Source organism: Pseudomonas sp. S2_C11 (assembly GCF_054668395.1).
The window spans coordinates 3,317,158-3,432,500 of sequence record NZ_CP162765.1; the positions used below are offsets into that span (position 1 = coordinate 3,317,158).

88 protein-coding genes, 1 other RNA gene and 2 pseudogenes (1 of these 91 running past the window's edge) are annotated in these 115,343 nt (G+C 57.8%); 46 read left to right on the forward strand and 45 right to left on the reverse strand.

Annotated elements, in window-relative coordinates:
* Positions 1-1,807: the 5' portion of a DNA polymerase III subunit gamma/tau gene (dnaX, locus tag AB4N48_RS15000; RefSeq protein WP_315435802.1), read on the reverse strand. 278 nt of this gene lie to the left of the window's left edge; the window shows 1,807 of its 2,085 coding nt (coding positions 1-1,807); it begins with the start codon at positions 1,805-1,807; its stop codon lies off the left edge, out of view.
* Positions 1,808-1,952: 145 nt separating this feature from the next.
* On the opposite strand from dnaX, the gene AB4N48_RS15005 reads away from it, so the two are divergent.
* Positions 1,953-2,702, forward strand: a complete 750-nt coding sequence (locus tag AB4N48_RS15005) for a substrate-binding periplasmic protein (protein WP_460093835.1) — start codon at positions 1,953-1,955, stop codon at positions 2,700-2,702.
* A 20-nt stretch (positions 2,703-2,722) separates the two neighbouring features.
* Here AB4N48_RS15005 and AB4N48_RS15010 read toward each other — a convergent pair whose 3' ends face one another.
* The 8 genes from AB4N48_RS15010 to AB4N48_RS15045 form a co-directional block, all read right to left on the reverse strand.
* Complete coding sequence (locus tag AB4N48_RS15010) at positions 2,723-4,690, reverse strand: hypothetical protein (RefSeq protein WP_460093837.1); 1,968 nt, start codon at positions 4,688-4,690, stop codon at positions 2,723-2,725.
* Positions 4,691-4,778: 88 nt separating this feature from the next.
* Complete coding sequence (locus AB4N48_RS15015; protein ID WP_460093839.1) at positions 4,779-5,228, reverse strand: hypothetical protein; 450 nt, start codon at positions 5,226-5,228, stop codon at positions 4,779-4,781.
* A gap of 205 nt (positions 5,229-5,433) precedes the next feature.
* Positions 5,434-5,530, reverse strand: an RNA gene (gene ffs, locus AB4N48_RS15020) — signal recognition particle sRNA small type.
* A gap of 146 nt (positions 5,531-5,676) precedes the next feature.
* Positions 5,677-6,840 (reverse strand): zinc-binding metallopeptidase family protein, encoded by a 1,164-nt coding sequence (locus AB4N48_RS15025; RefSeq protein WP_375123351.1) that lies wholly within the window; start codon positions 6,838-6,840, stop codon positions 5,677-5,679.
* 275 nt (positions 6,841-7,115) lie between these two features.
* Entirely contained in the window at positions 7,116-9,473 is a 2,358-nt protein-coding gene (gene ligA, locus AB4N48_RS15030; protein ID WP_457263804.1) for an NAD-dependent DNA ligase LigA, read from the reverse strand.
* A gap of 162 nt (positions 9,474-9,635) precedes the next feature.
* Complete coding sequence (gene zipA / locus AB4N48_RS15035) at positions 9,636-10,499, reverse strand: cell division protein ZipA (protein WP_016773851.1); 864 nt, start codon at positions 10,497-10,499, stop codon at positions 9,636-9,638.
* Positions 10,500-10,758: 259 nt separating this feature from the next.
* Positions 10,759-14,247, reverse strand: coding sequence for a chromosome segregation protein SMC (gene smc / locus AB4N48_RS15040; RefSeq protein ID WP_375123349.1), 3,489 nt, complete (start codon positions 14,245-14,247; stop codon positions 10,759-10,761).
* Between the two features lie 2 nt (positions 14,248-14,249).
* Positions 14,250-14,909: a GntR family transcriptional regulator gene (locus tag AB4N48_RS15045; RefSeq protein WP_039763015.1), complete on the reverse strand. Its 660-nt coding sequence runs from the start codon at positions 14,907-14,909 to the stop codon at positions 14,250-14,252.
* 268 nt (positions 14,910-15,177) lie between these two features.
* On the opposite strand from AB4N48_RS15045, the gene xdhA reads away from it, so the two are divergent.
* From xdhA to guaD, 4 genes are all read left to right on the forward strand, one after another.
* Positions 15,178-16,632 (forward strand): xanthine dehydrogenase small subunit, encoded by a 1,455-nt coding sequence (xdhA, locus tag AB4N48_RS15050; RefSeq protein WP_076566931.1) that lies wholly within the window; start codon positions 15,178-15,180, stop codon positions 16,630-16,632.
* Positions 16,625-19,024, forward strand: coding sequence for a xanthine dehydrogenase molybdopterin binding subunit (gene xdhB / locus AB4N48_RS15055; protein ID WP_217850993.1), 2,400 nt, complete (start codon positions 16,625-16,627; stop codon positions 19,022-19,024). The genes xdhA and xdhB overlap by 8 nt, the downstream gene beginning before the upstream one ends.
* Before the next feature lie 118 nt (positions 19,025-19,142).
* Entirely contained in the window at positions 19,143-20,000 is an 858-nt protein-coding gene (gene xdhC, locus AB4N48_RS15060) for a xanthine dehydrogenase accessory protein XdhC (protein WP_460093842.1), read from the forward strand.
* A gap of 13 nt (positions 20,001-20,013) precedes the next feature.
* Entirely contained in the window at positions 20,014-21,318 is a 1,305-nt protein-coding gene (gene guaD / locus AB4N48_RS15065) for a guanine deaminase (RefSeq protein ID WP_305382547.1), read from the forward strand.
* A 249-nt stretch (positions 21,319-21,567) separates the two neighbouring features.
* Here the strand turns inward: guaD and AB4N48_RS15070 are convergent, their stop codons facing one another.
* Positions 21,568-22,332, reverse strand: a complete 765-nt coding sequence (locus tag AB4N48_RS15070) for a GntR family transcriptional regulator (protein ID WP_007918375.1) — start codon at positions 22,330-22,332, stop codon at positions 21,568-21,570.
* Between the two features lie 358 nt (positions 22,333-22,690).
* Here AB4N48_RS15070 and AB4N48_RS15075 point away from each other — a divergent pair, with 358 nt between their 5' ends.
* Positions 22,691-23,881, forward strand: a complete 1,191-nt coding sequence (locus tag AB4N48_RS15075; RefSeq protein WP_460093844.1) for a benzoate/H(+) symporter BenE family transporter — start codon at positions 22,691-22,693, stop codon at positions 23,879-23,881.
* Between the two features lie 243 nt (positions 23,882-24,124).
* Here AB4N48_RS15075 and AB4N48_RS15080 read toward each other — a convergent pair whose 3' ends face one another.
* Entirely contained in the window at positions 24,125-24,469 is a 345-nt protein-coding gene (locus AB4N48_RS15080; protein WP_071171591.1) for a YggL family protein, read from the reverse strand.
* Between the two features lie 234 nt (positions 24,470-24,703).
* Here AB4N48_RS15080 and dacB point away from each other — a divergent pair, with 234 nt between their 5' ends.
* Positions 24,704-26,164, forward strand: coding sequence for a D-alanyl-D-alanine carboxypeptidase/D-alanyl-D-alanine endopeptidase (gene dacB / locus AB4N48_RS15085; protein WP_041479117.1), 1,461 nt, complete (start codon positions 24,704-24,706; stop codon positions 26,162-26,164).
* Positions 26,165-26,323: 159 nt separating this feature from the next.
* Here dacB and AB4N48_RS15090 read toward each other — a convergent pair whose 3' ends face one another.
* Complete coding sequence (locus AB4N48_RS15090) at positions 26,324-28,708, reverse strand: sensor domain-containing diguanylate cyclase (RefSeq protein WP_460093848.1); 2,385 nt, start codon at positions 28,706-28,708, stop codon at positions 26,324-26,326.
* 144 nt (positions 28,709-28,852) lie between these two features.
* On the reverse strand, positions 28,853-31,123 hold the full coding sequence (gene rlmKL / locus AB4N48_RS15095) for a bifunctional 23S rRNA (guanine(2069)-N(7))-methyltransferase RlmK/23S rRNA (guanine(2445)-N(2))-methyltransferase RlmL (protein ID WP_460093849.1): 2,271 nt from the start codon (positions 31,121-31,123) through the stop codon (positions 28,853-28,855).
* Between the two features lie 530 nt (positions 31,124-31,653).
* Between rlmKL and rmf the strand changes: the two genes are divergently transcribed.
* A complete protein-coding gene (gene rmf / locus AB4N48_RS15100) occupies positions 31,654-31,869 on the forward strand; it encodes a ribosome modulation factor (RefSeq protein ID WP_003223300.1) in 216 nt (71 codons plus the stop codon).
* Between the two features lie 147 nt (positions 31,870-32,016).
* Here the strand turns inward: rmf and AB4N48_RS15105 are convergent, their stop codons facing one another.
* Positions 32,017-33,039, reverse strand: coding sequence for a quinone-dependent dihydroorotate dehydrogenase (locus tag AB4N48_RS15105; RefSeq protein WP_460093851.1), 1,023 nt, complete (start codon positions 33,037-33,039; stop codon positions 32,017-32,019).
* 218 nt (positions 33,040-33,257) lie between these two features.
* Between AB4N48_RS15105 and AB4N48_RS15110 the strand changes: the two genes are divergently transcribed.
* From AB4N48_RS15110 to AB4N48_RS15125, 4 genes are all read left to right on the forward strand, one after another.
* Positions 33,258-34,469 (forward strand): CmpA/NrtA family ABC transporter substrate-binding protein, encoded by a 1,212-nt coding sequence (locus AB4N48_RS15110; RefSeq protein WP_460093852.1) that lies wholly within the window; start codon positions 33,258-33,260, stop codon positions 34,467-34,469.
* Positions 34,470-34,484: 15 nt separating this feature from the next.
* On the forward strand, positions 34,485-35,060 hold the full coding sequence (locus AB4N48_RS15115; protein ID WP_007916390.1) for an ANTAR domain-containing response regulator: 576 nt from the start codon (positions 34,485-34,487) through the stop codon (positions 35,058-35,060).
* Between the two features lie 431 nt (positions 35,061-35,491).
* Positions 35,492-36,703, forward strand: coding sequence for a nitrate/nitrite transporter (locus AB4N48_RS15120; RefSeq protein WP_016773839.1), 1,212 nt, complete (start codon positions 35,492-35,494; stop codon positions 36,701-36,703).
* Between the two features lie 7 nt (positions 36,704-36,710).
* Positions 36,711-38,384 (forward strand): protein kinase domain-containing protein, encoded by a 1,674-nt coding sequence (locus tag AB4N48_RS15125; RefSeq protein WP_460093854.1) that lies wholly within the window; start codon positions 36,711-36,713, stop codon positions 38,382-38,384.
* 65 nt (positions 38,385-38,449) lie between these two features.
* Here the strand turns inward: AB4N48_RS15125 and AB4N48_RS15130 are convergent, their stop codons facing one another.
* Positions 38,450-39,421, reverse strand: coding sequence for an IS110 family RNA-guided transposase (locus AB4N48_RS15130; protein ID WP_056786210.1), 972 nt, complete (start codon positions 39,419-39,421; stop codon positions 38,450-38,452).
* A gap of 225 nt (positions 39,422-39,646) precedes the next feature.
* Positions 39,647-39,802, reverse strand: a complete 156-nt coding sequence (locus tag AB4N48_RS15135) for a hypothetical protein (RefSeq protein WP_460093855.1) — start codon at positions 39,800-39,802, stop codon at positions 39,647-39,649.
* A gap of 185 nt (positions 39,803-39,987) precedes the next feature.
* Between AB4N48_RS15135 and nirB the strand changes: the two genes are divergently transcribed.
* The 4 genes from nirB to cobA are packed head-to-tail and all read left to right on the forward strand — an operon-like array spanning position 39,988 to position 46,241.
* Entirely contained in the window at positions 39,988-42,441 is a 2,454-nt protein-coding gene (gene nirB, locus AB4N48_RS15140; protein WP_056784156.1) for a nitrite reductase large subunit NirB, read from the forward strand.
* The gene (gene nirD, locus AB4N48_RS15145) at positions 42,438-42,755 is read left to right on the forward strand and encodes a nitrite reductase small subunit NirD (RefSeq protein ID WP_016773836.1); all 318 of its coding nucleotides are present in this window, start codon (positions 42,438-42,440) and stop codon (positions 42,753-42,755) included. The genes nirB and nirD overlap by 4 nt, the downstream gene beginning before the upstream one ends.
* Positions 42,755-45,466, forward strand: a complete 2,712-nt coding sequence (locus AB4N48_RS15150; protein ID WP_460093856.1) for a nitrate reductase — start codon at positions 42,755-42,757, stop codon at positions 45,464-45,466. The genes nirD and AB4N48_RS15150 overlap by 1 nt, the downstream gene beginning before the upstream one ends.
* Positions 45,467-45,479: 13 nt before the next feature.
* Positions 45,480-46,241: a uroporphyrinogen-III C-methyltransferase gene (gene cobA / locus AB4N48_RS15155; RefSeq protein ID WP_460093858.1), complete on the forward strand. Its 762-nt coding sequence runs from the start codon at positions 45,480-45,482 to the stop codon at positions 46,239-46,241.
* A 102-nt stretch (positions 46,242-46,343) separates the two neighbouring features.
* On the opposite strand, the gene AB4N48_RS15160 is transcribed toward cobA, so the two are convergent.
* The 8 genes from AB4N48_RS15160 to ppsA form a co-directional block, all read right to left on the reverse strand.
* Positions 46,344-47,378, reverse strand: coding sequence for an OmpA family protein (locus AB4N48_RS15160; protein ID WP_039762998.1), 1,035 nt, complete (start codon positions 47,376-47,378; stop codon positions 46,344-46,346).
* 107 nt (positions 47,379-47,485) lie between these two features.
* Complete coding sequence (sigX, locus tag AB4N48_RS15165; RefSeq protein WP_016773832.1) at positions 47,486-48,076, reverse strand: RNA polymerase sigma factor SigX; 591 nt, start codon at positions 48,074-48,076, stop codon at positions 47,486-47,488.
* 90 nt (positions 48,077-48,166) lie between these two features.
* Positions 48,167-48,991 (reverse strand): mechanosensitive ion channel family protein, encoded by an 825-nt coding sequence (locus AB4N48_RS15170; RefSeq protein ID WP_016773831.1) that lies wholly within the window; start codon positions 48,989-48,991, stop codon positions 48,167-48,169.
* A 2-nt stretch (positions 48,992-48,993) separates the two neighbouring features.
* Positions 48,994-49,242 (reverse strand): hypothetical protein, encoded by a 249-nt coding sequence (locus tag AB4N48_RS15175; protein ID WP_003223293.1) that lies wholly within the window; start codon positions 49,240-49,242, stop codon positions 48,994-48,996.
* A 63-nt stretch (positions 49,243-49,305) separates the two neighbouring features.
* Positions 49,306-50,301: a zinc transporter ZntB gene (locus AB4N48_RS15180; RefSeq protein WP_460093859.1), complete on the reverse strand. Its 996-nt coding sequence runs from the start codon at positions 50,299-50,301 to the stop codon at positions 49,306-49,308.
* Positions 50,302-50,322: 21 nt separating this feature from the next.
* A complete protein-coding gene (gene rraA, locus AB4N48_RS15185) occupies positions 50,323-50,814 on the reverse strand; it encodes a ribonuclease E activity regulator RraA (RefSeq protein ID WP_039762996.1) in 492 nt (163 codons plus the stop codon).
* Between the two features lie 211 nt (positions 50,815-51,025).
* Positions 51,026-52,015, reverse strand: a complete 990-nt coding sequence (locus tag AB4N48_RS15190; protein ID WP_252877761.1) for an alpha/beta fold hydrolase — start codon at positions 52,013-52,015, stop codon at positions 51,026-51,028.
* Between the two features lie 185 nt (positions 52,016-52,200).
* Positions 52,201-54,576, reverse strand: coding sequence for a phosphoenolpyruvate synthase (ppsA, locus tag AB4N48_RS15195; RefSeq protein ID WP_041479139.1), 2,376 nt, complete (start codon positions 54,574-54,576; stop codon positions 52,201-52,203).
* 174 nt (positions 54,577-54,750) lie between these two features.
* Between ppsA and ppsR the strand changes: the two genes are divergently transcribed.
* On the forward strand, positions 54,751-55,569 hold the full coding sequence (ppsR, locus tag AB4N48_RS15200; protein WP_016773826.1) for a posphoenolpyruvate synthetase regulatory kinase/phosphorylase PpsR: 819 nt from the start codon (positions 54,751-54,753) through the stop codon (positions 55,567-55,569).
* A gap of 133 nt (positions 55,570-55,702) precedes the next feature.
* Here ppsR and prpD read toward each other — a convergent pair whose 3' ends face one another.
* The 6 genes from prpD to AB4N48_RS15230 all read right to left on the reverse strand — a co-directional run bounded on the left by prpD (position 55,703) and on the right by AB4N48_RS15230 (position 64,287).
* Positions 55,703-57,187: a 2-methylcitrate dehydratase gene (prpD, locus tag AB4N48_RS15205; RefSeq protein WP_460093861.1), complete on the reverse strand. Its 1,485-nt coding sequence runs from the start codon at positions 57,185-57,187 to the stop codon at positions 55,703-55,705.
* Between the two features lie 186 nt (positions 57,188-57,373).
* Entirely contained in the window at positions 57,374-58,564 is a 1,191-nt protein-coding gene (gene prpF, locus AB4N48_RS15210) for a 2-methylaconitate cis-trans isomerase PrpF (protein WP_460093863.1), read from the reverse strand.
* A 53-nt stretch (positions 58,565-58,617) separates the two neighbouring features.
* A complete protein-coding gene (gene acnD, locus AB4N48_RS15215) occupies positions 58,618-61,212 on the reverse strand; it encodes a Fe/S-dependent 2-methylisocitrate dehydratase AcnD (protein ID WP_460093864.1) in 2,595 nt (864 codons plus the stop codon).
* Positions 61,213-61,410: 198 nt separating this feature from the next.
* A complete protein-coding gene (gene prpC / locus AB4N48_RS15220) occupies positions 61,411-62,538 on the reverse strand; it encodes a bifunctional 2-methylcitrate synthase/citrate synthase (RefSeq protein ID WP_460093866.1) in 1,128 nt (375 codons plus the stop codon).
* Between the two features lie 136 nt (positions 62,539-62,674).
* On the reverse strand, positions 62,675-63,568 hold the full coding sequence (gene prpB, locus AB4N48_RS15225; protein WP_150635869.1) for a methylisocitrate lyase: 894 nt from the start codon (positions 63,566-63,568) through the stop codon (positions 62,675-62,677).
* Positions 63,565-64,287, reverse strand: a complete 723-nt coding sequence (locus tag AB4N48_RS15230; RefSeq protein WP_177180867.1) for a GntR family transcriptional regulator — start codon at positions 64,285-64,287, stop codon at positions 63,565-63,567. Before AB4N48_RS15230 ends, prpB begins: the two co-directional genes overlap by 4 nt.
* Positions 64,288-64,691: 404 nt before the next feature.
* On the opposite strand from AB4N48_RS15230, the gene rloA reads away from it, so the two are divergent.
* The 4 genes from rloA (at position 64,692) to pabB (ending at position 69,402) form a co-directional block, all read left to right on the forward strand.
* A complete protein-coding gene (gene rloA / locus AB4N48_RS15235) occupies positions 64,692-65,228 on the forward strand; it encodes a retropepsin-like aspartic peptidase RloA (protein ID WP_016773819.1) in 537 nt (178 codons plus the stop codon).
* 5 nt (positions 65,229-65,233) lie between these two features.
* Entirely contained in the window at positions 65,234-66,769 is a 1,536-nt protein-coding gene (rloB, locus tag AB4N48_RS15240; protein ID WP_024012295.1) for an osmotic stress tolerance membrane protein RloB, read from the forward strand.
* Entirely contained in the window at positions 66,769-67,755 is a 987-nt protein-coding gene (locus AB4N48_RS15245; RefSeq protein WP_056784132.1) for an alpha-L-glutamate ligase-like protein, read from the forward strand. Before rloB ends, AB4N48_RS15245 begins: the two co-directional genes overlap by 1 nt.
* A 303-nt stretch (positions 67,756-68,058) precedes the next feature.
* Positions 68,059-69,402: an aminodeoxychorismate synthase component I gene (pabB, locus tag AB4N48_RS15250; RefSeq protein WP_460093868.1), complete on the forward strand. Its 1,344-nt coding sequence runs from the start codon at positions 68,059-68,061 to the stop codon at positions 69,400-69,402.
* A 172-nt stretch (positions 69,403-69,574) separates the two neighbouring features.
* On the opposite strand, the gene thrH is transcribed toward pabB, so the two are convergent.
* Positions 69,575-70,192: a bifunctional phosphoserine phosphatase/homoserine phosphotransferase ThrH gene (gene thrH / locus AB4N48_RS15255; protein ID WP_460093870.1), complete on the reverse strand. Its 618-nt coding sequence runs from the start codon at positions 70,190-70,192 to the stop codon at positions 69,575-69,577.
* Between the two features lie 165 nt (positions 70,193-70,357).
* Between thrH and AB4N48_RS15260 the strand changes: the two genes are divergently transcribed.
* The 3 genes from AB4N48_RS15260 to AB4N48_RS15270 all read left to right on the forward strand — a co-directional run bounded on the left by AB4N48_RS15260 (position 70,358) and on the right by AB4N48_RS15270 (position 73,994).
* Positions 70,358-71,098 carry a phosphoadenylyl-sulfate reductase gene (locus AB4N48_RS15260; RefSeq protein WP_041479156.1) on the forward strand — a complete coding sequence of 247 codons (741 nt, stop codon included), beginning with the start codon at positions 70,358-70,360 and terminating at the stop codon, positions 71,096-71,098.
* Positions 71,099-71,672: 574 nt separating this feature from the next.
* Complete coding sequence (locus tag AB4N48_RS15265) at positions 71,673-73,211, forward strand: NCS1 family nucleobase:cation symporter-1 (protein WP_150635875.1); 1,539 nt, start codon at positions 71,673-71,675, stop codon at positions 73,209-73,211.
* 54 nt (positions 73,212-73,265) lie between these two features.
* Positions 73,266-73,994: an aspartate/glutamate racemase family protein gene (locus tag AB4N48_RS15270; protein ID WP_095180831.1), complete on the forward strand. Its 729-nt coding sequence runs from the start codon at positions 73,266-73,268 to the stop codon at positions 73,992-73,994.
* A 131-nt stretch (positions 73,995-74,125) separates the two neighbouring features.
* Here AB4N48_RS15270 and AB4N48_RS15275 read toward each other — a convergent pair whose 3' ends face one another.
* On the reverse strand, positions 74,126-75,049 hold the full coding sequence (locus AB4N48_RS15275) for a LysR family transcriptional regulator (RefSeq protein WP_460093872.1): 924 nt from the start codon (positions 75,047-75,049) through the stop codon (positions 74,126-74,128).
* 434 nt (positions 75,050-75,483) lie between these two features.
* On the opposite strand from AB4N48_RS15275, the gene AB4N48_RS15280 reads away from it, so the two are divergent.
* Positions 75,484-76,491, forward strand: coding sequence for a LysR family transcriptional regulator (locus AB4N48_RS15280; RefSeq protein ID WP_122611937.1), 1,008 nt, complete (start codon positions 75,484-75,486; stop codon positions 76,489-76,491).
* On the opposite strand, the gene AB4N48_RS15285 is transcribed toward AB4N48_RS15280, so the two are convergent.
* The gene (locus AB4N48_RS15285; protein ID WP_122611936.1) at positions 76,488-76,949 is read right to left on the reverse strand and encodes a Rid family hydrolase; all 462 of its coding nucleotides are present in this window, start codon (positions 76,947-76,949) and stop codon (positions 76,488-76,490) included. The genes AB4N48_RS15280 and AB4N48_RS15285 overlap by 4 nt on opposite strands.
* Positions 76,950-77,163: 214 nt before the next feature.
* Here AB4N48_RS15285 and AB4N48_RS15290 point away from each other — a divergent pair, with 214 nt between their 5' ends.
* Positions 77,164-77,556, forward strand: coding sequence for a helix-turn-helix domain-containing protein (locus AB4N48_RS15290; protein ID WP_122611935.1), 393 nt, complete (start codon positions 77,164-77,166; stop codon positions 77,554-77,556).
* 245 nt (positions 77,557-77,801) lie between these two features.
* On the opposite strand, the gene AB4N48_RS15295 is transcribed toward AB4N48_RS15290, so the two are convergent.
* Positions 77,802-78,092 carry a hypothetical protein gene (locus AB4N48_RS15295; protein WP_122611934.1) on the reverse strand — a complete coding sequence of 97 codons (291 nt, stop codon included), beginning with the start codon at positions 78,090-78,092 and terminating at the stop codon, positions 77,802-77,804.
* Entirely contained in the window at positions 78,089-78,907 is an 819-nt protein-coding gene (locus tag AB4N48_RS15300; RefSeq protein ID WP_122611947.1) for an NAD(P)H-dependent oxidoreductase, read from the reverse strand. The genes AB4N48_RS15295 and AB4N48_RS15300 overlap by 4 nt, the downstream gene beginning before the upstream one ends.
* An 89-nt stretch (positions 78,908-78,996) precedes the next feature.
* Between AB4N48_RS15300 and AB4N48_RS15305 the strand changes: the two genes are divergently transcribed.
* A complete protein-coding gene (locus AB4N48_RS15305) occupies positions 78,997-79,917 on the forward strand; it encodes a LysR family transcriptional regulator (RefSeq protein ID WP_122611946.1) in 921 nt (306 codons plus the stop codon).
* A gap of 1,777 nt (positions 79,918-81,694) precedes the next feature.
* Here the strand turns inward: AB4N48_RS15305 and AB4N48_RS15310 are convergent.
* Positions 81,695-82,279 carry a TetR/AcrR family transcriptional regulator gene (locus tag AB4N48_RS15310; RefSeq protein WP_122611932.1) on the reverse strand — a complete coding sequence of 195 codons (585 nt, stop codon included), beginning with the start codon at positions 82,277-82,279 and terminating at the stop codon, positions 81,695-81,697.
* Between the two features lie 112 nt (positions 82,280-82,391).
* Between AB4N48_RS15310 and AB4N48_RS15315 the strand changes: the two genes are divergently transcribed.
* Both AB4N48_RS15315 and AB4N48_RS15320 read left to right on the forward strand, forming a co-directional pair.
* On the forward strand, positions 82,392-83,153 hold the full coding sequence (locus tag AB4N48_RS15315; RefSeq protein ID WP_122611945.1) for an SDR family oxidoreductase: 762 nt from the start codon (positions 82,392-82,394) through the stop codon (positions 83,151-83,153).
* Positions 83,154-83,236: 83 nt separating this feature from the next.
* Complete coding sequence (locus AB4N48_RS15320; protein WP_122611944.1) at positions 83,237-83,896, forward strand: NAD(P)-binding domain-containing protein; 660 nt, start codon at positions 83,237-83,239, stop codon at positions 83,894-83,896.
* 383 nt (positions 83,897-84,279) lie between these two features.
* Here AB4N48_RS15320 and AB4N48_RS15325 read toward each other — a convergent pair whose 3' ends face one another.
* Positions 84,280-85,293 carry an NAD(P)-dependent oxidoreductase gene (locus tag AB4N48_RS15325; protein WP_122611931.1) on the reverse strand — a complete coding sequence of 338 codons (1,014 nt, stop codon included), beginning with the start codon at positions 85,291-85,293 and terminating at the stop codon, positions 84,280-84,282.
* Positions 85,294-85,906: 613 nt separating this feature from the next.
* On the opposite strand from AB4N48_RS15325, the gene AB4N48_RS15330 reads away from it, so the two are divergent.
* The gene (locus AB4N48_RS15330) at positions 85,907-87,085 is read left to right on the forward strand and encodes a GGDEF domain-containing protein (protein ID WP_122611930.1); all 1,179 of its coding nucleotides are present in this window, start codon (positions 85,907-85,909) and stop codon (positions 87,083-87,085) included.
* 1,148 nt (positions 87,086-88,233) lie between these two features.
* On the opposite strand, the gene AB4N48_RS15335 is transcribed toward AB4N48_RS15330, so the two are convergent.
* The 3 genes from AB4N48_RS15335 to AB4N48_RS15345 form a co-directional block, all read right to left on the reverse strand.
* The gene (locus tag AB4N48_RS15335; protein ID WP_122880140.1) at positions 88,234-89,667 is read right to left on the reverse strand and encodes a mechanosensitive ion channel family protein; all 1,434 of its coding nucleotides are present in this window, start codon (positions 89,665-89,667) and stop codon (positions 88,234-88,236) included.
* 1,076 nt (positions 89,668-90,743) lie between these two features.
* Complete coding sequence (locus AB4N48_RS15340) at positions 90,744-91,226, reverse strand: HIT family protein (RefSeq protein ID WP_122611928.1); 483 nt, start codon at positions 91,224-91,226, stop codon at positions 90,744-90,746.
* Positions 91,227-91,679: 453 nt separating this feature from the next.
* Positions 91,680-92,135 carry a MarR family transcriptional regulator gene (locus AB4N48_RS15345; protein WP_122611927.1) on the reverse strand — a complete coding sequence of 152 codons (456 nt, stop codon included), beginning with the start codon at positions 92,133-92,135 and terminating at the stop codon, positions 91,680-91,682.
* A gap of 158 nt (positions 92,136-92,293) precedes the next feature.
* On the opposite strand from AB4N48_RS15345, the gene AB4N48_RS15350 reads away from it, so the two are divergent.
* Positions 92,294-93,064 (forward strand): alpha/beta fold hydrolase, encoded by a 771-nt coding sequence (locus tag AB4N48_RS15350; RefSeq protein WP_122611926.1) that lies wholly within the window; start codon positions 92,294-92,296, stop codon positions 93,062-93,064.
* Positions 93,065-93,607: 543 nt separating this feature from the next.
* Here AB4N48_RS15350 and AB4N48_RS15355 read toward each other — a convergent pair.
* Together AB4N48_RS15355 and AB4N48_RS15360 are read right to left on the reverse strand one after the other, a co-directional pair.
* Positions 93,608-94,537, reverse strand: coding sequence for a LysR family transcriptional regulator (locus AB4N48_RS15355; protein WP_122611925.1), 930 nt, complete (start codon positions 94,535-94,537; stop codon positions 93,608-93,610).
* Between the two features lie 774 nt (positions 94,538-95,311).
* Complete coding sequence (locus tag AB4N48_RS15360) at positions 95,312-96,217, reverse strand: AraC family transcriptional regulator (protein WP_122611924.1); 906 nt, start codon at positions 96,215-96,217, stop codon at positions 95,312-95,314.
* Positions 96,218-96,317: 100 nt separating this feature from the next.
* Between AB4N48_RS15360 and AB4N48_RS15365 the strand changes: the two genes are divergently transcribed.
* The 15 genes and pseudogenes from AB4N48_RS15365 to AB4N48_RS15435 all read left to right on the forward strand — a co-directional run bounded on the left by AB4N48_RS15365 (position 96,318) and on the right by AB4N48_RS15435 (position 110,204).
* Positions 96,318-97,058 carry an SDR family oxidoreductase gene (locus AB4N48_RS15365; RefSeq protein ID WP_122611923.1) on the forward strand — a complete coding sequence of 247 codons (741 nt, stop codon included), beginning with the start codon at positions 96,318-96,320 and terminating at the stop codon, positions 97,056-97,058.
* Between the two features lie 387 nt (positions 97,059-97,445).
* A complete protein-coding gene (locus AB4N48_RS15370; protein WP_122611922.1) occupies positions 97,446-98,183 on the forward strand; it encodes an SDR family oxidoreductase in 738 nt (245 codons plus the stop codon).
* Between the two features lie 30 nt (positions 98,184-98,213).
* Positions 98,214-98,756, forward strand: a complete 543-nt coding sequence (locus AB4N48_RS15375) for a hypothetical protein (protein WP_122611921.1) — start codon at positions 98,214-98,216, stop codon at positions 98,754-98,756.
* A gap of 234 nt (positions 98,757-98,990) precedes the next feature.
* Positions 98,991-100,703 (forward strand): sigma-54-dependent Fis family transcriptional regulator, encoded by a 1,713-nt coding sequence (locus tag AB4N48_RS15380; RefSeq protein WP_122880139.1) that lies wholly within the window; start codon positions 98,991-98,993, stop codon positions 100,701-100,703.
* 324 nt (positions 100,704-101,027) lie between these two features.
* Complete coding sequence (locus AB4N48_RS15385; RefSeq protein WP_240995490.1) at positions 101,028-101,606, forward strand: nuclear transport factor 2 family protein; 579 nt, start codon at positions 101,028-101,030, stop codon at positions 101,604-101,606.
* A 230-nt stretch (positions 101,607-101,836) separates the two neighbouring features.
* The gene (locus tag AB4N48_RS15390) at positions 101,837-103,312 is read left to right on the forward strand and encodes an aldehyde dehydrogenase family protein (protein WP_122611919.1); all 1,476 of its coding nucleotides are present in this window, start codon (positions 101,837-101,839) and stop codon (positions 103,310-103,312) included.
* 328 nt (positions 103,313-103,640) lie between these two features.
* Positions 103,641-104,600, forward strand: coding sequence for a LysR family transcriptional regulator (locus tag AB4N48_RS15395; protein WP_162999824.1), 960 nt, complete (start codon positions 103,641-103,643; stop codon positions 104,598-104,600).
* 642 nt (positions 104,601-105,242) lie between these two features.
* Positions 105,243-105,857, forward strand: coding sequence for a helix-turn-helix domain-containing protein (locus AB4N48_RS15400; RefSeq protein ID WP_122611917.1), 615 nt, complete (start codon positions 105,243-105,245; stop codon positions 105,855-105,857).
* Positions 105,858-105,984: 127 nt separating this feature from the next.
* The gene (gene wrbA, locus AB4N48_RS15405) at positions 105,985-106,581 is read left to right on the forward strand and encodes an NAD(P)H:quinone oxidoreductase (RefSeq protein ID WP_122750980.1); all 597 of its coding nucleotides are present in this window, start codon (positions 105,985-105,987) and stop codon (positions 106,579-106,581) included.
* Positions 106,582-106,897: 316 nt separating this feature from the next.
* Positions 106,898-107,200 carry an ArsR/SmtB family transcription factor gene (locus AB4N48_RS15410; RefSeq protein WP_122750979.1) on the forward strand — a complete coding sequence of 101 codons (303 nt, stop codon included), beginning with the start codon at positions 106,898-106,900 and terminating at the stop codon, positions 107,198-107,200.
* 62 nt (positions 107,201-107,262) lie between these two features.
* On the forward strand, positions 107,263-107,607 hold the full coding sequence (locus tag AB4N48_RS15415; RefSeq protein WP_122750978.1) for a hypothetical protein: 345 nt from the start codon (positions 107,263-107,265) through the stop codon (positions 107,605-107,607).
* Between the two features lie 173 nt (positions 107,608-107,780).
* Positions 107,781-108,209, forward strand: a complete 429-nt coding sequence (locus AB4N48_RS15420; RefSeq protein WP_122612482.1) for a hypothetical protein — start codon at positions 107,781-107,783, stop codon at positions 108,207-108,209.
* A 173-nt stretch (positions 108,210-108,382) separates the two neighbouring features.
* Positions 108,383-108,689 (forward strand): annotated as a pseudogene (locus AB4N48_RS15425) (hypothetical protein); the annotation flags it as partial.
* 496 nt (positions 108,690-109,185) lie between these two features.
* Positions 109,186-109,626: pseudogene (locus AB4N48_RS15430) on the forward strand (DMT family transporter).
* A complete protein-coding gene (locus AB4N48_RS15435; protein WP_460093879.1) occupies positions 109,602-110,204 on the forward strand; it encodes a hypothetical protein in 603 nt (200 codons plus the stop codon). Before AB4N48_RS15430 ends, AB4N48_RS15435 begins: the two are co-directional and overlap by 25 nt.
* 495 nt (positions 110,205-110,699) lie before the next feature.
* On the opposite strand, the gene AB4N48_RS15440 is transcribed toward AB4N48_RS15435, so the two are convergent.
* From AB4N48_RS15440 to AB4N48_RS15450, 3 genes are all read right to left on the reverse strand, one after another.
* A complete protein-coding gene (locus AB4N48_RS15440) occupies positions 110,700-111,242 on the reverse strand; it encodes a hypothetical protein (protein WP_162999847.1) in 543 nt (180 codons plus the stop codon).
* Between the two features lie 704 nt (positions 111,243-111,946).
* Positions 111,947-113,389 carry an NADP-dependent succinate-semialdehyde dehydrogenase gene (gabD, locus tag AB4N48_RS15445; protein ID WP_122612484.1) on the reverse strand — a complete coding sequence of 481 codons (1,443 nt, stop codon included), beginning with the start codon at positions 113,387-113,389 and terminating at the stop codon, positions 111,947-111,949.
* 74 nt (positions 113,390-113,463) lie between these two features.
* The gene (locus tag AB4N48_RS15450; RefSeq protein WP_122612485.1) at positions 113,464-115,107 is read right to left on the reverse strand and encodes an acetolactate synthase large subunit; all 1,644 of its coding nucleotides are present in this window, start codon (positions 115,105-115,107) and stop codon (positions 113,464-113,466) included.
* Between the last annotated feature and the right edge of the window lie 236 nt (positions 115,108-115,343).

The window sequence follows — 115,343 nt, forward strand, 5'->3', positions numbered from 1 at the left end:
GATCGAGGTGCATCAGCCAGTGATCGCCATCGACCGCAATCAATGTGCAGTTGGCGGCGATGCTGCCGGTCATGCCGGAAATCGGCAGCTTCGGGAACAGCTCCAGCCATTGCAGGGCCAGGCCGGTGGCCGGCGCGGCGGCAGGTTCCGGCTCGGGCTCAGGCTCCGGATCGGCGGCGTGTTCGCTGGCCAGTTCGTCGAGGTAGCTGTAGGCCGAATCCATGTCCGGCTCGATGTAGTCTTCATCCAGCGGCGGTTCGTCGTCCATGTCCATGCCCGGCGTAGCGGCATCGACGTCGGCGACGGACGGCTCGGGAATTGGCGCAGCGGCCCACTCCGGCGCATCCGGGACCACGCTGTCCGGGGTCGGCAGCGGCATCGGCGGCAGTTCAGGCTGCTCGCCGGCGGTTTCCAGCACCGGTTCGACGGCGGGTTGCTGAACTGGCGCCGGCTCGGCCTCGGCTTCCACCGGGTCGTTCCATGGCAGATCGACCACGGTTTCGACGGCGACTGGCTCAGGCTCCGGGTGCGCTTCGACAACCGGCACATCCGGTTCTGGCTCGGCAGCCGGCGCTGCTACTGGTGCGGGCGCGGGTGCTGGCGCAGCAGCCGCAGCGACCACCGGCGCAGGCTTCGGCGCGGCAGCCACTGAGTTTGCGGAATCAACTGTGGCCTGGCTGATCCCCACTGGCTTTAGCGGTTGCCTCGGCGCGTCCGCCGTATCCGCCGGTCGGAACGCGAGCATCCGCAGCAAGACCATCTCGAAACCGCCACGCGGGTCCGGCGCCAGCGGCAAATCGCGACGACCGATCAGGCCCATCTGGTAATAGAACTGCACGTCTTCGGCCGGCAACGCCTGGGCCAGGGCCAATACGCGATCACGGTCGCCGTGGCCATTGTCGACGCCTTCCGGCAACGCCTGAGCGATGGCCACGCGGTGCAGCACGTTGAGAATTTCCGAGAGCACGCCGTTCCAGTCCGGACCTTGCTCGGCCAGATGCCGCACGGCTTCGAGCAGCGCCTTGGCATCGCCCTCGATCAGCGAATGCAGCACGTCATAGACCTGACCGTGATCCAGCGTGCCGAGCATGGCCCGCACGTCGGTCGCGAGGACCTTGCCTTCACCGAACGCGATGGCCTGATCGGTCAGGCTCATGGCGTCGCGCATCGAGCCGTCAGCAGCGCGACCGAGCAGCCACAGTGCATCGTCTTCGAACGGTACGTTCTCCGCCGTGAGCACGTGGGTCAAATGCTCGACCACACGCTCGGGCGTCATGTTCTTCAGGGAGAACTGCAGGCAGCGCGAAAGAATCGTTGCCGGAAGTTTCTGCGGATCGGTGGTCGCCAGGATGAACTTGACGTAGGGCGGCGGCTCTTCGAGGGTTTTCAACAGCGCATTGAAGGAATGGCTGGAAAGCATGTGCACTTCGTCGATCAGGTAGACCTTGAAGCGCCCACGGCTTGGCGCGTACTGCACGTTATCGAGCAGTTCGCGGGTATCTTCGACCTTGGTGCGGCTGGCGGCGTCGATCTCGATGAGGTCGACAAAACGGCCTTCATCGATCTCGCGGCATACCGAACACTCGCCGCAGGGGCTGGAGGTGATACCTGTCTCGCAGTTCAGGCACTTGGCAATAATCCGCGCGATGGTGGTCTTGCCGACCCCGCGCGTCCCGGTGAACAGGTAGGCGTGGTGCAGCCGTTGGCTGTCCAAGGCATTGATCAGAGCCTTGAGCACATGGGTCTGGCCGACCATTTCGCGGAACGAGCGCGGACGCCATTTACGTGCAAGAACCTGATAACTCATCGAAAACCGTCGCAGCGAAGGAAGCAGAAGCGGCTAATGCTAGCGGAGCAAGGGCAAAATTGCATCCGGTGTCCTCGTCTAATATGGCTAAGCTGCTTCAGCAGAGGCTTTTATCGGCTCGGGACGAGGAATTACCGGAGCGTCTATGCGGTGGGCCGTGGCGGCATTGCTGGGTATCAGCCTCAACGCGATGGCAGCGCAAGCGCCGTTGCGCTTCGCCGTGCCGGACAGTTGGGCGATGCCGATGGTGCAACTGCAAGGCGGCAGACCGACCCAGGGCATCCTGCACGACGCCCTGCTCAGCCTGGCGACCCAGGTTGGCGCGCCAGCGCAATTCGTCGTCCTGCCGCGCGCGCGGGTACAGAGCGCCATGGAGCACGGCGACATCGACGTGCGCTGCTATGCCGCACAGTCGTGGCTGCCGAATCAGTCCGGCGATTACATCTGGAGCGTGCCGTTGTGGTTTCAGCGCGACCTGCTGATCAGCCGCAAGGAACAACCGGCGCAGATCGATCCCGCCCGGCTGCCGCGCCAGGCCATCGGCACCGTCCTCGGTTACAGCTACCCTACCCTGCAACCGCTGTTCGACGCTGATCAGTTGCAACGCGAAGACGCGCGCAATCAGGAACAGGTACTGGAAAAGCTGCTGGCCGGGCGATACCGCTATGCGGTGAGCAATCAGTGGACCCTGGACTGGATCAATCAACGCCTGCTGCCGGAGCAGCAGTTGCAAGGGGTCGCGGTGCTGCAGGAACAGAATATCGGCTGCTATGTGAGGAACGACCCGAAGGTGCCGGTGCAGCGGATTTTACGAACGTTGCTGCGCATGAAAATGTCCGGCGAGATCGACGACATAATCAGGTTGTACACCGGCGCCTCTTCAACCACACCCTAGCTCCCACAGGGTTGGCCGGGTCAATAACCGTGCGATTCGCGGAATTTCGGCTCGCGGCTGTGGTGATAATCGATCCACTCGACCACGTCGTAAGGCAGATAAAGCTGCTGCCGGGCACGGGACACGGCGATGTACACGGCACAGATGCGCTGATCGAACTCGTAGGCATCCTTGAATTTCTCGTTACTGAGCAACGTCCGGGTCAACAGCACGCGCTTGAACTCCATGCCGCCAGCCCGCTCGGCCATCATCAACAGGCAGGCTTTGCCTGGCTCGATGATCTTTTGGCTCAGGCGAGTCAGGTCGGCAATCATGAAGCCGTTTTGCAACTGCGCCTCGATCCACAAGAAAGCTTCATCGAACTGGTTGGCGGCGCGCACCTGCTGCCAATCAGCCATGTCGCTGAAATACGGGTGCGGTCCTTTCTCGCTGGACCCGGCGTTGTAGAAATCGCGGCGGAACAGCTCGATGGCGGTGGTCATGAAATGCTTGATGTCGTCCTGCGCTTCCCTGTCGGGAAAACTGAAGGCGCAACTGGAGTCGTGCAGATGGATGGCCCACATCATCGTGTCCCAGGGTGACGCGGTCAGCACCACGCAACCTTCGGGCGGCACGAAGGCTTGCGGGTAGTACTCGATATCGACGTCGGCGTGACGAGCGCCTTCGAACGGCACTTTGCTCTTGTGCGTGTGGCGCGAGATCAGCGGATTGACCAGGCGCTCGACATTGCGCCCCGAACGCACCGAATAGCAGATATCGCTCTGACGAACTTCACGCTTGCGCTTGGGCGCCTCGCCCGTGGCCTGCTGATACTCATCGCCGAGGGTGATCAGTACCTGCTGCCCGCGCTCGATGATTTGCAGCAGCGACGCCGGCACGTCCTGGCTTTCGTCGATGATCACATGGGTGTAGCGCGGCGGGACGCGGCAACCGGCCAGACTGGCGCGCTTGATCATGAGCAACGTCGGAAAACCGCTCTGGCTGGCCCAGGCCGGATTGGCCTCGAGATATACCCACAGGCGACTGGAATATTCCAGCAGCGCCTGTGAGTCTGCGCCGCTCAAGGGCTGCTGAAAATGCGGCAGGTGCCTGGCGGATAGCGTGTGATCTCTTGAGGCGCAATACAGCTCCAGCACGCGCAGACAAACCTCCAGAGTGCCCTGCCCATCGTGGTGGCGAAAGCCGAACATATTCAGTTCCTGCGCCAGCGCCTGCCTGCTCGGGATCCGCGCTGGCGTCCTGGCCATGTGCGATCGGGGGCCGAGCAACTGGGCCTGGGCAAAATCGTAGAAGGTCTGGCCAATTTCCGTGTCGTGCACTTGCACGATGTGCTTGCGCAACGTCGCCAGTTTCGCCGGGGTGCGCGCCAGTACCAGGGTGCGTTTCGAGCGCAGGCATTCGATCAGCGCGCTGAGCATGTAACTCTTGCCGATGCCCGCATAACCCTGCACGTGCAGGTCTTCGTCGAGGTTGGCACGGAAGGTTCGCAGCAGCTTGTCCTGCGCCGCGCTTAACCAGTGCTCGCGCTCGCGTGGCGTGACCATTTGCTGGCTGAACGGATTGTTCTGTTGCTGATGGCGAATTTTGTAGTCCACATCCCACTGCCCGCCGGGCAACAGGTATTCCTGCGCTGTGACTTCATCGGCCATGAGAAACCGCAGGTTCAGGCCTTTGAGCGCATTGAGGCCGAAATACAATTTGCGCGAATCGAAAAGACGCCGCGCCTCTGCAAGCAGTCCCGCCGATCCGGAGCGCCGGGAGGTGACAGACCAGTCAATGAGTCTGGCGAGAATTTTCTCCGCTGCGCTGGCACTCAGGTCCTTTTCCGTGGCCTGGGCAAGGTTCTGGATGACCAGCACCGCCGCCAGTTCCGGGTCGCTCAGGTTGGCCAGTGCCGCGTCACCCTCGGGCTGCAACAGCGCCGTACACACATCATGGGTGATGGGCAGAAATACCGGGGTGGCCAAATCAAAATGTTCCGGGTGCATACAACCTCGCCGCCTGGGCTTTAATACAACACCAGATCAGTCCTGGTCATTCTCGTCGGGCATTTCATGGGACTGCGGCAAGTTTCCTTCACTGCCGGCCTCGGGGGCTGATGCGCAGCTCGAAGGAGTAACCGCCGAGCGTGCCGGACATGCCGCGTCGTTCAGTGCCGCTGGCCACCGCCGCCGCATCGATCTGCGCCTGCACTTCGTAGAGCGCCATTTCGAGCAGTCTGCGCAGGTGTTCAGGGTTTTGCGCGGTGGCTTGCAGCTGCAGGTCGTACTTTGCGGTCAGCGAGTCTGATGCGTGCTCGACGATCGCCGATTGTGCCTCCACCGGGACCGACTGTTCAGGCTCTTCTGCCGCGTTGAAAACAGCAGATGCCGCCAGAATCGCAGCGTGTTCTTCATCCATCAGGTCGAGCACTCGCGACAGTTCCAGCGTGCGCGCGGGCTGATCCTGCATCTGTGCTTTGACTTCCAGACGACGCAACTGCCATTCGCGCAGCTTTTCCCGGGTCAGATCGTCAATTTCACCCACTTGCCTTACCTCTCGTTGCCAGGCGGGGGAGTATGCCACTGTTCGCTGTCGACAGCCGCACGGGCACCGGGACGCTGCGCTGCTGATCCGCGCGTTTCTGATGGCGGAGCAACGCCACTAGCCAAATCGCAGGCATAAAAAAACCGCAGTGGGCGAAACCCATGCAGTTCTCTCTGAAGCCTTGGCTGGTTCGTTAAGGTGGTGCCCCCACCAGCCACACCCCGGCACACAATGTTCCCGCTGTGGCTGCTTCCTTCCGGATCTGACCAGGTTCACGGGTAATCGTTGCGGGGGGACCGATGGGGTCACCATAACGACGCTTGCCTGTCGGCGAGCCGCGCCATTGTACCTGTCTGAGATGAAGTTACAACCGTTGGTTGCAGATAAAAAATACCAACAGGTTCAAGGACATGCGGTGACGCCAAAAGATCGCAGCCTGCGCCAGCTTCTACAGGGCCAGGACTTCGTCTGCGCGACCGCCCGCATCCTGGATCACCAGATGAATGAAGTGCAGCTTGGCGATCGCCGCTGCCGGCAGTACGAACGGATAGAAATCCGGCTGGCCCATGCTGCGCGACAGTTCGTTGAGCATGCCCGCCAGCTCGATCCACGCATTGACGAATGACAGGAAAGCGCCACCGCCGGGGTGCTCCGGGTCGTACAGGGTGCTGGTCGGAAACGGCTGATAGTCAAAGTCCATTTCCCGCGCGCTCATGCCGAAGCCCAGCGCAGTATCCACGGCGTCCATCATGTGCAGGTAGTGCGCCCAGGTTTCCGCCCAGTCTTCCCACGGGTGCATGGTCGCGTAGGCACTGACGTAGTGCTGCGGCCAGTCCAGCGGTGCGCCTTGCTGGTAATGCCGGTCCAGCGCCTCGGCGTAACTGGCGCGCTCGTCGCCGAACAGGTTACGGAACGCCTCCAGCCAAGGGCCGTTGGCGATGAGGCGATCCCAGTAGTAGTGGCCGACCTCATGGCGAAAATGCCCGAGCAGCGTGCGGTAAGGTTCGTGCATCGCCGCCCTGACCTGTTCACGGTGCGCGTCGTCGGCCTCTTTGATATCGAGGGTGATCAGGCCATTGGCGTGGCCGGTCATCGGCGCGTTGCCTTCCAGGTCGACGCCGATGAAGTCGAACGCCAGCCCGGTTTCTTCATCCGTGGTTTTCGGGATGACCGGCAAGCCGAGGGTGATCAGTTGCGCGACCAGTCGACGCTTGGCGATTTCGACCTTGCGCCAGCGTTCGGGATTTTCCGCGACGGACAGGTCGGGAATGGTGCGGTTGAGGCTGCAAGCGATGCACAAGGTGTCGTGATCGTTGGCCGGCAGCAGCCAGTTGCACGCGGCGGGCATGTCGAGGTTGGCGCAACGGCGGAACAGTCCGGCGTCGGGATCGGCGTCGAGCGCCCAGGTGCCCTCTTCCGGCCCCGGCTGCAGCGAGGTCAGGCGACTTTGTTCAGGTTGATAGCCAAGCAAGGCGTTACAGGCCAGGCACTGACTGTTGCGAAAGAACAGCGACTGGCCGCAACGGCACGGCCAGACTTTGCTGTTGCGCGAGGATCCGGCCACGAACGGCGCGATGATGCGGGAACTGAGCTGCTCGAAAAAACGGTGCATGGCGATCTCTCCCTGGGACTGGCCAAGACTAGATCATTCTGAAGACAACATCGTTCCCACCCATAACCGCGCAGCCGGGTGATAGCACCATTGTGGTGAGGGGATTTATCCCCGCTCGACTGCGCAGCAGTCGCAAAAAACCGTACACGCGATACAGATAAAATGATCGGCCGCAGGGTTCTGGGGTCGCTGCGCAACCCAGCGGGAATAAATCCCCTCGCCACAGGTGTCCATCCGGACAGGGATAAATCCCCTCACCACAGGGGTTCATCCGGTCAGACAGCGACGCCGTGGGTTTTGAGGAAGGCGATAAACGCTTCCTCGTCCATGACCTTCACACCCAGCTCGTTGGCCTTGGTCAGTTTCGAGCCGGCACCCGGGCCTGCGACCACGCAATGGGTTTTCGCCGACACCGAACCGGCGACCTTGGCACCCAGGCTTTCGAGATGATCCTTGGCCACATCCCGGCTCATCAGTTCGACCTTGCCGGTCAGCACCCAGGTTTCCCCGGACAGCGGCAGACCTTCGACGACTTTCTTCTCGCTCTGCCAATGCATGCCGAAATCGCGCAATTGCTGCTCGGCCTGCTCGGCCAGTTGCCGATGCTCAGGCGAGGCGAAGAACTCGCGTACCGAGTTGGCCTGCTTCTCCGGCAATGCCTGGCGCATGTCCAGCCAGTCAGCGTTCATCGCCGCTTCCAGCGAACCGAAGCGATCGGCGAGTTTCTGCGCACCACCGGGGCCGACGAAAGGAATGTGCAGTTTGTCGAGCAAGCCGCCCAACGTGGTACTGGCGGCGAATTCGGCGCCCAACTCGCCCTGATCCTGAATCTGCAAACCATGGCCGAGCAATTCGCTGATGACCTGCTGGTTGTGCGCATCCTCAAAGAAACTGTGGATCTCGTGCGCCACTTCCAGGCCGACATCCGGCAGATAGGTCAGCACATGCGGCAAAGCCTGTTGCACGCGCTCCAGTGAACCCAGCGAACGCGCCAGCACCTTCGCCGTCTCTTCGCCGACATCGGGAATGCCGAGGGCGTAGATGAAACGTGCCAGGCTCGGTTGCTTGCTGTCTTCGATGGCTTTGAGAAGCTTGTTGCTTGATACCTCGGCGAAGCCTTCCAGATCGACGATGTCGTCGAACTTCAGCGCATACAGATCGGCCGGCGAACTGACCAGACCTTCGTCGACCAGTTGCTCGACGCTCTTGTCGCCCAAGCCTTCGATGTCCATGGCCCGACGCGAGACGAAGTGGATGATCGCCTGTTTCAGTTGCGCACCGCAGGCCAGTCGGCCGACGCAGCGATAGACCGCGCCTTCGCTGAAGGTTTCCTTGCCCTTGCTGCGCTTGACCAGTTGCGTGCGTTCAACGTGCGAGCCGCACACCGGGCAGCGTTGAGGAATGGCAACCGGGCGCGCGTCATCGGGGCGACGCTCGGTGATTACCTGCACCACTTGCGGAATCACATCGCCGGCGCGGCGGATGATCACCGTATCGCCGATCATCAGGCCCAGCCGCGCGACTTCGTCCATGTTGTGCAACGTGGCGTTGGCCACGGTGACGCCGGCGACTTTCACCGGTTTCAGGCGCGCCACGGGAGTTACCGCACCGGTGCGGCCGACCTGGAATTCCACGTCGAGCAGCTCGGTGAGTTCTTCCATCGCCGGGAATTTGTGTGCGATCGCCCAGCGCGGCTCGCGGGCGCGGAAGCCCAGTTCACGCTGGTCGGCAATGCTGTTGACCTTGAACACCACGCCGTCGATTTCATAGGCCAGCGAGTCACGGCGCGCGCCGATGTCGCGGTAATACTCAAGACACTCGTCGATGCCCTTGGCCAGCTTCAGTTCGTGACTGATCGGCATGCCCCACTTCTGCAACTGCTTGAGGTTTCCGATGTGGGTGTCGGCAATATCGTGGGACACCTGGCCAATGCCGTAGCAACAGAATTCCAGCGGACGATTGGCGGTGATCTTCGAATCGAGCTGGCGCAGGCTGCCTGCTGCCGCGTTGCGCGGGTTGGCAAAGGTCTTGCCGCCGATTTCCAGCTGCGAAGCATTGAGGCGCTCGAAACCGGCCTTGGACATGAACACTTCACCGCGCACTTCCAGCGTCGCCGGCCAGCCTTCGCCATGCAGCTTCAGCGGAATATTGCGCACAGTGCGCACGTTGACGCTGATGTCTTCGCCGGTGGTGCCATCGCCACGGGTGGCGCCGCGCACCAGCAGACCATCCTGATACAGCAGGCTGACCGCCAGGCCATCAAGCTTCGGCTCGCAGCTGTATTCCACCGCCGCGCCGCCACCAAACAGATCGCCGGCCGGCACGTCGAGGCCTTCGTTGACGCGGCGATCGAACTCGCGCATGTCGGATTCTTCGAAGGCGTTGCCGAGGCTGAGCATCGGGATTTCGTGACGCACCTGAGTGAACGCAGTCAACGCCATGCTACCGACGCGCTGGGTCGGCGAATCGCTGGTGATCAGTTCCGGGTTGGCCGCTTCCAGTGCCTTGAGCTCGTGAAACAAGCGGTCGTATTCGGCATCGGGAATGCTCGGCTCGTCGAGAACGTGATAGCGATAGTTGTGCTGATCCAGCTCAGCGCGCAGCTCTAGAATGCGGGTTTTGGCGGCGGTCATGGGTGTTCTCTCATAAAGCAAAAGAGCAGCCGAGGCTGCTCCAGTTTTATTCCATTATCGGCGGCGGGGCCAGAAGATCGCAGCCTCGTTGCACTCGTCAGCTCCTACAGTATCGCGATCCTCTGTAGGAGCTGCCGAAGGCTGCGATCTTTTGATCTGGCCTTAGCGCTTCTGGGTCAATGCGCGGCGTTCGAATTCGACGATGCGCTGACGGTAATGCTCAATCGTCTGCGCGGTCAGTACGCTGCGCTGATCGTCTTTCAATTCGCCGTTCAATTCCTGGGACAGCTTGCGGGCTGCCGCGACCATCACGTCGAAGGCCTGCTTCGGATGACGCGGGCCTGGCAGACCGAGGAAGAAGCTCACCGCCGGGGTGCTGAAGTGGTCAATGTCGTCCAGATCGAAGATACCCGGCTTGACCGCGTTGGCCATGGAGAACAGCACTTCGCCGTTGCCGGCCATGCTTTCGTGGCGGTGAAAAATGTCCATCTCGCCGAAACGCAGGCCGCTTTCGAGAATGTTCTGCAACAGCGCCGGGCCTTTGAAGCCGGCCGGGTCGCGGCAGATCACGCTGATCACCAGGACTTCTTCGGCTTGCGGCTGATCTTTTTCCGCCACGGCCGCTGCAGGCTTACTGTCTTCGGCGAAATCGTCGTCACGGCTGCTGAAGCTCGGGCCGCCGTCCAGATCGAGGTCGAGGTTGAGGTCGCCCTGCGCCGGGCCGTTGCTGCCGCGCTTGCCACGTTTCGAACCGGATTCACGCGGCTCGCGGGCTTCGCGGTTGGGCATGCTCACCGACGGCAGATCGTGCTCGTCCAGTTGCGGCTCTTTGTGCGTATCCAGGACGCGGGCCGGGCCCAACAGCTCGGCGCTGGTGTCCTCGTCCGGCAGATTGGACAGGCTCCGGTCGAGACGGAATTTCAGCTTTCCCTTGCCGCCGCGCATACGGCGCCAGCCATCGAAAAGAATACCGGCTATCACAATGATGCCGATGACGATCAGCCACTCGCGCAGACCGATTTCCATGTAATCCCGTGCCTCTATAAAAAATGCTGAAAAATAAGGGGTTTACACTGCGTAAACCGCTTTAAAACGTGGCGCCAACTCTATGTTCTGACAGGCGTTTTGCCCACGTATACGAAAAATTGACATTAAACTAGCACGACCAAAGACAACTTTACACCGTCTGTCTCATTTGGCTTGCGCGAATATGTCGATTGGCCATCCAGCCGATGTCAGTAAAAAGTCCTACAGACCTCCAAAACTATTCCGACATCACACCGACTCAGGCATCCACCATCGCCATCGCCTCCTCGACATCCACCGCCACCAGTCGCGAGCAGCCCGGCTCATGCATCGTCACGCCCATCAACTGTTCGGCCATTTCCATGGCGATCTTGTTGTGGGTGATGTAGATGAACTGCACGGTCTGCGACATCTCTTTGACCAGGCGTGCGTAGCGTCCAACGTTAGCGTCATCCAGTGGCGCGTCAACCTCATCGAGCATGCAGAACGGCGCCGGGTTCAACTTGAAGATGGCAAAAACCAGGGCCAGTGCAGTCAGGGCCTTTTCGCCGCCGGAGAGCAAATGGATGGTGCTGTTCTTCTTCCCGGGCGGCTGCGCCATGATCGTCACCCCTGTATCGAGTAGATCTTCGCCCGTCAGTTCCAAATACGCGCGCCCGCCACCGAAAACTTTCGGGAAAAGTGCCTGCAAACCGCCGTTGATCTGATCAAAGGTATCTTTGAAACGGTTGCGGGTTTCCTTGTCGATCTTGCGGATGACGTTTTCCAGGGTCTCCAGCGCCTCGACCAGATCGGCGTCCTGCGCATCCAGATAACGTTTACGCTCCGATTGTTGCGTGTATTCATCGATGGCCGCGAGGTTGATCGCACCCAGGCGCTGAATCCGCGCGTTGATGCGTTCGAGTTCTTCTTCGGCCTCGCGTTCACTGGCTTGCGCCGTCAATGTGGCGAGCACACCGTTGAGATCGTAGCCATCTTCGAGCAGTTGATCCTGCAAAGCCTTGCGCCGTACGGTCAGCGCCTGCCATTCCATGCGCTGTTGTTCGAGCTGGCCGCGAATCAACTGCGATTGCTGCTCGGCCTGGGTGCGGCGTTTTTCCGCGTCGCGCAATTCACGATCGGCGTCTTCCAGGGCGATCTGCGCAGTCTTGAGTTCTTCATCGACGGTCATGCGCTTGTCGAGCAACTCTTCGAGCTTGAGGCGCAACTCTTCCAGCGGTGCCTCGCCCTCCTCCAGATTCAGACTCAACTGTTCGCGCTTTTCAGTCAGGCGTTCGGCCTGCATTTCCAGACGCTCCAGCGCCTGCCGGGTGGAATCGTGCTGGGCACGCAGCGAGCCGAGACGCACGGCCAATTGATGGGCGTGATCCTTGTGCTGCCGGGCTTCCTGACGCACGCGATCAAGGCGCTCGCGCAGGCTGTCGCGCTGGGCCAGCAGCAACTCGCGCTGCTCGGTGTCGAGCGCCATGGCGTCCAGCGCTTCCTGCAATTGCATGCGCGCTTCGCCGACCTGTTCGTGCTCAAGCTCGCGCTGTTCGGCGAGTTCGACCAGTTCTTCATCGAGACGGGTGCGGCGCAATGTCAGCTGTTCGGCTTTGGCCTTACCGGCGGACAACTGCGCTTTCAGTTCGCCTTGCTGGCGCGCTTCGTCCTGCAGCAAGCGGCGCAGATGTTCGCGGCCGTTTTCCTGCTGGCGCTGTTGCGCGCGCAAGGTTTGCAGGCGGGTTTCCATGGCCTCGACGGTGGCTTCGCGCTCTTCGCGTTCAAGCTGCAAGTCTTCGATTTCCTGGCCACGGGCGAGCATGCCGCTTTCCGCTTCGCTGGCGCGACGTACGCGTAAAAAGTGTCGACCCACCCAATAGCCATCGCGGCTGATCAGGCTCTGCCCGGCGCTCAACTGACCGCGCAAGGCCAGTGCCTGTTCAAGGCTGTCGACTGGTTTGACCTGACCAAGCCACGGCGACAGATCGATCTGCGCCTCGACTTTATCCAACAGGCTGCCCGCCACTCGCACGCCATCGCTGGCCGGGCTGAGCAGACGCAAGTCGCCTTGGGTGAAACCGGACAAATCAAAACCGCTGAAGTCGTCGACCAACACCGCTTGCAGATCGGCGCCAAGCACGGTTTCCACCGCCAGCTCCCAACCCGCCTCGACCTTCAGGCCCTCGGCCAGACGCGGACGCTCGGCGAGGTTGTGTTCCTTCAACCATTCAGCAGTGCCAGTGCCGGGATCGAGCGCGGCCTGCTGCAAGGCTTCCAGCGATGCCAAACGCCCGTTGAGCCGCTGCAGATCGCCCTGCGCCTGCTGCTGGGCGGTCAACGCCTGCTGCAATTCCTGACGCAGTTGTTCGAGCTTTTCGACCTGCGCTTCTTCGCTGGTCTGCAAATCTTCGAGAGTCGCTTCGGACTCGGCGAGCTGCTCATTGAGCGCCATGATCGCCGCGTCTTCCGGGTCGGCGGACAGCAACCCGCGCTCTTCAGCGAGGCGCTTCTGTCGGTCAGCCAGACGCTCCATGCTGCTTTCCAGCTGCTGGATCCGCGATTGCTGGACTTCAGCCTGACGGCGCGGTTCGGCAGCGGTCAGGTTGAAAGCGTCCCACTGCTCCTGCCAGCCGTGCATAGTGGTTTCGGCTTCTTCGAGGGCCGCAGCGGCTTCCTCGGCGGCGGCGCTGGTGACTTCCTGCTCGGGGGTGAGCATGTCCAGTTCTTCGCCGAGGGTCAGCAGCAACGTGCGGTCGTGGCCCAGGTGCGATTCGGTTTCCAGACGCGCGCGCTCGGCTTCTTTCAGATCGTCCTGCAACTGACGCAAACGCTGCTGGCCGTGCTGGATGCTCTGCTCGACCCGGGCGATGTCGCCGCCGACCGAATAGAAGCGGCCCTGCACCAGATTGAAGCGTTCGGACAGGTCGTGGTGACCGTCACGCAGGCGTTCGATGGCGGCGTCAGCGTTACGCTGTTCAGCGACCAGCGCTTCGAAGCTGACTTCCTGGTTGCCGATGATCGACTCGCGCTGGCCGACCTGCTCGTTGAGGTCCTGCCAGCGCAGCGCCGACAGTTGCGCCTTGAGCTGACGCTCTTCGGCCTTGAGTTCCTGATACTTTTTCGCCGCCTCGGCCTGACGGTGCAGACGTTCGAGCTGGCGCTCCAGCTCGTCGCGCAGGTCGGTCAGACGGGCGAGGTTCTCGTGGGTACGGCGGATGCGGTTTTCAGTCTCACGGCGACGCTCCTTGTACTTGGAGATGCCCGCCGCTTCTTCGATGAAATTGCGCAGGTCTTCCGGCTTGGATTCGATCAGCTTGGAGATCATCCCCTGTTCGATGATCGAGTAGCTGCGCGGACCGAGGCCGGTGCCGAGGAAAATATCGGTGATGTCGCGCCGACGGCATTTGGTGCCGTTGAGGTAATAGGTGGTCTGGCTGTCGCGGGTGACTTTGCGGCGGATGGAAATTTCCGCGTAGGCGGCGTATTCGCCGAGCAGCGTGCCGTCGGAGTTGTCGAACACCAGCTCGATGCTGGCCTGGCTCACCGGTTTGCGGCTGGTCGAGCCGTTGAAGATGACATCGGTCATCGACTCGCCACGGAGGTTCTTCGCCGAACTTTCGCCCATCACCCAGCGCACGGCGTCGATGATGTTCGACTTGCCGCAACCGTTCGGCCCGACGACCGCCGCCATGTTACTGGGGAAGTTCACCGTGGTCGGGTCGACGAAGGATTTGAACCCCGCCAGTTTGATGCACTTCAGCCGCACGCTCAGGCAACCGTCAGCGCAGACACCACTAGATCGCAGCTGCGCTGGGCATACGCCGTGAGCACGATGCGGATCTGCGGCAAATCACGGGCGAGTACGGCAGCGAGCAAGCGTTCGAACAGTTCGAGGAATTCGCTCATTTCCGCCTTGCGCTGTTCGAGGGCGAGGAAATACGCGCGGCTCATCGCCGGCTGGAGGTTCTCGACGGTTTCTTGCAGGTACGGATTGTTGGCAAACGGATAGGCGGCGCGCATCACCGCGAAGCTGTCATCGACGAAGCTGCGGATATCGCCGCGTTCGTAATTGGCGGTCAGGCGCTGCTGGATCTGCACGAACGGCGCCATGTCCGACTGCACTTGCCAGCCATTGGCCACCGAATTGCCAAGCAGGATGTACAGCTCGCTCATCAGCGTGCACAGGCTCTGCACCTTGTGCGGCGTCAGCTCGGTAACGTGGGCGCCACGACGCGGCAGGATCGCGATCAGGTGACGGCGCTCGAGGATCAGCAAGGCTTCGCGGACCGAACCGCGGCTGACGTTGAGCGCCAGCGTGACCTTCTGTTCCTGGATGCGCTCTCCCGGCTTCATTTCGCCACGAATGATGCGTTCGGCGAGGTGGTGAGCGATTTGCTCGGCGAGGCTGTCCGGCGCCTTGAACGTCATGGTTGTCCTTCAAACTCTATCGATCTGCACAAGCGGCGCAGTGTAGCGCAAATGCACGGTCATGGCGGAGTGCCCACTCAGCGGTTTTTGGCACGAATCCCGCAAAAAAGCGCGGTGACCGATGAAGGTCAATACTGAATAGACACGCTGTTGATCGACGAAACGGATTTTCCTGACCTTTAAGTCAGAAAACCATTGACCGAAAAGTCAGACCTGCTAAATTCGGTTCACGTCGGTTAACAACAATAATGAGTCTGCGAGGCCTTCCGTGATCCAGTTTTTACTTAACCAGGAACTCCGTAGCGAGCACGCCCTGGACCCGAATCTGACTGTGCTCAATTACCTGCGTGAACATGTGGGCAAGCCCGGCACCAAAGAAGGTTGCGCCAGTGGCGACTGCGGCGCCTGCACCGTGGTGGTTGGCGAGTTGCAGACCGATGACACCGGGCGTGAACATATTCGCTATCGCAGCCTCAACTCGTGCCTGACCTTCGTTTCGTCGTTGCACGGCAAACAACTGATCAGCGTTGAAGACCTCAAGCACAAGGGCGAACTGCACAGCGTGCAGAAAGCCATGGTCGAGTGCCACGGTTCGCAGTGCGGCTTCTGCACCCCCGGTTTCGTCATGTCGTTGTTCGCCCTGCAAAAGAACAGCGATGCGCCGGATCAGGCCAAGGCCCACGAAGCGCTGGCCGGCAACCTCTGCCGCTGCACCGGCTACCGGCCGATTCTCGCCGCTGCCGAACAATCCTGCTGCGGCAAACCAGCGGATCAGTTCGACGCCCGCGAAGCCGAAACCATTGCCCGCCTCAAGGCCATCGCGCCGACCGATATCGGTGAACTCAACAGCGGTGATAAACGCTGCCTGGTGCCGCTGACCGTCGCTGACCTGGCCGACCTCTACGACGCTTATCCACAAGCGCGGCTGCTCGCCGGCGGCACCGATCTGGCGCTGGAAGTCACCCAGTTCCACCGCACTCTGCCGGTGATGATCTACGTCGGCAACGTCGCCGAGATGAAGCGCATCGAAACCTTCGATGACCGCATCGAAATCGGCGCCGCCACTGCCCTCTCCGACTGCTACGAGGCGTTGAATGCCGAGTACCCGGACTTCGGCGAATTACTGCATCGCTTCGCCTCGTTGCAGATCCGCAATCAAGGCACCCTCGGCGGCAACATCGGCAACGCCTCGCCGATCGGTGACTCGCCACCGCTGCTGATCGCCCTCGGCGCGCAGATCGTGCTGTGCAAAGGCGAAACCCGCCGCACCTTGAACCTGGAAGATTACTTCATCGACTACCGCGTCACCGCGCGCCAGGAAAGCGAGTTCATCGAAAAAATCATCGTCCCGCGCGCCAGCGCCGAGCAGTTGTTCCGCGCCTATAAAGTGTCGAAGCGCCTGGACGACGACATCTCCGCCGTCTGCGCTGCGTTCAATCTGCGCGTGGAGAACGGCGTGATCGCCGACGCTCGGGTGGCCTTCGGCGGTATGGCGGCAATCCCCAAACGCGCTGCGCATTGCGAAGCCGTGCTGCTCGGTCAGCCGTTCAACAACGCCGTGATCGAACGCGCCTGCGCCGCGCTGGCCGAGGATTTCACGCCGCTCTCGGACTTCCGCGCCAGCAAGGAATATCGCCTGCTCAGCGCGCAGAACCTGCTGCGCAAATACTTCATCGAACTGCAAACACCGCACATCGAGACTCGGGTGACCGCTTATGTCTAACCATCACGCCGTAGAGAAGACCCAGGCTGAACTGGCCGAACTGTTTGCCCAGGACCTGACCACCGGTGTCGGCCGCAGCGTCAAGCACGACAGCGCCGCCAAGCATGTGTCCGGTGAAGCGCAGTACATCGATGATCGCCTGGAATTCCCCAACCAGTTGCACCTGTATGCGCGCCTGTCGGACCGCGCCCACGCGAAAATCCTCAGCATCGACACGTCGCCGTGCTACGCCTTCGAAGGCGTGCGCATTGTCATTACCCACGAAGACGTGCCGGGCCTGAAAGACATCGGCCCGCTGATGCCGGGCGACCCGCTGCTGGCCATCGATGACGTGCAGTTTGTCGGCCAACCGGTGCTGGCGGTCGCGGCGAAAGACCTGGAAACCGCGCGCAAAGCAGCGATGGCCGCAATCATCGAATACGAAGACCTCGAACCGGTGCTCGACGTCGTCGAAGCCCTGCGCAAACGCCACTTCGTGCTCGACAGCCACACCCATCAGCGCGGCGACTCGGCCTCTGCACTGGCCACGGCTGAACACCGCATTCAGGGCACGCTGCACATCGGCGGCCAGGAGCACTTCTATCTGGAGACACAAATCTCCTCGGTGATGCCTACTGAAGACGGCGGCATGATCGTCTACTGCTCGACGCAGAACCCGACCGAAGTGCAAAAACTGGTCGCCGAAGTGCTCGACGTGTCGATGAACAAGATCGTTGTCGACATGCGCCGCATGGGCGGTGGTTTCGGTGGCAAGGAAACCCAGGCCGCGAGCCCGGCGTGCCTGTGCGCAGTGGTCGCGCACCTCACCGGCCAACCGACCAAGATGCGCCTGCCGCGTGTCGAAGACATGCTGATGACGGGCAAGCGCCACCCGTTCTACGTTGAATACGACGTCGGCTTCGACAGCAGCGGCCGTCTGCACGGGATCAACATGGAGCTGGCCGGCAACTGCGGCTGCTCGCCGGACTTGTCCGCCTCGATCGTTGACCGTGCGATGTTCCACTCGGACAACTCCTACTATCTCGGCGATGCCACCATCAACGGTCACCGTTGCAAGACCAACACCGCCTCGAACACTGCTTATCGCGGCTTCGGCGGCCCGCAAGGCATGGTCGCCATCGAAGAAGTGATGGACGCAATTGCCCGGCACTTGAAGCTCGACCCGCTGGCGGTGCGCAAGGCCAACTACTATGGCAAGACCGAGCGCAACGTCACCCACTACTACCAGACCGTCGAGCACAACATGCTCGAGGAAATGACCGCCGAACTGGAAGAAAGCAGCCAGTACGCCGAGCGCCGCGAAGCGATCCGTCGCTACAACGCCAACAGCCCGATTCTGAAAAAAGGCCTGGCGCTGACCCCGGTGAAATTCGGTATTTCCTTCACCGCCAGTTTCCTCAATCAGGCCGGTGCGCTGATCCACATCTACACCGACGGCAGCATCCACCTGAACCACGGCGGTACGGAAATGGGCCAGGGCCTGAACACCAAAGTCGCTCAGGTCGTCGCGGAAGTGTTCCAGGTCGAAATCGATCGTGTGCAGATCACTGCGACCAACACCGACAAAGTGCCGAACACCTCTCCGACCGCTGCTTCCAGCGGTGCTGACCTGAACGGCAAAGCCGCGCAGAACGCAGCACAGACCATCAAGCAACGCCTGGTCGAGTTCGCCGCGCGGCACTACAAGGTCAGCGAAGAAGACGTCGAATTCCGCAACGGCCACGTGCGGGTGCGCGAGCAGATCCTGACCTTCGAAGCGCTGATCCAGCAGGCGTATTTCAATCAGGTCTCGCTGTCGAGCACCGGCTTCTACAAGACCCCGAAAATCTACTACGACCGCAGTCAGGCGCGGGGCCGTCCGTTCTATTACTTCGCCTTTGGCGCAGCCTGCTGCGAAGTGATCGTCGACACCCTGACCGGCGAGTACAAGATGCTGCGCACCGACATCCTGCATGACGTCGGCGCCTCGCTGAACCCGTCGATCGACATCGGTCAGGTCGAGGGTGGTTTCGTGCAAGGCATGGGCTGGCTGACCATGGAAGAGCTGGTATGGAACAACAAGGGCAAGCTGATGACCAACGGCCCGGCCAGCTACAAGATCCCGGCGGTGGCGGACATGCCGCTGGATCTGCGAGTGAAGCTGGTGGAAAACCGCAAGAACCCGGAAGACACGGTGTTCCATTCCAAAGCTGTCGGTGAACCGCCGTTCATGCTCGGGATCGCCGCGTGGTGCGCAATCAAGGACGCGGTGGCGAGCCTCGGTGATTATCAGCATCAGCCGAAAATCGACGCCCCGGCCACGCCGGAGCGGGTGTTGTGGGGCTGCGAGCAGATGCGTCAGCTCAAAGCGGTGAAGGCTGTCGAAGCTGAAACCGAGCTGGCTCCGCTCTAGGACCGAGGCGCGGCCATTCGCGAGCAGGCTCGCTCCCACATTTGGAATGCATTGCCAATGTGGGAGCGAGCCTGCTCGCGAAGAGGCCGGCACAGACAACGAAGATGTCGAGGTGAACATGTACAACTGGATCGACGCCCTCGCCGACCTGCAGAATCAGGGCGAGCCCTGTGTGCTGGTGACGATCATCGAAGAACTCGGTTCGACGCCACGCAACGCCGGCTCGAAAATGGTCGTCAGTGCCGACCGCCTGTTCGACACCATCGGTGGCGGGCATCTGGAATTCAAAGCCATGCAGATCGCCCGCGAGATGCTCGCCAGCGGTAAGCAGGACACCCATCTGGAGCGCTTCAGCCTCGGCGCCAGTCTCGGCCAGTGCTGCGGTGGCGCTACGGTGTTGCTGTTCGAACCGATGGGCCAGGTGCAGGCGCAGATTGCCGTGTTCGGTGCCGGCCATGTCGGTCGCGCCCTCGTGCCGCTGCTGGCCAGCCTGCCCTGCCGGGTGCGCTGGATCGATTCGCGCGCGGCCGAGTTTCCTGAACACATCCCCCACGGCGTGCGTAAAATCGTCAGCGAAGAGCCGGTGGACGAAGTCGATGACCTGCCCGCCGGCAGCTACTGCATCGTCATGACCCACAACCATCAGCTCGATCTGGAGCTGACCGCGGCGATTCTCAAGCGCAACGATTTCACCTGGTTCGGCCTGATCGGCTCGAAAACCAAACGCGCCAAATTCGAACACCGTCTGCGTGATCGTGGTTTCGACCCGAGCGTGGTGCAGCGCATGCGCTGCCCGATGGGCATCGGCGAAGTCAAAGGCAAACTGCCTGTGGAAATCGCCATCTCCATCGCCGGCGAAATCATCGCCACTTACAACGCCAATTTCGGCCAGCACAGCGCCCACGCCGAACCGATTGCCCGATTGCTGCCCGCCTCGCGCCGCAGTCAGGCCGCCAAACTCAAAGCCTCAAACTGATTAGAGAACCCTCATGCCTTTGACTCGCAAAGCCTACCGCGCCGCCATCCTGCACAGCATCGCCGACCCTGCCGAAGTGGGCATCGAAGCCTCCTATGAATATTTCGAGGATGGCCTGCTGGTGGTCGACGACGGCAAGATCAGCGCCCTCGGCCACGCCAGCGAACTGCTGCCAACCCTGCCGGCGGATATCGAGATCAACCATTATCAGGATGCGCTGATCACCCCCGGCTTTATCGACACGCACATTCACCTGCCGCAAACCGGCATGGTCGGCTCCTATGGCGAGCAACTGCTCGACTGGCTGAACACCTACACCTTTCCCTGCGAAAGCCAGTTTGGTGATAAGGCTCACGCCGACGAAGTGGCCGATAATTTCATCAAGGAACTGCTGCGCAACGGCACCACAACGGCGCTGGTGTTCGGCAGCGTGCATCCGCAATCAGTGAATTCGTTTTTCGAAGCGGCGGAAAAGCTCGACCTGCGCATGATCGCCGGCAAGGTGATGATGGACCGCAATGCCCCGGACTATCTGGTCGATACCGCTGAATCCAGCTACGTCGACAGCAAGGCGCTGATCGAGCGCTGGCACGGCAAGGGCCGCTTGCACTATGCGGTGACGCCGCGCTTCGCTCCCACCAGCACCCCGGAACAACTGACCTTGGCCGGGCAACTGCTGACGGAATACCCGGATCTGTACATGCAGACCCACATCAGCGAAAACCTCAAGGAAATCGAGTGGGTCAAAGAGCTGTTCCCGGAGCGCAAGGGTTACCTCGACGTCTACGATCATTACCAGTTGCTCGGCGAACGCTCGGTGTTCGCCCACGGCGTGCACCTGTGTGACGAAGAATGCGCGCGACTGGCAGAAACCGGCTCGGCAATCTCGTTCTGCCCGACCTCAAACCTGTTCCTCGGCAGCGGCCTGTTCAACCTGCCGATGGCCGAGAAACACAAGCTCAATGTCGGCCTCGGCACCGACGTCGGCGGCGGCACCAGTTTCTCCCTGCTGCAAACCCTCAACGAAGCCTACAAGGTCATGCAGTTGCAGGGTGCGCGTCTGAGTCCGTTCAAGTCGCTGTATCTGGCAACCCTGGGTGGCGCGCGGGCGCTGCGTCTGGAAGACAGGATCGGCAATCTGCAACCGGGCTCCGATGCCGACTTCCTGGTACTGGATTACAACGCCACGCCGCTGCTGAGTTATCGCTTGAAGCAGTCGAATAACATTGCCGAGACGTTGTTTGTGTTGATGACCTTGGGCGATGACCGGACGGTGCAGCAGACTTACGCTGCGGGGGCGCTGGTGCATCAGCGCTAACCTCTTCGCACTGATCGTTCCCACGCTCTGCGCGGGAATGCAGCCCGTGACGCTCCGCGTCACTGGACGCGGAGCGTCCCTAGAGGCATTCCCACGCGGAGCGTGGGAACGATCATCCCCGGTGGTGTGTACCCCGGGGGATTTTTGTTGCCGGTCAGGTTGTCTTCGCGAGCAGGCTCGCTCCCACCTTTGAAATGCATTCCCCTGTGGGAGCGAGCCTGCTCGCGAAAGCCGCGACTCGGTTTCAGCTTAGAGCTTGGCCGCTGGACGCCCCGGCTTCTTGGTCTGCAACAAGTGCGAGAACACCGCATGCAGATCATCCGACGCGCCTTCCTCGTCGAGGTTGAGCTTGCTGTCGATGTGATCCATGTGATGCATCATAAGGTTCACCGCCAGTTCACCGTCGCGCTTTTCAATGGCGTCGATCAACTGCGTGTGTTCATCGTACGAGCAGTGCGAGCGGTTGCCGCTTTCATACTGGGCGATGATCAGCGAGGTCTGCGAAACCAGGCTGCGCTGGAAGCTGATCAACGGTGCGTTCATCGCCGCTTCCGCCAGTTTCAGGTGGAATTCGCCCGACAGACGAATACCGGCGCCGCGATCGCCGCGCGAGAAGCTGTCGCGTTCGTCATTGACCATCTGCCGCAACTCGGCAATCTGCTCGGCGGTGGCGTGTTGCACCGCCAGCTCAGTGATCGCACGCTCGACCAGACGACGGGCGAGGAACACTTGACGCGCTTCTTCAACACTCGGGCTGGCGACCACGGCGCCACGATTCGGCCGCAACAGCACCACGCCTTCATGGGCCAGACGCGACAGCGCGCGGCGAATGATGGTGCGGCTGACCCCGAAGATTTCCCCCAGCGCCTCTTCGCTCAACTTGGTACCGGGCGCCAGGCGCTGTTCGAGGATGGCCTCGAAGATATGCGCGTAGACAATATCGTCCTGGGTTCCGCTGCGGCCGGCTTTGCCTGCTCGCGGTTGTTTCTTGAGGGGTTGCAACTGTTCGTTCATGGGCACTCGAGTCGGGAAAACTGCGGCGAATAGACCGTGACTGTAATACGGCACAGTAGGTCGCTGGCAAGTATCGCGTAAAAAACAGCGCGATTGTACACAATGAATGGTGGCAACACGACTGTACGGCTGTTTGCGCCTGCGGCTGTATTGCAACGGTTTGTCAGGTTTGAGTTTAGGCTTGATCGCAGAATCCGCTGCATGACCGCAATCCCCCGTGGGAGCGAGCCTGCTCGCGAAAGCCATTTCACATTCACTATGAATGTTGACTGACATAGCGCTTTCGCGAGCAGGCTCGCTCCCACAGAGGTTCTGTGTTGTGGCGGACATCTCCATTGGTATAAGGAACACCGCCGTCATGACCGACGCCACCCACGCCCGCCTGCGCCCTCTGGCCGACACTTCGCCTTCCGCCATCGTCGCCGGTTTCATCGCGATGATGACCGGTTACACCAGTTCGCTGGTGCTGATGTTCCAGGCCGGGCAAGCGGCCGGCCTGAGCAGCGGGCAGATTTCCTCGTGGATCTGGGCGATTTCGATCGGCATGGCGGTGTGTTCGATTGGCCTGTCGCTGCGCTATCGCACACCGATCACCATCGCCTGGTCGACACCCGGCGCGGCGTTGCTGATCACCAGCCTGGGCGGTGTCAGTTATGGCGAGGCAATCGGCGCCTATGTCACGTGCGCGGTGCTGGTGACGATCTGCGGCCTGACCGGCAGCTTCGAACGGCTGGTAAAAAAGATCCCGGCCTCTTTGGCGGCAGCTCTGCTGGCAGGGATTCTGTTCAAGATCGGCAGCGAAATCTTCGTCGCCGCGCAACACCGTACCGGTCTGGTGTTGGGGATGTTCTTCACTTATCTGCTGGTCAAGCGCCTGTCGCCGCGCTATGCGGTGCTCGCGGCGCTGCTGATCGGCACCGCGCTGTCGGGCTTCATGGGGCTGCTGGATTTCAGCGGCTTTCATCTGGAAGTGGCCACCCCGGTGTGGACCACGCCACACTTCTCCCTGGCCGCAACCATCAGCATCGGCATTCCGCTGTTCGTGGTGGCGATGACCTCGCAGAACATGCCCGGCATCGCCGTGCTGCGCGCCGATGGCTATAACGTTCCGGCCTCGCCACTGATCACCACTACCGGCATCGGCTCGCTGTTGCTGGCGCCGTTCGGCTCCCACGGCATCAACCTCGCGGCCATCAGCGCGGCGATCTGCACCGGTCCGCATGCCCATGAAGATCGCAACAAGCGTTACACCGCAGCGGTGTGGTGCGGGGTGTTCTACGGGATTGCCGGGGTGTTCGGCGCGACGTTGGCGGCATTGTTTGCGGCGTTGCCGAAAGAACTGGTGCTGTCGATTGCCGCGCTGGCGCTGTTCGGCTCGATCATCAATGGCTTGAGCATTGCCATGAACGAGGTGAAGGAACGGGAAGCGGCGTTGATCACCTTTATGGTCACGGCGTCGGGGCTGACGCTGTTTTCCATTGGTTCGGCGTTTTGGGGGATTGTGGCGGGGGTTTTGACGCTGGTGATTTTGAATTGGCGCAGAGCTTAAGATCAAAAGCCCCTCACCCTAACCCTCTCCCAAAGGGAGAGGGGACTGACCAAGGTGCTCGGAAGATATACGCCGACGAGGGATACCAAGTCGAACTCACATCCCGAAAAGCCCACAGATCGGCTCCCTCTCCCTCGGGAGAGGGCTGGGGTGAGGGGCGAGTCCACCATCAAATCCAAGCCGTATCACCTAAACACCAGACGAAAAAAAACGGCGACCCTCAGGTCGCCGTTTTTTTCAGTATCACTTGGCCGCGTTGATCGGCTTTTCCGGATACCACACGTCCAGCAGCGGGCTGACTTCGTACTTGGTCAGCTCGGAGCGGTCTTTCAGCCAGGCTTCAACGGCAGCGCGCTGCTCTTCGTTGACCGAGCCACGCTTCTGCAGGCACACCAGACCGAAGTCGTCGCCGCCAACATAACCCAGACCGTTGGCTTCCATGGCTTCTTTGATGAATGCTTCGAGGAAAGCGTCAATGGCTTCTTCGGACAAGTCTTCTTTGAAGTCCAGGTTCAGTTCGAAACCCAGCTCTTGAAATTCATCAACGCACAGTTTTTTGCGCAGACGCTGGGAACGGTTAGTCGCCATTGGAACAATCCTCTTAAGTAATAACGGCCGGCACTTTACCAGTTTAAGCCGGCAATTGCCCGACTCTCTGGTCGCTGCGGCCGACCGCCTGTAAAAAAATAAGCGATTGGCCGGTCGCGACACGGCACAAGCTGTTACAGCTTGGGGCATAATGCCGACACTTTCATGACCACTGAGGGCCTTTTCATCCATGTCCTCGTCTTTTTTCCCCTCTTTTGCAGGGTTTTATTGCATATGATCAAATCGTTGCGTCCACTGTTTCTCGCCGGCCTTCTTCTGCCTCTGGCCCTGCCTGTCTCCGCTGCCACCATCAACACTTCCCTCACCCCGAACGTCGAAAAAGCCCTCAAAGCCAGCAAGCTGCAGCCCACTGCGCTGTCGCTGGTGATGGTGCCGCTCGACGGTCCGGGCACGCCGACCGTGTTCAACGCCGACGTCTCGGTCAATCCGGCCTCGACGATGAAACTGGTCACCACTTACGCGGCGCTGGAAATGCTCGGGCCCAACCATCAGTGGAAAACCGAGTTCTACACCGATGGCACCCTGAGCGGCGGCATTCTCAACGGCAACCTCTACCTCAAGGGCGGCGGTGACCCGAAGCTGAACATGGAGAAACTCTGGCTGTTGATGCGCGACCTGCGCGCCAATGGCGTGACCCAGATTACCGGCGACCTGATTCTCGACCGCAACTTCTTCGTGCAGCCGCAATTGCCGGAATTCAACGATGACGGCAACGACGACAACAAGCCGTTCCTGGTCAAGCCCGACTCGCTGCTGGTCAACCTCAAGGCCCTGCGCTTCGTCGCACGCAATGACGGTGGCCGCGTGTTGATTTCGGTTGAGCCGCCGATCGCAAACATCCGCATCGAAAACACCGTCAAAGCCCTGCCGTCCAAGCAATGCACCGGCGGCGTGCGCTACAACCCGGTGCCGCAGGCCGATGGCAGCGTGACCGTGACCGTTGGCGGCCAGTTGGGCGAAGGCTGCAGCTCGCAGACTTATCTGTCGCTGCTCGACCACGCGACCTACACCGCCGGCGCCGTGCGGGCGATCTGGAAGGAACTGGGTGGCAGCATTCAGGGCAAGGATCGTCTGGCGCCGACGCCGAGCAGCGCCAAACTGCTTGCCCGTGCGTACTCGCCGGATCTGGCCGAGATCATCCGCGACATCAACAAATACAGTAACAACACCATGGCCCAGCAGCTGTTCCTCAGCCTTGGCCAGCGTTTCCGCAACGATGCCGACGGTGACGACGCCCGGGCAGCGCAGCGCGTGGTACGTCAGTGGCTGGCGAAGAAAGGCATCACCGCGCCGCATCTGGTGATGGAGAATGGTTCTGGTCTGTCGCGGGCCGAGCGGGTCAGTGCGCGGGAAATGGCCAACATGCTGCAGGCCGCCTGGCACAGCCCGTACGCCGCCGAATACATCAGCTCGCTGCCGATTGCCGGCACCGACGGCACCATGCGCAAACGCCTGAAAACCACGGCGATGCGCGGTGAAGCCCACGTCAAGACCGGTACCCTGAACACCGTGCGCGCGATCGCTGGCTTCAGCCGTGACGTGAACGGCAATACCTGGGCGGTGGTAGCGATCCTCAACGACAAGGCCCCGTTCGGCGCCTCGTCGGTGCTCGATCAGGTGCTGCTGGATCTGTACAAACAGCCGAAACTGCCGCAGACCGCTTCGGTGCTGTAAGCGCAGCAGGTGCAATTGTGGGAGCGAGCCTGCTCGCGAAGGCGTCGGTTCAGTAAGCATGTTCAGTGACTGTCACACCGCTTTCGCGAGCAGGCTCGCTCCCACAGAAAATCAGCGCCAGGTCCCCTCTGCCCCACAGGGTCAGGTGTCAGGTTCGAATCAGCACATCTCCCGCTCAACCAGATCCCGGCCATTCTGCTTCGCCGCGTAGACCCCTGAGTCAGCGCGCAGCAACAAGGCATCTGCGCCCTCCCCCGGGCGCCAGCTGGCGATGCCGAAACTCGCGGTGACCAAGCCGACCACGTCCACCGGCGCGCCGCGCAAACCTTCCCACAATTCCCTCGCCAGCATGTAGGCGTGTTCACCGTCGATGTCCGGGCACAGCACCATGAATTCTTCGCCGCCCAAACGGCAGAATACGTCGGTGCGGCGCAAGCGATGGCCGATCCGCTCGCAAACTGCTTGCAGCACGCGGTCGCCGACGGCGTGGCCGAACTGATCGTTGATGCGTTTGAAGTGGTCGATGTCGAGCATGATCACCGACAACTCACCGCCGCCACGCTCAACCCGGGCCATTTCGGTGGTCAGGCGTTCCTGGAAATAGCGGCGATTGTGAATGCCGGTCAGCGAATCGGTGATCGACAACGCGCGCAATTCTTCTTCCACGCGCTTGAGGTCAGAAATATCCGAGATATAACCGTGCCACAGCACCCCGCCGCCCGGCAGTTCTTCAGGCGTCGCCTCGCCGCGCACCCAGCGCAGGCCGCGTTCAGGCAGTTGCACGCGGTATTCCTCGCGCCACGGGCTGAGGTTTTCCGCCGATTCGCGGATCGAGCTGCGCACGCGAATCGCATCCTGCGGGTGGATACGACTGAAGATCGCCTCGGAGTCGAGCAGCAGCACATCCGGCTCCAGCTCGTAGATTTCCCGGATGCCATCGCTGGCGTAGATCACGCTGAAGCGTCCGTCGAATTCCATCTTGAATTGGTAGATGCCACCGGGAACATGGGCGCTGAGCTTCTTCAGCAATGTGTCGCGTGCTGCCAGCACCTCGTGCACGCGTTTGCGTTCGGTGATGTCGATGCAGATCGCCAGATGACCGACCCACAGGCCTTGCTCGTCAAGCACCGGGGTGGCGAGCATGTTCACCGGCAGGTGACTGCCATCGCTGCGCACCAGTGTCCACTCGCGCGCTTCATGGCCGCCGACTTCGCCGCCCTCGACCAGCATCGCGTGGCAAGTCGGAATACTTTTGCCGTAGCGCGCACTCAACTCGGCCGAACGCGCCGCCAGTTCCCGTGGCAAATGCAGGTTCTCCAGGGTCATGCGCCCGACCACTTCGGCGCTGCTGTAGCCGAGCATTTGCTCGGCGCCGGGATTGAAAGTGTTGATCACCCCGCGCAGGTCGGTGGCAATGATCGCGACCTGAGTGGCGGCATTCAGCACGCCGCGCAACTGACCGTGGGTGCCGCGCAGTTCCTGCTCGCGCTCGTGCAATTCCTGGGTGCGCACCTCGACCAGCCGCACCGCGCGCTGGCGCTGGCTGACCAGCACGTAAAGCAAGGCGCTGAGCAATGCGCTGAGCAAGCCGCCAAGAATGATCACGCTGCCCACCGACGAATGGTTGGCCTGCATGAACGCCTCGCTCGGAAGGATATCGACCTGATAGTCGTGGTCGGCCATGCGCAGCAAGCGCGTCGCCGCCAGATCGCCGGGCACCGCCTCGTTGCTCGATTCGAACAGCGCCTCGTGCTGATCCTGGGTCGACAGGTCGAGAATGCGCACCGACAGGTAATCGTGCAGGGCATCGGGCAAACCGTCGGCGAGCAACTGGCGCATGCTGATCACCGCCATCACATAGCCGAACGGCTGCGATTCTCCGGCGCGACTGACCGGCGCCAGTAGCAACACCCCACGCGCGTAGGACGGCTCAATCCCGACAAGATGCATCGGTTGCGACACCGCCATGCTGCCGAGCTGGTCGGCGCGTTGCAGGGTTTCGCGGCGCATGGGTTGGGCGAGCAAGTCATAACCCAGTGGTGGCGCCAATCGGCTTTGGGTCTGGGTGTACAGCACCGGCACATATGCGTCGCGCGCTGCCGCCAGTTGCAGCTCGCCATTGGCGTCGAGCTCGCGAATGGTGAAGTTGCTCAGGCCTTCGTCACGCACCTGCTGTTCGAACGCGGCGCGTTCGGCACCACTGACTCTCGGGGCATAGGTATAGGCTTGGGTGCGCAGCAATAAAGGGCGGGAGTAGCCGTCGAATTCGGCGCGGGACACCGATTCGGAGTTGGCGAAGAACCGGCGCAGACTATCGAGACGTTGCTCCTGGTCCTGAAAACGTTCGGCGATACGGCTGTAGCGTTCGTTGGCCAGCAGTTGAAAGCGCTGACGCGATTGTTGCTGAAACTGGTTGAAGGTGCCCCACGCGAGCAGCCCGGTGAGAATCCCGCCGGCAAGCAACACCAGCAAAGCGACCAGCCAGGCTGAGACGTCTTCACTGATGAAACCGAGGATTTTCGGGCGCACGGGGTGCAACGGCATAAGCACGACTCACTCCGCCAGATTCACGGGAAAACCCCATTGGCGGTGTGTGAGTTATAGCTATTAGCCACTAATTTAGCCAGCACCGCTGGATCCACCGAGCCGTTAAAAATCAAGGCTCTGTGGATCCAACCAGTGAAAGCGTCAACGAGCCGTGATTTTCCAGGCGCGGTGGATCTTGGTATTGCGGGCGAAATCCGGATCAATGGTCTGCGCACTGATTTCCTCGACCGCATAACGCTCGGCGAGGTTTTCCTCCAACTGGAACTTGCGGAAGTTGTTGGAGAAATACAGCACGCCACCCGGTGCCAGCCGCGCCATCGCCAAGTCGATCAACTGCACCTGATCGCGCTGTACGTCGAAGATGCCTTCCATGCGCTTGGAGTTGGAGAACGTCGGCGGGTCGATGAAGATCATGTCGTATTCGTCGCGGCTGCTTTCCAGCCACGCCATCACATCACCCTGCTCCAGACGGTTCTTGTCCGAGAAGCCGTTCAGCGACAGGTTGCGTCGCGCCCAGTCCAGATAGGTTTTCGACAGGTCGACGCTGGTGGTGCTGCGCGCGCCGCCCTTGGCCGCGTGCACGCTGGCGGTCGCGGTGTAGCAAAACAGATTGAGGAAGCGTTTGCCGGCCGCCTCTTTCTGAATGCGCATGCGCATCGGCCGGTGATCGAGGAACAGGCCGGTGTCGAGGTAATCGGTGAGGTTGACCAGCAACTTCACGCCACCTTCATTGACCTCGACGAACTTGCCCTGGGCCGCCTGACGCTCGTACTGCTTGGTGCCGCTCTGCCGCTCGCGGCGCTTGACCACCACGCGGTTCTTGTCGACGTTCAACGCCTGCGGTATGGCCGCCAGCGCATCGAACATGCGCGCCGAGGCTTTTTCCGGGTCGATGGATTTCGGCGCGGCGTATTCCTGAACGTGCACCCAGTCGTGGTACAGGTCGATGGCCATTGCGTATTCGGGCATGTCGGCATCATAGACGCGGTAGCAATCTATGCCTTCGCGCTTGACCCACTTGCCCATCGCCTTGAGATTTTTCTGCAAGCGATTGGCAAACATCTGCCCGCCTTCGCTCAGGCGCGGCTGTTCGATCACTGGCGCCGGGGCCGGCGTCGGCTTGATCGGGTTGCCGTTCTTGTTGAACTTGCGCTCTTGCGGCTCGTCCGGGGTCTGATCGTACGCCGCTTGCTCGCGCTCGGCCTGACGCTGTTCCGGGGTGCGACGTTCGCCAGTGACGAACTGATCGGGCAGGACCTTGATCAGCAGCAGCTTGCACGGCAGCGCGCCGTTCCAGAACGAATACTGTTTGTGACTGCGGATACCCATGCGCTTGCCCAGATCCGGGGCGCCGGTGAACACCGCCGCTTCCCAGTTCAAGCAGGCCTGACGCAGACGCTCGCCGAGGTTCTGATAGAGATACAGCAGGCTGGCTTCGTCACCGAGACGCTCGCCGTACGGCGGGTTGCAGATCACCAGACCTTTCTGGTTCTGGTCCGGGCGCGGCTCGAAGGTCGCCACTTCGCCCTGGTAAATCTTGATCCACTCGCTGAGGCCGGCACGTTCAACGTTGTTGCGGCCTGGCTGAATCAGTCGTGGATCGGCTTCGTAACCGCGAATCCACAGCGGCGGTTTGGCCAGACCGGCAGCGGCGCGCTCGACGGCTTCTTCGTGGAGTTTTTTCCACAGTGCCGGCACGTGACCGAGCCACGCGGTAAAGCCCCACTGCTCGCGACGCAGGTTCGGCGCCATGTCGGCGGCAATCATCCCCGCTTCGACGAGAAACGTACCGACACCGCACATCGGGTCAGCCAGTGCGCCACCTTCGGCGGCAATTCGCGGCCAGCCGGAACGAATGAGGATTGCCGCCGCGAGGTTTTCCTTCAGCGGCGCGGCGCCCTGCTGCAAGCGATAGCCGCGCTGGTGCAGGCTGTGGCCGGACAGGTCGAGGGAGAGAATCGCTTCGCCGCGATCCAGACGCAGGTGAATGCGCAGGTCCGGGTTGAGCTTGTCGATGGATGGACGATCACCCTGTGGCGTGCGCAGTTTGTCGACGATGGCATCTTTGACTTTCAGCGCGCCGAAGTGGGTGTTGTCGATGCCCGAGCCGTGGCCGCTGAATTCGACGGCCAGGGTGCCGTCGCTGAGCATGTGATCCTGCCAGTCGATGTCGAGCACGCCGTGGTAGAGGTCTTCGGCGTCCTTCATCGGGAAACGCTTGAGCACCAGCAACACCCGGTTGGCCAGACGCGACCAGAGGCACAGGCGATAAGCGGTTTCCATGGTCGCCATGCCACGCACGGCGGAGGTGTGCTCGCGCGCTTCTTCAAGGCCAAGCCCGACGGCTTCCTCGATGAGCAGGCCTTCAAGGCCTTTGGGGCAAGTGAGGAAGAGTTCGAAACGATCGGACATGGTAATTCCAGAGCCTTTGGCTAGTGGGCCGGCAACGCATTGCCGACCCGGTTTTCAATCAGGCGCTTTTCTGAAAGAGCGCCCGCGTGGCACGAAGGTGTGCCGTTCCATCCCCGCTGCTCGGGTTAAAAGAGCTTAGATGCCGGGACAGATAAAAAAGTTGGTGCAACAAAAAGACTGAAAGCGACCCTTCGTCGAATATTACCCAAGCGCAAACGTGGGTCATTCTCACTAAAGGACTAACCCCCTGAGTCAGCGGGGCGCCGATCATACCGGGGTTTGCGCATTGAACGTTGAATAAATACGCGGTTACTTATCGCCATAGCATCCTTTACGTTACGTGCTTATGACAAAACGATCATTCCCTCGGTGTGACTCATTGGTTAGAACTGAGCACAGGTTGACGTCGCAACGGCGTCAACACCTTGGCTCGCCACGCCGGCAGCGAGCCGCACGATGGCAGGTTTTTTCTGCCAGACCTCAATTGAGGTCAACGCGACACTACAGTCAACAAGTGAGGGAAACACCCTATGAGAAGACTTAAGCGTGATCCGTTGGAAAGAGCATTTTTGCGCGGATATCAATATGGCGTTGGTGGCAAATCCCGTGAGCTTTGCCCATTTACTCTACCGTCGGTACGTCAAGCCTGGATCAACGGCTGGCGAGAAGGACGCGGCGACAACTGGGACGGTATGACCGGCACTGCGGGAATCCACAGACTCAACGAACTTCACGCCGTCGGCTGACACAGGGCATTTATTCCGACACGACAATCTGAATCTGCACTGAATTAACCACGCACGTCCCTCCCGGACGGCGGGCTACGGCCCAGGGGCTCCTTCGAGGAGCCCTTTTTTATGCCTGCATTTTTGTGCCGAGCACATAACCCGGTGTTATTTTCGCAACGCGGCGATGGCGTCTACCGATTCACGAATCAGTGCCGGGCCTTTGTAGATGAAGCCCGAATAGATCTGCACCAGGTTCGCGCCAGCAGTAATTTTCTCCGCCGCGTGTTTGCCCTCGGTAATCCCGCCCGCAGCAATGATCGGCAAACGCCCGGCCAATTCGCCCGCCAGCACCTTCACGGTATGGGTGCTCTTTTCACGCACCGGCGCACCCGACAGACCGCCCGCCTCGTCACCATGCTCCATGCCTTCGACGCCGACACGGCTCAGAGTCGTATTGGTGGCGATCACCGCATCCATGCCGGTTTCGATCAACGCCTGGGCGACCTGCGCAGTTTCTTCGTCGGTCATGTCCGGCGCGATCTTGATCGCCAGCGGCACATGCTTGCCGTGACGCAGAGCCAGTTCGGCGCGGCGCGTGGCCAGGTCCGCGAGCAATTGTTTGAGCGAGTCGCCGAACTGCAGGCTGCGCAGGCCCGGGGTATTCGGCGAGCTGACGTTGACCGTGATGTAACTGGCGTGGGCGTAGACCTTGTCCAGGCAGATCAGGTAATCATCCACCGCGCGCTCGACCGGGGTATCGAAGTTCTTGCCGATGTTGATGCCCAGCACGCCTGTGTATTTCGCCGCAGCGACCCGCGCCAGCAGGTTATCCACGCCGAGGTTGTTGAAGCCCATGCGATTGATGATCGCCTCGGCTTCCGGCAGGCGGAAGATGCGGGGTTTCGGGTTGCCCGGCTGCGGACGCGGGGTCACGGTGCCGATTTCGACAAAGCCGAAACCCAGCTGCGCAAAGCCGTCGATGGCCGCGCCGTTCTTGTCCAGACCTGCCGCCAGCCCTACCGGGTTCGGGAACTCCAGCCCCATGACGGTCACCGGCATTTTCGCCGGAGCCTTGCACAGCAAGCCGTTGAGGCCCAAACGTCCACCCGCGCCGATCAGATCCAGCGACAGATCGTGGGAGGTTTCCGGGGAAAGTTTGAACAACAGCTGACGGGCCAGGGTGTACATGGGCGGCAATGACTCGGGCGGCGAAAAGAGGCGGCGATTATAGCCGGGCATCGTCCCCCGGCGCGAGGCGCCTGCGCGAATCAGGCGACTGGCATATGCCTTGCACCACCCCGCTCATCAGTCTGCCGACCAATGACGGCGCGCAGGCCAGGACAATGGCGTCGTCCCCGGGTTTTGCCTGCGCAGAATCCGGGACGACGTTTTTTTTGAGGTAGCGTATGAACGAAACGTCCTTGGGGCCTCTGGCCTGGGTCAATGGCAGCGATGCGCCGGAAAAGAGCGCGATCAATCTCGGCTTCATGGCGCTGAGCGACTGCGCCTCGGTGGTGGTCGCCGCCACTCAGGGCTTCGCCCAACCCTACGGCCTGACCCTGAACCTCAAGCGTCAGGCGTCATGGGCCAACTTGCGCGACAAGCTGGTCAGCGGCGAACTGGATGCCGCGCACAGTCTGTACGGGCTGATTTATGCGGTGCACCTGGGCATCGGCGGTGTCGCCCCGACCGACATGGCGGTGCTGATGGGCCTGAACCAGAATGGCCAGAGCCTGAACCTGTCCCATGGCTTGCAACAGGCTGGCGTGAACAGTCCTGAAGCGCTCGATCGGCACGTGCACCAAAGCCGCGCAAAACTGACCTTCGCCCAGACCTTCCCCACCGGCACCCATGCGATGTGGCTTTATTACTGGCTGGCGAGCCAGGGCATTCATCCGTTGCAGGACGTCGACAGCGTGGTAGTGCCGCCGCCGCAAATGGTCGCGCACCTGCAAGCCGGGCGCATCGACGGCTTTTGCGTCGGCGAACCGTGGGCGGCCAGCGCCGTGCAGCAGAATCTCGGTTTCACCCTGGCGACCAGCCAGAGCATCTGGCCCGACCATCCGGAAAAAGTCCTCGGCTGCACCCGGGAATTTGTCGAGCAATACCCCAACACCGCGCGGGCGCTGGTCATGGCCATTCTTGAGGCCAGCCGATTCATCGAAGAAAGCCCGGAAAACCGCCGCAGTACCGCGCAATTACTCAGCGCCACCGAATACCTCGACACCCCCGCCGCGTGCATCGAGCCGCGTTTTATGGGCGTCTACGCCGATGGCCTCGGTAATCGCTGGCAGGATCCGCATGCGCTGCGTTTTCATGGCGATGGCGAGGTCAATCTGCCCTACCTGTCCGACGGCATGTGGTTCATGACCCAGTTTCGTCGCTGGGGTCTGTTGCGCGAGGATCCGGATTATCTGGCCGTCGCCCGTCAGGTTCAGCGTCTGGATCTGTATCGCGAGGCCGCCAGCGCGGTCGGCGTTGCGACTTCGTACGCAGACCTGCGCAGCAGCCAGTTGCTCGACGGCAAGGTCTGGGACGGCAGCGACCCGGCGGGCTATGCGCGCAGTTTCAAGCTGCATGCCCTGAGCGACACCGCCCCCCTTCTCGCCCAGCGCTGACAGGAGACCGCGAACATGTTGCGCATTCTGCTGATCAACGACACCGCGAAAAAAGTCGGACGCCTGAAAGCGGCGCTGACCGAGGCCGGCTTCGAGGTAATCGACGAGTCCGGCCTGACCATCGACCTGCCGGCGCGCGTCGAAACGGTGCGCCCGGACGTGATCCTGATCGATACCGAGTCACCGAGCCGCGATGTGATGGAGCAAGTGGTACTGGTCAGCCGCGACCAGCCCCGGCCGATCGTGATGTTTACCGACGAACATGACCCGGGGGTGATGCGTCAGGCGATCAAGTCCGGGGTCAGTGCCTACATCGTCGAAGGCATTCACGCACAACGGTTGCAGCCGATTCTCGACGTGGCGATGGCGCGCTTCGAGAGTGACCAGGCCTTGCGCGCGCAATTGCAGGCGCGCGATCAGCAACTGGCCGAGCGCAAGCGCATTGAACTGGCCAAGGGTTTGCTGATGAAGATGAAGGACTGCAACGAGGAAGAGGCCTATACGCTGATGCGCCGCCAGGCGATGAGCCGCCAGCAGAAGCTGATTCAGGTGGCGGAGCAGATCATTGCCATGAGTGAGTTGCTGGGCTGAAATTTTCGCTGCAAATCAAGGGCCCCTCACCCTAGCCCTCTCCCGGAGGGAGAGGGGACCGACCGCGTTGTCTGGCGCTGTCCGCCGACCTGAACGACCGAGTCGATTATGGATTCACTCGAAATCGTTCAGATCGGCAAATGATTCGGCCATCCCCCGCTCGGTTCCCTCTCCCTCTGGGAGAGGGCTAGGGTGAGGGGCTTTTGCTTTTCAGCTGTTGGCACAAATCTCGCTAAGTAAACCGCACAGGTAACCAACGGCGGTTGCCCCACCTACGACAAAGACGTCGCTCACCCCGTTCGCCCCTCGGCGAATCAGGTAGCGGCGTTTTTGCGTTTTGGCCCCACAGAACGGGGCCGGTGGTGCGGCCGTGAGGCGCTCCACCTGCTGTGCATGACTCCTTTCGAGACTCTTTTCAGCCGAGGTGCGCGATGAATTCAAGCTTCTGGAAATCCGGCCATACCCCGACCCTGTTCGCGGCCTTTCTGTATTTCGACCTGAGCTTCATGGTCTGGTACCTGCTCGGCCCGCTGGCGGTGCAGATTGCCGCCGACCTGCACCTGACCACCCAGCAACGCGGCCTCGTCGTCGCCACGCCGATTCTGGCCGGCGCGGTGTTGCGCTTCGCCATGGGCATGCTCGCTGATCGCTTGTCGCCCAAGACCGCCGGGCTGATCGGCCAGGTCATCGTCATCTGCGCGCTGTTCGGTGCCTGGAAACTCGGCATCCACAGTTATGAACAGGCGCTGATCCTCGGCCTGTTCCTCGGTATGGCCGGCGCGTCGTTCGCCGTGGCCCTGCCGCTGGCCTCGCAGTGGTACCCGCCAGAGCACCAAGGCAAAGCCATGGGCATCGCCGGTGCGGGCAACTCCGGCACCGTGTTCGCCGCGCTGCTGGCGCCAGTGATTGCCGCCGCGTTCGGCTGGAGCAATGTCTTCGGGTTTGCCCTGATCCCGCTGGTCCTGACTTTGGTGCTGTTCGCCCTGTTGGCAAAAAACGCCCCGCAGCGGCCAAAGCCGAAAGCCATGGCCGACTACTTCAAGGCCCTCGGTGATCGCGACAGCTGGTGGTTCATGTTTTTCTACAGCGTCACCTTCGGCGGCTTCATCGGCCTAGCCAGCGCCCTGCCCGGTTACTTCAATGATCAATACGGTCTGAGCCCGGTGACCGCCGGCTACTACACCGCTGCCTGCGTGTTCGGCGGCAGCCTGATGCGGCCATTGGGTGGCGCGCTGGCCGACCGCTTCGGCGGCATTCGTACCTTGCTGGCGATGTACACCGTCGCTGCCATCTGCATCGCAGCGGTGGGCTTCAATCTGCCAAGTTCTTACGCGGCGCTGGCGCTTTTCGTCTGCACCATGCTCGGCTTGGGCGCCGGCAACGGTGCGGTTTTCCAACTGGTACCGCAGCGTTTTCGTCTGGAGATCGGCGTGATGACCGGGCTGATCGGCATGGCCGGCGGAATTGGCGGCTTCGCCCTGGCGGCCGGCATGGGCGCGATCAAGCAAAGCACCGGCAGCTATCAACTGGCGCTGTGGTTGTTCGCCAGCCTCGGCGTGCTGGCATGGTTTGGCCTGCACGGCGTCAAGCGTCGCTGGAGAACCACCTGGGGTTCGGCGGCGGTGACAGCAGCGCGGGTCTGAGGCCTCAATGGCCCTGCAGCTGAGTTTCGCCGAAGCCAGCGCCACCGGCCCGCGCGCGGAGAATCAGGACGCCCTGCGTTCAGTGACACCGGCGCCGGCACTGGCGGTGAGCAAGGGTTATCTTTTCGCCATCGCCGACGGCGTCAGCCAGTGCGCCGATGGCGGCCTCGCCGCGCGCTCGACCTTGCAGGCGCTGGCGCTGGACTACTTTGCCACGCCGGAAACCTGGAGCGTGGCCCAGGCGCTGGATCGCCTGCTGCTCGCGCAAAATCGCTGGCTGCAGGCCAACGGCGGCGGGCAACCGCTGCTGACCACGGTCAGCGCGCTGGTGATGCGCGGTCGACGCTTCACCCTCGCCCACGTCGGCGATTGCCGGGTCTATCGCTGGCACGCCGAGCGCTTGCAGCGCATCAGCGAGGATCACGTCTGGGAGCAACCGGGCATGCAACACGTGCTCAAGCGTGCGCTCGGGCTCGATCAGCATCTGGTCCTGGATTTCCTCGACGGCGAACTGCGTGAGGGCGAAAGCTTCGTTTTACTCAGCGACGGCGTCTGGTCGACCTTGGGCGATACCGCGATCGCGGCGATTCTGCGTGATCAAGCGGACCTGCACAGTGCGGCGCAAACCTTGGTCAACGCCGCGCATCTGGCCGGCAGTCAGGACAACGCCAGTGCCCTGCTGGTGCGCGTCGATGCGCTGGGCGAAGCGAGCATCGGCGATGCGCTGGTGCAATTGCAGCAATGGCCACTGCCGCCAACGCTGAAACCCGGGCAAGCGTTTGAAGGCTGGCAGGTGCAAGGCATCATCGGCCAGAGCCAGCAATCATTGCTGTATCGCGTGCTCGATAGTCAGGGCCAGCCTTGGCTGTTGAAGACCTTACCGGCGCGCTTGGCCGACGACCCGCAAGCCGGGCAGGCGCTGCTGTCCGAGGAATGGTTTCTCAAGCGCGTGGCCGGCCGGCATTTTCCGCAAATCCATGCCTGCACTCAGCGTCAGCATTTGTATTACGTCATGCGCGAATACGCCGGGACGACGCTGGCCGACGTGTTTCAACACAGCGGCCCGTTGCCTTTGGCGCAGTGGCAGGACATCGCCGAGCGGCTGTTGCGCGCGGTCGGGCTGCTGCATCGGCGGCAGATTCTGCATCGCGACATCAAACCGGAAAACCTGCTGTCAGGTGACGATGGCGAGCTGCGCCTGCTGGATTTCGGTCTGGCTTACTGCCCTGGGCTGTCGGAAGACGCGCCGTCGACCCTGCCGGGAACGCCAAGCTTTATCGCCCCCGAAGCGTTTCGTGGCGAACCACCGAATGCGCAGCAGGATTTGTATTCAGTCGGCGTCACTCTCTATTACCTGCTCACCGGGCATTTCCCTTATGGCGAGATCGAAGCGTTTCAGCGGCCCCGATTCGGCGTGCCGGTGAATGCCAGTCGCTATCGCCCGGACTTGCCGGAATGGCTGGCGCAAAGTCTGGAACGCGGCGTCGCCGCCGATCCGCAGCAACGCTTCGAAACCGCTGAAGAGTGGCTGCTGGTGCTGGAACAGGGTGAGCGGCAAAGTTTGAGTGTGCGGCCCCGGCCTTTGTTGGAGCGGGAGCCGTTGAAGGTCTGGCGGACGATGGCTTTGGTGTCGTTGCTGGGGAATGTGGTGCTGCTGGTTTTGTTGTTTCATCAGCCCTGAAAAGATCGCAGCCTTCGGCAGCTCCTACAGTTGGTTGCGTACACCTGTAGATACCGTCTTGAGCCTCACCGGGCAAGCGCAAGTTTCGGGTCATATGGCAGTCCTGACTTGAGCACTCCGTAAACGAAGTGCAGCAGCTTGCGCATTGCTGCGCAGATGATCTGCTTGGGGGCCTTGCCATTGGCTTCCAGGCGTTCTTTCATCGCCTTGATCGCCTTATTGTGTTTCAGCGCCACCATGCCAGGCATGTAAAGGCCTGCACGCAGCCGTGCTGACCCTACTCTTGAGATCAGGGTGTGACCTTTGAGCTTTCCTGATTCCTGCAGCTTTGGATTGAGCCCTGCAGCAGCGACCAGTTGGCGAGGATCACTGTATTTGCGCAAGTCACCCAGTTCGGCGAGCAATCGTTCAAGCGTTTTTTGTCCGATGCCGTCGATGGTTACGATGAGATCCCGCATCTGACGCATATCCGGGTCGTCATCGATGTGTTTTTTGATCGCCTTATGCGTTTCTACGATCTCTTTTTCGATATGGCGCAGAACGGAGTTGATCGAGTCTTTGACCTTTTCGTCGGAAACGTCCAGACGATTGAGCTCCATTTGTTCCATTTCCTGAAGGTCATCCAGGCGGCGCACCATTGCTTTTAACTGGCGGTATTTCAGCGGCTCAGGCGCCCATGGGTGAAGTTTTTGATCCTTTTCCCGGGCAAAGTCGGCGATCAGTTTGGCATCGCTTTTATCAGTCTTGATGCGGCGCAGTTCGCTGTCAGCGTACGCTTTGGTCGTAGCCGGGTTCACGACGCAGACCCGGAAGCCTTTGTTGTAAACGAATTCCGCGAGCTCCAAATGGTAGACGCTGGTGGCTTCCATCACGATCAGGGCCGAACGCTCGGCATTTTTTTCTAGCCACGCCTCAAACTCTTTAAAGCCCTTTGGATCGTTGGCCAGCTTGGCCTTGGTTTTGTGCTTGCCGTTGGGCTGGTGTGTAGCGATATCAAAGGTGTTCTTTGCGATGTCGACGCCAACGAAACCGGACATGATTGATTCTCCACTTGTTCCCTGTTGCGATCATCACGTCACTCTGTCCAACCTTGCGAATGCGGGCTCTCGCCGCAGGCGGGCCCAAGATACCGTGCGAACTGTACGAGTGAGTGTGGAGGGCTGGAGCACGATCTACGTCACAGGCAAAAAGCCTAAGGAGCTGCGCGGCTTCCAAGTCCCTCCCTCGATGATCAGTCGAGAACTATCGCTCCTGACAGAGCGTTAGTCGAGATACAAGGAGCTGCCGAAGGCCGCGATCTTTTGATCCTGCGCTCCAAAAAAGCGCAACACGCCTCGAGAAAGTGCATCGAGCCAGCTCCAATCGGGCAAAAAAACCAGCAATTGCGGCGCCATAACAAGTTGGCACAACCACTGCATTACCCTTTTCACCATACATAAAGCCCAACCTTCAACGACGAAGGCTGCGCTTCCCGAGAGAACGGGACCAGGACAAAGGCGTCCTCGCTAGGCAACTAGCGGGACGCCTTTTTTTGTTTGCGCAAAATTTGTCGAGCAAGGCCCGACGGCCCACCAGAGGCCAGCCGCAGCTCCCGGAGAACCTGATGAAAAAACTCAAACTGGTGATGATCGGCAATGGCATGGCCGGGGTCCGTACCCTGGAAGAACTGCTCAAGCTGAGCGACGAGCTCTACGACATCACCGTCTTCGGCGCCGAACCGCACACCAACTACAACCGCATCCTGTTGTCGCCGGTGCTGGCCGGTGAGCAGACCTTCGAAGAGATCGTCCTCAACGACCTCGACTGGTACCTGGAAAACAACATCAAGTTGCTGCTCAACCGCAAAGTGGTGGAGATCGACCGGGTCAAACGCCGAGTGATCGCCGAGGACGGCACCGAAGCCGAGTACGACCGTCTGCTGATCGCCACCGGCTCGACTCCGTTCATCCTGCCAATCCCCGGCAACACTTTGCAGGGCGTGATCGGTTACCGCGACATCGCCGACACCCAGGCCATGATCGACACCGCCAGGACCCACAAGCACGCCGTGGTCATCGGCGGCGGTCTGCTCGGCCTCGAAGCGGCCAACGGCCTGATGCTGCGCGGCATGCACGTGACCGTGGTGCACCTCGGCGAATGGCTGCTGGAGCGGCAACTGGACAAGACCAGCGGCCAGCTTCTGCAATCGGCGCTGGAATCCCGTGGCCTGCATTTTCGCCTGTGCGAACAGACCCAAGCCCTGCACGACGCCGGCAATGGCCGGGTCGGCTCGGTGCAGTTCAAGAACGGCGACATCATCCCTGCCGATCTGGTGGTGATGGCCGCCGGCATCCGTCCCAACACTGAACTGGCAGAAAAGGCCGGCATTCCGTGCAATCGCGGGATTCTGGTCAACGACACCCTGCAAACCTACGACCCGCGCATCTACGCAATCGGCGAATGCGCCAGCCATCGCGGCATTGCCTACGGTCTGGTTGCACCGCTGTTCGAACAAGCCAAGGTCTGCGCCAATCACCTCGCGCAACTGGGTTTCGCTCGCTATCAGGGTTCAGTGACCTCGACCAAATTGAAAGTCACCGGCATCGACCTGTTCTCCGCCGGCGACTTCATGGGCGGCGAAGGCACCGAGACCATCACCCTCTCCGACCCGATCGGCGGTGTGTACAAAAAACTGGTGATCAAGGATGACGTGCTGGTTGGCGCTTGTCTGTACGGCGATACGGCAGATGGCGGTTGGTATTTCCGGCAGATTCGTGAGAATCACGCCATCGGCGAGATCCGCGATCACCTCATGTTCGGCGAAAACGCTTTAGGCGACGTAGGACATCAGGGCCAGGACAAAGCCATGGTCATGGCCGACAGCGCCGAAGTGTGTGGCTGCAACGGTGTCTGCAAGGGCACCATCGTCAAGGCGATTCAGGAACACGGCCTGTTCAGCGTCGACGAAGTGAAGAAACACACCAAGGCTGCCAGCTCCTGCGGTTCCTGCGCCGGTCTGGTCGAGCAAATTCTGATCAATACCGTGGGTGGCGCGGCCGACGTCAAACCGAAAAGCGAAAAAGCCATCTGCGGTTGCAGCGATCTCAACCACGGGCAGATTCGTCAGGCGATCCGCCAGGAACACCTGCTGACCATCGCCGAGACCATGAGTTACCTGAACTGGCGCACGCCCAATGGCTGCGCGACCTGTCGCCCGGCGCTCAACTACTACCTGATTTCCACCTGGCCGGGCGAGGCCAAGGACGATCCGCAATCGCGCCTGATCAACGAACGCGCCCACGCCAACATCCAGAAGGACGGCACCTATTCGGTGGTGCCGCGCATGTGGGGCGGCGTCACCAACCCATCAGAACTGCGCCGAATCGCCGATGTGGCCGACAAGTACAACGTGCCGATGGTCAAGGTCACCGGCGGTCAGCGCATCGACTTGCTGGGGATCAAGAAACAGGATCTGCCCGGCGTCTGGAGAGACCTCGACATGCCGTCCGGCCACGCCTACGGCAAATCCATCCGCACGGTGAAAACCTGCGTTGGCAGCGAGTTCTGCCGCTTCGGCACGCAGAACTCGACGCAACTGGGCATCGAGCTCGAACACGACCTGTTCAATATGTGGTCGCCGCACAAAGTGAAGCTGGCAGTGTCCGGTTGCCCACGCAACTGCTCGGAAGCGGGCATCAAGGACGTAGGAATTATCGGCGTCGACTCCGGCTGGGAGATGTACATCGGTGGCAACGGCGGGATCAAGACCGAAGTCGCCGAGTTCTTCGTCAAGCTCAAGACTGCCGAAGAAGTCCGCGAATACAACGGCGCGTTCCTGCAGCTCTACCGCGAAGAAGCCTTCTACCTCGAACGCACCGTGCATTACCTGCAACGGGTAGGCATGGAGCACATCAAGAAGAACGTGCTCGAAGACGCCGAGCGGCGCAAGGCCCTGAACGAGCGCCTGCAATTCTCCCTGTCGTTCGAACAGGACCCATGGAAAGAGCGCCTGGCGCAGCCGCAACTGAAGAAAGAATTCGACGTGATCCCCGTGAAAAACCTGGAGGTGCCGGCATGAACTGGCTCGATATCTGTGCGCTGGAAGAGATCAACGCCCTCGGTTCGCGGATCATTGCCGGGCCGAAAGGAGACATCGCGATTTTTCGTACAAGCGACGACGAGGTTTTCGCCCTCGATGACCGCTGCCCGCACAAGGGCGGCCCGCTTTCGCAGGGCCTGATCTATGGCAAGCGCGTGGCCTGCCCGCTGCACAACTGGCAGATCGACCTGGAAACCGGCGAAGCCCAGGCGCCGGACATCGGCTGCGCCCATCACCATCCGGCCCGGGTCGAGAATGGCCGGGTGCAACTGGCCCTGCGGGACGCCATCTGATGAACCGCCAGACGACCGCCTCGACCTGCTGTTACTGCGGGGTCGGCTGCGGCGTACTGATCGAGCATGACGGCGAGCGCATCCTCGGCGTCAGCGGCGATCCGGCGCACCCGGCCAACTTCGGCAAACTGTGCAGCAAAGGCTCGACGCTGCACCTGACCGGCGACCTCGCCGCCCGCGCCTTGTACCCGGAACTGCGCCTGGGCAAAGGCCTGGCGCGCAGCCGTACTGACTGGGATACCGCCCTCGACCACGCGACCAACGTGTTCGCCGAAACCATCGCCGAGCACGGCCCGGACAGCGTGGCGTTCTACATCTCCGGGCAGTTGCTCACCGAGGACTACTACGCCTTCAACAAACTGGCGCGGGCGCTGGTCGGCACCAACAACATCGACAGCAATTCGCGGCTGTGCATGTCTTCGGCGGTGGTCGGCTACAAACGCAGCCTCGGCGCCGACGCGCCGCCGTGCAGTTACGAAGACCTGGAGCTGAGCGACTGCGTGATGATCGTCGGCAGTAACATGGCCTACGCCCATCCGGTACTTTTCCGTCGACTGGAGGAAGCCAAATCCCGTCGCCCGCAGATGAAAGTCATCGTTATCGACCCGCGTCGCACAGACACCTGCGATTTGGCTGACCTGCATCTGGCGATTCTTCCGGGCACAGATGTCGCGTTGTTCCATGGGATTTTGCATCTGCTGCTGTGGGAAGACTGGATCGATCGCGATTTCATCAAGGCGCACACCGAAGGCCTCGCCGAACTCAAAACCCTGGTCCGCGATTACACCCCGCAAATGGTTTCGCAGCTGTGCGGCATCAGCATCGAGCAACTGCAGCAATGCGCAGAATGGATCGGCACGGCGCCGAGCTTCCTGTCGCTGTGGTGCATGGGCCTGAATCAGTCCACCGCCGGCAGCGCGAAAAACAGCGCGCTGATCAATCTGCACCTGGCCACCGGGCAAATCGGCCGGCCCGGTGCAGGACCTTTCTCCCTGACGGGTCAGCCAAATGCGATGGGCGGGCGGGAAACCGGCAGTCTGTCCAATCTGCTGCCGGGTCACCGCGATGCCGCCAACCCGGAGCATCGCGCCGAGGTGGCGGCGTACTGGGGGGTGGAGAGCTTGCCCGAGGCGCCGGGCCTGAGCGCCATCGAACTGTTCGAAAACCTGCGCAGCGGCAAAATCAAAGCGCTGTGGATTGCCTGTACCAATCCGGCGCAATCGATGCCTGATCAGAGCGCAGTCCGCGCAGCGCTTGAGGCCTGCCCTTTTGTGGTATTGCAGGAAGCCTTTCGCACCACCGAAACCGCTGCGTTTGCCGACCTGCTGGTACCCGCCGCCAGTTGGGGCGAGAAAGAAGGTTCGGTGACCAACTCCGAGCGGCGCATTTCCCACGTGCGCAAAGCGGTTGTCGCACCGGGCGAAGCGCGGCCGGACTGGGCAATCACGGTGGATTTCGCACAGCGTCTGGAGAAACGTCTGCGCCCCAAGCAGCCAAGTCTGTTCGCTTTCGATCAACCTTCGCAGTTGTTTGATGAATTCAAAGCGCTGACCCGTGGGCGAGACCTGGATCTGTCCGGGATCAGTCATGCCTTGATCGACGAGATCGGTCCGCAGCAATGGCCCTTCCCTGCCGGCGCCCGGCGAGGCACCACACGACTTTACGAAGACGACGTCTTTCCTACGGCTAGCGGCCGCGCGCAGTTCATTGCCGATCCTTATCGCGCCGCCAAGGAACAACGCGACGCGCGCTTCCCGCTGACTTTGATCACCGGTCGCCTGCGTGACCAGTGGCACGGCATGAGCCGCACCGGCACCGCCGCGCAATTGTTCGGCCACGTCAGCGAAGCCGTGCTGAGCCTGCACCCTGACGAAATGCGCCGGCACCGCTTGCAGCCCGGTGATCTGGTCAATCTGAAAAGCCGCCGTGGCGCAGTGATTGTTGCGGTCGGCAGCGACGACAGCGTGCGTCCGGGCCAGGCGTTCCTGCCGATGCACTGGGGCGATCGCTATCTCAAGGGCGGCGTCAACACGCTGACCTTGCCGGCGTTTGATCCGCTGTCCAAACAACCGGAGCTCAAGCACAGCGGCGTGCGTCTGGAGGCAGTCAACCTGCCGTGGCAACTGTTCGCCTTGATCGAGGGTGATGTTCAACGGCATTTCGAGACGCTACGACCGCTGTGCGAGGCGTTTTCCTACGTCAGCCTCAGCCTTGTCGGTCGTGAGCGGCCAGCGCTGCTGATACGCGCTGCACACAGCCAGGCGCCGGATCCACAACTGCTGGGCGAGATCGACCAATGCCTGTCACTGCTGGATGGCCCGGTTCTGGCCTATGACGACCCGCGTCGCGCCATTGGCAAGCGGGTGCGCATCGAAAACGGCCGTATCACTGCGATTCGCCTGGCCGGCGAAACCCTTGCGCAACACTGGTTGCAGAGCCTGTGGCTGGAGGGCCGCGCCGACCAACAACTGCGGCGCTGGCTGCTCGCGCCGATGAGCGCGCCGCCAGGCGCTGTCGGCGCCATTGCGAGCGACAAGACCTTGTGCAATTGCGAAAACGTCAGCCTCAACGCAGTCTGCGCCGGCATTCGCCAGGGCCTGGATCTGCAAGGCCTGAAAAACAATCTCCGATGCGGTACGCAATGCGGTTCCTGCGTGCCGGAAATCAAGCGTCTGCTGGCTGCCGAAGCGCGGCCGGTCGCGGTCATTTAACGAGGACAACACCATGAATGCGAAAGTCTGGCTGGTGGGCGCAGGCCCTGGCGATCCGGAGTTGCTGACGCTCAAAGCGGTGCGTGCATTGCGCGAGGCCGATGTGGTGATGATCGATGATCTGGTCAACGACGCCGTGCTGGAACACTGCCCGACTGCGCGGGTTATTCCCGTTGGCAAGCGCGGCGGCTGCCGTTCGACGCCACAGGCATTCATTCATCGGCTGATGCTGCGTTATTCACGCCAGGGCAAATGCGTAGTGCGCCTGAAGGGCGGCGATCCGTGCATTTTCGGCCGCGGTGGCGAAGAAGCGCAGTGGTTGCGTGAGCGCGGGGTTGAAGTGGAATTGGTCAATGGCATTACCGCCGGGCTGGCCGGGGCGACGCAGTGCGATATTCCGCTGACGTTGCGGGGCGTGGCGCGCGGAGTAACGTTGGTGACTGCGCACACCCAGGATGACAGCCAGTTGAACTGGCAGGCGCTGGCGCAAGGCGGGACGACGCTGGTGGTTTACATGGGCGTGGCCAAGCTGGGCGAGATTCGTGATCAGCTGCTGGCGGGAGGGATGGCGGCGGATACGCCGGTGGCGATGATCGAAAACGCTTCTTTGGCGCATCAGCGTGAATGTCGCAGTGATCTGACTGCGATGGCTGAGGATGCCTCGGCGTTTGAGTTGAAAAGTCCGGCGATTCTGGTGATTGGTGCGGTGGCTGGTGTCGTGGAAGAGCAAAAGATCGCAGCCTTCGGCAGCTCCTACAGGACACATATGATCTGAATGTAGGAGCTGCCGCAGGCTGCGATCTTTCAAGACTCAAAGCCAAATCGCAGACAAAGAAAAGCCCGGCCTGAGCCGGGCTTTTCCATCAGCGGCAGCTAATTACTTAGCTTGAGCTTCAACCTGCGCTTCTACGCGACGGTTTACAGCGCGGCCAGCTTCAGTTTTGTTGTCAGCAACTGGGCGGGATTCGCCGTAGCCAACAGACTGAACGCGGGACGATTCAACACCGTACTGGTTGGTCAGAACTTGCTTAACGGCGTTTGCACGACGCTCGGACAGTTTCTGGTTGTAAGCGTCAGGACCGACGGAGTCAGTGTGACCTTCAACAGTAGTGGTGGTGGATGGGTACTGCTTCATGAAGTCAGCCAGGTTTTTGATGTCGCCGTAGCTGTTAGGCTTGACTACCGACTTGTCGAAGTCGAATTTCACGTCCAGCTCAACACGAACAACTTCAGCAACTGCTGGGCAGCCATCAGCGTCAACGGTTACGTTGGCTGGGGTGTCCGGGCACTTGTCAACGTTGTCGCAAACGCCATCGTTGTCGCTGTCGGAGCAGACTTCAGCAGGTGCTGGAACTGGAGCAGCAGCTGGCTTGGAGCCGCCACCGAAGTTCACACCGATACCGACGCTAGGAGCCCACTCGGTGTCGCCCTGGTCGATGTTGTACTGAGCTTCAACGCCGGCACGGGCGTAGAAGTTCTCGGTGAAGTACAGCTTGGCACCGCCGCCAACGTTGGCGAAGGTGGAACGGTTACGACCGTTCGAACCGTTCTGGTCGATGCTCTGGTCGGAGAAACCGGCCGAAACGTATGGACGAATCATGTCGCCTGGGTTGTTGAAGTGGTACAGAGCGTCCAGAGCGGTGTTAGCGCCTTTGACGTTCTTGCCATCGTCGGCACGTACGTTGTGCACTTCGTCGTAGCCCAGACGCAGTTCAACGTCGTCGGTCAGGAAGTAACCGATCGAACCGCCGAACAGGTTGCCGTTGTTCTTGAAGTTACGAGCGCTGTCGAATTGTTCTTTCTTAGCGAAGCCTTCGATTTCAACTGCGCCTTGGCCTTGTGCCAGAGCGCCGAACGAAGTGGCGGCAATCAGAGAACCAATGGCCAAGCCCAAGGTGTTTTTCAGTTTCATCCGTTAAATCCCCATCTGGTGATTGTGAAGCAGTCCCGCAAACCGGGGGACAACTCGGCGGCAAGTCTATCAGAACTTGCCTACACGTAAGAGATATTTGCGCTGAACTAAGTTTCAGCAATGCCTGCAAATTTCTCACGCAATTTATCTAGAGCGCGTTTGTAACGCATTTTTGTCGCACTCAAACCCATGTGCATGATGTCTGCGATCTCCTGAAACTCCAGCTCTGCGACAAATCGTAGCACCAGAATTTCGCGGTCAATCGGATTCACATACACCAGCCAGCGATCAAGCCCACCCTTCTCCTCCGGCTTCGGCGCCTTTTCTTCAGACGCTTCTTCAAGAGGGTCCAGACTGAGAGCGTCCATCAAGCGACGCTTACGCCGTTCCTTCCGATACTGCGTGATGCATTCGTTGTAAGTGATGCTGTAAAGCCAGGTTTTGAACTTCGATTTCCCCTCGAAGTTCTTCAGGCCGTACAGCACCTTCAGCATCACTTCCTGACAGACATCGTCTGCGTCGCGATCGTTCCCAAGATATCTCGCGCAGACGTTAAATAATGTTCGCTGGTAACGCCGCATCAACTCTTCGTAGGCGCGCGTTACGTGAAACAGCTCGGTATGCGAGCGCGCGACCAACTCCTCATCAGAGAGCTCGCGGGGGTCGTAGCGCGTGGATAGCGGTTGGGCTTTATTCAAAACAAGTCGTGCCGACAGTCAGGTCAATGTCCGCCACAACCAGCCTTGGCTGGCATTTTGCGGCGGCATACATTAGCAGGGTTTGCCGGTTTAGCGGCTACTCACATGCTGTTCCAGCAGGATCCGATTGGAGAGAGAGACTAGCTCACCCTCATCGGTCAGCAATGTGGTTTTAACCGTGCCGATCTCTTCGATCTGGCCTTCGACCTCGCCAACACGCACTTGTTGCCCAACCTCATACAGCTCACGCACATAGATTCCCGCAAGAATCTGACCGGCGATTTCCCGGCTTCCCAAACCCATGGCCAGCGCAACTGCCAGACCAACGGTAATCAAAACGATGACAATTACATGGTTCAGCAGGTCGGTCTTGACCTCGAGCTGGCTGATCGCAACCGAGATGCTGATGATGATCACCAGCCCCTGCGCGATCCGTCCCAACCCGGAAGCGTAGTCCAGCCCTACGCCTTCTGCTGCGCCGCGCACCAGCCCGTTGGCCAGTTGCGCCAGCAGGACACCGACCAGCAGCACCAGCGCGGCGCCGAATACTTTCGGCAGATACAACGCCAGCATGTCCAGCGTAGCTGAAACTCGCTCGAGGCCAAGGGATTCTGCCGCAGAAACCAGAAAAATCAGCAGAACGAACCAGTAGACAATTTTACCGATCAGCGTCGAGATCGGCACTTGCAGCCCGGCGCGCGACATCAGCTTGGTCAGCCCGGTACCGCCCATCAGGCGATCAAGGCCCAGTTTTGCGAGCAATTTGGAGAGCAAGGTGTCGAGCAGCTTGGCCACGACGAAACCCAACAGCAGCACAACCAGTGCGCCGAACAGGTTCGGAATGAAGTTAGCGACTTTGGTCCACAACGCAGTCATTGCAGTGACGAGGCTCTGAGTCCAGAGATCAAGTTCCATATTCAATCAGCCTTATCAGCAGTGCGAGCAGTGGTTTTACGAAGACGGGAAACCGGCGAGACATGCGCCGAGCCATTGTTCAGGGCGATCATCAGCGCGGGCAGCCAGCGGCCCAGCAGGCTGAACAGATCACCGGCGCCGACCTGGCGGTTGGCGGTTTTGAGTACGCGGCCCAGGCAGGCATCGTCGTCGCGGCTGGACGGCGAAGCGTTGAGCATGTCGCGCAAAGACTGTTCAAACGGATCGTGCATACGCACCTCTCGTGATGTCTGTGAAAGACGCGGGCAGTTTTACTCGGGTCACATACGCCATGTTCACACCCAGCGCAATCGACGGAACAACCACCACTGACCGAACGCCAGGGCGAGTACCGTCAGGCAGGCAATCAGGAAACCATACGGGCTTTCGGCAAACGGAATACCGCCGACATTGATGCCCAGCAGACCGGTGATGAAACTCATCGGCAAAAAGATGCAGGTAATGATGCCGAAGCGGTACATGGTGCGATTCATGTGCACGCTCAAACGCCGGTCTTCGGCCTCCAGCACAAGCCCCACACGCTCTCGAGTCAATTCGAGCTCTTCCAGATAACGGGTCAGGCTGTTGTTCAATTCGTTCCAGTAGTCGGCGTCGTCTTCGACGAACCACGGCAATTTTATCCGCGTCAGCTGTCCGAAAATATCCCGCTGTGGCGCAAGAAAACGCTTCAGCCCGGCCGCTCTACGGCGCATGTGCAAAATCGCCCCGTGCTCGGGCGTATACCGTTCGTCGGCGTCGAGTTTTTCTTCCTCTTCATCGACCACTTCCGACAGGCACGTGACCAGATCCTGCACTTTATTGGTGAGGAACTGCGCCAGATACAGCATCAATTCAGAAGACGTTTTCGGACCTTTGCCCTCCCCCAGCAGCGCCAGCAACTCATCTGTAGCGCGCAACGGACGCAAGCGCAGGGAAATCACGCGCTGAGCGGAGGCAAAAATCCGCACCGAGACCATGTCTTCCGGCTCGGCGCCCGGGTTGAGATTGACCCCGCGCAGAAACAGCAGCAGCTCGGAGTCGGGCAATGGCAACAGACGCGGGCGGGTGTTCTCTTCCAGCAGCAGATCGCAGGTGAATTCGTTGAGCCCGCTGGATTTGCGCAGCCAGGTTTGGGTCTGCGGATGGCTGCGATCCCAGTGCAGCCACAGGCTTTCATGGGCCTGCAGCTGCAAATCGTCGAGCTCAGTCCGGGCTATCGAACGCGCACCGCCCTTGCCGTCCAGTACCAGGGCATGTACCAGCCCCCATTGCGCGTTTTCTTCCTCGAACATCCGCATCCCTTGTCGAAAACCTTATTCAGGCATTTTCAGCGGAGTCGGCGAAACGATCACGCCGTTGTTGTCCGCATAAATGTACTGGCCCGGGTGAAACGTCACACCGGCGAAAGTCACCGGGACGTTGAGGTCGCCAATGCCGCGCTTGTCGGTTTTCATCGGGTGACTGGCCAGCGCCTGCACGCCGAGATCGGTCTGGGCAATGACGTCGACGTCACGGATGCAACCGTAGATCACCAGCCCTTCCCAGCCGTTCTGCGCGGCCTTGGCGGCGATCATGTCGCCCAGCAGGGCGCGGCGCAGCGAACCGCCGCCATCAACCACCAGCACTTTGCCTTTGCCGTTGAGTTCGGCTTGCTCCTTGACCAGCGAATTGTCTTCGAAGCACTTGATGGTCACGATTTCGCCGCCGAAGGAATCCCGGCCGCCGAAATTGCTGAACATCGGTTCCAGCACCTGCACCAGCTCCGGGTAGGCGTCGCACAGGTCAGGCGTAAGGTAATGTTCCATCGAAAAACTCCTGTAACAAGGAAGACGATCAAGGGATGCCGCATTCTGATGAGACGAGTTCCGGCGGTCGCTGTTTACCTTAGTCCATGCCATGGTCGCTGACGCAACCTGAACAAACCCTGAAACGTAATAGCTAAACAGTCACGAAATATGACCAGAACCGCACAATGCGTCATATCTTAGCCGCAAGCCAGGCTGAACGGAACGCCCCTCACACTGCGGAGGCCAGATTCGCTGGCTGCGCAAGCAACGGTGTCTGCTGATCCTTCAACCAGCGCGCCACCAGCGGCCACACTTCAGCCTGCGCAGCTTTGCTCACCAGCATTTCGACATGGCCGAAATTATCCGAGAAGCCCTGCTCGCGGCCCAGGTTGATGAACTGCTTGCACTCTGAGCCGATCTGCTCGAACAGCTTGCGGCAGGCCCACGCCGGATCCTGATGATCGCCCGCTGCCGTCACCGCCAGCACCGGTACCTGAACCTCGGCAAGTCCAGCCCACCAGTCCTTGTCCTTGTCGCCGAAGCGACCGAACAAGCCGTACCAGCGCATGCTTTCGATGGCCAGGCCGATCGGTTCGTCTTCCGGACCGCGTTTGAGGCGTGAGCCGGACAACTGCGCGAAACGCTTGAGAATAAAGCGCCCGCCCCACTCCACCGGTGGAATCTTCAGTGGCCAATAGGTGCGGCTGACCTGGGTGCCGAAAAACGCCGCCGAGGCCACGGCCGGTTCGCCGAGATACTCGCCGCCGAGCGCTGCTGCCAGGGTGATGCCGCCCAGCGAATGGCCGATCCAGTGCGGGATCTGTCCGCTTTGCTCACGCACGAACGCGGCAATCGCCGGCAGATCGTAACGGGCATAATCGGCCACGCGGTTGCGCCGATAGTCTTCGTTGCGCTGGGACAGGCCGTGACCGCGCATTTCCGGAATCCACACGTCGAAGCCCAGCCGCGTCAGATACGCGCCGAGCCCGAGGCCTTTGGGGGAAAACCAGAAGCGCCGATTGGAAAAGCTGCCGTGCAACAGAATCACCGGCACGCCGCGTGGCGCCGTGTCATCGGCCATGCCCAGGCGGGTGACGGCGATCTCTACGGACCAGTCCGGGCTGTTGCCGGGTTTCAATCGATAGACGTCTTCGCTCAGATCGCCGCGCCGCTCGGCGCTGATCAGCGCGACAGGAAACAGGTTGCTGCTGCTTTGCATAATGCTCTTGCACAAAAAAGGGCGGCATCCGATGGAGCCCGCCCTACTTCAATCTCAAGGCCCGGCCCCTGTGGGAGCGAGCCAGCTCGCGAAAGCGGTGTATCAATCAACATCCATGGTGAATGTTGCTCCGTCTTCGCGAGCAGGCTCGCTCCTACAGGGGGCGCGGCCCGTTCACATGTTGATCAAGCCTGTGCCTGACCTTCGGCGAGGAAGAACCAGGTTTCCAGCACGGTGTCCGGGTTCAGCGACACGCTCTCGATGCCCTGTTCCATCAGCCACTTGGCCAGATCCGGGTGGTCCGAAGGACCCTGACCGCAGATGCCGATGTACTTGCCAGCCTTGTTGCAGGCCTGAATGGCGTTGGCCAACAGCTTCTTGACCGCTGGATTACGTTCGTCGAACAGGTGCGCGATGATCCCCGAGTCACGGTCCAGACCCAGCGTCAGTTGGGTCAGGTCGTTGGAGCCGATCGAGAAACCGTCGAAGAATTCGAGGAATTCCTCAGCCAGAATCGCGTTGGATGGCAGTTCGCACATCATGATTACGCGTAGACCGTTCTCGCCACGCTTCAAGCCGTTCTCGGCGAGCAGATCGACCACCTGGCTGGCTTCGCCGAGAGTACGGACGAACGGCACCATGATTTCCACGTTGGTCAGGCCCATCTCGTTGCGCACGCGTTTCAGCGCGCGGCATTCGAGTTCGAAGCAGTCGCGGAACGATTCGCTGATGTAACGCGAAGCGCCACGGAAGCCCAGCATCGGGTTTTCTTCTTCCGGCTCGTAGAGCTTGCCGCCGATCAGGTTGGCGTATTCGTTGGACTTGAAGTCCGACAGACGCACGATGACTTTTTTCGGCGTGAACGCTGCAGCCAGGGTGCTGATGCCTTCCACCAGTTTGTCGACGTAGAAGTCGACCGGGTCGCTGTAGCCGGCAATACGCTTGTCGACGCTGTCCTTGATTTCCTGCGGCAGGCCGTCGTAGTTCAACAGCGCTTTCGGGTGCACGCCGATCATGCGGTTGATGATGAATTCCAGACGCGCCAGACCAACGCCGGCGTTCGGCAATTGGGCGAAGTCGAAGGCGCGGTCCGGGTTGCCGACGTTCATCATGATCTTGAACGGCAGCTCCGGCATGGCATCGACGGAGTTCTTCTTGATGTCGAAGCCCAGTTCGCCTTCGAAAATGTAGCCGGTGTCGCCTTCGGCGCAGGATACGGTCACGCCCTGGCCATCCTTCAGCAACTGGGTGGCGTTACCGCAACCGACCACCGCCGGAATGCCCAGCTCACGGGCGATGATCGCCGCGTGGCAGGTACGCCCGCCACGGTTGGTGACGATGGCGCTGGCGCGCTTCATCACCGGTTCCCAGTCCGGGTCGGTCATGTCGGAAACCAGCACGTCGCCCGGCTGGACCTTGTCCATTTCCGAGACGTCTTTGATGATCCGCACTTTACCGGCGCCGATGCGCTGGCCGATCGCCCGGCCTTCCACCAGTACGGTACCGGTCTCTTTCAGCAGGTAACGTTCCATGACGTTGGCCTGGGTGCGGCTTTTCACGGTTTCCGGACGCGCCTGGACGATGTACAGCTTGCCGTCGTCACCGTCCTTGGCCCACTCGATGTCCATCGGGCAGCCGTAGTGCTTCTCGATGATCATCGCCTGCTTGGCCAGCTCGCTGACTTCGGCATCGGTCAGGCAGAAACGCGCGCGCTCGGCCTTGTCGACATCGACAGTCTTGACCGAACGACCGGCCTTGGCCTCGTCGCCGTAGATCATCTTGATGGCTTTGCTGCCCAGATTGCGACGCAGGATCGCCGGACGACCGGCCTCCAGCGTGCCTTTGTGTACGTAGAACTCATCCGGGTTGACCGCGCCTTGTACGACGGTTTCGCCCAGGCCGTAAGCGCCGGTGATGAACACCACGTCACGGAAACCGGATTCGGTATCGAGGGTGAACATCACGCCGGCGGTGCCGGTTTCCGAACGCACCATGCGCTGCACGCCAGCCGACAGGGCGACCAGTTTGTGGTCGAAGCCCTGGTGCACGCGGTAGGAAATCGCACGGTCGTTGAACAGCGAAGCGAACACCTCTTTAGCGGCGCGGATTACGTTTTCCACACCACGGATGTTCAGGAAGGTTTCCTGCTGACCGGCGAACGAGGCGTCCGGCAGGTCTTCGGCGGTAGCAGAAGAACGCACGGCCACAGCCACATCAGGATTGCCCGCCGACAGCGCGGCGAACGCGGTGCGGATCTCGGCATTCAGTTTTTCCGGGAATTCGGCGTCCATGATCCATTGGCGGATCTGCGCGCCGGTCTTGGCCAGGGCATTGACGTCGTCGACGTCAAGCGCGTCGAGGGCCTTGTGGATCTGCTCGTTCAGGCCGCTCAGTTCGAGGAAGTCACGATAGGCCTGAGCCGTCGTGGCGAAGCCGCCGGGGACCGAAACACCGGCGCCTGCCAGGTTACTGATCATCTCGCCCAGGGATGCGTTCTTGCCCCCCACATGCTCAACATCGTGTTTGCCGAGCTTATCGAGGGAAACTACGTACTCTACCAAGGTGATCTCTCCACTAACTGTGTTGGAAAAGCTCAGAAACCGGCGGCCCGGGGGAGCCTTGGCCGGTTGTATGGCCTGGACCTGGAAAATAAGTGAGAATGCGGGCCAATGGCGGCCGGCAAATCGCGCCTATCATATCCAAGATTCGTTACTAGCTTAAGGCCCAAGGTGCAAATGAAACGATCTGCTTTCTTCATCTCCGATGGCACCGGCATTACCGCCGAAACCCTGGGTCAAAGCCTGCTGGCGCAGTTCGAAAACATTACCTTCAGCAAATTCACGCGGCCCTACATCGACAGCGTGGAAAAAGCGCGGGCCATGGTACAACAAATCAACAAAGCCGCTGAAACCGACGGCTTTCGGCCGATCATCTTCGACACCATCGTCAATCAGGACATTCGTGAGATTCTCGCAACGTCCAATGGTTTCATGATCGACATTTTCTCGACCTTCCTCGCGCCGCTCGAACAGGAGCTTACCGAGCATTCTTCCTACACCGTCGGCAAGTCCCATTCCATTGGGCACAACTCCAATTACATGGAGCGCATCGAGGCGGTGAACTTCGCCCTCGACAACGATGACGGCGCGCGCACCCACTATTACGACAAAGCCGATCTGATACTAGTGGGCGTGTCGCGATGCGGCAAAACGCCGACGTGTCTGTACATGGCCATGCAGTTCGGTATCCGCGCGGCCAACTATCCGCTGACCGAAGACGACATGGAGCGCCTGACCCTGCCGACGGCCCTGCGCGCCCATCAGCACAAGCTGTTCGGCCTGACCATCGACCCGGACCGCCTCACTGCGATTCGCAACGAGCGCAAGCCCAACAGCCGTTATTCGAGCTACGCCCAGTGCGAATTCGAAGTGCGCGAAGTAGAGAACCTGTTCCGCCGCGAGAATATTCCGCACATCAATTCCACGCATTTCTCGGTGGAAGAGATTTCGGCGAAGATTCTGGTGGAGAAAGGGGTTGAGCGGCGGTTCAAGTAGGTTTGCGGTGCCTGATCTGACGCTATCGCGGGCAAGCCCGCTCCCACAGGTTCTGAAGGCGTTCACAATTTCTGTGTTCATCACCATTCCCTGTGGGAGCGGGCTTGCCCGCGAAGAACGATAACGCGGTCCGTCAGATCACAAACAGGTCGATGAATCGATTCACCGCTGTGGCTTCCAGCCGCGCCTGATCCTCACAGAGCGCAAATATCTCAGCGCAACGCTGCCCGGCAAACCGCGTGGCCAGGTTGGCCTTGAACTTGTCCTCCAGCAACGGAATACCTTCGGCGCGGCGGCGGCGATGGCCGATCGGGTACTCCACCACGACGTTCTCGGTGCTGCTGCCGTCCTTGAAAAACACCTGCACGGCATTGGCAATCGAGCGTTTGTCGGGCTCAAGGTATTCGCGGGTGAAGCGCGGTTCTTCAACGATGAGCATTTTTTCGCGCAGCACATCGATGATCGGATGCGCCTTGTGGAAGTCGTCTTCGTAGTGCTCCGCCACCAGATTGCCGAATGCCAGCGGCACGGCGGTCATATATTGCAGGCAGTGGTCGCGGTCGGCTGCGTTGGCCAGCGGGCCGACCTTGGAAATTATGCGGATCGCCGATTCATGGGTGGTGATGACAATGCGGTCGATCTCGTGCAGGCGATTGCGCACCTGCGGATGCAGGGTCACCGCCGCCTCGCACGCCGTCTGCGCATGGAATTCGGCGGGGAAACTGATCTTGAACAGCACGTTTTCCATCACGTAACTGCCGAACGGCCGGGAGAAGCTGAAAGCGCGTTTGTCCGCGGGTTTCAGCGCCAGATCGTTGTTGGTGTGGCTGAACGAAACGTCATAGAAGCCCCATTGCTTCGCGCTCAAAACACCGGGAATGCCCATCTCACCGCGCATGGCGATGTCGGCCAGACGCACGCCGCGACTCGCCGCATCCCCCGCCGCCCAGGATTTGCGCGAGCCAGCGTTCGGCGCATGGCGATAGGTACGCAGCGCCTGACCGTCGGCGAAGGCATGGGACAGCGCCGACAACAGCTGCTCGCGATTGGCACCCATCAGTCTGGCGCTGACGGCGGTCGAGGCGACTTTCACCAGAATGACGTGGTCGAGTCCAACCCGGTTGAAGGAGTTTTCCAGAGCGATCACGCCTTGAACCTCGTGGGCCATGATCATCGCTTCCAGCACATCACGAACCGTCAGCGGCGCCTCACCGTGGGCGACGCGTTTCTGTGACAGGTGATCGGCAACGGCGAGGATGGCGCCGAGGTTGTCCGATGGATGCCCCCATTCGGCGGCAAGCCAGGTGTCGTTGTAATCGAGCCAACGGACGATACAGCCGATGTCCCACGCGGCCTTGACCGGATCGAGGCGATAACTGGTGCCCGGCACTCGTGCGCCGAACGGCACCACCGTGCCCTCGACGATCGGGCCGAGGTGTTTCGTGCATTCAGGGAAACGCAGGGCCAGCAGACCGCAGCCCAGCGTGTCGATCAGGCAGTTGCGCGCGGTGTTCAGCGCCTCGGCGGATTCGGGCTTGAAGGTGAGGACGTAGTCGGCGATGTCCTGCAGGACTGCGTCGTAATCGGGACGGTTGTTCAGGTCGACGTTGGCGCTCATGTTCGATTCACTCGTAAAGTGGTTCGTTGATGGGACCTCGGTTCAGGGCTAACGATTTCTTATGATTGAAATGCAATCCACTGTGGGAGCGAGCCTGCTCGCGAAGGCTGAGTGTCAGTCAACCTTTGCATGTCTGATGCATCGCTTTCGCGAGCAGGCTCGCTCCCACAAGGATATTGCTGTCGCTTAAAAGGAATCTCCGGGCACGCGGACGTAACCTTCCATGAGCACCCGCGCACTGCGGCTCATGATGGCTTTCTTCACCACCCACTCGCCATTCTCCAGCGTCGCTTCAGCGCCCACGCGCAAAGTCCCCGACGGATGCCCGAAACGCACCGCGTTGCGTTCAATGCCTCCCGCAGCGAGATTCACCAACGTGCCGGAAATCGCTGCCGCCGTGCCGATCGCCACTGCCGCCGTGCCCATCATGGCGTGGTGCAGCTTGCCCATCGACAACGCGCGCACCAGCAGATCGACATCACCAGCGGCAATCGCTTTTCCACTCGACGCTACGTAATCCGCAGGCTTGGCGACGAATGCGACTTTCGGCGTGTGCTGCCGCTTGGCGGCTTCTTCCAGATTGGCGATCAGGCCCATGCGCAACGCACCGTAAGCACGAATCGTCTCGAACATCAGCAGCGCTTTTGGATCGCCGTTGATCGCGCCCTGGAGTTCGGTGCCGGTGTAACCGATGTCTTCGGCGTTGACGAATATCGTCGGGATTCCGGCGTTGATCATGGTCGCCTTGAACGTGCCGACACCCGGCACTTCCAGCTCGTCGACCAGATTGCCGGTGGGGAACATCGAGCCACCGCCGCCCTCTTCTTCCGCCGCCGGATCCATGAATTCAACCTGCACTTCGGCCGCCGGAAAGGTCACGCCGTCGAGTTCGAAATCACCGGTTTCCTGCACTTCGCCATTGGTGATCGGGACGTGGGCAATGATGGTCTTGCCGATGTTGGCCTGCCACACGCGCACCACCGCCACACCGTTGTGCGGAATGCGGCTGGCGTCGACCAGACCGTTGCTGATGGCGAACGAACCGACCGCCGCCGAAAGGTTGCCGCAGTTGCCGCTCCAGTCGACGAACGGCTTGTCGATCGACACCTGGCCGAACAGGTAATCGACGTCGTGATCGGCGCGGGTGCTTTTCGACAGGATCACGGTTTTGCTAGTGCTCGACGTCGCGCCGCCCATGCCGTCGATTTGCTTGTCGTACGGGTCGGGACTGCCGATCACCCGCAGCAGCAGCGCATCGCGTGCCGGGCCAGGAACCTGCGCGGCTTCGGGCAGATCGGTCAGGCTGAAGAACACGCCTTTGCTGGTGCCGCCGCGCATGTAAGTCGCAGGGATTTTTATTTGTGGTGCGTGAGCCATGGTGCTCCTTACCGAAGGCATGGGACTTGAGAATCCCACGCCCACAAGTTGATTTAGACGGCTACCGCCGAGCCTTCGAGGAAGTCCTGCGCGAAGCGCTGCAACACGCCGCCGGCCTCGTAGATCGACACTTCTTCAGCGGTATCGAGACGGCAGGTCACCGGCACTTCGACACGCTCGCCATTCTTGCGATTGATCACCAGCGTAAGATCCGCACGCGGCTTGCGCTCGCCGATCACGTCGTAGGTTTCGCTGCCATCGATGGCCAGAGTGTGGCGGTTGGTGCCAGGTTTGAATTCCAGCGGCAACACGCCCATGCCCACCAGGTTGGTGCGGTGAATGCGTTCGAAACCTTCAGCGGCAATCGCCTCGACGCCGGCCAGGCGCACGCCTTTCGCCGCCCAGTCGCGGGACGAACCCTGGCCGTAGTCAGCGCCAGCGATGATGATCAGCGGCTGCTTGCGCTGCATGTAGGTTTCGATGGCTTCCCACATGCGCATGACCTGGCCTTCCGGCTCGACACGCGCCAGCGAACCCTGCTTGACCTTGCCGTTTTCCACGACCATTTCGTTGAACAGCTTCGGATTGGCGAACGTCGCGCGCTGTGCCGTCAGGTGGTCGCCACGGTGGGTGGCGTAGGAGTTGAAGTCCTCTTCCGGCAGGCCCATTTTTGCCAGGTATTCGCCGGCGGCGCTGTCGAGCATGATCGCGTTCGACGGCGACAGGTGGTCGGTGGTGATGTTGTCCGGCAGCACCGCCAATGGGCGCATGGCCTTGAGCGGACGGGCGCCGGCCAGTGCGCCTTCCCAGTACGGCGGACGGCGGATGTAGGTGCTCATCTCGCGCCAGTCGTACAGCGGCGCGACTTTCGGCCCGGTGTCTTCATGCACGGCGAACATCGGAATATAGACCTGACGGAACTGCTCAGGCTTGACCGAAGACTTCACCACCGCATCGATTTCTTCGTCGCTCGGCCAGATGTCTTTCAGGCGAATTTCCCGACCATCGACCACGCCCAGCACATCCTTCTCGATATCGAAACGGATGGTCCCGGCGATCGCGTAGGCAACCACCAGCGGCGGCGAAGCAAGGAATGCCTGTTTGGCGTACGGGTGAATGCGGCCGTCGAAGTTGCGGTTGCCGGAAAGCACGGCGGTTGCGTACAGATCGCGGTCGATGATCTCTTGCTGGATCAGCGGATCGAGCGCGCCGGACATGCCATTGCAAGTGGTGCAGGCAAACGCGACGACGCCGAAGCCGAGCTGTTCAAGTTCAGTGGTCAGCCCCGCTTCATCGAGGTACAGCGCCACGGTTTTCGAGCCCGGCGCCAGCGAGGATTTGACCCATGGCTTGCGCGTCAGGCCGAGCTTGTTGGCATTGCGCGCCAACAGGCCGGCGGCGATGACGTTGCGCGGGTTGCTGGTGTTGGTGCAACTGGTGATCGCGGCGATGATCACCGCGCCGTCGGGCATTTGCCCCGGCACGTCATCCCACTGGCCGGAGATGCCTTTGGCCGCCAGATCGGACACCGCGACGCGGGCGTGCGGGTTGCTCGGGCCGGCCATGTTGCGCACCACCGAGGACAAATCGAAGGTCAGGCCGCGCTCGTATTGCGCACCTTTGAGGCTGTCAGCCCACAGGCCGGTGAGTTTGGCGTACTGCTCGACCAATTGAACCTGCTGGTCTTCACGGCCGGTCAGTTTCAGGTAATCGATGGTCTGCTGGTCGATGTAGAACATCGCCGCCGTGGCGCCGTATTCCGGGGCCATGTTGGAAATGGTCGCGCGGTCGCCGAGGGTCAGCGCTGCTGCACCTTCACCGAAGAACTCCAGCCAGGCACCAACGACTTTCTGTTTGCGCAGGTATTCGGTCAGGGCCAGGACCATGTCGGTGGCGGTGATGCCCGGTTGCAACTTGCCGGTCAGTTCGACGCCAACGCTTTCCGGCAGACGCATCCACGACGCACGGCCGAGCATCACGCTCTCGGCTTCGAGGCCGCCGACGCCGATGGCAATCACACCCAGCGCATCGACGTGCGGCGTGTGGCTGTCGGTGCCGACGCAAGTGTCGGGGAACGCCACGCCTTCGCGCACCTGAATCACCGGGGACATTTTCTCCAGGTTGATCTGGTGCATGATGCCGTTGCCCGGCGGGATCACATCGACGTTCTTGAAGGCCTTTTTGGTCCAGTTGATGAAGTGGAAGCGGTCTTCGTTGCGGCGATCTTCGATGGCGCGGTTCTTCTCGAAGGCCTGGGCATCGAAACCGCCCGCCTCGACGGCCAGCGAGTGGTCGACGATCAGTTGCGTCGGCACCACCGGGTTGACCTGCGCCGGGTCACCACCCTGCAAAGCGATGGCGTCACGCAGACCGGCGAGGTCGACCAGCGCGGTCTGGCCGAGAATGTCATGGCAGACCACCCGCGCCGGAAACCACGGGAAATCGAGATCGCGCTTGCGTTCGATCAGTTGCTTGAGGGAATCGGTGAGCGTGGCCGGGTCGCAGCGACGCACAAGGTTTTCCGCCAGCACGCGGGAGGTGTACGGCAGGGTGTCGTAGCTGCCAGGCGCAATCGCCTCGACCGCCGCGCGGGTGTCGAAGTAATCCAGCGGCGTGCCGGGCAGGTTCTTGCGGAATTCTGTGTTCATCGGGTCAGGACTCGGGTCACGGTGGTTGCAAAGGGTGGGCCAGAAACCTGAGTTACACACCGTCCACTATGGGAGCGAGCCTGCTCGCGAAAGCGGTATATCAGTCGACATCAATGTTGAATGTCAGTCCGTCTTCGCGAGCAGGCTCGCTCCCACAGGGTCTAGCGGTGTTCTCTGGTTCCGGGTCAGCCCACCATTTCAGCGACGTTCGATTGGCACGAACTTGCGCTGTTCGACGCCGGTGTACTCGGCGCTTGGGCGGATGATGCGGTTGTTGGCGCGTTGTTCGAACACGTGCGCGGCCCAGCCGGTCAGGCGCGAGCAGACGAAGATCGGCGTGAACAGCTTGGTCGGGATGCCCATGAAGTGGTAAGCCGAGGCGTGATAGAAGTCGGCATTCGGAAACAGTTTCTTCTGCTCCCACATGGTCTTGTCGATGGCTTCCGAGACTGGGAACAACACCTTGTCACCGACCTCGTCCGCGAGTTTTTTCGCCCAGCCCTTGATCACCTCGTTGCGCGGGTCGCTGTCGTTATAGATCGCGTGGCCGAAGCCCATGATCTTGTCCTTGCGCTCGAGCATGCCGAGGGTGCCTTTGATCGCCTCTTCCGGCGACGAGAAGCGCTCGATCATTTCCATCGCCGCTTCGTTGGCGCCACCGTGCAACGGGCCACGCAGCGAGCCGATCGCCGCCGTCACGCACGAGTACAGATCCGACAAAGTCGAAGCGCAAACCCGCGCGGTGAAGGTCGAGGCATTGAATTCGTGCTCGGCGTAAAGGATCAGCGACACGTTCATCACTTTGACGTGCAGTTCGCTTGGCTTCTTGCCGTGCAGCAGGTGCAGGAAGTGGCCGCCGATGGTTGGCTCGTCGCTGACGCAGTCGATGCGCTTGCCGTCGTGGCTGAAGCGGTACCAGTAGCACATGATCGCCGGGAAAGCAGCGAGCAGACGGTCGGTCTTGTCGCGCTGTTCGGCGAAGTCTTTCTCCGGTTCGATGTTGCCGAGGAATGAGCAACCGGTACGCATGACGTCCATCGGATGCGCGTCAGCCGGGATGCGTTCAAGCACTTCCTTGAGCGCCTGCGGCAGGTCGCGCAGTTTGCTCAGTTTGCTTTGATAGTCGGCCAGTTGCGCTGTTGTCGGCAGTTCGCCGTACAGCAGCAGATACGCGACTTCTTCAAATTGCGCGTCGGCGGCCAGTTCACGCACGTCGTAGCCGCGATAGGTCAGCCCGGCACCGGCCTGGCCCACGGTGGACAGTGCGGTTTGCCCGGCTACCTGGCCACGGAGCCCGGCGCCACTGAGTACTTTTGCTTCGGCCATTGTGTTCTCCAATCTTCTTGAATTTGTATGGGGAAACTTGAGGGAGCGAGCCTGCTCGCGAAAGCGTCGTGTCAGTCACTTTGACATTGCCTGATCCACCGCTTTCGCGAGCAGGCTCGCTCCCACAGGGTTTTGTTCAGCCTTTCTTCTGTGCAAACAACGCATCGAGCTTCTGCTCGAACGTGTGGTAATCGATACGATCGTAGAGCTCCATGCGAGTCTGCATGGTGTCGATGACATTCTGTTGCGTGCCATCGCGGCGGATCGCCGTGTAGACATTTTCCGCCGCCTTGTTCATCGCGCGGAATGCCGACAGCGGATACAGCACCAGAGAAACGTCGGCGCCGGCCAGTTGTTCGGTGGTGTACAGCGGCGTTGCGCCGAACTCGGTGATATTGGCCAGGATCGGCGCTTTCACGCGGTTGGCGAACAGCTTGTACATCTCCAGTTCAGTAATCGCTTCCGGGAAGATCATGTCAGCGCCGGCCTCAATGCACGCCGCCGCACGATCGAGTGCCGATTCCAGACCTTCCACCGCCAATGCATCGGTGCGCGCCATGATCACGAAGCTGTCGTCGGTGCGCGCATCGACGGCGGCTTTGATGCGATCGACCATTTCCTGCTGGCTGACAATTTCTTTATTCGGGCGATGGCCGCAGCGCTTGGCGCCAACCTGGTCCTCGATGTGAATCGCCGCCGCGCCGAACTTGATCATCGACTTGACCGTGCGCGCGACGTTGAACGCCGACGAGCCAAAACCGGTGTCGACATCCACCAGCAGCGGCAGGTCGCAGACATCGGTGATGCGGCGCACGTCGGTCAGCACGTCGTCCAATCCAGTGATGCCCAGGTCCGGCACGCCCAGAGAACCTGCGGCTACACCGCCACCGGACAGGTAGATCGCCTTGAAACCGGCGCGTTTGGCCAGCAGCGCGTGGTTGGCGTTGATCGCGCCGACCACTTGCAAAGGATGCTCGCTGGCGACCGCATCGCGGAAGCGCTGGCCCGGCGTGTTCAGGTTGGAAGTCATGCATCACCTCGTTCAGTGGCTGTCTTGTTGTGGGCGCCGTCCTCGTAGTGACGGGCGATGTTGCGTTTCGAGGCGCCGATGTGGCGGCGCATCAACAATTCCGCGAGTTCGCCGTCACGGTCGGCGATGGCATCGAGAATGCGGTGGTGTTCGGCGAAGGCCTGGTGCGGGCGATTCGGCGTGGTGGAAAACTGGATGCGGTACATGCGCACCAATTGATACAGCTCGCCGCAGAGCATCTGCGTCAGCGTGCGATTGCCGCTGCCCTGGATGATCCGGTAATGAAAGTCGAAATCGCCTTCCTGCTGGTAATAACCGACGCCGGCCTGAAACGCCGCATCGCGCTCGTGGGTTTCCAGGACCCGGCGCAGTTCGTCGATTTCCTCGACGCTCATGCGCTCGGCGGCGAGGCGGCAGGCCATGCCTTCAAGGGATTCACGGATTTCATAGAGTTCGATCAATTCGGCATGGCTGAGCGAGACCACCCGCGCACCGACGTGCGGCACGCGCACCAGCAAGCGCTGCCCTTCCAGACGATGGATCGCCTCACGCAGCGGCCCCCGGCTGATGCCATAGGTGCGCGCCAGCTCCGGCTCGGAGATCTTGCTGCCCGGGGCGATTTCGCCTTTGACGATTGCGGCCTGGATACGCCGGAAGACGTTTTCCGACAGCGTCTCGGAATCGTCGCCACTGATGACCGGGGGATCGAGTTGATCCAGCATGATTGTCGACACCTTTAAATCCAATGCGGCAAAAACTAGCCAATCTGGCCCGATGAGTCAAAGGATAAATAGGTATTGTCGACAATCGTCTAATAACCGCTGCCAATCGATCATCTATTACTGTGGGAGCGAGCCTGCTCGCGAAGGCGGCAGGTCAGTCGGCTTCTGCATCGAATGACACAGCGCATTCGCGAGCAGGCTCGCTCCCACAAGGGTGGCACCCCTTGCAGGTTTTGGGTCGGCGCAAGCGCTGGCGCCATAAAACCACCGTGCTAGAATGCCGCCCGCATTTGCGGGTCTTTTGTACGGCTTGCCATAAAAAGCTGCCAGGCACACGCGGGGGCTTGCGCACGGTTGTGCGGGCACCTGAACCGATAACGGAACGCTGCGCACCAGGATTTATGAGACTCAAGCCTTTCCCCACCTTTTTTGCTCTGTTTTGCCTGCCCGGCCTCGCCGCCGCGGGGGAAAAAACCGTGTATGGCCTCAACGAATACGCTTCGCTTGACGGCATCAACCTCGAAGTTGCGGCCAAACTCGACACCGGGGCGAAAACCGCCTCGCTGAGTGCCCGCGACATCAAACGCTTCAAACGCAACGGTGAATCCTGGGTACGCTTCTACCTGGCCATCGACACCGCGCATTCGCACCCCATCGAACGGCCACTGGCGCGAGTCAGCAAGATCAAGCGCCGCGCCGGCGATTACGATCCGGAAGAAGGCAAGCAGTACACCGCCCGCCCGGTGATCGAGCTGGATATCTGCATGGGTTCGGCAATGCGCAGCATCGAAGTGAACCTCACCGACCGAAGTGCGTTCCAATACCCGCTTTTGATCGGCTCCGAGGCGCTGAAACGCTTCGACGCGCTGGTCGACCCCAGTCTTAAATACGCTGCCGGCAAACCTGCCTGCACCATCGCCGCTCACACCGCCGAGTAATTTCCATGCGTTCTCTAACCTTCCACCTGAAAATCCTGATCGCCGTGCTGGTGCTGCTGGGCGTTTCGGTTACGGCCTATCAGATTTTCGTGCTCGGCATCCCGGTGACCGAAGACGCCACCGACGACCTGTGGAACATCGACGCCAAGGTCGAGTTCGTCGCCAGCACCAAAGATCCGGTGAAGATCCAGATGTTCGTGCCGCCGTTGAGCCGCGATTACGTGAGTCTCAACGAAAGCTTCATCTCCAATAACTACGGCGTAGCGGTGAACCGCATCGACGGCAACCGCAAGGTGACCTGGTCGGCCCGTCGCGCCAAGGGCAACCAGACGCTGTATTACCGTTTGGTGCTGACAAAGCGCTACACCGCGGAAAAATCCAAGGTCAAAGGCCCGACCTTCCGTGACAGCATGGTCATCGAAGGCCCGGAAAAAATCGCCGCCGAAGCCCTGCTCGCGCCGATCCGCCAACATTCGGCCGACGTCGAAACCTTTATTGGCGAGGCGATCAAGCGCGTCAACAACGTCAACGACGACAACGTCAAATTGCTGCTGGCCGGCGATCCGTCGACTTCGCACAAAGCCAAGATCGTCGAACTGCTGCTGTCGATTGCCCACGTTCCGGTAGAAAAAGTCCACACCATCCGCCTCGTCGCCGATCAGCCTCAGACTCCCGAACTGTGGCTGCGCAGCTTCAACGGCAACGACTGGCTGTACTTCAACCCGGAAACCGGTGAGCAAGGCCTGCCGACCGATCGCCTGCTGTGGTGGACCGGCGACGAAAACCTGATCACCGTCGACGGTGGCAAGAAAGCCAACGTGACCTTCAGCTTGAACAACAGCGAGATGAACGCGATTCGTCTGGCCAAGCTGACCGACGAAAACACTGACGCCAACTTCCTCGATTACTCGCTGTACGGCTTGCCGCTGCAGACCCAGCAGACCTTCATGATCATGGTGATGATCCCGATCGGTGTGCTGGTGATCCTGATCCTGCGCAACCTGGTCGGCCTGCAGACCCTCGGCACATTCACCCCGGTGCTGATCGCCCTCGCCTTCCGCGAAACGCAGCTGGGCTTCGGCATCCTGCTGTTCACAGTGATCACGGCGCTGGGCCTGTCATTGCGCTCGTATCTCGAACATCTGAAGCTGCAAATGCTGCCGCGCCTGTCGGTGGTGCTGACGTTCGTGGTGGTGTTGATTGCGGCGATCAGTCTGTTCAGCCACAAGCTGGGGCTTGAGCGTGGCTTGTCGGTGGCGCTGTTCCCGATGGTGATTCTGACCATGACCATCGAACGTCTGTCGATCACCTGGGAAGAACGCGGCGCCAACCATGCGCTGAAAGTCGCCATCGGCACGCTGTTCGCCGCCTCCCTGGCGCACCTGATCATGACCGTGCCGGAGCTGGTGTACTTCGTATTTACCTTCCCGGCGATCCTGCTGATTCTGGTCGGTTTCATGCTGGCGATGGGTCGCTATCGCGGCTACCGCCTGACCGAACTGGTACGTTTCAAGGCATTCCTGAAGAAGGCTGACGCCTGATGTTCGGTTTCTGGAAGACCTGGAAGGCCCTCGAGGCGCGCGGCATCATGGGCATCAACCGCCGAAACGCGGACTACGTGCTCAAGTACAACAAGCGCAGCCTGTACCCGATCGTCGATGACAAGATCCTCACCAAGGAACGCGCCATCGCCGCCGGCATTCATGTGCCGGAGCTGTACGGGGTGATCTCCACCGAGAAGGAAATCGACAAGCTCGACGAGATCATCGGCGGGCGCAGCGACTTCGTGATCAAACCGGCGCAGGGCGCGGGTGGCGACGGCATCATCGTCATCGCCGACCGCTTCGAAGGCCGTTATCGCACGGTGTCGGGCAAGATCCTCGCCCACGAGGAGCTGGAACATCACATCTCCAGCATCCTCACCGGCCTGTACTCGCTGGGCGGCCACCGCGACCGCGCGCTGATCGAATACCGTGTGACCCCGGACCAGATCTTCAAAAGCATCAGCTACGAAGGCGTGCCGGACATCCGCATCATCGTGCTGATGGGTTACCCGGTGATGGCGATGTTGCGTCTGCCGACCCGCCAGTCCGGCGGCAAGGCCAACCTGCACCAGGGCGCCATTGGCGTCGGCGTCGATCTGGCCACCGGCCTTACGCTGCGCGGCACCTGGCTGAACAACATCATCACCAAACACCCCGACACCACCAACGCGGTGGATGGCGTGCAACTGCCCTACTGGGACGGTTTCATGAAACTCGCCGCCGGCTGCTATGAGCTGTGCGGGCTGGGTTATATCGGCGTGGACATGGTGCTCGATCAGGAAAAAGGCCCGCTGATCCTCGAGCTGAATGCGCGGCCGGGGCTGAACATTCAGATCGCCAACGATTGCGGCCTGACCTTGCGTACCCACGCGGTTGAAGCGCGGCTGGAAGAGCTGAAGGCGCGGGGCGTGACGGAGTCGGTTGAAGAGCGGGTGGCGTTTACCCAGGAGATGTTTGGGCATATTCCAGCTGTCGAAGGCTAAAAGCTCAAGAGCCCCTCACCCTAACCCTCTCCCAAAGGGAGAGGGGACTGACCGAGGTGGATGTTGGAGGTACGCCGACCTGAACGTCTTGAGTCGAACTCAAGCTTTGAAAAGCATGAAGATCGGCTCCCTCCCCCAAGATATCGAGCCGAACCCAAGTTTTGAAAAGCCCCCGATCTGCTCCCTTTCCCCCTCGCCCCCTTGGGGGAGAGGGTTGGGGTGAGGGGGAGGCTTTTGACTTTGATCTGGCAGCGCAGAGGACTACAATCCCCACCCCGCCTCAACGGCTGATCTGCCCCGCCCATGCTGACCTGCTCCGTACACCCACTGCCCTACCGCGCCAATCCCGCCGACTACTTTGCGGCCATTCGCAACGCACCTGGCGCCGTGCTGCTCGACAGCGGCCGGCCGAGCGCCGAACGCGGCCGTTATGACTTGTTGAGCGCCTGGCCGCTGGAACAACTGGCGGTGTTGCCGGAGGAAAGCGGTGCGCATTTCCTCCAGCGCTTGCGTGACCATCTCAGCCGCTTGGGCGAAGCTCAGTTGCCTGCCGGGTATGAATTACCATTCGCCGGCGGATTGATCGGCTATTTGAGCTACGACTTCGGGCGACATCTGGAAAACCTGCCGAGTCAGGCGCTGGATGACCTGCAACTGCCCGATGCGCGTTTTGGCCTGTATGACTGGGCGCTGATCAGCGATCACCACGCGCAAACCAGCCAACTGGTCTTTCATCCTTCGCTTGTCGACAGTGAACGGCAGCGATTGGTCGCGCTGTTCACTCAGCCTCAATTTGACGCGCTGGCGCCATTCAAACTGAACGCCCCCATGGCCGCTGATCTCTCGGCCGACGACTACCGTCAGGCCTTCGAGCGTATTCAGGATTACATCCAGGCTGGTGACTGCTATCAGGTCAACTTCGCGCAACGCTTTCGTGCTGAATGCCAGGGCGATCCGTGGCTGGCTTACTGCGCTTTGCGTCAGGCCTGCCCGACGCCGTTCTCCGGTTTCCAGAGCCTGCCCGACGGCGGCGCGGTGCTGAGCCTGTCACCGGAACGTTTCGTCAGAGTCAGCCAGCGCCAGGTTGAAACGCGTCCGATCAAGGGCACCCGCCCTCGCGGCCTGACTCCAGACGAAGACGCCGCCAATGCCGCCGAACTGCTGGCCAGCCCCAAGGATCGCGCGGAAAACCTGATGATCGTCGACCTGCTGCGCAACGACCTCGGGCGCACTTGCCGCATCGGCTCGGTGCGGGTGCCGGAGTTGTTCAGTCTGGAGAGCTATCCGAATGTGCATCATCTGGTCAGCAGCGTGACCGGTGAACTGGCGGCGGATCGTGACGCGCTCGACCTGATCGCCGGCAGCTTCCCCGGCGGCTCAATCACCGGCGCACCGAAGATTCGGGCGATGCAGATCATCGACGAGCTGGAGCCGACCCGGCGCGGTCTGTATTGCGGCTCGTTGCTGTATCTGGACGTGCGCGGCGAGATGGACAGCTCCATCGCCATTCGCAGTCTGCTGGTCAAGGATGGCCAGGTGTGCTGCTGGGGCGGCGGCGGGATCGTCGCCGATTCGGACTGGCAGGCGGAGTATCAGGAGTCGATGACCAAAGTCAGAATCCTCCTGGAAACCCTGCAAAACCTCTGAGGAATGATCGTTCCCACGCTCCGCGTGGGAATGCAGCCAGGGACGCTCCGCGTCCCATCCAAAGCCGAACGCGGAGCGTCCGTTGAGGCATTCCCACGCAGAGCGTGGGAACGATCATCAATGCATTTTCTTGTGGGAGCGAGCCTGCTCGCGAAGACGTCCTTCCAGACGACTACAAACTCAGCTCTCTATTAGAGGCCTTGAGAAATTCCTGCTTCAGCTCTTCAAACGTATGCACCGCCGGGAACTGCGGAAACTCGCGAATCACGTTGTCCGGCGCATGAAACAGAATCCCCGCGTCCGCCTCGCCGAGCATGGTCGTGTCGTTGTATGAATCCCCCGCCGCGATCACCCGGTAGTACAGGCTCTTGAACGCCAGCACCGACTGACGCTTGGGATCTTTCTGACGCAGTTGATAGCTGGTCACCCGCCCGCTTTCGTCAGTGATCAAGCGATGGCAAAGCAAGGTCGGGAAGCCCAGTTGGCGCATCAGTGGCTGTGAAAACTCATAAAAGGTGTCCGAGAGAATCACCACCTGGAAACGCTCGCGCAGCCAGTTGACGAACTCCACCGCGCCGTCCAGCGGTTTCAGTGTCGCGATCACTTCCTGAATGTCCGCAAGCTTGAGGCCGTGCTCATCGAGGATGCGCAGGCGCTGCTTCATTAGTACGTCGTAATCGGGAATGTCCCGGGTGGTGGCCTTGAGGGAGTCGATTCCGGTTTTTTCGGCGAAGGCGATCCAGATTTCCGGTACCAGTACCCCTTCAAGATCCAGGCAAGCAATTTCCACAAGACACTCCCGTTTATAGTGATTATTTGAGTCAAGCGAGGCCGAACTCTAGCGTCTGCACCCGAGGCGCGCAACGCAGAGGACGCCCCGGCCGCGGCAGCTTTTTGTTACCATCGGCCCCCTATAGAGCGCCCGAGCGCCATTGACCTGTAGGAAGCCGCCCTGATGAGCCCAACGTTCGACGTCGTGGAACTCGCCACGACCTATGCCAACAAATCCGCCCAGGACATCCTCAAGCTCGCCTTCGCCGAGTTCGGCGATGACTTGTGGATATCTTTCAGCGGCGCCGAGGACGTGGTGCTGGTGGACATGGCGTGGAAGCTGAACAAGAACGTCAAAGTCTTCAGCCTCGACACCGGCCGCCTGCATCCGGAGACCTACCGTTTCATCGAGCAGGTGCGCGAGCATTACAAGATCGATATAGAAATCGTCTCGCCGGACTACACGAAACTCGAACCGTTCGTGAAGGAAAAAGGCCTGTTCAGTTTCTACAAGGACGGCCACGGCGAATGCTGCGGCATCCGCAAGATCGAGCCGCTGCGCCGTAAGCTGTCCGACGTCAAAGCGTGGGCCACGGGCCAGCGCCGCGACCAGAGCCCGGGCACCCGCAGCGCCGTGGCGGTGCTGGAAATCGACACAGCCTTCTCGACACCGGAACGCACCCTGTACAAGTTCAACCCGCTGGCGCAGATGACCAGCGAGGAGATCTGGGGTTACATCCGCATGCTCGAACTGCCCTACAACAGCCTGCACGAGCGCGGTTTCATCAGCATCGGCTGCGAACCCTGCACCCGCCCGGTGCTGCCGAACCAGCACGAGCGCGAGGGCCGCTGGTGGTGGGAAGAAGCCACGCAGAAAGAATGCGGACTGCACGCGGGGAATATCATCAGCAAGAGCAAGGTCTGATCCCCCATTTATAGAAAGACCTGCGGGAGCGAGCCTGCTCGCGAAAGCGCAGTTCCAGTCAACGTTTCAGTTGCCTGATACACCGCATTCGCGAGCAGGCTCGCTCCCACATTGATATGTGCCAGGCACACAAAAGGTGTACACAAGGTTGTCACCATCGGTGCCATTTATGTGTGCACTTTCTGTTTTTACGCCCTGAAAAGTTACATCCCCCAGCAGAATCCCCTCTGCGTGCGCCCCCTGCAAAATCCCTCCCCCCAAAAAAATACCTGTTCAATCGATCAATTTATATCGCCGGTTTTTCAGTCACTTACCCCGCATTGATAACTATTCGAAATGAGGCCTGGCGCTTATAGATTCGCAACTGGCACAAATCTGGCTTTATCGCATACATGTTTTGTATACAAAACTGCAAAACATGCACACTTTCGATCCGCAAGCCTGAAGCGCCCTATCCCGTACAGGCTGCAGATGCCCCGTAACCAGTGATGTTTTCACCGCCGCGACGAAGATTTGTCGAGCCTGAGCGCTCATGCACAGTCATCGCGGGAGTGAACGTCAGGAGCCTGCCGGAATGCGTACAAGTCTTTCGAATAACATCGCGCTGAATCTGCCCTCCTCCACGCTTGATCAACCGTTGCCCGATGACGGACTGAGCGAGCCGCTGCAACTGAGCCCGCGTCTGCACAACAGCGATCTGGCGCCGACCAAAGCCGAAGGGCGGCGCTGGGGCCAGTACAGCATCTTCGCCCTGTGGACGAATGATGTGCACAACATCGCCAACTACTCGTTCGCCATCGGCTTGTATGCACTGGGTCTGGGCGGCTGGCAAATCCTCTTGTCACTGGGGATCGGCGCGGCGCTGGTGTACTTCTTCATGAACCTGTCCGGGTACATGGGGCAGAAAACCGGGGTGCCGTTTCCGGTGATCAGCCGGATCAGTTTTGGCATCCACGGTGCGCAAATTCCTGCATTGATCAGGGCGGTTATCGCCATCGCCTGGTTCGGTATTCAGACGTACCTCGCCTCGGTGGTATTCCGCGTCCTGCTGACCGCCGTGCATCCCGGCTTTGCCGAATACGATCACGACTCAATTCTGGGCCTGTCGAGTCTGGGCTGGGTGTGCTTTGTAGCAATCTGGCTGGTGCAACTGGCGATCCTCGCCTACGGCATGGAGATGGTGCGCCGTTACGAGGCATTTGCCGGGCCGGTGATTCTGCTGACCGTTGCTGCGCTCGCCGGGTGGATGTACTTCCAGGCCAACGCGACCATTGCCTGGTCGATCCGCGAGCCGCTGACCGGTGGCGAGATGTGGCGCAACATCTTTGCCGGCGGCGCGTTGTGGCTGGCGATCTACGGCACGCTGATCCTCAATTTCTGCGACTTCGCCCGTTCTTCGCCGTGCCGCAAAACCATCAAGGTGGGAAATTTCTGGGGCTTGCCGGTGAACATTCTGGTATTCGCCGCGATTACCGTGTTGCTGTGTGGCGCGCAGTTCCAGATCAACGGGCGAATCATCGAAAGCCCGACCGAAATCATCGCTTCAATCCCCAACACGTTCTTTCTGGTGCTCGGCTGCCTGGCTTTTCTGATCGTCACCGTTGCGGTGAACATCATGGCCAACTTCGTCGCCCCGGCGTTCGTCCTCAGCAACCTGGCGCCGAAGTACCTGACCTTCCGCCGCGCCGGGTTGATCAGCGCGACCATCGCCGTGCTGATCCTGCCGTGGAACCTCTACAACAGCCCGCTGGTGATCGTGTATTTCCTGTCGGGCCTCGGCGCCCTGCTCGGCCCGTTGTACGGGGTGATCATGGTCGACTACTGGCTGATCCGCAAAGGCCGGATCAACGTGCCGCAGCTCTACAGCGAAGATCCCAACGGCGCTTATTACTACAGCCGTGGCATCAATTTCCGCGCGGTGGCGGCGTTTATTCCTGCAGCGCTGATCGCCATCATCCTGGCGCTGGTGCCCGGTTTCCACAGCGTCTCACCGTTCTCCTGGCTGATCGGTGCCGGCATCGCCGGCATGCTTTACCTGATCGTCGCCAAACGCCACACCCATTACGCCGACGTCAGCGGCGAGTGCATCGCTGTGGATAACGTCAGCCACTGATCCCTTCGCGGCCCGGTTTTCGGGCCGCACCACTGCCCGCAATAAGGATTTTCCATGCGTATTCTCGTGGTCAACGTCAACACCACCGAATCCATCACCGACGCCATCGCCCGCTCGGCGCAGGCCGTCGCTTCGCCCGGTACCGAAATCGTCGGCCTGACGCCGTACTTCGGCGCCGAATCGATTGAAGGCAATTTCGAAAGTTACCTGGCCGCCATCGCCGTGATGGATCGAGTGATGTCTTACGATCAACCCTTCGATGCGGTGATCCAGGCCGGCTACGGCGAACATGGCCGCGAAGGCTTGCAGGAACTGCTCAACGTGCCAGTGGTGGATATCACTGACGCGGCGGCCAGCACCGCGATGTTTCTCGGCCATGCCTACTCGGTGGTGACCACACTGGATCGCACCGTGCCGCTAATCGAGGATCGGCTGAAATTGTCCGGTCTGTGGGATCGCTGTGCCTCGGTGCGCGCCAGTGGTCTGGCGGTTTTGGAGCTTGAACACGAACCGCAGCGCGCGCTGGAAGCGATCGTGCAGCAGGCCGAACTGGCGGTGACCCAGGACAAGGCCGAGGTGATTTGCCTGGGCTGCGGCGGCATGGCCGGGCTGGACGAGCAGATCCGCCGGCGCACCGGCGTGCCGGTGGTGGATGGCGTGACAGCCGCCGTGATGATTGCCGAGTCGCTGGTGCGTTTGAAGTTGTCGACGTCCAAGGTGCGCACTTATGCGACGCCACGGCCGAAGAACATTGTTGGTTGGGCGGAGCGCTTTGCTCGATAGACCGAGTTATCGTTCATCGCGGGCAAGCCCGCTCCCACAGGGTTTTGTGTTGTTTGCAAGATGTGTGAACAACTCAAAACTTGTGGGAGCGGGCTTGCCCGCGATAGCCGCAACTCGGTTTGATGCCTGGCTCAGATAGCACTAAACCGACGCCCCAGTCCCTGCTCAGCAAACTGTTCAATCACGAAATCCACAAACGCCCGGGTCTTGCCCGGCAACAATTTGTGCTCGGCGTAATAGATCGAAATGTTGCCGTCATCGACAAACCAGTCAGGCAGCACTCGCTGCAACGTCCCTGCGTGAACATACGCGACCGCAAACGGCATGCTCACCAGCGCAATGCCCAAACCTTGCATCGCCGTTGCACAGGCAGCCTCGGAATCACTCATGGTCATCCGCGCCCGCAATGTCAGCGGACTGTGTTGCTGATCGCGGTGAGTCAGTTGCCAGGAACGCACGCGCCCGGTCTGCGGTGAGCGAATCAGAATGCCGTCGTGTTGCCTGAGGTCATCGGGATGGCTGATCGGCGCATGTTTTTGCAGATAGTCCTCCGATGCCACCAACACCCGATGTGCCGGCGTCAGCTTGCGCGCAACCACGCCTTGTGGCAGTTCAAAGCCGCCACCAATCGCCGCGTCGAAGCCCTGCCCGATCAGGTCGACCTGGCGGTTATCGAAATGCCAGTCCGGGTTGATCGCCGGATAGCGCCGCAAGAACTCACCGAGCAGCGGCACGATATACAGACGACCGAACACCGTGCCCATGCTGACTTTCAGCGTGCCGGCCGGTTGCCCGCCGGCACTGGCCAGATTGGCCACGGCATTCTGGATGGTGGTCAGGCTGGCGCTGACTTCATTCAAAAACAGCTGCCCCGCTTCGGTCAACGTCAGGCTGCGGGTACTACGCTGGAACAGCCGCACGCCAAGCCGCGCTTCCAGTTTCGCCACGCTCTTGCCGACCGCCGCCGGGGTCAGGCTCAAGCGTCGCGCGGCTTCGGCAAAGCTGCCGACTTCGGCGCTGCGCACAAAGCATTCGATACTGCTGAACGTTTCCATGATCGCCACTATAAACTTCTGGTTTACACAGACTATAGCAATCATGGTCTACCCGGCTTCGGCGGTCATTAGAATCTAAAATGGAGTCATTACATTTTAAATTGAAGGAGCGCTGAAAGCCTTTAACAAGGTGCGCTGCCACCGACTGCAGGAAATGGGAGCTAGTGAGGGTAATGCTTCTAGTCAAGCAGTGCGGATTACGAACGGCGGCTGGCGGCCAAAAGCGGACGTTCGACTGATTAGAATGAAGTGATTAAAGCTGCACGACGAAGTTGGTCAGGGGAAATGGTAAAGGCTTAATACTCGCCCGAACGACTGACGCCACCCTATCTAACCCGAACATCCTGGCCGGTTGCTCGGGTCGAGTCCGCTTGTGCACTTGACTCCTTGGTTCGCCTCCAGCCATTTCGTATGATGAGCAACCTTAGTTTGGGATGCGTGGCGTGAAACCAACATCAAAAAAAGCTTCAATCAATCCGCCCGTACCAACCGGCGTCACCCAGAATTTAAGCGAGGCTGTAAGTCGGCTTTCTTGGGACGATTTACGGATCATCAAAACGCTAAGCGAATGCGGCAACAGAGCCACGACTGCTAAGCGGTTGGGAATCAATGTATCCACCGTATCGCGTCGTGTGGCTCAAGTGGAAAAGACACTTGGAGTCGCTTTATTTGACCACCGCCGCTCTGGGTACATGCTGACGCCCGAAGGTATTGAATTAAGAGCGCTCGCCGAACGCGTCGAGCTTGATATCGTCAGCGTTACACGTCGGGTTTCTCGGGCAGGTCAAGGGCTGCTTGGAAAGCTTAGGATCACTACCAGCGACTCCCTGCTGCTGTATTTTCTCACGCCGATCATCGCCGACTTCAAGGCACTTAATGAAGGAATTGCCATCGAGGTTCTGGTTGGCAACGAGACGTTAAGTCTGGCTCGCGATGAATCTGACGTAGCGGTGAGAGCGACCAAAAAACCTGCCGAAAGTCTAGTCGGGCGCAAGCTCGCTTCGATCGCATGGGCGCCTTATGGCAGCATAAAACAAGCGACTAGTGCCCCGTTCGCAGAAGGCCAACCGTGGGTGTCCTATTCCGCAGGATTATGTGGACTGAAGGCCAAAAGCTACGTCGAAGACAGAGTCAGCGCCGACTGTATTTCTTATCGTACGGACTCAGTCGCGGCCGCGAGCGTCGCCATTGCAGCAGGACTTGGTTATGGGTTTCTTCCGTGCATGCTGGGTGACATTACGCCTGGGTTAACACGCGTAGGGCCAGTTGTGCGCGAGCTACAGGACGAGCTCTGGCTGCTTACGCATCAGGACATTCGAAAGTCATGGAGAGTCAAAGCATTCATGACTTTTTGTGCAGCAGCCGTAGCGCATCAAAAGCCTTTGATCGAAGGGCAGCTGAATCTCCCGGTTGCGCAGGGCGAAACCGGGAGCGTCTCTTAGTCGGCGCTAGATCCGATGACAGCCTTGCAGACAATTTCAATCAGCTGTGAACGTTGAGCCAACCTGGATACACCGATGATATTGCTCGCGCACTGGGGCCGCTCAGTGCGATATGCGGCTTTGCGCACATCACCTACCACGGCGAATGCCGCGTCCATATCCAAGACGTAGAGCGTTTCTTCGACGACATCATTAAGAGTTGCTCCATAGAGCGCGAGCAACTTGGCGATGTTGTCGTAGGAGACGCGCATCTGCTCTCCTATCGATGAGAATTCGCTCGGTTTGCCCTCGCTATTCAGGGGCGCGGGAGCAACGAGATTACCCTCCTCATCGTGGTTGAACTGACCCGAGATATAGATCTCGTTTCCAACTTTTCTGGCCTGGGGGTAGCCGTAGCCCTCCTCCCATGAGACTCCCCAGTAAGCGGTGTTTTTGCCGTGCGGTTGTGAAGCAGCCATTGCTTTCTCCTTGCAGATGACGGATCGAATGACGTCGATTCGAGTTGTCGGGAAGCAGAGGCTAGCACTGGAAACACTATTGAAAATGCGCAATTTTGCGCCTCCAGCAGCGCAAAATTGCGCCCCCGTCACGACACGCATTCCGTTAAATTTTTTCCATCGACTGACCGCTGGATTGAGCTAATCAACCGGCTACCGGGAAAAAGGAATCAGGATGAAAAAGGAAACATGCGCGTCCTCACTTAAAGATTTGGCTAAACAAACCGGACATTTGAAACCTTGGCAGATCCAGCGCGCCAAGCAGGTGATGCTCGATAACTTGGACGCAGGTATCTCCGTGGCAGCTATCTCACAAGCGTGTGCGCTATCGCGCAGCCATTTCACCCGTCAGTTTAAAAGAAGCACTCTCGTCTCACCCAAAGAATGGATGCGAGAGCAGCGGATTTTGAGGGGCAAGCAGCTACTTCAGACGTCGAGATTGCTACTTGCGGACATTGCACTGGAGTGTGGCTTCTCTGACCAGTCACACTTTTGTCGAACATTCGTGCGAACCGAAGGTGTAACTCCGCGGGCTTGGAAGCAGAACAATCAATCGCCTGCGCTGTGACTTGATGAGCTGGATAGCGGAGCTAAGTTGTACCTGGAGGCTTAACCCTAGGAGGCGACGCATGTGAACGGCGCCTCGGTCGCATTACGGTAAACACACAATCATCGCCCGCTAGTGGCCGTTAACGGTCGAGTGCGAGCGTCTGCTTTTGGCCGTTTGCGGCCTTTCCCCAAGGACCCCTTTTGGGTCCAAAACGGTCATTCACGAATGCTTTTGGCCGGTTGTTATCGATTGCACTTTTCTAATCAGGAACTCGCCAGCCTCTCGTAATCGGAAAAAGGCTTAAGCGCGCAATATTGTACATGCAGAAGATTCTCTTTGAGGTAGGGAAGTGCTTCAATATATTTAAGAGGTTCTTCAAAAGTCATGGACTCAAGCTCAAATGCAGCGCCCGGACCATCGGCTAGTCTATGGATTGCACTCACAATGCCATCAGCAAACCCTTGCCACACATGGCGAACCTCCGGCACGGCTAGGCGTTTGAAGGCATCCGCTGCTCCATCAGCGCGACGAGTTAGGATAACGAAAGTCTTCACCGTAGCACCTCGGTTTCAGGTAACTGCGTCTGAGTTTTCTCGTCGTACGCAATGTGCGCCATGATTCCAGTCTGGCCGGGGGCGACGTCAGGCTTCAGCTCGTGAACGGGAGTGTAATCACCTCCGGCTTGAGGCCGGAACGGAATCGAGTCCTCTTCAAAGAGTGTCTCTAGACGGCTGCGCCAAGCCTCCTTGGCGGCAGCAGCTCCAGCGGCATTCAGACCACCAGTGCCGTAAACAGCAAACGTGGGGAGCACGTCGAATCCAGGAAAATAGAGCGAGCCGTGCGTAATCGGAAACAGCAACTGTTCAAGCGGGCCGTTGATTCCACGCGGTGAGTAGTCTGCGGCGGGTCCCCCGACGGTGACCGACAAGATGGCCCGCTTTCCCTTGAAGGCGCCATCTCCGTAGCGATAGGTGTTGCCTGCATCCTTGAAGTTGTGGGCAAGTCCGGCTGCCCAAACACGATCTATCCAACCCTTCATGATGGCCGGCATACCGTACCACCAGAGCGGGAATTGAAAGATAACAGCATCTGCCACTAACACCTTGTCCTGCTCTAACGCCACGTCCGATGTCTGGCAGCCTTGACGATAGGCGTGAGCGGACTCTGCGCCGAACGACAGCCGCTGAGGGTTGGCCCGCTGAGGAAAGTCGTTCTCGTCAAGTATCGCTTTCCAGCCCATGGCGTATAGATCGGATTGCAGGACCTCGTGTCCTTGCGCAGTCAAGCATTCAACAGACAGATCCACCAGTTGCCGCGTTAGCGACGAAGGCTCGGGATGGGCATAGATGATCAGTACTTTTTTCGACATGAAGGACAGCTCCGCTGTGATTTCGAAGGAGTGTCGCGGGGCTCGGGCCATCTGTGAAATCGCAAAATTTTGCTGCTAACATAAGATCGATGGATACCAGACGCCTTGATCTAAATCTGCTTGTGACATTGGAGGCCCTTCTCATTGAGCAGAACGTGACACGGGCTGCCGCCCGTCTGCATTTGAGCCAGCCAGCAGTCAGCGCTCAGTTGAGCCGTCTGCGCGACGTCTTCAACGACCCTCTTCTGATCCCCGCGCAGCGTGGAATGACGCCCACCGTCAAAGCCTTGGAGCTGCTCGTGCCGCTTCGCCAGGCACTTGACCAGGTAAGGGCGACCGTCACTACTCACCTGAATTTCGAGCCCGCGACGGCGAGCCTGACGGTATCAATCGCCTGCACGGATTACGTGCAGGCGGTTTTGATCAAACATCTCGTTGTCGCCATGCGACGCGAAGCGCCGGGTGTCCGCATCGCACTGCGCATCCTGGACGTACCACAGCTGGAGCTGCAGATGACCCGCGGCGAGGTGGATCTGGCCGTGATAAACATGAACGGGGTTCCGCCCGCACTGCACTCGCAACACCTCTATGATGAGAGTTACGTGCTGATCGGGCGTCGTGGGCATCCAAGCCTGCGCGCGGGCCTGACCGTGGATGAGTTCGCGGAGCTGGAACATGTCGTGGTGTCACTGCGCGGCGGAGGCTTCTCTACCTCGGTGGATCACGCCTTGGTAGCGCGCGGGCTGCGGCGTAACGTCGTTCATTCAGCGTCGTCATTCCTTCCAGTACCGGAGTTGGTCGCGCAGTCGGATTGTGTGGCCCTGGTTCCAAGTCGTCTTGTAGAAGGTCGCAGCGAGCAACTGCTGTGCGTAGCCCCTCCATTGCCGGTGGAAGGTTTTGCGATTGGCTTGTTCTGGCATGAGCGGTCGGATGGGCACGCAGGCTTCAGATGGGTGCGGGAGCTAATCGCTCTCGTAGCCGGTTCTCGGACATCTATTCTCACAGAGTAGATACTGGTTCAACTGAATCCAACAGTCTGGCTATGTAGTTAGTCGCATTATGAGAATCTGACTTCATAAAGTGCAGGTGTATTTGATGCCTGCGCCAGATATGGCTTCGAACTTGAATTAGTGATCGTCTGCATCTGCCCGACCCCATAAAAAAAATGCCTTGATTACGGCGACGAAAGACCGCCCCCTGAGATTTAAGATCTAAAATGCGGCAGAGGCGTATTGCCTCAAATTTTGCCTAGCGAAGCACAGAAGAAAGTTTGTCCATTATTTACTTTGTGCAGTTCGAACAAAGTGACTTTTGGAACGAAATTGGCCGACAGCTACGGTCATGATGGGCGAGAATCAGCTCTACGCTACTGTGAAGTAACGATCCGATGTAGGCGCTGAAGTCTGATATGGAAGACCAATACCGGCTTGCCGGTGTTTGTCATCTCGACTGAAAGGTTAGGTGTCATCTTGTCTAGTGCGCACTCAGTCGCGCCAGTAGCCCTCACCCGCTCGAACTGTAAGGCAGTCGGACTTTCGCTTAGTTACTTGATTCCTGTCTCGACGCATTCGTTACGCGGATAGACTCTTTAACACCAGGGCGTTCGAACGCGACTCCATTGCCTGCCGCATTGTCGTAAACAATACGCGGGTCGTTGAGATTCCCGATGGTATTTCGTACCTTCCATCGCTTCGGTCGAGTTGAAGAAATCTTCCCTCTGGCCCAATTCACCCGCCAAGCCATTGTCGGCTACCGAAGTAGAGGTCGCACCAGGAGAGCTATCTGCGATGCCCGGCACAGAGCCGGAGTTGGCCAGCCAATCAACGACGAAATGTTATTTTCATGGGTTCGATGTGCCCTTGACGCTTAACATTTGGTTAATGGAAACGCCTTTAGCTGGTTCCGAGTGAGCGAAGCGAATGGTTTGAATGTACCGTTAAGCCGCGCCAAGGCGTGTCCGAATCCTACGACGCACGCGCGAGCCACCATATGCGCCAGCTAAGAATGTAAGCGACCACGCTAGTAGAAATGCCAACCCAATGACCACTAATGGGCCTATCGGAAAGAATAGAACGTGGTACAGAAACTGTCCTGTAACGCTGCCAAGATACAGCATCCAAATAGACTTGGGCGCAAGAAACCCTGAAACGAGTCCAGCAAGAACGAGGGCTGCGAAGTAGTATACGCCATCTGCATCCCACGGTTCCGCGTGCCCAGTTACCATAGGCGAAAAAGCCCAGATTAGGGCGCCGGCAAAAGCTGCACCTAAGAACGATGGGATCAAATGTCGGTTCATGATAACGTCCTTGCGTTTGGTTAAGGGGGGGCTGTAGCCCGTCCCAAGTGAATGCAGCGAATAGCCTGACCGCTTGTTCTAGTCCACTGATATTGAGCCTCCAAAGCCCATATGCAGTGTTCTTGACTACAGCAGCTGACACCACTCCATCAGTGCGAAGGGAGTCATCTGAGAAAACCCACTATTTGTCTATGCCGCCAAAGGGAAGTCAATCCACGGATGGCCGGCCACCACGCAGCACTGAAAGTGAATGAATGCTCCGAGAGGCGACATTAAAAGCTACTCGTACCAAACCAGCTAGACGTCGTAAACACTAAACGCTAATAGCGGTCTCAAGGCTGTCTAATGGGGGCATCGATAAAGCCTAGAAATCACAGCGAAAGAAACCGACCAAAGCAGATCTGTGTTAGCTACGCCCTTGAAACAGCAAACTTTAAGGGATAATGCAGGTATAAACGGAGGATTAATCGTATCCGCCTCATGCCGTTATACTAATTTGCGGGCCAGTTTGACATTGCCTGATCGACCACCATTTCCAGCATTCCCCGCTCAAAACCCGCCTTTGCCTGAACCGCCATGCCATGAAGCATGGCGCATACGTAAGCGGCCAATACCGAACAATTAGCTGTTGCAGGCAAATCCCCTTCCCGTTGTGCACGTTCGAAGCGTTCTCGCAGCGATGACTCGCCAGCGGCGCGAGCCTCTATAAGCGCTTGCCGAATCGGTTCTACATCATCCGAACCGGCAATTGCCCCATGGATGCCCAGACATCCAGTGTGCTCTGGATAACGAGTATTCAACTCGACGGCGCTACGCAAAACGTGCAGAGCCACCTGGCGTGACGTCGGCAGCTCCAGCGCCGCACGAAAGAACGAGAGGTGATGGTCGTAGTACCGCTCAAGAGCCCGCAGAAAGAGCGATTGTTTGTTGCCGAAAGCCGAATATAACCCAGGACGCTCAACCCCTGTCGCCTGCGTTAGATCAGTATATGACGTACCTTCGTAGCCTTTGCGCCAAAACACAGCAAGCGCCGCGTCAAGCGCGAGATTTACGTCGAACTCACGATGACGTCCCATTCCGCTACCTCCATAATTTCATAACGGCCGATATTAATAGACTTGACGAATTACGTCCAAAACCATAACGTTCGTTACCATAATGCTTATTACCAAATCGGCGAGGTTTCATATGCAAAAGCAATTGTTGGGTAAGGTTGCGCTGGTGACCGGAGGCTCCCGCGGCCTTGGCGCCGTCACGGCGCAATGTCTTGCCGATCAGGGTGCGGACGTTGCAATCAGCTATGTGGCATCTGCCGAAAAAGCGGAGGCTGTCGTTGCGAAGCTAAAGGCCAAGGGCGTCCGTGCTCTGGCAATCAGAAGTGATCAAGCTGATATGTCCGCTGCGAAGCCGCTGGTCGATAAAGTGGTCGCTTATTTCGGCAAGCTCGACATTCTCGTCAACAACGCCGCTATCGCCGTGCAAGGCCAGACGGTTGACGATCCCAAACTAGATGTCTTGAACCTCGACCGACAATGGCAGATAAACGTCTTGGGGCCGGTGAGCGTCACGCGCGCAGCTGCTCCCGTTCTATCGAATGGCGGTCGTATCATCTTCATCGGCTCGTTGCTGGGTACCCATGTCCCATTTCAGGGCGCAGCTGACTACGCCGGTTCCAAAGCCGCCCTGATTGGTTATGCCAAAGGCGTAGCGCGCGATCTGGGCAGTCGCAATATCACGGTGAACGTCGTCCAACCCGGCGTAATGCCCACCGATATGTCTGCGCAAGTGCTAGGCGATGACGGAGCCCCCGACGCACTGCTGGATCTGCACCCTATCCGCCGTATTGCTACGCTGGAAGAGGTATCAGCCCTTATTAGCTTCCTTGCGGGGCCTAACGGCGGTTACATGACTGGCGATGTGCTCAATGTAGCTGGTGGGTTAGCTATCTAAATCACACCATACTGGCGCTTCAGATACACCTGCAGGACGGCGGTCTTCTATCACGCCGCTGTCTTCAAATGTGGATAGAGTATATGACTACCATTGGCATCATCGGCGCTGGCGAAGTCGGAAGTCAGATTGCACGCGCCGCTACCGCGAACGGCTATAACGTTGTCATCTCCAACTCCCGCGGCCCCGACACGCTTAAGGATCTAGTCGACGAACTAGGCCCACTCGCGCACGCTGCTACTGCCCGAGATGCTGCTGCACTAGGCGAGTTTGTCGTAATAGCGGTACCCCTTAAGCTGGAAAACAACATGCCCGCGGCAGAGCTAGCCGGCAAAATTGTCATTGACACCAATAACTATATGATCTGGCGAGACGGCCACTATCCGATGATCGACTCGAACGAAAAAACCGCTCACCAATTGCGTCAGGAGCAGCTTCCCGCTTCCAAGGTGGTAAAGGCTTTCACGCATATACGGGCTTCGCGCATCACGCTCTGGAACCGCGCAAAGGGCTCACCAGAGCGTCTCGCCCTAGCGCTATCCAGTGACTTTCCAGAAGCTGCGGAACGGGTGGCGCAACTATATGATCAGTTTGGTTTTGACGCCGTCGATCACAGCCCATTGAGCGAGTCGTGGCGTAATGCGCCAGGTCAACCGGCTTGGCGGCAAGAGCGACAAACTCAGGACGAACTGAAAGCCAATCTAGCCAAGGCAGACCCTGCACTTACCTCCAATGGCGGTTGACCCTCATTCCTTGATGTCTCTTAGGCCTTGTACTGCGAACGCGCCGATATTTAGCAAATAAGCATCCGTGCGCAGGTTGGCTATAAATGTTTGCCACCCAACATCATCTGAGATGCGATTAGCCGGGCTCCTTCACGTTGGATTCGCAATTCAGAACCCGCTTTCGACGCTTCAATCTCTTCAGAGATGACTATCTATTGCTGATAGAAAATTCGGCCAAACGCAAGTTGAGCCTGCCTATGTATCTCGCAAGGTGATTACCACTTTTTCAAGCCGGTGGCTACGTTAAGACCAGCGATTAAGCTGCCCCAACGACGAGCAGCTTTGTCGCACTCCCCACCTCCACTATTGCTGCAAAAGAATACTTTTTCAAATAGCCGCAACTAATCCCGCTGCACTTGCAGTTCAATCACTTCCCCGCCCTCCTTCCTGAGTCTTTCCAGGTACGCACACGCCTCGATTAGCTGATAAGGAAAATAGAGACCCGCCGGAGTGGGCGGCTCGCCGTCAAGCCCTAGCAATCGCTCCAGCAACATCGCCACACTTAGCCCTGTGAGCGCTGCTGCTCCCGATGGGTGCACGAGGGCATGGCGAGTGTGAAGCGGGCGGTTTTCGTGGTCCTCACCAATCATTTCGATAAGTATTTCAGTCGACATCGGAAGGCCAGCGCGACGGGAAGAACTCACCCCGCTACCGAGATTAAACTGCACATTAGGCGCTTCAGTAGCGGCCGCCAAACCAGCAACATCGATTGAGGAAAACCCCGTTGCCTGCATCGGTGTACCATCCAGCGCAAGAAACGTTACTTTTGCATCGTCGCCTTCTCGCCATATAAAATTGTGGTCGCGCCGAGTCAGTGCGAATGGCAACATTTTATTCAAATGTTCGAAATCCTTGGCCACTGTAGGCCCGCCGCCATCCTGTTCGTCGACCAATGCGTCAATACGGATGTGGCTTATTCGGGCAAACGCATTAGCAATATGCAGCGTTCCAACAGTGGTTGCCCCCACAAGCCACTCATAACCCAACACCACGGGCGCAGCGCCAGGGTTATGAATGAACCTCGCGATCTGAGGCGCGATTTCGAAGACGCCGGACGAAATACTGAGGTGTGGCACTCTGCGCCTCTGCGCAAATCGTAGTCCATCGAGGGCATGATCCATATAGAAAATCGCCACCGCGCTGACTTGGCAATCACCTAATCCCAGGTCATCAGCAGCAAAATCTATAACCACTCCCCGTGCGCCGCCAATCTCTTGCGCAGCTCGCTGAGCTTTTGTCAGATTTCGGCCACCTATCAGTAAAGGAATGTCGGGATAAACTGCACGCAAAGCTTTAGCTGAGCGATGACCAATGGCTCCAGAGCCACCGAGGAACAAAATTGGATGAAGCGACATAGGTATTCCTCCTGAGCTTTTTAGGCTGCGACATAGTATTGGTAAGCGCCTCGTCGCGATGGTTCCGAGTTGTTGCCTAAGCCCTAGAGCGCGGCAGCTATTTTTTTCATAAAGATTTCTCTTGTTATTAGCAAGCGAACCGATCTCAATCGACGGACTGTGAGTTTCACAGGTGTCATATCTGCCTAAGGCTCCTGTCTCTCAACCAAACCGTCCGAGGCTGCGGGTGAGCAGGCACCTCGGAATGAGCACGGTCCAGTCCTTTCCATTCTGAGTTCAACTGCACTCGAATCAGCTCTCAAGCAATTGTGCTCGCAGCATCCACCAAAAGTAGATCGACTAATTTAAGCAAATTCAGTTAAACGACTCATTCGAGATAATCACCTCCCCCCTCAATTCATTTTTATGACGGAGAACACAATTCGGTAATGAAAGCGCTTGCCGGCTTACCAGGCATCAGCGAAGATCCTCGCTCAACAGAAAATTGCGGGGTAAAATACCCATACTATACAAACGCACATCACTCGAATGAAATCAGTCTGTTGGATTACGGAAGCTAATATATTTTGCGACGTAATGGACGCACACTCTTTTTTTTATTTAGCAGAAACGTATGTCTGAAATAGATTTAACTATAATTACAATATGCTCATTGACCATTAGTGCTTTGGCAGCAGGCTATATGCTTCTGCTGACTAAATTAGGCATAAGGCACCCCGCACTTTTACACTGGATTGGCTCATGCGTTATTTTTGTTTTTGCAAGCCTGCTTGCGGCATCTCGCCTGTATCAAGTCACTCCCTTAATCAGCGTCTGGCTTGCTCACTGTTTATTAGCATTACCACCCGTTCTGATCGCGACCGGGCTATTGCGCTTTTTTCATGGCACTGAAAGATCCTTGCCGACACATTTGGTCGGCACCGCTATGGCAGCCTACTCTACGCTGCTTTTTTATACATATGAGTTATCCCATAGCGCGCCGATTCTAACGGCGGCATTCATAGCATTAGCATGCTTTTGGTGTATTGCACTGCTAGCTTCAAATTCAACTCAGCGCTTAACATGCGGCCTGTTGCAAAGTATCTTGACCATGCATGCGCTAACTATGTGCGCCGAAGTTTTTCTGTACACTTATCAATGGCAAACAATGCCACAAGGGCACGAAAAGGTTTATTTGAAGCTCGCACTAGTCAGCCACCTACTGCTAACGACAATAGCCAGCATGCTGCTACCGCTGCTGTTATTTATGGATCGAGAAAGATACCTCATGTTGCAGGCGGACAGAGATGACCTGACACAGCTACCTAATCGCCGCCATTTTTTACGTGAATCTGCAGCCGGCATTGACAATAACGACGGGATGTTACCGACAACAATTATGATGCTTGATTTAGACAACTTTAAATCCATTAATGATACTTTTGGTCACGCCATTGGTGATGCCGCGCTAAAGAAGGTTGCAAGCATACTTAAAATTGAACTACGCCAAGCTGATTTTATCGGTCGCTTAGGCGGCGAGGAGTTTGCCATAGTGATGATCGGCCTCGATGAAGCGGGAGCTCGTACAACTGCTGAACGCTTGCGTCAGAAGATCGAACTTCATGCTCGCATCATTGAGGGCAAACAGCTTAATCTTACGATCAGCATCGGTGCAACTTTCTCTTACGCACGTGACAGCTCAGTTTTCCAAGCTTTGATGAAAACAGCAGATGACGCTTTGTTTGAAGCAAAACGCCGCGGTCGCAATCGCGTAATTTTTGACTCTAGTAAAGCCAACGTACGGATCGGCTGACTTACTATGCACAGCACATTTCTGCTTTCGATACCTCGGTTTTAATGATCCGCGCCAATCCATTGCCTACCCAGACCCTGCGGTAAAACATAAATCGATGAAATTCAACACTCAATAATGCGCTGAAATATGGATCAACATCGCACTTGCGTCTAAAACGCCTGTCGCATTGTGAAAAAATTTACAAATCGATTTGAGACTCAATTAAGCAGGCGCAAGGAAAAACCATCAATTAAAATATTGACTGACTATAACTTTTTTCGTGATCACTGTAGGTTTTTAATAACAGCGTCATGATTTGTAGTATAACTACTCCATAGGACGCGCAACGCATAAAGATCTGCCGACAAATCTCAGACTTAACGTAGCAGCGCGCACTTAAATTCTTGCGTAGCGTTTTTACGCAGCCTGGTTCGATAGCAGTCACCTTTGAAAAGATTGCATTCGACCAAAAACGATTGCTCGCTGGCTCCATTAAGCTAGCTGAACAAGCCTTTCCAGATACCGGAAAAGCTAACCGCTAATTAGCGAACCGAGTTATGGATTTAGCCTGAATGTTGATAGGTGGCTCTGGGACTGATCGGACACGATTTCACTATTTTACATTGCTTTCCTCTCCTATCTGAAACGGAACATCAGCCTTTACATCGTCGTTCCCAGTCTTAACGTTCACATTGTTATAGCGTTTTCCATCCCAGCAGCAAAAGATTCTCCCCAGCTGAAGGTTGGGCCCAAGGCTACCTATGAGTCTGCTGTCGGCGCCTGCGGTTAACATGCAGTTTTTCCCGACGGTCAGCTTGCAGCGTTCCCCAACCATCAACACGAAATCGTCGCCAGCGGTCAATTTGCCATTGAAAATTAAGAAGTCGCTTTACGCAAAATTTTCAACGCAGTGCTATTGCAAGGGCGAGAACTTGGTACGGTCAAGCAGATGGCATTTCTGACTGAGGCCTAGAAATAGCATAGTATAAAGGGAGGTATGTAAATGCCACGCAGAGGTATCTAACAGCCCATTGCGCCTATGAATGGCAGGGATTTGAATTAGTCGGCCATCAAAATTACCAGCGAGTTGGTCTTTAAGGGTGGTAGGTATGCGGATTGTGCATTGCTATTTTCGCAAGCACACTCGGCTCCACAGAATTTCTAGTTTATGAATTACGGTTTTGCAGCCAGCTCAAAAATCCGCCTTTCTTAATTTGCACCGGCTTCGCCAGCAACGCCAACCGGCCGTTCTGTTGGCGGACCGCTTGCAGCTTGTTCAAAGCTCGACCTACATCCACGCGCTTTTCCATGTATTCACGGGTCAGGGATTTGTCGATTCGGTAGATGATGCAGGAGGTCAACGCGGTAAACGTGGCTTGGGACGGTTCATCGTTGAGAATGCTCTGTTCACCCATCAGTTCGCTCGGGCCCATTCGCCCAACTTCGGTTTGCAATGCGCCATCTAGTACCGTTGCGCTCACCACCCCGGTTGCGATCACCATCAAACTGTCAGGCACTTCCCCCACTTCCAGCACCAACTGGCCCGCAGCATACTGTTGCGCCACCATCGATTGCGCCATTTGATCTCGCTCATCCTCGCTCAGAGAGCGAAACACTTTCACCTCATTCAGAAGCGTACGCGCGCGAGTTGTGGGTTCAATCACACCATCGAGCTGGCGGGAAATACCGGCCGCTTCGAGGTGTCGGTGTGCCAGGTCGAACAGTTGATTGCGCACTTGGCTTTTCTTGCCAAGTTCTGCAACGAAACCGCTGGCCACGTATTCGGACATGGTTTCCCCGGCTTCTTTCAACACCGCTTTCGGCGCAGGGCTTAGCAGCAATTGGCTGCTGCCTTGAAGTGTGCGCTCCAGGGCATCCAACACCCGACGCGGACGAACATAATTAGGTACCTTTAAGCTGATCGACACGCCATGCACATTATTAGGCCGGCTCAGGTTGACGATTTTAGCCTTGGCCGCCACTGAGTTTGGCACCACCGCGGTGCTGCCGGCGCTGGTTAGCAGGTGCGTCGCGCGCCAGTCGATGTCAAGGACCTTGCCCTCGACGCCGTCTATCACGATCCAGTCATCCACTTGATAGGGCTTAGTAGTGTTGAGCACAATCCCAGAAAACACGTCGCTCAAAGTGCTTTGCAACGCCAGGCCTACGACGATGGCCACAACCCCTGAGGTCGCTAGCAGGCCCTTAACGGGTAACTCGAGCACATAACCCGCCGCCGCGACGCCGGCAACCAAAAACACCAGTGCGCCGAAAACGTCCTGGAGCAACCGGCCGCTGTGCCCGATGCGACGCATCAGCAACAGGCCGATGACTTCGGTGAGGACCCGCGCCGCGTAAAGCCACCAGAGAATGCCCAAGGCAGTAGCGCCCAATTGCGCGACTCGATCCTCGGCCAACAGCGGCGCCTGAAGCGGGCTGACGCCGGCGTTGATGATCAGCGTACTAAATAATAAAAACAGCCCCAGACGCACCCCCACCCGCGTCACGCGATGGCTAAAGGGCGCGACGTGCCAGAGCAAGGCGTCGATCAGCAGCAGCAAGGCACTCCATGCCAAAAGGTGGGCGTAGAAGAAGGACATGGGTTACTCCGGGGGGGGCTGGTTGACGCTATCGACGTCACATAAGCCCAGCGACTGTTTGATAAGTGTATAGACGATAATCCGTTTAGATGAGAACTAACAGTCTGGAAGCTCCCGAAATATGAAGACCGATGTCCTCGCTTTCAGGTTAAGTGGTTGGGCTTGCTCGGCTTCTCACTGCCCGCTGAAATCATAAACCCAGGCCCAAATTACAAAAGAGTTAGCTTCATAAGAGGTGCGCCGATTGGGCGATCCAGCTTGATGTCAGGATTGTATCTTCGATGCGATAAAAACTCTTTATCAGACGGTTTTTATGTCTTGACCCATGTTAACTACCGACGACGCCAGCTCCTGACCATTCTTGGTGTGGGTCAATGCCACATCCGTTTGACAGGGTGAACGCGAATGGCTGGAGATAAGTGGTGCTGCATTGGGTTGGGATTTCTATTGCAAACGGAGAGTAGTAGCTGAATGATAGCCTCATGGCCTTATCAACGACACGCTCTACAACGTTTTCGGACATTTACCTAGCAACTTTCATTAATCGAAATAGCTAGCACGTACTGATTCTGCGGCAACAATGTCATCACGTCCATCTTCAAAGTTTGGGATTATAAAATAATATCATATATCCGTCACACTAGAACAATAGTGCGGTGAGTCTGAGCAGTCTAGCAAATGGCTGGAGATTACCCTTCCAGATTAGTACACACTTAGGCCGTAGGCAACCATACCAACCTGACCGTCCATCCGCATCAAACTTAACCAACCTCCTTCGCAATCAGACACAGCACTTAGTGCGCAAAATAAATAATGAAAATTTCACAATCACTCCCTTGCATGTGATGAAACCGCAAGCGAAATAAAACATATTTGCTCCAAATAAACACATTCGAAATTTCTGGCCGGTGCGCGAGCGGTTGTTATGGTAAACAATTTGGACTTGCTGCCGGGAAATGTGAGGGTGTTTATTGCGATTTTGGTGCCGCACACCAGCGCGACCTTAGTACGTCCAACTAGAGGCGGATACATAATTCAGAAGTTGAGCAACCAATTTTTAAAATTCGGAAATTGACCTATTTGAATGCCTTTCGCAGGTCATCAATGACTTGAATGACCGGAGGGCCTTGGATAGCGGATGGACCAGAGCACTCTCCAAACTCGCGCCAGATGAAGAGTGTCAGCTCTGCCCCATCGGTCAGCGTTTGCGCATTTTCCTTCGACCCAAAGGTATTTAAAATCCGGTAACGGGCGTCTTTCCAAAACAGCTCTTCAACCCAGTGATATACCGGAATGAAGTGAAAGTGGATCGGGTAGCTGGGATCGTGACCGAACCGGCTTATGTACAGCCATTTCGGATTCATCTGCAACTGGATGGTGTTCTGAACAGTTGCTAGTAGTCCGCCCAACTCGATTAGCGCGTCGCTGGGTAGGTCGCCCAAGGAATGCACGTACGCTTTAGACCCGAGCACCAAGTAACCGGGAAGAGTGGATGACATGTGGTGATTGACGATCCAGTGGGTCGTTTCATGAATGATAAATTGAGATGGAATTTTCATGCGTTGATGCCTTTCGTTCGACGGACGCGCAATACGCGGAGATTTGTTCAATTGGGTTAGGGAGACCAAAAGGTTGCGGTCTATCCTACAAAGCTCACGGCCGCGCAGAAGCCAAGCTAAACAGCCTTGAGGAGAAATTTTAACACCCCCAAAAACGCTCTCGATAGTACATTTGTGCTCTTCATAACGCATAAGTGCACTCTAGAATTTCTTTGAGCGATTGACGCGACGAAAATCATCATTAGTTACAAATCATCTCTAACTTTTGCCACCTTCAGGTCGGTATTTCTAGCAGTCGCTGGTCACCATTAACGTGATGCGCCTGCCGTGGAGTACCAAAAAATCGGCGATGACGCAGATGCGACGAACGCAACTATGCGAGAACTCCGGGCACAGTTGCGATCACCATTGCTGATCCGCAAGTTGAGACTGGCTTGAGACCAGAAGACGAATTTATCTACGTTCAATCAACCGGGCACGGATGTCAGCGACCGCAGCCTGAATCTCCATGACTTTTTCCACGCTCATGCCCACTGCCGACTGAATGCAATCTGGAACCTTGAGTGCATCAGACTTCAATGCTCTGCCCTTGTCCGTCAGTTTGACCCGCACCTGGCGCTCATCTTTCGGATCGCGGGAACGGTTTATGAACCCTGCACTTTCCAGACGCTTAACCAATGGCGTTAGGGTGCTTGACTCCAAAAATAGCTTGCTACCCAGATCCTTGATGATCTGATCATCCTTTGCCCAAAGCGCAACCATTAGCAAATATTGCGGATACGTTAGGCCTAATGCCTCCAATATCGGACGGTAGAACTGCGTGAAAGCATGTCCTGTTGAGTAGATCGTGAAGCACAAAAACTCATTCAATGGTGCGAAATCGTCTTCCGAAATTTCCAGTTTATTCACCTGCCTCTCCTAAGCTGCGTGGGATACCAAACTATTACGCGCGCGATTCAATCGCAAGCTATTGACAAAATAATTTACTTGCCTCACGATTAGTACCAGCACGATTATTTTGCGCGCAATATTTATTAGCAGTTTCCACCTCACAGGAAGATATCTACATGAAAAAGATTGTCTCAGGTTTGGCTCTCGCAGGTGCAATCACTGCCGCAAGCTTTGCGCAGGCCGCTGACGTTAAGCCGACCGTGATTCTTGTACACGGTGCTTTCGCTGATTCTTCTAGCTGGAATGGTGTTGTGAAGATTCTGGAAAAGGACGGCTACCCTATTATCGCAGCGGCGAATCCTCTGCGTGGTGTGACAAGTGACGCCCAATCTGTTTCAAGCATCATTAAAGGCATCAAGACGCCCGTGGTGCTGGTGGGTCACTCCTACGGCGGGTCTGTAATCTCTGAAGCAGCACATGGCAACCAAAATGTGAAGGGCTTGGTGTTCGTTGCTGCATTTGCGCCAGAAGCTGGCGAAACGGCAGCCGAATTGTCTGGGCGTTTCCCAGGCGGAACACTTGCATCTGCTCTAGCGGCACCGGTTGATCTTACTGATGGCGGGAAAGATCTCTACATCCAGCAAAATAAATTCCATGAACAATTTGCTGCCGATGTATCTGAAGCCGATGCTCGGCTGATGGCTGCTGGTCAACGTCCTGTGACTGTCGCGGCATTAAATGAAGCAGCTACCCAGCCGGCTTGGAAGACCATCCCCTCGTGGTTTGTTTACGGCGACAAGGATAAGAATATTCCACCTCAGGCATTGGCTTTTATGGCTGAGCGTGCGCATTCCAAGCAAACCATTGTAGTAAAAGGTGGCTCACACGTTGTGATGGTATCTAATCCCAAAGCCGTAGCCGATCTGATTGAGAAGGCGGCAGAATAAGGTTGAAATTCTGCCGCCAGGTACATTGATTAGCAGTGATCTGATATTGGGGAGTTTCAGATCCTTTTGACTCACAGAATTTTCGCAACACGCATCCGATTGGGCTGACTTTCGCTCCTTCTGAATCCGTTAGCCCGCGCTTCCACGCGGGCTTTTTGCCTGAACACTCGAGCATGGTATGCCGCGAGGCTATCGCCTGATGTCACTATTGCTTCCGCCATACTCAAATTTTACAAGGCAAGCTATGCGCCCGTTTCTGATAGCCGAACTTCCTCACTAAGCGTTGCTGCCCCCATCATTGCCGCCGTTTTTAACAGGGACCATCTCACCCGCGCGACCACTTCCAACAGCAAAGGATGATGCACCGGCGAGAGCCCCGGTTAGCTAGGTACGATGAGCTTGGCTGTTTGCAAAAATTGGCAACCGCCCTTACCCATTTCACTGTCAGACACAGGTAATACGCTTGTTGGGATAGAATGAGTCAGCGTTCAAGCGTCAATGAAACTGGACAAAGAATCAGCGCTTCGCTTTTTTCGAACGTTATCAACCCGATGAGCGCAAATGGGCCTCGAGTATCTGGTCCCAGATCGGAGGACTCCCAATTCTCTCTCCGAGGAAACTGCTAAGCGCATGCAGTTTCAATGAGGTCTTCTGCGACTGGCGAAATACCACGGAAATATTACCTCCTCGGGGCGCATAGGGCTCCAGTACCTCTATAAGCTCCCCATCCACTATTGCTTGCGCGGCAAGAAATGTGGGCAGTATCGCCAATCCCAAGCCAGCCTTGGCGGCCTCCATTAGCTGGTGACCACAATTGGTACGCATGCGACAACGAACGCGAAATGACTCCAAAGCGTTATTTATGGGCAGTGACCACATCCCATGGGGCTCACGATTCACATAAAGCATGGCGAAATGTTTAGCCAATTCTTGCGGGATCAACGGTGTACCGTGGACGCTCAGATAATCTGGGCTGGCACAGATGACGTGACGATTGGGCGTAATGACTCTAGCTATTAGCGAAGAATCTGGCAGCTCACCGATACGAACAGCCGCATCGAACCCCTCATCCTGTAGGTTGACCCGACGATCATCGAACTGCACATCCAGCTCCAATTCGGGGTGATGCTTGGCAAAGGACGACAAAATCGGGGTGAGGTAGCGCATACCAAAAGCCATCGGCGCTGCAATACGCAAACTCCCGCGGACAGTAGCCTGAGAAATTTGAACGGCGTTTTCAGCATCTTCAACATCAGCCAGAATTTCGATGCAATGGCGATAAAATATTTCGCCCGACTCAGTCAGTCTTGTATGCCTGCCCCGCTCGAGCAAAGAGCCGCCCAACCGCTTTTCTAAGTTTTGAATTCTCTGGGAAACCACCGACTTGGCTGTTCCCATACGACGAGCAGCCTCGGAGAGGCTGCCCGTGTCCACTACGGTTACGAAAGAATGCATTTCTGACAGCTTGTTCACTCTGCATCTCCGGATGAATTGTGTTTTTCATATAGCAATCTGATGTAGGTCAGTCACTCACTAGTGAGAAATAGAGCATATTCGGAGACGCCATTCGCATTCTGGCGAAGACTGCGCGAAAGAGTAACCAGACGTAACGATGGTCGATCAATCACCATTCTTTTTAAAGTCGCAATCGAGGTGCCATGAACTTGTACGACATCGTCCTGTGTTGCCCGCCGCTCAGCAGTGGTTAGCTCGGGTCGCACAGACCACACTCGTCGTTCACTTGTTAGACTGCTTCGCTAAGTCGCACCCGTTGTCGGGACTCAGACTACGCGAGACTAGGCCAATCACTTGCGTATGTTGTCGTCCAAAATTTAGCCGTCCTAGATTCAAACTAGCTCGTATCCTTGCAGCCCTGACCCGACGTCTACTTGAGGCCTGCACTGTCTCGATCGATGCTCAATGATGAGGACCAATAAAAGCTGCGGGCAATTCCGATGCGCCCTATCACCGCACATTAAGACAGCGCCAGCGCGACCCTTTGTTTCCATCAACTAGGCAGGTCTGAATGCCGGGTTTGGTAATCAGAAACCCAGCAGAGATCCTCTGCCAATCTTTAGCAATGGACTTTGGTTCAATAAACAGGTGTTGCCAGTGACCGTATTCTTCGCGCCCTCACGCTGACGCTCGAGCAGCTCCCTCTTGACGAGTTAAGCTTGGCGTTGCTGAACGAAGTACTAGATTGAGAAAACAGATATAGGCGGAATACTGTGTTTGCCTATACCCGATTCAGACAGCGATCCCCTCCCGCGAATAACGTCCAGGCGCAAGGCCTGTATTGCGTGTAAATGCAACGCTGAATGCGCTAACGGAGCTGTAACCGACCCGCTGTGCGATCTCGGCAATACTTTCGTCTCGGCGACGGAGGAGGTTTTTCGCCACCGCCATCCGCCATGCGAGTAGATATTCCATCGGCGCCATACCCACTGATTGTTTAAATCGTTCGAAGAAGGTGGAGCGCGAGAGGGCAGCTTCCTTGGCGAGTTGCCTGACCGTCCACGGCTGATTGGGATGCTCGTGCATTTGCCGTATCGCTATGGCCAGACGTGCATCACCTAGTCCGCGGAGTAGACCGGGCGGCGAAGTTTCAGTCGCAGTGGAGCGCAGCGCCTCTATAAACAACACCTTTAATAGGTTCTCCAGGATGACATCGCGCGCCGGACGCTGCCCCCGAGCTTCCTCGGTAACGAGTTCAACCAGCATTGCCAACCGGCGCGCGCCGCGGACGTGTATCAGTTGAGGTAGTAAGGAGACCAGCAGCGCAGCATCCGGTGAGCCGAATGTACAGTGACCCACTATCAATTGAACATCGTGCGAGATATCTGAGATACCAACTCGGACGTCACGTGGTCGAACTTCAATTGGCGGGGTATCGCCTTCATTGGCTGAAATAGGTTGGAGGCTCATCATCGTGAAGTCGTAGGCCGCCGGGATCAAAACAAAGTCACCGGCTTTCAACGTTATTGTCGACTGCCCGGAGACCGACAGCCGGCTTCCACCTTCCAGGATCGCGCAATAAAAGGGCTGACCGAACGCGGAGCGTCGCACAAGCCAAGCACCAGCTCCACTGACAATTTTGGAGTGCGCAGTACACGGTTGCAGAAGAGTGACAATTTGGGCGAGCGGATCCAGCATGTTGGACTCCTACGAAAAATTAGCGGACTGGCTATTATATTAAGTCCGGGCGCAACAACTTATCGTTTTAGCCCTATCAACCATCTGATGCAAACGACATATGAAGACTGTGCTGATTACTGGATGCTCTTCCGGCTTTGGTCTGGCCATTGCCCACTATTTTCTGGAGCGTAACTGGAAGGTGATCGCGACGATGCGCACGCCGACAGAGGGGCTTTTTGCAAAGTCCGAGCACCTGCGTGTGCTTGCCTTGGACGTGCGCGAGCCGAATAGTATTCAGCGGGCAATAGAAGACTCTGGGCCAATCGACGTGCTCGTCAACAACGCCGGAATTGGTTTGCTCGGTGCCCTCGAAGGAACATCGATGCAAGCGATCCGTGACATTTTTGAAACCAACACCTTTGGCACGATGGCGATGACTCAGGCGGTAATCCCGCAGTTTCGGGAGCGTAGAGCGGGTGTTGTGGTCAACGTCACCTCGAGCGTAACGATAAAGTCACTGCCGCTACTCAGTGTCTATACCGCAAGCAAGGCGGCGGTAAATGCATTTACCGAGTCCCTTGCGCATGAGCTCGAACCATTTAATGTTCGGGTGAACCTGGTGCTTCCGGGACGTGCTCCCGCAACCGACTTCGGAAAAAATGCACAACCCCGAATGCAAGGCAGCATTCCCGAAACTTACACAGCGTTGGCACAACAGATCTTTGCCGGTTGGGCGGAGCTGACCAAGATCACTGAAACTCAGGATGTCGCTGAGGCAGTATGGCTGGCGGCGAGCGACTCGACGGCGCCAATGCGCATCGTCGCTGGCGCAGACGCCATTGAGTTGGAAAGCGAGTGAGTCACGTCTGCTTAAGCGCATGACGCCCTCCCCGAGGCGAGATGGCGGCATTAAACGCTGACAGCTCATTTACAGCCAAAGTGTTGACTGTTCGAAAAAAACGAAACGTCGATTCGTTTTTTACTCACTTATTTCATTGGGGCTCCTGATTTACCATTTCAACAAGAAGGTCAAGTGGTTCCGATAGGTGACTGAGTACTCCACTCATTGTGAACAGCGATGTCGTCGCTCCCATTGTCAATCCAGAGTGTGAATTAATTACAGAACTCAATTGGGATACATAAATCATGCGGTCGGTGTTCTGCGCTGTAAGCGCTTTGGCGAGAGCACCGCTATTTTGATCAAAACAAACCAGACATACATTGCTGTCTTAAGTGGGGAACCAGTATGAATCTCATAGGCAAGCGCGCGCTAGTTACGGGCGGTTCTCGCGGTATTGGCGCCGCGATTGCAAAAGCCTTGGCCGCAAATGGAGCGGACGTCGCATTCACATATCTAAATTCCTCCGAGCAGGCAGTGCAGATTGTAGCTTTCATGGAAAAACTGGGACGCCGTGGTTTGGCCATTCAGGCCGACAGCGCCGATCCGGACGCTATCAAGCGAGCCGTTAGCGAAACCGTCAATATGCTGGGCGGCCTCGACATTCTCGTCAACAGTGCTGCCATCGGACTAGCGGGACCAGTCGCTGAGGTCGACCTCGTAGAATTTCAGGCGCTGATGGACGTTAACGTCCGCGGACCGTTTGTTGCGGCACAAGCCGCGATACCGCATCTGAGCGAAGGTGGCCGCATTATTTCGATCGGCTCGTCTCTGGCTGAACGCGTCCCGTTTGGGGGCATTACGGCTTACGCCATGTCGAAGTCTGCGCTTCTCTCCTTCACTCGCGGCCTGTCGCGCGAACTTGGCCCCCAGGGCATTACGGTAAATCTTGTCCTGCCTGGATCGACCGATACTGATGCAAATCCTGCCGATGGCGAGAGTGCAGATTTCCAGCGAGGCCTGTCATCGATCGGCCGTTATTCCACCCCAAGAGAGATCGCCGACGCAGTCGTATTTCTTGCAGGCCCTGCCTCAAATATGGTCACTGGCATCACCCTAACTGTGGACGGAGGCGCGAACGCATAAGCTCCAATTCCCGTAAAAAGGGTTATAAGCATGCCTGACATTGCTGGTGTGGTGGTCTACCACATCATACGCTCGGGCCATGAACAGGCATTCATCGATTGGTCGAAAAGAATGGGAGACAGTGTCCATGCAGCCGCCGGCTTTCGCTCAACCATTCGACTAGATCAGGGGCCGGCGATATCTCATACGCTTGTGCAGTTCAACTCTCAGGAGCAACTCGACAACTGGCTGAGATCAGAAGCACTCTGGCTGTTGCTGCGCGCGGAGGGTGTGAATTACTCATTAAAGACCATCAAGCCCCATGTCGGCCAAACTAGCGCCGTAAAGATCACAGGACCAGTCAGTACGCCAAAGTGGAAGCATGCGGCCGCTACGTGGCTCAGTGTCTATCCGACTCTAGTCGCTGTAAATATTCTCATGATCCGCCCCCTCTCCGGCTCAGTAAACTGGCTACTACTAACAGGTAGCTCGATAGTACTTACCGTCATTCTGACATGGGTGATCCTTCCTCGCGCTCATCAAGCTCTGCGCCCATGGATGTTTTCAGACCCGGACAAGGAAAGTAGTCGGTGATCCAGACAGCATTTTGTGGATGAGGATGGGCTTGCAAGTCCTAAATTACGAGTACTTTTGATTTCGACTATATGAAGTAGTCTCTTGGTATCCGGGCGGGGGCGCCCCACTGGAGAATTAGCGCGCAAGGTTAGCCAGCTCCCGTTGCACGACCTGTCTACCCGAAGGTAGATCTGGCAGCACAAGAACACCAACAACAATAGCAACAATAACGACACTATTGGGATCTCCCTCATGGTTATCAGCTACAAACCGGAACTCGAGTACTCCGGCTTTAAGGACCTGAGCGATCAGGTCCACTTTCAAAGCACAGAAGGCAAGATCTGGTTCGGCGAGCAACGCATGCTGCTGATGCAGGTGTCGGCGATGGCTAATTTCCGCCGTGAACTGATCAGTAGCCTAGGCATCGAGCGCGCTAAAGGGTTCTTCCTGCGCCTTGGCTACCAATCCGGGCTTAAAGACGCCGAAATGGCCCGAAAGCTTAGGCCAAACAGTCCGGAATTGGAGATGTTCTTGGTTGGACCGCATTTGCACTCCTTGAAAGGCATGGTCAATGCGAAACCCATCCAGTTAGAGCTGGATCAGGAGACCGGCCACTTCTATTGCGAACTTGAATGGGTCGATTCATTCGAGGTCGAGACCTGCCTGACGGAGGTGGGTCTAATGGATGAACCGGTTTGCTGGTCCTTGCTAGGCTACGCATGTGCGTACAGCTCTTCTTTTATGAAACGCGAGATCATCATCCAGGAAACGAGCTGCCGCGGTTGCGGCGATAAGCGTTGTATCATTATTGGAAAACCTGCAGAGGAATGGGAGAACGCAGCAGAGTTCAGACAGTACTTCCAAAGTGATCCAATCATCGAGAAGCTATATGAACTGCAATCGCAGGTCAGTTCACTACGCACAAGTCTGGAGAAGCAGAAAGATCATTACTACGGAATAGGGCATTCAACGGCTTACCGGAAGGTGTGCAAGACGATAGACAAGGCTGCCAAGGGCAAGATTTCAGTCCTGCTGCTCGGAGAAACCGGTGTCGGCAAGGAGGTCATCGCGCGGAGCGTGCATCTTCGAAGCGAGCGCGCCGAGCAAGCGTTCATCGCTGTGAACTGTGCTGCGATTCCGCCGGACCTGATCGAGGCTGAATTGTTTGGCGTGGAGAAAGGCGCTTATACCGGCGCCAATCAGACCCGACTGGGGCGCTTCGAGCGCGCCAGCGGCGGGACCATCTTTCTGGACGAAGTTATAGAACTGACGCCTAGAGCGCAGACGACCTTGTTACGGGTATTGCAGGAGGGTGAACTCGAACGGGTGGGAGACTCACGGACCCGCAAGGTCGATGTGCGAGTAATTGCGGCCACCAATGAAAGCCTCGCCGATGCTGTCGAGGCAGGCCGGTTTCGTGCGGATCTGTACTACCGATTGAATGTGTTTCCGGTGCAGGTCCCTCCCCTGCGCGAGCGGCTTGAGGACCTGCCGCTGCTGGTCGAGCACTTTCTAAACAAGTTTCACCTTCAGTACCACAAGCGTACCTTGGGTTTATCAGACAAGGCACTGGAACTATGCCTCAATTACGCGTGGCCAGGCAATATTCGCGAATTGGAGAACGTAGTTGAACGCGGCGTCATACTGACCGACAGCAACGAAACAATAGGACAAGACGCGCTCTTCGCAGTCTTCCCTAAGACAGGCGATCAGCCCGGTGATCGTCTCAACGCCGAAGGTGCGTTGATTCACACCACAGATAATGACAGCGCCGCCGATTGGGTCACGCAGATATTCGAAAGGAACATCAGCATGGAATCTGTGGAAGAACATCTGATGCGACGTGCGATGGACCTTACGCAACAAAACGTTTCGCAAGCCGCTCGCATTCTTGGCTTGACCCGACCGGCACTGGCTTACCGTCTGAAAAAAAGTGGCATCCTCGAAGTTGATACGGACGACTGACTTCAATTAGCCGCCTCTCGGGCGGCTCCCTTTCAATTGTGGCCCACCTGCCAGAAATACTTCAGCGGCATTAATCAAATCGACAACCATCATAATCACCTTACCAAATAATCAATCCGTCTCTCTTCCGCTACAAGCTGGATTCGATCTAGGGCACATCAACAAACAACCTATCTTATTGATAAATATGAGCTTTCTATAAATATTACTGCAGTGGCATAGCCTTTGCTCAGGTAATACCGATCGCTTTGTACAAACCAGTACTTAGTGGGGTGTGTTTTGGTTCCCACACACCGCAAACGGTAGTTAAAACGGAGAAAGCTTATGATCGTCCCTAAAATCAAGTCGCTCGCTGCAGCAATTACACTCGCCACGAGCATTTTAACTATGGCCCCTGTGGCTGCACAGTCGAGTAGCGAATCGCAGTCTGCTACTTCACTCTCGGTTGTTACGGAATTCCTGGCCAATACTGCGCCCGATAAAGTTGAAGCAGCTGCAGAGAAGCTGGCGGCTCCAGACGCGATCTATGTGTCTCTAAACTTCGACAACCCGGAACTTCAGAAAATCCTACCTTGGACTGGCACAAACAAGGGTCCGAAAGCCTTCAGTTCATTATTCTTGCAGGTGTCGGATTACTGGAAAATCGAAAACTTCACCATCAATACTAAAATCGCTTCCGGCGAGGATGTGGCTATTTTCGGTAGGTTCACTTACCGGTCCGTGGCGGTCGACCGGGTGTTCACATCACCGTTTTCCATCCACGCCAAGGTCCGCGATGGCAAGATGATCTATTTCCAGTTCATGGAAGATACCTACGCGTCTGCCAGCTCATTCCGGCAGTCAGGTGCGTGGACCGTGAAGACATCGACGGACACAGGCCCCTTCACCGTAGGTGCGGATTAAAGGCCTCGATCGCAAGGACTGAACCCTCGCCGGCAGATGGTGCCCAGCTGGGAGAGCATAGCATTGCAAACATCTCTCCTTATGCGCGTCCGCCCACAGTACCGATGCGCCGTTTTTCCTCAGGTTCCGTCGGCGCCAACCAACGTGACGTAATGGTTGCCGACGGTTCGCAGGCACGCTGGGACGGAACCATTCGACAGCACACCCCAGACAAAACGCAGGAGTTAGCCATGAATAGTCATACCCCGCACACGTCCAGACATGCGGTGAATTGGATCGGCGGCGAGTGGGTGGACTCGGATACGATCCGTGGATCCATAAACCCTGCCACTTACGAGATTATCGGCACCTATGCCGAAGGTGGTGTTGAAACCGCTGAAGCGGCCATTGCCGCGGCGAAGAGCGCAATGCGCGAGACCGACTGGGTTCACGACCGCAATCTGCGGGCTCGCGTGCTCGATAACCTTGCAGACGCGTTCGAGCGCAATCGGGGCGAGCTCATCAAGATCCTCTACACCGAAAACGGCAAGATTCAACGCGAGGCTAGCTTCGAAGTCGATCTTTGCGCGCCGTCGCTGCGGTATTTTGCCGGCATCGTGCGCACTGATGCCGGACGGGTTGTGGACTCCAACTTGGGCAGAATCGCGATGATGGTGCGCAAGCCGATGGGAGTGGCGGGCGTTATCGTGCCTTGGAATTCCCCGATAATCCTGACGGTACGATCGCTGGCGCCTGCTTTGGCAGCCGGCTGTGCGGTAATTATCAAGATGCCGGGCAAGAGCGCGCAAATTGCCGCGACCCTGTCCAGGATCTTTGCCAACGTAACGGGACTGCCCCGCGGCGTGATCAATGTATTCACTGACGAGACTGGCGAAGGCGCCAAGCATCTCGTCGCTTCTCCGGAGGTGCCGGTCATTAGCTTCACGGGTAGCACAGCGACCGGCAAAGCGATCGCCCTGAGCGCCGCACCGCACTTCAAGCGCGTGGGACTGGAACTAGGCGGAAAGACCCCATCAATCGTGTTTGATGATACCGATCTCGATCTTGCGCTGCCTATACTCGAGATGTCAGTGACGATGTTCGCGGGTCAGTTCTGCGTGACAGGCCAACGGGTGATCGTGCAAGAAGGGATTGCCGATGAATTTCGGAGACGGTTTGCCGAGCGCCTTTGCGCGGTAAAGGTCGGGCCTGCGGCAGACCTTTCGAGCGATATGGGTCCGATGATCGACCGCGAGAACGTCGCACGAGTCGACAAAGTTGTTGACCGCGCAATCTCCGAAGGCGCTGAGGTGATTGTGAGAGGCGGGCCGGTCACCGACGGCCCGCTGTCGAACGGTGCGTTTTTCCGCCCTACATTTCTGGAGGTCACCGATCCAACGATGTCAGTTGTCCAAGAGGAAACTTTCGGCCCGGTGGTTACCATGCAGCGATTCACCACCGAGAATGAAGCTGTCGCCATGGCCAACGACAGTATCTACGGCTTGGGGGCCAGCATCTGGACGCGCGATGTCTCGAAGGCGCTGCGACTCGCGCCCAGGATTGAAGCGGGTATGGTCTGGATCAATGAATGGGGTGCACTCGGTGAAAACACCGAGGAAGGCGGTTCCAAGCAGTCGGGACTCGGCCGCTTAAACGGCGTGACGGCGATCGACGACTTCACGGAGATCAGAACGATCACACTCAACTCCGGACTGATGGGCGCATAAGCGTGGCCTGATTTCGCTGTCCAAGAACGTCGATTCAGGTGTATGCCTATCCAACCTCGACTTCAGCCGGACTCGATATCTCCTTAAAAGAGGGATCATGTCAATGTCGATGGACTGTTTTTCTTGTGGACTGGCATTAGGTGTCAACCACTCGGGCACACAGTTCATCTGACACCCCTATCTGCGAGGCCATTACGGTACAGGATCAAGAAAGAGCCATGCACTCGTATTTTCACCGCCGGTACTCATGTCGTATCACTAGTTGTTAGCTGACAGGAAAACAGCGGTGCGACAGTCACGGACGTACAGCTCGTAGGTGCTTAACATGATGAACAGAAATGATTTGCGTCGCGCTGACATCAATCTGCTGATTGTCTTCGAAACGATGATGCACGAGCGAAATGTTAGCCGTGTCGGCGAGAAGCTGTTTCTGAGTCAACCGGCTATAAGCGCTGCCTTGGGGCGCCTACGTCAACTGTTCGATGATCCTTTGTTCGTTCGCGCCGGGCGGGGAATGGAGCCTACATCACGCGCCCAGGAGATATTTTCCAACCTAACACCCGCACTCGATAGCATTGCTGCCGCGCTGGGCCGGTCTCAGGCCTTCGACCCCACGACAAGTGAAGCCACTTTTCGTATCGGTCTTTCCGATGATGTCGAATACGCCTTGTTGCCCTCTTTAGTACGCCGTATGCGCATTGAGGCACCCAATATAACGCTGGTGGTACGCCGCGCAGATAAATGGCAGTTGCCCAAACTACTTGCCTCTGGGGATATATCCCTCGGCATCAGCCATACATTGGATCTGCCAGCCAACGCTCGGTGTAAACGCTTACGATCAATTTACCCAATGTTGCTGCGGGCCGACTCTCAGCCTGGTGAAATAGACTTGGACGAGTTTTGCCGTCGGTCTCATGCTGTTGTATCGTCAATGGGCAATGTTATTGAAGATGCCGACCGCGCGCTCGATTTACTGGGGCGTCAACGCAAGGTCGTTCTCGCAGTGCCGCAGTTCAGCGCCTTGCCCGTGTTACTCGCAGGCAGCGACACGATTGCAATTGTGCCGGATTACGTTGCCCACGCAATGTCTGGTTCCGGTGGCCTGAGAGCGGAAACGGCGCCCATTGCGCTGCCTCAGCAAGAGCTATCGATGGTATGGAGAGGGGCTACTCACAATGATCCGGGCGAACACTGGTTGCGTTCTCGGTGCAGTACAGTCCTAGGAAATTCGCCCGGAGAACCGACTCAGACCAAATCTGTCGAGTTCAATATTTTGGCGGTTGCTTGAGTTGAGCGGTTTACGCGGCGGAGCTGTGAGCGGTAATCCAAGTGCTTCGCTGCGGGCCGCTCATACGCGCTACGAAGCGTAGCTTGGTATGCCGAAAACGGGCTAATAATCGACCCTGCGGAGCAGGCAGAAAACATCGTAGCTTGAATAGAACGTGTTTTGCCATTTCGACGCCGATCCGGACACCATCAGCGCACTATCAGCGACGGTGGGGCCCAATGACTTCAACCATTCCAAGGCAGATCCCGGCGAATTGTGGATCATTTACAAAAAACACCTCAGTGGTGTTGATCGAATCCGCAACGCACCACCATCGCTTTACCAAATGATCTATTCAAATCCCTGCACTGAACGTTGAATTCGAACTAGACCACACCGTATTAACCTATCCTGCTGATTAATAGAGATTTTCCATAAGATACCCCCCATGGCATAGCCCTTGCTTAAGCATCTTCTGTCGCTTTGCACGCAACAGTTCATAGCGGCATGGAAATTACGTAGCCTGGAGAGCACTATGAGTAATTCTGAATTTTTCGTTACTCCAAGTGAGGGTGAGAAGGCACCATCCAGCCATATTGTACTGCTCATAGTGCCAATTAATGCGAACTACCTGAATTTGAAACCGGTTCTGGAGCGTGAGATATGAGCTGGAGTGTGGGTACACCTCACTTGTTGAATAACAACGCTTCCAGCCGTCCTGAGCATGTAAAACAGGCGAGGCAACTGTTGACGTTGCTCATCGAAACGGAGCGGGCCATTCACTGTGATCCAAGCATTGCTTCAACTTATCTTAATCAGGCGATCGCCTTGCTGGCAGTCGACAATCAACGCGAACATGCGCCGCGTAAACAGAGAGGTGGGCTGGCCCGCTGGCAGATCTCGCGTGTAGACACATTTATAAAAGAACATATCGATCAGTGCATACGGACTACCGAACTTGCATCGTTACTGGGCTTGAGCGTCAGTCATTTTTCGCAAGCGTTCAAACAGACGACCAGCATAACGCCGTTGATGTATGTGGCCGCCGCGCGTGTAGAGGCGGCGCGGCGAGTTATGCTCGGTTCGGCACATTCCTTAAGCGACGTGGCGCTGAGTCATGGATTCTGCGATCAGTCGCACTTTTGCCGCGTATTCAGACGCGAAACAGGCTTGTCGCCGCAAACCTGGCGAAAGCTGCATGCACCCAACGCACTGCTGCATGCATCCCTACCTGGTTCTTCAACCCGTCAAGCTGCACAAGTTAGTAGTGCATCATGATTGTCGTCAGTGCAGCTTCATAACGACATCATATTGAAATCTGCCCAAGATGCTCGGTTGGGCTGGCGAGATACACCCGAAGTGCGGGTGATCCAATCGTGTAAATACACCCAATGAGGAACTAATAATGGCTAAAGTTTTAGTGCTCTATCACTCCATGTATGGTCACATTGAGACCATGGCGAACAAGATCGCCGAAGGTGCGCGCAGCATTCCAGGGACAGACGTTGAGGTAAAGCGGGTTCCTGAAACGATGAGCCCAGAGGCCTTCGCTGCAGCAGGCGGCAAGACCAATCAGAGTGCGCCAGAGGCACAGCCATCGGAACTGGCCAATTTCGATGCAATCATCTTTGGCACTCCGACTCGCTTCGGCAACATGTCCGGACAAATGCGCAACTTCCTCGACCGAACAGGCGGCCTTTGGGCCCAGGGCGCTCTAGCTGGAAAGGTCGCTAGCGTGTTCACCTCAACCGGAACGGGCGGTGGCCAGGAAATGACTATTGCCTCCACCTGGACCACACTTGCTCATCACGGAATGATCATCGTGCCGATCGGCTATACATCCCCAGCAATGTTCGATATCTCGAAAGGAGGAGGTACGCCTTATGGCTCGTCTACCATCGCTGGTGGCGATGGTTCTCGTCAGCCAGATGACCGTGAGCTGGAAATCGCTCGCCATCAGGGCGAACACGTCGCTCGTATCGCATTGAAGCTTCAAGCCTAAACCCTGCTCATTCCTGCCAAGAGCTTCCTGATCGAAGCTCATCAGCAACGCTTCAACGAGCGCGCGATCCTTATGTGCGCCAACCAAAAGCATTCGACTAAATGGTCAACTCGATACGCGATACGGTCTGGTACACAGAGTTGTGAGGCGAGTTATGCCACCGCTGCTCGAGCACCGGACGCCTGCTGCCAATCTACACGATCCATCAGTGCTAAAACGCCGACGAATCTGAGAGTGGGATGTAGTCAGAAGAGCTCTAAATACCGTCGATCGATTTTCGTATTGACATATCGATAATTCTAGATATGATGGCGCCATGGAACTGATCGAAGTCTTCAAAGCCCTCTCCAACCCTACTCGCCTGAAGATCTTGCAAGGCTTGAAGGATCCGGTAAAGAGTTTCCCTCCGCAGGATGAGGGTGACGTCTTCACCGTAGGAGTCTGCGTCAGCAGCATTCAAGAAGGCATTGGATTGTCGCAGTCGACGGTGTCTGGCTATCTTGCAACGCTGCAACGAGTAGGCTTAGTCGAGGTCAGGCGCATCGGGCAGTGGACCTACTACAAGCGTAGTGAAGCAGCCATCAAAGCATTGGCTGAGGCAGTGAGAAAAGAGTTGTAATTTTTTAACAACATATATCGAGATATCTCGATATCCAGCTTTTACGATACAAGGATAAAATCATGAAACTCCAATTACTGTTTAGCGTGTCTTTTTCTCTGCTGGCCAGCAGTGCTTTCGCTCTGCCAGCCACCGACCAAGCTACCCCACAAGTGAAGGCAAATCACTCATTGTTCGGCCAGACAGTTGCGGCTGACGGCTCCGACCGTACCCCACAAGGCCAGATCTTGGCCGAAGGTGGTAACGATCGCCTGAAAGAAAAGGGCCTGATCACTCAACATGCCTCGGTTCGCTCCCCACAGCGCCAAACCCTGGCTGCTGACGGGTCCGATCGCACTTCACAAGGTCGGAAACTAGCTGAAGGTGGTGGTGACCGCGTGATCAAACGCAATAGCGCTTTGAGCTAGCCCCTTGATGCATACAAAAGCTCAAGGCAGTCGCATTGGACAGTGAAATCCCTGCAAGTGCTCTGCAGTCGCCATCAGGACATTGGCCTAGGCGACAGAAAAGTTGTTAATTTTTTTAACTTATAATATCGACATATCTCGATATCCGACTTTTACGATACAAGGATAAAACCATGAAACTCCAATTACTGTTTAGCGTGTCTTTTTCTCTGCTGGCCAGCAGTGCTTTCGCTCTGCCAGCCACCGACCAAGCTACCCCACAAGTGAAGGCAAATCACTCAGTGTTCGGCCAGACAGTTGCGGCTGATGGCTCCGACCGTACCCCACAAGGCCAGATCTTGGCCGAAGGTGGTAACGATCGCCTGAAAGAAAAGGGCCTGATCACTCAACATGCCTCGGATCGCTCCCCACAGCGCCAAACCCTGGCTGCTGACGGGTCCGATCGCACTTCACAAGGTCGGAAACTAGCTGAAGGTGGCGGTGACCGCACTCCACAAGGTCGGAAACTAGCGGCTGACGGTTCCGACCGAACCCCACAAGGTCGGAAACTAGCTGAAGGTGGTGGTGACCGCGTGATCAAACGCAACAGCGCTTTGAGCTAGCTCCTTGATGCATACAAAAGCTCAAGGCAGTCGCATTGGACAGTGAAATCCCTGCAAGTGCGCTGTAGTCGCCATCAGGACATTGGCCTAGGCGACAGAAAAGTTGTTAATTTTTTTAACTTTTAATATCGACATATCTCGATATCCAACTTTTACGATACAAGGATAAAATCATGAAACTCCAATTACTGTTTAGCGTGTCTTTTTCTCTGCTGGCCAGCAGTGCTTTCGCTCTGCCAGCCACCGACCAAGCTACCCCACAAGTGAAGGCAAATCACTCAGTGTTCGGCCACACATTTGCGGCTGACCGCTCCGACCGAACCCCACAAGGCCAGATCTTGGCCGAAGGTGGTAACGATCGCCTGAAAGAAAAGGGCCTGATCACTCAACACGGCTCGGATCCAGCCCTATCTTGCCAAATTCCTGGCTGCTTACGGGTTTGATCGCACTTCTCTAGGTCGGGAATTGGCTGAAGGTGGTGGCCACAACGTACACAAATGCAACAGTGTTTTGAGCTAGTTGATGGTGCCGTGGAGAAAGCTCAATACACGGATTGAGCTTTTGAAATTATTAGTTCTCGCACTTTCTCCGCGCCATTCCCAAAAATCTCTAAACAACAGCAAAGCCGATTTAATAGAGCGCATCGATGTTCTGTCGAGAATAAGAATCTACAAATAAAAGTTATTTATCAAGCTTTCTCCTGCTGTATTAACAGTAAAGCGTTTCCGACAACCAGCTTTATGGCCTAGTAGCCGGCTGCCTATAATCATAGTCATAAAATAGTCAGAACCAAGCAATGGCAGACATTAAAATCTCCATTAGCATGAAGATAGAGAAAATCAATTTCCACTCCAATTAGTATTATTACTGCAGCGGGCACTTTTACGGAGAGATCATGAATATATTCACTGAGTCCCGGGCAAATATAAAAGCGGAAAGTTTCCGCTTTCCAAGTTCCTATATATGGCTATCAATAATGGTTTTGCTTTGGGGAGCTAGTTGGCCTGTCACTAAAAATGCGCTACTGCACATTTCTCCTCTTTGGCTCGCATCGATCCGTTTTTCTAGCGCTGGACTCTGCCTGTTTTGCTACCTAGCGGTTCGGGGTCAATTGAAATAGCCAGTAGCGAAAGATCTTCCAATAATTGCAAGCGTCGGTTTATTGCAAATGATGGCTTTCACCGGTTTAGTCATGGTGGCTATGGTGCATATCGACGCTAGTCGCGCGGTACTTCTGGCCTATACAACCCCTCTGTGGTGCGTTGTGGCCGCCTTTTTAATATTTCGGGAAGCACCTTCTAAAGCGCAGGTTGTTGCATTAATTATCGGTCTCGTAGGCGTGGGGGTGTCTGTTTTCCTTTTGAACTGGATTGGGCATCTAAAGGAACAGTGGTGGGTGCAATATTTCTTTTATTAGCAGGCATAAGTTGGGCGTTTGTGATTCTTCACGTCAAGAAACATAACTGGGTGTCGTCTCCAGTAGCGCTTGCATCATGGCAGATGTTACTCGCCGCCATTCCGCTGTCATTGGCAGCGTACGTCATGGAGGGCTCGCCGACCCAGATTCCACTCAACGCGGAGAGGCTGGGGGAGATTTTCTTCATCGGCCCTGCAGCAACGTCCGTTTGTTTCGTAATCTCTGCGGAGTATGGAAGAAAAATTTCAGCGTTTGGGATGTCGAATTTTACAATGGGGGGTGCCTTTAATTGGCATCTTATTTTCCTACTGCTTCTTAGATGCACCTGTTTCAAGTGTATTTTTATTGGGACTTTTTCTCATCATGTTTGCGTTCATCCTGCCCGCCCTAGTTGTACGCCGCGGCAAATAGAGCATCGCTTCCACAGTGGTCGCAGCCTGCCGATTAAATATTTTTTGACGGAAATTTTTGAAATTACTACAGCGCTGGCATTGTTAAATTACCGCAGGATTCGTGCCTATTATAAAATAGTTAATGCTCAACCAAATGCGTATTGGAAATATTCACGAGCCTCCTAAAGCGCTGAGTCGACAGATCACGTATTTGGCATTCACTCTAGCAACGCGCGACATATCCCGTATAGCACGTCTGGTATTTCATCCGCCCCATCATCAGCATAATCGCCGGTGCGGTGAGCTACCTCTTCTTGAAAGCAGGCTTGTTGGTACTGGGGTCGACCGTGAACGCCGGAGCAAGCAAAATTGGATTTTTCGCGCTGGCATTCATATCCGGTTTCAACGTCGACAAGTTCGTGGGGAAAATCGAGGAAGTCGCGAAGGCGGTGTGAGGCATTGATAAAACACGGAGTGAACGGACTCGCGCTTGTGAGGCGGAGCTTGCCAAACTGTCAACCCCAACCTTCCCTCAAGTCCGAATTAGGTTCTTGTTAGGCAGTTCGATGCGGCAAGCTCACTGCCTACCACTTGATTTGGAGGTGGGTGTTCGTCACTGCCGCCTGTCCTGCGGTTGTGCCGCTCCGAAACTCAGGTAAGTATGGGCACCAGTATTTTCAGTTATAGGAAAATAAACCAGGCGAAGTAGCCGCCGCTGGCGAAGAACACGCTGATGAGATTGAGCCCGCGCAACACCAATTCGCTCTCTTTGCCCATCTTAGGCATTTCCGCCTCGCTCTCATTCATGACACTCAAGTGGACGTTACGCAGAGGCGCATTACGTGCGCACGTTCTAAGCCCCGGCATGAATTTTTGGAATTCATTCGGCTTGAACTCCTGTCGCCAGATCGCTGACGACGTCAGTTGGGCGTACTCATGAAGTGCATATTCGATACGTGCGGATGCGAACTCACCAAAGCCGCCATAGACCGGAATTTCACTATGCCGAGTGATGACAAGCGCAAGCTGGTATTTATAGGGCTTTGGTTCAATTCTGCCCACATCCAGGTCAAAAGGTTTAACGCTCCACCAGCGTCGCAACTCATCATCAATAAGCGCGAGCAGCAAGCGCCGCCCCACAATAACAAGGTACTCATTCTCCTCAGCAAGTGTGCGCTTAAGCAGAACCGGGTATTTCCAGTCGAACCAGATCACCGCTAACAAGTAAAAGCACCAGCCCATCAGCAACTAGCTCAAGGGTGCCACTGCCGCGCGCCTTTCAACTCGGGAGAGGCCTGAAGGAACGCGGCGACCAAGCCCCCACTGCTGCGAGCTTGATACCGGCGCCTGACTTCATCTGAGACCAGAACTACCAAATCGTCATTTGTCGAAACCGGTGATACGCCATTTCCTGGCGCGCGTTGCGTCGCTCAGCCAAGCCAGGCCTGTAGATTTCTAAACTCGGGAACTCATCGAAAAATCAGGAAATCCAGCTGAACTCAAACCGCATCGCCGAACGCTTGTTACGACGGTGCACTTTTTCCGATTCCGCTGTCCGGCGGCGCATCTCGTGGGTGAAAAAGAACGCCTTTTTAGGCTTTTCGCTTTAGTCGGATTGGTCGTTTTGACTTTCGGATTTTGTTGGTCAGTGTTCCTTTAGAAATGTATTAATGCTTCTTTTTTGCTACCTCGGCTGGCAAAGCAATCGGCTCATAGCAGGTATATTAATGCACCAAAGACTTCGGGGTAATAGACAAGGCACTCAACGTTGTGAATAGATATTGGATGTCGATCAGCTTCGATTCTTAATAACTTGAAATCCGGCTTTTTTGACAAAACAGCTAATTGCTGCCAATCAAGGCTGACAGGCAAAGGCGCTGCCAACCTTGATGAATTTGTCTGAACAAAGAATTACTACGTTAGGACCATCATACGCTCAAACACATGTATTTGATTTCTAAGTAATCCTCGATTCCGTATTTGGAGCCTTCCCGGCCTAGGCCCGACGCCTTGATACCGCCGAACGGCGCGACTTCGTTGGAGATCAGACCGGTGTTGACGCCGACCATGCCGTACTCCAGAGCTTCTGCCACTCGGAACACACGACCCAGGTCGCGAGCATAGAAGTACGAGGCCAGACCGAACTCAGTGTCGTTGGACATCGCGATTACTTCGGCTTCGTCTTTGAAACGGAACAGTGGCGCCAGCGGCCCGAAGGTCTCTTCCTTGGCCACGGCTGCGTTTTTCGGCACGTTAATCAGAATGGTCGGCTCGAAGAAGTTGCCTTCCATAGATTTACCGCCAGACAGCACGGTCGCTCCTTTGCTGACCGCATCGGCAATGTGCTCCTGAACCTTGGCCACGGCTTTTTCATCGATCAGCGGACCGGTGGTGGTGCCCTCTTCCAGACCATTGCCGATCTTGAGCTTTGACACTGCGCCTTTCAGCTTCTCGGCGAACGTGTCGTAGACCGAATCCTGAATGTAAAAACGGTTAGCGCAGACGCAGGTCTGGCCGTTGTTGCGATACTTAGAGATGATCGCTCCTTCGACGGCCTTATCCAGATCTGCGTCCTCGAACACGATGAACGGCGCGTTGCCGCCCAATTCAAGCGAGACTTTCTTGATGTCCTTGGCGCATTCCGACATGAGTTGACGACCGATTTCGGTCGAGCCGGTGAAGGACAGCTTGCGCACGATCGGGTTGCTGGTCAGCTCGCTGCCGATGTCGCCGGCGCTACCGGACACCACGTTAAACACACCGGCAGGAATGCCGGCACGCTGTGCCAGCTCAGCCAGCGCGAACGCCGAGAATGGCGTTTGCGATGCAGGCTTGAGCACCATGGTGCAACCGGCGGCCAGCGCTGGGCCGGCTTTGCGGGTGATCATTGCTGCCGGGAAGTTCCATGGTGTGATGGCAGCGGTCACGCCGATAGGTTGCTTGATCACGATCAGACGCTTATCCGGCTGGTGGCCAGGGATGACATCACCGTAAATGCGCTTGGCCTCTTCGGCGAACCATTCGATGAAGGCGCCCGCGTGGACGACTTCTCCCTTAGCTTCGGCCAGCGGCTTACCCTGCTCGAGGGTCATCAGGAGGGCGAGGTCGTCTTGGTTCTCAATCAACAGTTCAAACCAGCGATGCAGCTTGCCTGCTCGTTCTTTGGCAGTCAGTGCGCGCCAAGCCGGCAGTGCATTATTAGCGGCTTCAATCGCACGGCGGGTTTCAGCGGCGCCCATCTTCGGCACGGTACCCAGAATTTCCCCCGTTGCCGGGTTGTTGACCTCAATCGTCTGACTGTTGTCCGCATCAACCCATGTGCCATTAATCAAGGCTTGCTGGCGAAACAGTCGAGTGTCTTTGAGTTGCATTAGGAACTCCGATTTCAGTGCGAAAAGGCTGGCGGCACCGCAATGCCGCCATTAAGACAACAAGTATCGCGAGATCAGACCAGAGCACTTCTTCTCCTGAGCTCACTATTGAGAATGAAGTCATTTTCCGAATAATCCACGGGACAATCGATCACGTGCACGCCCGGCTCGCTCAAGCAATGCTGCAAAAGTGGCAGGAAGCCGTTGGCGCTTTCCACTCGATGCCCTTTGGCGCCATAGCTTTGCGCATACATAACGAAGTCCGGGTTTCCGTAGTCCAGACCAAAATCGGTGAACCCCATGTTCGACTGCTTCCAGCGAATCATGCCGTAACCGCCGTCGCGCAAGATGATAACCGTCAGATTCATCTTCAGCCGAACCGCCGTCTCTAATTCCTGACTGTTCATCATGAAACCACCGTCACCACACACTGCGACCACCGGCCGATCCGGATAAACCAGATGCGCAGCCATCGCCGACGGCAAACCCGCGCCCATGGTTGCAAGTGCATTGTCCAACAACACCGTGTTAGGTTTGTGAGCCTTGTAGTTGCGCGCAAACCAGATTTTGTAGATGCCGTTGTCCAGCGCGACGATGCCTTCCGACGGCAAGGCACTACGAACATCGGCGACGAAGCGCTGGGGGTAAATCGGAAAGCGATTGTCGTCCGCGCCCTCGATAATCTGTTCTTCATTGGCGTTTCGGATGGCCATCAGTCGACTGAAGTCCCAATGCTCCTGAATTTTCAGTGCTTCGCCGATCTGCCATACGGCATTGGCGATGTCCCCCACCACTTCGATCTGGGGGAAATACACAGGGTCGACTTCTGCCGAGCGGAAATTGATATGGATCACTTCGGTTCCGCCACGGACCATAAAAAACGGGGGCTTTTCGATGACATCGTGGCCGATGTTGACGATGAGATCGGCGGCCTCGACGGCGCGATGAACGTAGTCGCCAGAGGACAGCGCGGTATTGCCGAGAAAGCGCGAATGACGCTCATCAACCACACCTTTGCCCATTTGCGTGGTCACAAACGGGATACCGGTATCATCTATCAGTTTCTTGAGGACCTTAGCCGTCATCTTGCGATTAGCACCGGCGCCAATCACAAGGATCGGACTTCGCGCGTCCTGGAGTTTTTGCACGGCCGCGTCTATCGCCTTGTGCTCTGCCAAGGGACGACGATGAAGACTTGGTGCGACTGGCAAACTGTCAGTCTGTTCGGCAGCGATGTCTTCAGGTAGCTCCAGATGCACAGCGCCGGGCTTTTCCTCTTCAGCTAGGCGAAAGGCTTCACGGACCCGCCAAGGAATGCTGTCTGCGGACGCCAACTGGTGGGAGTACTTGGTTAGCGGTTGCATCATGCCGACAACATCGAGAATCTGGAACCGACCCTGTTTGGACTTCTTAATCGGTTTCTGACCAGTAATCATCAGCATCGGCATGCCGCCCAGATATGCGTACGCACCCGCAGTTACCAGATTAGTTGCGCCAGGCCCCAAGGTAGCCAGGCTGACGCCGGTTCTGCCGGTCAGTCGGCCATAGGTGGCAGCCATGAAACCTGCAGACTGTTCATGGCGAGTCAACACTAGCTTGATACTGGACCGGCGTAACGACTCCAACAGGTCCAAGTTTTCTTCACCAGGAATACCGAAAACATATTCCACACGCTCATTTTCTAGACATTTCACGACGACATCTGCGGCCTTGGCCATTTCTCCACCTCAATATCGGTAAGCGCTTACGCGCAAAAAAACATAAGCGGCAGCGATCGTTCACATCGTTGGCGCTAGGATAGCGTGCGCCTGACTGCTGTAATTTCTACTAAGCGCCTATGAACTCTTCAGTTCTGGTACATTCGACGTTGGCAACCTGTAAGGCACGACCGCTTGACGTAGCGAAAACTTGTCGCACAGAGGTAAATTCGCTCGCTATAACTCAATAACAGAAT

Coding starts and splice junctions, on each gene's coding strand:
- AB4N48_RS15245 (WP_056784132.1), top strand. CDS start 66,769: ATGTTCGGTTTCTGGAAGACCTGGAAGGCCCTCGAGGCGCGCGGCATC.
- rloB (WP_024012295.1), top strand. CDS start 65,234: ATGCGTTCTCTAACCTTCCACCTGAAAATCCTGATCGCCGTGCTGGTG.
- prpC (WP_460093866.1), bottom strand. CDS start 62,538: ATGGCCGAAGCAAAAGTACTCAGTGGCGCCGGGCTCCGTGGCCAGGTA.
- AB4N48_RS15160 (WP_039762998.1), bottom strand. CDS start 47,378: ATGAAACTGAAAAACACCTTGGGCTTGGCCATTGGTTCTCTGATTGCC.
- AB4N48_RS15350 (WP_122611926.1), top strand. CDS start 92,294: ATGAAAAAGATTGTCTCAGGTTTGGCTCTCGCAGGTGCAATCACTGCC.
- AB4N48_RS15105 (WP_460093851.1), bottom strand. CDS start 33,039: ATGTACACCCTGGCCCGTCAGCTGTTGTTCAAACTTTCCCCGGAAACC.
- AB4N48_RS15025 (WP_375123351.1), bottom strand. CDS start 6,840: ATGCACCGTTTTTTCGAGCAGCTCAGTTCCCGCATCATCGCGCCGTTC.
- acnD (WP_460093864.1), bottom strand. CDS start 61,212: ATGAACACAGAATTCCGCAAGAACCTGCCCGGCACGCCGCTGGATTAC.
- AB4N48_RS15380 (WP_122880139.1), top strand. CDS start 98,991: ATGGTTATCAGCTACAAACCGGAACTCGAGTACTCCGGCTTTAAGGAC.
- rmf (WP_003223300.1), top strand. CDS start 31,654: ATGAGAAGACTTAAGCGTGATCCGTTGGAAAGAGCATTTTTGCGCGGA.
- AB4N48_RS15125 (WP_460093854.1), top strand. CDS start 36,711: ATGGCCCTGCAGCTGAGTTTCGCCGAAGCCAGCGCCACCGGCCCGCGC.
- AB4N48_RS15330 (WP_122611930.1), top strand. CDS start 85,907: ATGTCTGAAATAGATTTAACTATAATTACAATATGCTCATTGACCATT.
- ppsR (WP_016773826.1), top strand. CDS start 54,751: ATGAAACGATCTGCTTTCTTCATCTCCGATGGCACCGGCATTACCGCC.
- AB4N48_RS15120 (WP_016773839.1), top strand. CDS start 35,492: ATGAATTCAAGCTTCTGGAAATCCGGCCATACCCCGACCCTGTTCGCG.
- pabB (WP_460093868.1), top strand. CDS start 68,059: ATGCTGACCTGCTCCGTACACCCACTGCCCTACCGCGCCAATCCCGCC.
- AB4N48_RS15135 (WP_460093855.1), bottom strand. CDS start 39,802: ATGCAGTGGTTGTGCCAACTTGTTATGGCGCCGCAATTGCTGGTTTTT.
- AB4N48_RS15115 (WP_007916390.1), top strand. CDS start 34,485: ATGTTGCGCATTCTGCTGATCAACGACACCGCGAAAAAAGTCGGACGC.
- AB4N48_RS15305 (WP_122611946.1), top strand. CDS start 78,997: ATGGATACCAGACGCCTTGATCTAAATCTGCTTGTGACATTGGAGGCC.
- rraA (WP_039762996.1), bottom strand. CDS start 50,814: ATGGAACATTACCTTACGCCTGACCTGTGCGACGCCTACCCGGAGCTG.
- rlmKL (WP_460093849.1), bottom strand. CDS start 31,123: ATGTCCGATCGTTTCGAACTCTTCCTCACTTGCCCCAAAGGCCTTGAA.
- AB4N48_RS15365 (WP_122611923.1), top strand. CDS start 96,318: ATGAAGACTGTGCTGATTACTGGATGCTCTTCCGGCTTTGGTCTGGCC.
- AB4N48_RS15010 (WP_460093837.1), bottom strand. CDS start 4,690: ATGCACCCGGAACATTTTGATTTGGCCACCCCGGTATTTCTGCCCATC.
- cobA (WP_460093858.1), top strand. CDS start 45,480: ATGAATGCGAAAGTCTGGCTGGTGGGCGCAGGCCCTGGCGATCCGGAG.
- AB4N48_RS15275 (WP_460093872.1), bottom strand. CDS start 75,049: ATGGAAACGTTCAGCAGTATCGAATGCTTTGTGCGCAGCGCCGAAGTC.
- AB4N48_RS15175 (WP_003223293.1), bottom strand. CDS start 49,242: ATGCACGATCCGTTTGAACAGTCTTTGCGCGACATGCTCAACGCTTCG.
- AB4N48_RS15150 (WP_460093856.1), top strand. CDS start 42,755: ATGAACCGCCAGACGACCGCCTCGACCTGCTGTTACTGCGGGGTCGGC.
- dacB (WP_041479117.1), top strand. CDS start 24,704: ATGATCAAATCGTTGCGTCCACTGTTTCTCGCCGGCCTTCTTCTGCCT.
- AB4N48_RS15410 (WP_122750979.1), top strand. CDS start 106,898: ATGGAACTGATCGAAGTCTTCAAAGCCCTCTCCAACCCTACTCGCCTG.
- AB4N48_RS15310 (WP_122611932.1), bottom strand. CDS start 82,279: ATGGGACGTCATCGTGAGTTCGACGTAAATCTCGCGCTTGACGCGGCG.
- AB4N48_RS15075 (WP_460093844.1), top strand. CDS start 22,691: ATGACCGACGCCACCCACGCCCGCCTGCGCCCTCTGGCCGACACTTCG.
- AB4N48_RS15300 (WP_122611947.1), bottom strand. CDS start 78,907: ATGTCGAAAAAAGTACTGATCATCTATGCCCATCCCGAGCCTTCGTCG.
- xdhB (WP_217850993.1), top strand. CDS start 16,625: ATGTCTAACCATCACGCCGTAGAGAAGACCCAGGCTGAACTGGCCGAA.
- AB4N48_RS15005 (WP_460093835.1), top strand. CDS start 1,953: ATGCGGTGGGCCGTGGCGGCATTGCTGGGTATCAGCCTCAACGCGATG.
- ligA (WP_457263804.1), bottom strand. CDS start 9,473: ATGACCGCCGCCAAAACCCGCATTCTAGAGCTGCGCGCTGAGCTGGAT.
- AB4N48_RS15290 (WP_122611935.1), top strand. CDS start 77,164: ATGAAAAAGGAAACATGCGCGTCCTCACTTAAAGATTTGGCTAAACAA.
- nirB (WP_056784156.1), top strand. CDS start 39,988: ATGAAAAAACTCAAACTGGTGATGATCGGCAATGGCATGGCCGGGGTC.
- prpB (WP_150635869.1), bottom strand. CDS start 63,568: ATGACTTCCAACCTGAACACGCCGGGCCAGCGCTTCCGCGATGCGGTC.
- AB4N48_RS15130 (WP_056786210.1), bottom strand. CDS start 39,421: ATGTCCGGTTTCGTTGGCGTCGACATCGCAAAGAACACCTTTGATATC.
- AB4N48_RS15280 (WP_122611937.1), top strand. CDS start 75,484: ATGCGTGGCGTGAAACCAACATCAAAAAAAGCTTCAATCAATCCGCCC.
- AB4N48_RS15270 (WP_095180831.1), top strand. CDS start 73,266: ATGCGTATTCTCGTGGTCAACGTCAACACCACCGAATCCATCACCGAC.
- AB4N48_RS15340 (WP_122611928.1), bottom strand. CDS start 91,226: ATGAAAATTCCATCTCAATTTATCATTCATGAAACGACCCACTGGATC.
- AB4N48_RS15285 (WP_122611936.1), bottom strand. CDS start 76,949: ATGGCTGCTTCACAACCGCACGGCAAAAACACCGCTTACTGGGGAGTC.
- wrbA (WP_122750980.1), top strand. CDS start 105,985: ATGGCTAAAGTTTTAGTGCTCTATCACTCCATGTATGGTCACATTGAG.
- AB4N48_RS15170 (WP_016773831.1), bottom strand. CDS start 48,991: ATGGAACTTGATCTCTGGACTCAGAGCCTCGTCACTGCAATGACTGCG.
- guaD (WP_305382547.1), top strand. CDS start 20,014: ATGCCTTTGACTCGCAAAGCCTACCGCGCCGCCATCCTGCACAGCATC.
- AB4N48_RS15260 (WP_041479156.1), top strand. CDS start 70,358: ATGAGCCCAACGTTCGACGTCGTGGAACTCGCCACGACCTATGCCAAC.
- prpD (WP_460093861.1), bottom strand. CDS start 57,187: ATGAGCGCCAACGTCGACCTGAACAACCGTCCCGATTACGACGCAGTC.
- AB4N48_RS15070 (WP_007918375.1), bottom strand. CDS start 22,332: ATGAACGAACAGTTGCAACCCCTCAAGAAACAACCGCGAGCAGGCAAA.
- AB4N48_RS15090 (WP_460093848.1), bottom strand. CDS start 28,708: ATGCCGTTGCACCCCGTGCGCCCGAAAATCCTCGGTTTCATCAGTGAA.
- AB4N48_RS15400 (WP_122611917.1), top strand. CDS start 105,243: ATGAGCTGGAGTGTGGGTACACCTCACTTGTTGAATAACAACGCTTCC.
- AB4N48_RS15315 (WP_122611945.1), top strand. CDS start 82,392: ATGCAAAAGCAATTGTTGGGTAAGGTTGCGCTGGTGACCGGAGGCTCC.
- AB4N48_RS15450 (WP_122612485.1), bottom strand. CDS start 115,107: ATGGCCAAGGCCGCAGATGTCGTCGTGAAATGTCTAGAAAATGAGCGT.
- zipA (WP_016773851.1), bottom strand. CDS start 10,499: ATGGAAATCGGTCTGCGCGAGTGGCTGATCGTCATCGGCATCATTGTG.
- rloA (WP_016773819.1), top strand. CDS start 64,692: ATGAGACTCAAGCCTTTCCCCACCTTTTTTGCTCTGTTTTGCCTGCCC.
- AB4N48_RS15320 (WP_122611944.1), top strand. CDS start 83,237: ATGACTACCATTGGCATCATCGGCGCTGGCGAAGTCGGAAGTCAGATT.
- gabD (WP_122612484.1), bottom strand. CDS start 113,389: ATGCAACTCAAAGACACTCGACTGTTTCGCCAGCAAGCCTTGATTAAT.
- AB4N48_RS15110 (WP_460093852.1), top strand. CDS start 33,258: ATGAACGAAACGTCCTTGGGGCCTCTGGCCTGGGTCAATGGCAGCGAT.
- AB4N48_RS15420 (WP_122612482.1), top strand. CDS start 107,781: ATGAAACTCCAATTACTGTTTAGCGTGTCTTTTTCTCTGCTGGCCAGC.
- AB4N48_RS15190 (WP_252877761.1), bottom strand. CDS start 52,015: ATGCAAAGCAGCAGCAACCTGTTTCCTGTCGCGCTGATCAGCGCCGAG.
- prpF (WP_460093863.1), bottom strand. CDS start 58,564: ATGGCTCACGCACCACAAATAAAAATCCCTGCGACTTACATGCGCGGC.
- AB4N48_RS15390 (WP_122611919.1), top strand. CDS start 101,837: ATGAATAGTCATACCCCGCACACGTCCAGACATGCGGTGAATTGGATC.
- AB4N48_RS15045 (WP_039763015.1), bottom strand. CDS start 14,909: ATGACGTTCAAGGCGCCGGACAGCCTCGCCGAGCAAATCGCTCACCAC.
- nirD (WP_016773836.1), top strand. CDS start 42,438: ATGAACTGGCTCGATATCTGTGCGCTGGAAGAGATCAACGCCCTCGGT.
- AB4N48_RS15375 (WP_122611921.1), top strand. CDS start 98,214: ATGCCTGACATTGCTGGTGTGGTGGTCTACCACATCATACGCTCGGGC.
- AB4N48_RS15385 (WP_240995490.1), top strand. CDS start 101,028: ATGATCGTCCCTAAAATCAAGTCGCTCGCTGCAGCAATTACACTCGCC.
- AB4N48_RS15335 (WP_122880140.1), bottom strand. CDS start 89,667: ATGTCCTTCTTCTACGCCCACCTTTTGGCATGGAGTGCCTTGCTGCTG.
- xdhC (WP_460093842.1), top strand. CDS start 19,143: ATGTACAACTGGATCGACGCCCTCGCCGACCTGCAGAATCAGGGCGAG.
- AB4N48_RS15415 (WP_122750978.1), top strand. CDS start 107,263: ATGAAACTCCAATTACTGTTTAGCGTGTCTTTTTCTCTGCTGGCCAGC.
- AB4N48_RS15080 (WP_071171591.1), bottom strand. CDS start 24,469: ATGGCGACTAACCGTTCCCAGCGTCTGCGCAAAAAACTGTGCGTTGAT.
- AB4N48_RS15265 (WP_150635875.1), top strand. CDS start 71,673: ATGCGTACAAGTCTTTCGAATAACATCGCGCTGAATCTGCCCTCCTCC.
- AB4N48_RS15360 (WP_122611924.1), bottom strand. CDS start 96,217: ATGCTGGATCCGCTCGCCCAAATTGTCACTCTTCTGCAACCGTGTACT.
- AB4N48_RS15180 (WP_460093859.1), bottom strand. CDS start 50,301: ATGTTCGAGGAAGAAAACGCGCAATGGGGGCTGGTACATGCCCTGGTA.
- AB4N48_RS15395 (WP_162999824.1), top strand. CDS start 103,641: ATGAACAGAAATGATTTGCGTCGCGCTGACATCAATCTGCTGATTGTC.
- AB4N48_RS15325 (WP_122611931.1), bottom strand. CDS start 85,293: ATGTCGCTTCATCCAATTTTGTTCCTCGGTGGCTCTGGAGCCATTGGT.
- AB4N48_RS15370 (WP_122611922.1), top strand. CDS start 97,446: ATGAATCTCATAGGCAAGCGCGCGCTAGTTACGGGCGGTTCTCGCGGT.